This window comes from Prevotella marseillensis (assembly GCF_900625065.1).
GTDB lineage: Bacteria > Bacteroidota > Bacteroidia > Bacteroidales > Bacteroidaceae > Prevotella > Prevotella rara.
On sequence record NZ_UYXY01000001.1, the window covers coordinates 2,715,515 to 2,830,857 of the forward strand.

Genomic DNA, 115,343 nt, shown 5'->3' on the forward strand with positions numbered 1-115,343 from the left:
ATGACTGTGAGAGCGTCAATGCCGAATCCACCCGGGATGTTTATCAGTCAGCCTTGGAAAGGCATCCCGAAGCTTCCGTCATCTATATCATCTCCGACAATGCCCGCTATTATCACAACAAAAAGCTCAAGGAATGGGTAAACGGGACGAAAATCAAACAGATATTCCTGCCGCCTTACTCGCCGAACCTCAATTTGATTGAAAGGCTTTGGAAGTTCCTCAGGAAGAAGGTCATTAACACCGGATTCTACAGGACAAAAGAGAAATTCAGACAGGCCATCAAGGATTTCTTCGACAATATCGGAAACTATAAAGAAGAGTTGGAGTCACTTCTAACTCTCAAATTTCGTTTGTGTAATTCGCAAACCATTTCTTTTTAACTATAATTGTCAAAATCGCATATTTTTGTCGTTTTAGCAGTTTTATTTTTGACGTTTCAGCACTTTTTTGACGTTTCAGCACTTTTTGCTATTGTGTTCCTTGGGGGGATAAAAGGGGGGATAATCGAAAATTGAGAAGTGAGAATTGAGGATTGAGAAGTGAGAATTGGGAAGTGAAGTTCGGTGCAAGCCAATTATGAAATGCTTTGTGGTGATACAAAATTTTGTAGGGAATTGTTGTAGAGAAACAGCAAGGATAATGTTCTTCGTCGGCATTGAGAAACAACAAGAGTAATGTTCTGGCGGATATGCTATCCGACAGCATCAAATATAAGGATCTGCGATCCGAAATTCATACCTATAAATCAGCAATAGGAAGCAAGCGGATTGAAAATCCTTATACTATATTCCGGCAGATTGCAAATCAGCCGGCACATTAGCGTTGTTGGTACATATCAGGCGGCACATTTTTTTAAACTACAATGCATTTGACTTTAACTACTCTAACTTCTATAACTACTTTAACTACTAAAAATTAGCTTTGTTGCTACATACCGAGAATTGCAGAGAAACAGCAAGACTAATGTTCTGTCGGATATGCTATCCGACAGCATAAAGTATCAGGATCTGCGATCCGAGACCCGAGACTCATACCTATAAATCAGCAATAGGAAGCAAACGGATTGAAAATCCTTATACTCAATTCCGGCCGATTGCAAATCAGCCGGCACATTAGTCTTGTTGGTACATATCCGTCGGCACATTTTTTTAAACTACAATGCATTTGGCTTTAACTACTCTAACTCCTATAACTACTTTAACTACTAAAAATTAGCGTTGTTGCTACATATCCGTTTTTTAGGCTACAATGCATTTGACTTTAACTACTTTAACTCCTAAAACTCCTTTAACTCCTAAAACTTAACCTCTCCAGAATTGCCATGCTCATCACGAAACCGCGGTTTGGTGCGAAAAATTGCACAAAATCGACATTTTCGGTAAAGTGTTGATATATCGGCTTTTACCAAGATTACAGAACAAAATGGCAATGGTTAAAAAATATTACTCGGCCACTTTTCATCCAAAAGTGGGCCGTTTACGATTCGTAAACGTGCCATTTGCACAACAAAAAGCAACGCTTTAGAGCATAAAAACAGGCGTTATTCTGAATAAAAGAGCGCATAAAAATAAACGAATGTTAATATCACATGGTCTGAAAGCGTTTAAAATTAACATCCGTTACGAATTAGTTTTCCAGATTGAAAAAAATTTTGTCCTGACTTTTTACTTTTTATCACGTAGCATAAAAGCAATAAGGCTAATGTTCACGGAACCGACACATTTAGTAAGAGATGCCCGAAGGGCTTGGTTGGAAATTCTTTGTAGAGAAGCAGCAAGACTAATGTTCTGGCAACATCGAATATAAGAATTGTGGAGAAACAGCAAGAGTAATGTTCTGGCGGATATGCACGTGTTGTTGAGCGCAGCGAAAAATTCGACAGCAAAAAATATAAGAACCAACGGTCAGCGAAGCTAATCTGTGATCCGAGACTCATACCTATTAATCAAAAAAATAGGAAGCAAGCGGATTAAAAAATCCTTATATTATATTCCGGCAGATTAATTTTATTGATTGTCGGCTGCGCTCGGCATAACCAAATATAATTTGCTTCTGCTCTCGCTTGCACGACAATTGCAAATCAGCCGGAACATTAGCGTTGTTGATACATATCCGTCGGCACGGAATCCTTATATTCAATTCCGGCAGATTGCAAATCAGCCGGCACATTAGTCTTGTTGGTATTATGCCGCTTGCAGGGAAACAGCGGATAATGTTATGGCGGCATTGAATATTAGAATTGTAGAGAAGCAACAAGGCTATTGTTCTAGCGGATATGCTATCCGACAGCATAAAGTATCAGGATCTGTGATCCGAGACGCGGTCATGGAATGTATCGTCGTCCCATTCCTTTTTTACCACCTCGCTCTGTTCTTAATTATTTGATATTCAGCTCTTTTATACATCGGTTTACATTTTACGCAGTGGAATGCGTATTTTTACGCAGTGCAAATATAATAAAATTACCAAACAATATCAATTTATTGAAGGATCTTTGATCCGAAACACAAAACCCTTATACTATATTCCGGCAGATTAATTTTATTGATTGTAGGCTGCGCTCGGCATAACCAAATATAATTTGCTTCTGCTCTCGCTTGCACGACAATTGCAAATCAGCCGGAACATTAGCTTTGTTGATATATTTCCGTCGGCACGGAAGAGTGAATAATTCAGACAGCTCCTTTATCTTTATTATCTCATATGTTTACACAAACTTAATATCAGCAATCTCAACAGCAAAATCGTGCAAAGATCTTTCAATCTTTTCAATTGTTGTCTTTGAAGGTTTACGTCTTCCTGTGACATAGTGGCTCAGTTGTCCTTGATTTACTCCTGTAATACGCGCCAAACCTGCCAAGGAGAAAGCATAGGCATAGTAATTAAGAAAAGATGCCACATCATAAGTAAAATTAAACTCTACGTCAGGAAATTCTTTTCCATTCTTTCGATACACTTCTTTCATATCGTCAACGGCAGCCAAAAAATCTGTTTTGGTTTCTTCAACGTTTTTACCTTCTCCTATACAACCGAACTTGCAGTTATTATCAGCAATGAAAGCAGAATAGGTGCCGTCGACTCCCCGTTCTATAACAACGTTGATTTTTTTACGTACCATAATAATATCCTTAATCTTGGTAATTGATTTATCAAGTATAAATAAAAAATATAATATGTCTTTAAATGCTGGAGATTAGTTTATCCCCGCATCCCTCTTGATACTTTTCAAAGTACCAGGTTTCACTTCTTCTGATTTATGATGGCTTGTCTGAAAATATTTTCCTGTTTTCGGACTATACCATGTCGGATGTCTGCCATCGGCATCAACCAGTTTACAACCGGCCTTTTTTAACTGTCTTTCTAGTTCACTATATTTCACCAGAGCCTCCTTTCTTTAAAAATAAGGAATTAAACAATTAAATTATGTGATATAAAAGCAACCACAATGCAAAGATACGAAAATTAATATCATCTGCAAATTTTTTGATATTAATTTTCGTATCATTTTTTTTCAGATAAACATTCTACGCAATAAACTCCATCAGGTCATTACATTCGTCAAAGACAATAATCACATCACTTCTAAATTCAAAACATTTTCTTATTTTCACCTCTACAATTCACTATTAAGCTCGTAAATTTTACATTGCCATTACATCAAAAACCTGTTGAATTGATAAATCGGAACAGTCAAACTATCTGTAATACAAAATAATTGTATAACTTTGCTTTCGGTAATCAGAGCGACTGTTGTTCGCAGTTCTTTATTCTTTATCATTATAAGGACACGGCAAATTTTCGACAATCATCTAAATTACAAGCATTTACGATTAATCAACATCACTTTAAGACAAGTATATATATGGAACAAATATTTCGTGTAGGCATTATCGGCGCCGGCAGCATTGCGGCATCAATGGCCGAAACTGTAGGGCGTATGCCGGAAGCACATCTTTATGCCATAGCATCGCGCAGCATTGAAAAGGCCAGGGAGTTTCAAGACAAATGGGGCGCAGAAAAGGCTTATGGCTCTTACGACGAACTGATACAGGATGAGAAGGTTGACCTGATTTATATTGCCACACCACATTCGCATCATTATGAGCAGGCGCGCCAGTGCCTGCTGAACGGCAAGGCCGTGCTGTGCGAAAAGACATTTACAGCCAACAAGGCACAGGCTGAAGAGCTGGTGGCGCTGGCCCGTGAGCGCAAAGTGTTCCTCGCTGAAGCCATCTGGACACGCTACATGCCGTTCTCTAAAGAAATAGTAAAGATGGCGCACAGCGGCGAGCTGATAGGCCGCCCGTATATGCTGACAGCCAACCTTGGCTATCCGATAGAGCACAAAGAACGCATCAAGAAACCGGAACTGTGCGGCGGCGCCCTGCTCGACCTGGGCGTCTACCCCATCAACCTTGCCTTCATGCTGTTTGGAAATTCGCCTGAGCGCATAATGTCATGCTGCAGCAAAAACGAGCTGGGAGTTGACCTGCAGAACAGTATGACCTTTATCTATCCCGAAGGAGAGATGGCCGTGATGCAGACCACGGCACGCTGTGCCAACGACCGCATGGGAGTGGTGTCGGGCGATAAAGGCTATATGGTTATCGACAACATCAACAATCCGCACACGGTAACTGTCTACGACACTAACCACAAGCAGACAGGCATATACACCTGTCCGCCACAAATCACAGGCTATGAATATGAAGTGCATGCCGCCATGGAAGCCATACGCAAAGGCGTGATTGAGCCTGAAGACATGCCGCACGCAGAAACCTTACGCATTATGGAGCTGCTCGACAGCCTGCGCAAAGAATGGGGCGTGGCTTATCCGTCGGACAAGCTATAAAAAGCTGTGTGGCAAAATTGTAGAGAAACAACAAAGCTAATGTTCTGGCGGTCTACAAATCAACCGGCACATTTGGTAAGAGATGCCCGAAGGGCTACACTTATGTAACCGTGGGTGGCACACCCACGGATGCAGAAACAGAGGAAATCACCCGAAGTGGTGATACTTTTAAAAAAAACACTCACTTAGAAAACATGGTTAAAAGTAGCACCTCTTCGGGTGCATGCTTATCTTAGCAGAACAACCGGGCGTGGCTTCGCAAAGCTTCGCCACACCCGGTTACAAAAGTGTAGCCCTACGGGCTATCAAATCAGCCGGCACATTAGCTTTGTTGCTACATATCCGTCGGCACAATGAATATAAGAATTGTAGAGAAGCAACAAGGCTATTGTTCTGGCGGATATGCACGTGTTGTTGAGCGCAGCGAAAAATTCGACAGCATCGAGAAACAACAAGAGTAATGTTCTGTCGGATATGCTATCCGACAGCAAAAAATATAAGGATCTTTGATCCGAAATTCATACCTATTAATAAAAAAAATAGGAAGCAAGCGGATTGAAAAAATCCTTATACTTAATTCCGGCAGATTACAAATCAGCCGGAACATTAGCGTTGTTGATACATATCCGTCGGCACAATAGATTAATTTTATTGATTGTCGGCTGCGCTCGGCATAACCAAATATAATTTGCTTCTGCTCTCACTTGCACGACAATTGCAAATCAGCCGGCACATTAGCTTTGCTGCATATAACATAACACAGTATCCGTCGGACAAGCTATAATGTAAATCCTCAAATCTTAATTGGCTTGCGCCGAACTTCATTTCTCCATTCTCAATTCTCCATTCTCAATTATTCTTCGTATTTTTGCAGATATAACAACTTTGCCATAAACAGATATGCAGAATAAGAAGAAACGAGTTTTTCATATAGTGTCGCATTTCGATGTGGGCGGAGCCGAGAGAGTGGCCGTGAACATTGCCAAGTCGCAGACTGAAGGCTTTGAATATCACGTGGTGGAACTGATACGCGCACACTCGGCGTTCACCAAGGTGTTTATAAAGGAACTCGAAGACGCGGGGATAAAATATCACCGGGGGCTGGTGCCAGAGGTGCATTTTCATTATCTGTTTGAGCGTCTCGCCGCAGTTACCTTTCCGCTGTGGTTTATCTTTCTGTTTCTGAGATACCGCCCTGCCGTGATACACAGCCACACCGAGATGCCCGACCTTGCCGTATATTCGTTCTTCAAGATGTTCCCGACGCTGCTCAGAGGCTGCAAGGTGGTGCGCACAATACACAACACACAGCTGTGGACAGGACTGAAAAAGACCGGGATGAAGGTGGAAAAATTCTTTATACGCAACAACTCAAACATAGCCATATCTGTAGCCGTGCGCGACAACTACACGGCAGAATATCACCAAACTGCACCTATTATATATAATGGTGTGGCTCCGTCAACGCAGAAACCGTTTGACGGAATTGTTGAAGGCAAGAAGAACATCCTGTTTGCCGGACGGCTCGAACCACAGAAAGGCATCGACGTGCTCGTGGAGATTATCAGCAGACTGAGCGGCGACGGCCGTTTCTTCTTCCACGTGGTGGGCGACGGCAGCATGCACGCCTTTGTACAAAGCAAGCTCGGCGGACTGCCAAACGTAAGTCTGCGCGGCCCTATACACGGACTGCCGGCATATCTGTCATCGTTCGACTATCTGCTCATGCCGTCGGTGTTTGAAGGTCTGAGCATAATGTCGCTTGAGGCAAGCATGGAGGCACTGCCCGTGATAGCCAACAGCTGTCCCGGACTGCGCGACACCCTGCCCGACGACTGGCCGCTGAAGGTGAGCGGCAACAGCATCGATGCCTACATGCACATATTCAACAACATTGTGGCAAAGGAAGACAAAGACAAGTTAGGCCGCATCGCCCGCGACTTTGCCGCCGCAAAATTCGGCGTAAGACAGATGCAGACAAGCTACGAGAAGGTGTACGGCTGACCTGATGACGCCATGCAGGCCTCAACGCCTGCACCAACAGGCACATAACGCCCGGCAGGACGGCCCATGTTAAGCTACTTTTTACAAAGCCATGCGGCAAAAACATAAAAAAGCATTACCTTTGCATCAAACTGATTTACGCGGAAAAGATATGAAACGAATTACCGACATAGCCGAACTGCGCAAGGTGCAGACGGGCATACTCGACGACATACACAGATTCTGCACAGCCAACGGCATAATGTATTTTCTGTCGTGCGGCACTCTTATAGGAGCCGTGCGCCACAAGGGATACATACCATGGGACGACGACCTCGACCTGTATATGCCGAGAAAAGACTACGACAGATTTGTAAAGCTCTATACTGACGCTGGCGGACGCTACCGCGTGCTCGACCCGAAGAAGGAGAAAAACTACTTCTACACATTCGCAAAGGTGGTAGACACACGCACGCTGCTCGTTGAGACAGAAACAGAAGGATACCAGATTGGCGTTTACGTAGACATATTCCCCGTAGACTACGTCAGCGACAACGAGGCCGAAAGGCAGCGCATATTCAAGCGCAAGCGGCTGCTGTATAAGATAAGGCGATGCAAAATTTCAAAGAGAAACTATCTGAAGTCGGCACTGGCCTACTATTGCTACAAGATGCTGCCCGTAACCGTGGGCATGCTAAACGGCATGATTGAGCGCATGGTGGTAAGACGGGAGCCTACAAACACCGTAGCCAACATGACCGAAGCCGGCCCGTCGGTAAAGGGATGCATGCCGGCAAAGGACATAGAGGGCGACGTTGACATTGAGTTTGAGGGAAAAATGTATAAGACCATGGCAGGATATAAAGACTATCTGAGCCGCACATACGGCGACTATATGAAGCTGCCGCCCGTGGACCAGCGCGTAACCCACAGCTTCGAGGCTTACTGGACCGACGGCAACGAGCCGAAAGACGGCGAATAGCATCAAGAAAAAGAAAAAACGATTTAGACACAATAGAAAAGAAAAGCCGGGCAATGGTCATTGTCCGGCTTTTCTTGTATTGTCACAACTGACACCTAGTCATGAAATCTTGCTCATTCCCCACTCGTAAACCTTGTCAATAACCGGACAAGGTATATGTTTTTCTTTTGCCAGATTGCGTATTATGGCAAGTCCGTAAGGAAAGTCCTCGGTGAAATATCTGCTCGAGAAATCGGGAACATAGCCCCCGTCGACCTTCTTCATTGGCGACGGTATGCCCTTGAAGGCTTCTATGGAGCGCAGCTTTGCCGCAAGAGAGGCAGCGTCGGTGCTCTCGTAATATTCGAGCACGCCGGGAATGCATCCGGGCGAAACGGGAAGCACACGGAGCAGCAGGCTAAGCTCGTTGTCCATGGCGATATAAATGGCTGCCGCCTCTTCGGTCCATTCCTCATAGAACATGCTGTTGCGGCTGTAGACATCACCCGGCTTCCAGTCTTTCCACATGCTGTAAAGACGCGAGGGATGGAGCAGCGGATTGCTGTTGGTGAGACTCACCTCATACATATTGTCAAGAAGAGTTACAGGAGTGGCCATGAGGCGCTCTATGTCGCTACGCAGCTGTTCGGGATGCTCCACGTTGTCCGTGCCCATGCTCAGCGACTTTTTATACCCAAGGAGCGACGCCCTGTGGCCATACTCCGAGGTGCGGGCTATGAAGGGCACGCGCTGAAAGCCGAAAAGAGGTGTGCCGGAAGGCAGCAGGCGCCTGGCATGGAAATAAAAGCCCGTGCTCGACACTATGCTGCCCACAACCGTGGAGGCAGAGAGATGCGGACATATTTCGCTGAGCGTAGACTCTATCGAAAAGCCGGGAAGGCAGAGCAGAACGATGTCGGCACCGGGCACCACCTCGGCGGCATCTGCCGACACGCAGGCCAGACGGCCCTCGAGCGTGCCACGGTCAGGAGTGTCGACAAGCAAAGTTTCGCCCCACTGAGCCGGGCGGCGCGTAAGTATTCTCACTTCATCAGTGCCGGCTGCGGCAATAAATCCGGCTGTTACATGTCCGAGGTTTCCACCTCCGCAGATACATATTTTCATGTCGTGCGTATTGTTGTGTTATTGTTTGTCTAAAGCCAGCAGTGCATCCACAAGCCTGTCGTTGTCGGCCGTGTCTCTCACTGATATCCTGACAAAGTTCTTGCCCTCAAGGAAGGTTTTAGTGTTGCAGTCTTTTATCATTATATTAAACTGCGCCAGGAGCTTCTTTGCCAGTTCGTGCGACGTGAACTTGCCAAGCACCTCACAGCAGAAATAGTTGGCCTGCGACGGCAGCACACGCATGTAAGACACTGTCTGCAAGCGCTTCATGAAACGTGCCCGTTCGCTAATAAACTTATGGCAGGCTTGGGTGTAGTCGGCCTGATATTTGTTGAATATCTGCATGTAGAACTCGGCAAACGAATTGATGTTCCAGATGCTTACATCCTTCTTCACACGGCTGATAAGCTGCTCGTCGGCCGACGCCATTATGCCAAGGCGAAGACCCGGCACACCGTATGACTTGGAGATGCTCTTGATGACAACAAGGCGGGGATTGTCCTCGAGCGTTGAGTTGCGCAGCAACGTGTTATGCTCAAAGTCATCGCTGAAGTCGACAAACGACTCGTCAACAACGAGCCTTATGCCCTGCCCGGCGCACCAGCGGCTAAGGCGCAGGACATCGTCTGCCGGAATGAAGTTGCCTGAAGGATTGTCGGGATTGATAAGCAGAAGACTCTTTATGCCGCTGCCTTCGAAGAAACGCATAAGGTCGTCGGCGGTATAAGACAGGTCATTGTTGTCGGGATAAAACGCCACGATGTCGTCCTTACTGAGGCGGTGGGGATATTCCTCAAACGTAGGGAACACCACGCCCGTAAGTCCTTCCGACTGCTCCATGAGGCTCTTGATAAGCTCTGCCGCACCGTTGCCCACAACGACAAACTGCTGCCTGATGCCGAAATACTTGCCGGCCAGCAGCGAGTTGACATACATGCCCGACGGATATTCGCGCATGAGCGTGTCAAAGTTGGCCTTCATCTCCTCGGTGAGCTGCTCGGGCGGGAAGTAAGGGTTGACAAGATAGCAGAAGTCGAGCATCTTCGGGAAGCGCCAATGACCGCCGTAGCGGTAGTTATAGCGGCGCATCATCTCCTCGTCCTCGGCAAAGAGCGTCTCGGCAATGTCAAGGTCCTGCACGTCGTCAATCTCATACCATTTCTCGTTTCCAACAGGAAGCGCCTTAAGGTTAGAATTGTCGAGCAGCGTTATCACGCGCAGCACCTGCTCATAATATTCGTTGTTGCCCAAGGCCTTGCAGTAAGCATCGAGGAAAGGAACATACTGACGGCACGAAAACTCACGGCTGAACTTATAGATGTTTACCGTTTTATAGTAATCATCGACATCCTCAAACCTGAAAGCCTTCTTCGGGACAAAGTTCACGATATTGCGCTCCTTGTCTATCCTTACCATCGTTCCGTCCATCCACGACTCATATTTAGCCACAAGTGCAAGGTTGGGATGCGGATCGTTCAATATCATGGGCAGCATGCGGTCGGAGAAAATAAGGTCGGACTCTATAAGCAGCGTATCGTCCTGCTGCAGCTGCTCCTTGGCCAGCGAAAGCGAATAAATATTGTTTGTCTTGTTATATATAGGATTCTCCACATACTCTATGTTGAGCCTGCCGTCGTACCTGTTGCCTATATGGGCCTTTAGTTCACTGCCCTTATATCCCACAACGATAACCACGCGCCGCAAGTCAAGACGCGCAAGCTGTCCGAGCATACGGTCAATCAGTTTCACGCCGTTGACCTCTACCATACATTTAGTGTTGTTCTTGGTGTATTCGCCAAGTCTGCGCCCAAGTCCGGCCGCAAGGATTATTGCCTGCATAACAAATAGTCTTAAAAATTTGGATATCCGGCAGAAGCTTCAAGTGCCGCAGCACCATCAGGGCCGCTTACATATTCAGCATGTAAACAACGCCTAAGCCCAAAGCTGCACATTCTGCCGCCACAATCTGATTATCTTTCTGTCGGCAAAGATAATGAAAGGTGAGAGCAAAGCAAAATAAAAAACATAGTTTTTTTACTTTTTGCTTAGCCGAGCCGCATCTTATCTTATGAAAAGATAATGAAAGGTGAGAGCAAAGCAAAATAAAAAACATAGTTTTTTTTACTTTTTGCTTGGCCGAGCCGCATTTATTCTGCTGAAAAGGCATCAGGTTTTACGCTATACGACGCCCGCCGGTAGTTAAACTAAGTTAATTAAATATAATACAACACATTCAGCGCCCTTCCCTGCGAACGAGTTATAATAAAAATATGTACCTTTGCAGTCCGATTATTAAGGGGATAACTCTTAGAACCCCGGAACGGAGTGTTAATAGTCGTACTTTTGGCCGAGTGCGACGGTTAGTGAATCGCCGTTCAAGCAATAATGAATTTAAAAACGTTTTTTAGTAGTAATTTTAAAATTAAAAATGAACACTTTAAGTTACAAAACTATTTCCGCAAATAAGGAAACAGCAAAGAAAGAGTGGGTTGTTATCGACGCCACAGACCAGGTAGTTGGCCGTCTTTGCTCTAAGGTTGCCAAGATTCTGCGTGGAAAGTACAAACCTAACTTCACTCCTCACGTAGACTGTGGTGACAATGTTATCATCATCAATGCCGCTAAGGTGGTATTCACTGGCAAGAAAGAAACCGACAAGGTGTACACCCGTTATACTGGTTATCCTGGCGGACAGCGTTTCAACACTCCTGCCGAGTTGCGCAAGCGCAAGGACGGTGCAGACAAGATCATCCGTCACGCAGTTAAAGGCATGCTGCCCAAAGGCCGTCTCGGACGTCATATCTTGAACAATCTTTATATATTCGATGGCACAGAGCACGATATGCAGGCTCAGCAGCCAAAAGCAATTGATATTAACCAGTATAAATAATTAAGCAATAATGGAAGTAGTTAATGCAATAGGTCGCCGTAAAAGTGCCGTGGCACGTGTTTACGTAAGCGAAGGTACAGGCAAAATTACAATAAACAAGAAAGACATTACAGAATATTTCCCATCAGCTATTCTGCAGTATGTTGTTAAGCAGCCTCTGCAGCTCCTTGACGTAGCTGAGAAATATGATATAAAGGTGAACCTCGATGGTGGTGGTTTCACAGGTCAGAGCCAGGCTCTGCGCCTCGCCATTGCACGCGCACTCGTTAAGATCAACGAGGAAGACAAGAAGAATCTGAAAGATCACGGATTCCTTACTCGTGACGCACGTGCCGTTGAGCGTAAGAAACCGGGTCGTCCGAAGGCTCGCCGTCGCTTCCAGTTCAGTAAGCGTTAATATCTGGCGGAAACTGTTCCTAAAGATAAAGGCATGCCTGTGGAAGCGTCGTCACAAGGCTTTATTTACCTTGTGTACGGCGAAGCCCCAAGTCTGCCGACTGAACACTGTTTAGCATCTAAACCGATAAGACCCGCCACAACGGCGATAATCGGAAAGCGCTCATGGCCATGCCGCGGTGCTAATGCCGCAGAGCGGTTACCTGTCGGTTGGTTCTAACAAAACTAAAAAGAAAGTAAACAAAACAATTAAAAAGAAAAGAAAATGTCAAGAACAAATTTTGATATGTTATTGCAGGCTGGCTGCCACTTTGGCCACCTGAAACGTAAGTGGAACCCCGCAATGGCTCCTTATATCTTCATGGAGCGCAACGGCATCCACATCATCGACCTTCACAAGACTGTAGCCAAGATTGACGAGGCTGCAGACGCACTGAAGCAGATTGCCAAGTCAGGAAAGAAAATCCTGTTCGTTGCTACTAAAAAACAGACAAAGGACGTTGTAGCTGAGAAGGCTGCGTCTGTAAACATGCCTTACGTTATCGAGCGCTGGCCGGGCGGTATGCTCACCAACTTCCCGACAATCCGCAAGGCTGTTAAGAAGATGGCCAACATCGACAAACTGATGAACGACGGAACTTACTCAAATCTCTCTAAGCGTGAGATTCTGCAGATCACACGTCAGCGCGCTAAGCTCGAGAAGAACCTCGGCTCTATTGCTGACCTGACTCGTCTGCCTTCAGCTCTGTTCGTTATCGACGTTATGAAAGAGGCTATCGCAGTTAAAGAGGCTAACCGCCTGGGTATTCCTGTATTTGCAATCGTTGACACCAACTCTGATCCTAAGGATGTTGACTTCATGATTCCTGCTAACGACGACGCAAAAGACAGCGTTGAGGTTATCCTGAACGCTTGCTGCGCTGCTATCGCAGAGGGTCTTGAGGAGCGCAAGGTAGAGAAGGCTGACGAGAAAGCTGCAAAAGAGCAGGCTGAGGCTAACGCTATAGAGGACAAACCGAAGCGCGCACGCAAGGCTCGCAAGGATGCTCCTGCTAAAGAGGAAGAGGCTGCTAAGGCTGAAGAAACAGCTGAAGAGGCTCCCGCTGAGGCTTAATATCTGATTTTAACTAACTTAAAATAGAAAATACGAATTATGGCTGTATCAATAGCTGATATACAGAAAATCCGCAAGATGACCGGTGCCGGTCTTGCAGATTGCAAAAAAGCCCTCACAGACGCTGAAGGCGACTTTGACAAGGCAGTACAAATCATCCGTGAGAAGGGTCAGGCTATCGCTGCTAAACGTAGCGACCGCGAGACATCTAACGGCTGTGTACTCGTTAAAGCTGACAATGGTTTCTCTGCCATGATAGCCCTGAAGTGCGAGACCGACTTCGTTGCTAACGGTAAAGACTTCATCGCTCTGACACAGAGCATTCTTGATGCTGCCGTTGCTGCCAAGGCTAAGACTCTTGACGAAGTTAAGGCTCTGCCTCTGAACGGAAGCACTGTTCAGGACGAGGTTATCGCACGCTCTGGTATCACAGGCGAGAAGACCGAACTTGACGGATATCTCTATCTCGAAGGCGACAACGTGTCTGTTTATGACCACATGAACAAGCACTTGCTCTGCACAATGGTTCAGACTAACAAGCCGGCTGAAGAGCAGGCTCACGCTGTTGCTATGCAGGTAGCAGCTATGAACCCTGTTGCTCTCGACGAGGCAAGCGTTCCTCAGGAAGTTAAAGACACTGAGCTGACTGTTGCTATCGAGAAGACAAAAGAGGAGCAGATCAACAAGGCTGTAGAGGCTGCCCTGAAGAAGGCTGGCTTCAATCTCTACATCGCTGAGAACGAGGAGCACATCGCTGAGGGTATTGCTAAAGGCAACATCACAGAGGCTCAGGCTGAAGAGATACGCAAGATAAAGAAAGAAACAGCTGAGCAGAAGGCTGCCAACATGCCCGAGCAGATGGTTCAGAACATCGCTAAGGGCCGTATGGCTAAGTTCTACAAGGATTCTTGCCTGCTCAACCAGGAGTTCATCCAGGACAGCAAGCAGACTGTTGCTCAGTATCTGCAGGCTGCCGACAAGGAGCTCACAGTTGTTGCTTTCAAGCGTTTCACACTCCGTGCTGAATAATCCTTAAAGCAAAACAATAAACAAAAAGCTGTCTCAAACATTTTGGGGCAGCTTTTTTTATGCCTTGTTACATATACACAAAGACATGGAGAGTAGATCAGGAATCCTGCCTGTAAGTATATACAATAAAAGTTTCTGAATAAGCTCATCACTCGTCACATCTGTCTTTAATAAACTGAATGATAGACACATACAGCGTGACGTGTTGCCTTGTTAAACTCGTCACACCGGTACAAAACAGAAATTAGTTGAAGATAAGCCTGAAGATAGTCAGTCGGTTAGCCCTGTCGGTAACAAGAGAGATAAAGCCGTTGCTCACACGCATAATCTGCCTGGATATAGAAAGCCCTATGCCGCTGCCTTCTTTCTTTGTCGTGAAGAAAGGCACAAATATGTGAGAGGCCACATCGTCGGGTATCATCGGTCCGTCATCTATTACGTCTATCACCACGGTGTCGTTCTCGCCGGTGTAAGCCTTCATCCATATATGTCCACCGGCAGATACTGCCTCGGCGGCATTTTTCAGCAGATTAGACACCACCCTGCTTATAAGTCCCTCATCGGCATATACAATAAGATCGCCCGGAAGCACGTCGGCCTCAACAGTGCAGCCGTCTTTAAGATACTGTCTGGCAAGACTCGCCATCCGCTCAAGAAACGGCTTAACGTAAAAGAGCGTAGGCTGCGGCGCAGGAACATGGGTAAATCGGCGGTAGTTCTCAACAAACCTGACCAATTCCTTGCCTGTGCGGTTGATTACCGAAAGTCCTTCATGCTGTTCGCCTTCCGAATGGCGCAGCAGCGTATCACTGAGCGACACAATAGGCGTTACGGTATTCATGATTTCGTGAGTAAGCACACGTATTAGCTTAACCCACGAGTCGATTTCCTGATTGGCAAGCTCGCCCTTGATGTCGCTGAAGGCAACAATCCTCACACGGCGCCCTTTCAAGAATGTGTTGGTCTCGCGCGACGAGAAGTTTTTCATCGTCTCCTTTATCTGGTCAACGTGCGTTATCACCTCACGCTGCAGAAGTTTCTGTGCGGCACGGTTGTAGCGCAGCACCACCCCACGGCCTTCCTCAACCACGATAATGCCCGTGTCGACAGAATCAAGTATAAGTTCAAAGTATTTCTCTCGCTCCATCTGCTCGTCGCGCGCATGCATCAGTATGTCCTTCACCCGGTTCAGCGACCTGTTCAGCACTCTGTCGCCTGCCGCCTTGTCGCCCTCGGCAAAGCGGAAGCTATAGTCGCCGTTGTCGATAGCGTTGAAAAGGAAGGTTACCTTTCTGACGGTCGACCTGTAGCGCCGCCAGAAATACAGGCAGCCTGCGGCCGCAACGACGGCAAACAGGAGCAGAAGAGCAATATCAAAGTCCATACTTCTTTATTTTGTTATACAATGTCTGGCGCGACACGCCAAGCCTCGACGCCACCTGCGACAGGTTGCCGTCACACTCGCGTATTGTCTTTTCTATCAGCCGGCTCTCCATCTCGCCTATTGTCTGCACGCCTTCCATAGGCTTCTCCGCAACAGACGCGCTGCCGCTTATGTCCTGCTCGCCTATCTCCCTGCCGTCGCTCAATATCACGGCCTTCTCTATTGCGTGCTGCAGTTCGCGGATGTTGCCATACCACGGCATATCCTTTATCTTCTGTTCGGCAGCCGGCGTAAGCTCCATTGCGGGCTTGTTATACATTGCCGCGTACCTGTTGAGGAAGAGGCGTGCCAGCGCCGGAATGTCTTCTCTGCGCTCACGGAGCGAGGGCAGATGCAGATGTATCGTGTTGATGCGGTAGAGCAAGTCTTCGCGAAACTCGCCCTTAGTCACCATATCGCTGAGGTCGCGGTTTGTGGCGCATATCAGTCTGACGTCGATAGGTATAGGCACACTGCCGCCCACGCGCACAATGCTGCGGCGCTGCAGGGCCGTCAGCAGCTTTGCCTGCAATGCGTAGCTCAGGTTGCCTATCTCGTCGAGAAACAGCGTGCCGCCTTCAGCCAGTTCAAACTTGCCTGCCTTGTCTGCCTTGGCGTCGGTGAATGCCCCTTTGACATGGCCGAACAGCTCGCTCTCAAACAGCGTCTCGCTCACGGCTCCCATGTCTATCGTCATCAGACTCTTGCCGCTACGGTGCGACAGACGGTGAATCTCGTTGGTCAGCACCTCCTTGCCCGTGCCATTCTCGCCGGTTATCAGTATGTTGGCGTCGGTCGCTGCCACCTTAGTTACCATAAGTCTGAGTTCCTGCATGCACGGAGCCACGCCCCAGTACATGCCGCTCTCGCCGCTGCCGGCATCAGAGCCGCCGGCCGACTTGCAGCACGCCTCCTTCAGCGTGGCTATCAGCTTGTCGTTGTCAAACGGCTTTACGATGAAGTCAGTGGCGCCCGCCTTAATCCCGCTCACGGCCAGTTCGATGTCGGCATACGCCGTAAACAGCACCACCTTGGCCTGCGGACGCATCTTCTTGATTTGTCCGAGCCAGTAAAGTCCTTCGTTGCCGCTGTTTATTCCGCTCTGAAAGTTCATATCGAGCAGCACCACGTCGGGCTTGTCCTCACGCAAGTGCGCCGGAATATTGTTCGGATTGGCTATGGCGACAATATGCTCAAAGGTGTTCTCGAGCAGCATCTTCACAGTGGTCAGGATGTTGCGGTTGTCGTCTACAATAAGTATTGTTCCCTGTTTCATTTCAATGCAAAGATAGGTTGTATAACCGACAAAAGCAAGAGTGTGTAAAGTTTTTGGACACTAAATTTTCAGATATTCACAAATAATATTACTATATGCCACCTTCATGCCCCATCACACGCACAGCCAAACGGCTCGCTGCACAGCTTAAAGCTGCAAGACAGCCTGCATAAAGCCATTTTTCAGCCTCAACCGTGCCTGTTGTCTAATTTTTATACGCCAGTGTCTAATTTTTGGACACTCACAAAAACACGGATTTGCAGTATCTGCCTGATATACTGCAACATAGGTATTTTGGCACGGTTTTGGCAATGATAATGGTGTATGAATATGAAAATTGCCATAATTACTCTCGCACTTGCCGCCCCTGGGGCTGCCGGCGCGCAACAGGAATGGTCGCTCGACCGCTGCGTCAGTTATGCCATTGAGCATGCTACCGAAGTGGGACGCGAGCGTATCGAGCAGAAACAGGCCCTGACGGAATACCGTACCTCGCTGCTCGACTTCCTGCCAAGCGTCTCGGCCCAGGTGAGCGGACAGTACAACTGGGGACGAAACATCGACCCGGAGACCAACACATATAACAACGTTACTACATTCAACAACGGCTATCAGATAAGTGCGTCGCTGCCTGTGGTTGACTGGGGGCACACATGGAACGCGTTCCGCAAGGCCCGCATAACCAAGAATACGGCTGCCACGGCGCTGCAGAAGGCTAAGGACGACAAGGCCATAGACGTGATGCAGAAGTTTGTCGACGCCGTGTATGCCATCAAGTCGATAGAACTTACCGACAGAAAGCTTGCCGACTCGAAGGCTCTGCTGGCAAAGACGCGCAGACTGTACGAACTGGGCGAGAAGAGCCGGCCGGACGTGGTGCAGATGGAGAGTCAGGTGGCTGAGGACGACTACAACCTGCTGCACCAGAAGAATCTGGCACGCACCGCCCTTATTGCCCTGAAGACGGCTATGAACTATCCTGCCGCCGACTCGCTCAGCCCCGACTGCTCGATGGCTGCGCTTACGTCGCAGATGCCCTCAAGTCTCACGGTGGACAGCATGGCGCTGAGCGGCAAGCCCGACATAATAATGGCAGAAGCCAACGTCGAGAAGGCAAGGCTCGAATGGAAAATAAGACGTGCCGACCTGCTGCCGCAGCTGTCGCTGGGTGCCGGCGTATCAACCAACTACTACATAAATCTCTCTCAACATCAGGACAGACTGCCGTTCAGGTCGCAGTTTCGCAACAACCTGGGCGAGTATGTCTACCTGACACTGTCTATCCCCATCTTCTCTCCTTCCACATGGAGCTCGGTAAAGCGCGCCAAGGCCGACTATCAGCTCGCCATGCTCGACGCACAGGACGCAAGGCGCAAGCTGAACGACGCCGCCCTGCAGGCCGTAACCGACTATGAGGGCTACCAGAAGGAAGTGAGACAGATGGAGAAAAAGGTGGCTGCCGACTCGCTGGCCTACCGCCTGTCTTACCGCAAATATGAGGAAGGCATGCTCTCTACGTTCGACATACACGAGGCGGCACAGACTTATCTCGAAAGCAGCATAACGCTGCTGCAGCTGAGAATGCTGCTCGCCATAAGGCAGAAACTCGTAAGATACTACATAAACAACGAACCGCTATGGACATTAAACTGAAACAGAAGAAATACTGGATTCCAAAAAAATACTGGCTGTGGGCCGGCGGAGGCGCACTTATAATAGTGCTGCTGATATGGCTCGCCACGATGAACTTCACGTCGACGCTGCGTGTCGACCGCCGCGGCCTCAGCATAGGCAAGGTAAGCAAGGCGCAGTTTGACGACTACGTGAGCGTAGACGGCAGCGTGGTGCCAATACAGGTGGTGCAGATATCGTCGGAAGAAGGCGGCGTGGTGCTCGAAAAGGTGAAGGAGGAAGGCACCCACGTCAGCAAGGGCGACGTGATAATACGCCTCAACAACTCTAACCTCGACCTCGAGATACTCAACGCAGAGAGCGAACTGGCTGAGAAGCAGAACATGCTGCGCAGCACGCGCCTGTCGATGGAGCAGGACCAGCTGAACAACAGCAACGAGGCGCTGCAGCTGAGCATGGACGTAAAGACAAAGCGCAGGGCATACAACCACCAGGCGGCGCTGCAGAAGGAGGAACTTAACTCACGAGAAGACTATCTGAAGGCTAAGGAGGAATATGAGCTGGCTGTGCAGAAGGAGAAGCTGATAAGGCAGCGGCTCAAGAAGACCAACGAGCTTAACCGCTCGCAGGTGGAGCAGATGGCTTCAGACCTGGCGTCGATGCGCAAGAACGTGGAGCTGGTGCGCGAGCGCAAAGCAAGGCTCAACGTGCGCTCTACAATAGACGGCGAGATTGGCCTGCTGGACGTAGAACTGGGCCAGAGCATATCGCCGGGACAGAAAATAGGCGTCATCAACGACCTGAGCGACTACAAGGTGGAGGCGCAGGTGGACGAGCACTACATCGACCGCGTGCATGCCGGACTGTCGGCCACGTTCGAGCAGAACGGCAAGACATATCGCCTGACCGTGCGCAAGGTGTATCCGGAGGTGCGCGAAGGCCGCTTCAAGATAGACTTCACCTTCAGCGGCTCGCGCCCGAAGAACATACGCACGGGACAGACCTACTATGTCGACCTGCAACTTGGCGAGTCGAAAAAGGCAATAATCATACCCAAAGGCACGTTTTACAGCGTGACGGGAGGCTCGTGGATATTCGTTCTAGACAAGGACGGCCGCAAGGCATACAGGCGCAAGATACGCATAGGGCGGCAGAATCCGCAATATTATGAGGTGCTTGAGGGCCTCGAACCGGGCGAGCAGGTGATAGTGAGCGGATATGAGGGCTATAAGAACAACGAAATACTCGTGCTCGAATAGTAGCGCCACACCCCTACGGCACCATAAGACGGCGGCATGAAAAGGACGACATCACGCCCGAACGGCGGCAAAAGATATAAAGATATTTCGCACCGGCAGGCATGCCGCAAGGCAACAGCCGCGAAGGCTGTAATGCAAAAGGTGGTCTTTCGCACTGCAAAACATGGCCTTTCAGGCTGTAAAAGGGCACCTTTCAGAGGCTAAAAGACGGTCTTTTGCAATGCCTCACATAACCTTTTGATTATCAATCGGTTATAAACCAACAAACCAAATGCGGCAAACAGCACAGAAAAGGGCTGCAAGGCGCACGAAAAATGAAACATAATAACAGCATAAAATATGAGCAACTTTAACCTTAAAAGCTATTTCACGTTCCTCTCGAGGAACAAGACATACACGGCTGTGAACGTGTTCGGACTGGCCGTAAGCCTGACATTCGTCATCATCATCGGACTGTACACGTGGCAGGAGTTCTATATCGACCGCCAGCACAGCAAGGCAAAGCGCATTTACAACATAGGCCTCAACATGGACGACGACACATGGCGAACAGCCAACTGCCACCACGCCGTGTTGCGATACCTGCGCTCACGGTATCCTGAAATAGAACAGACGTGCGGCTTCACGGCAGGAAGTCTGAAACTGAAGGATAACGGCAACTTTGTAAATCTATATGTTCTCGAGGCAGACTCGACGTTCTTCTCGATGTTCGACTTCCCCTTACTGCAGGGCAATCGCACAAACTGCCTCAAACAAAAGGGCAATATCGTGCTGACGGAGAGTGCCGCACGCCGCCTGTTCGGCAACACTGCGGTAATAGGCCGCACGCTGACAACAGCCGAAAACAATCATTTCCGTGTTACAGGCGTGGTTAAAGACTTCGACAACACCATAATAGACAAGGACATACAGGGAGTTATCGACTTCTCATATACCCCCAACTTAGCCAACATGGACGAAAATTTTCCGCACATGGTCAACATAACCGGTGCGGCATCGTTCGTGCAGGTGCGTGAGGGCTGCGACTTCGCCGCAAAGCAAAAAGACGTTGACGCCTACTTCCAGACGTTCTGGGAAGACTTCCACCCAATCATCACACGCCTCGACAAGCTGTATTTTTCAGGGCTTGATGCCTTTCTTATGCAGATGGGTAATCTTACATTGGTAAAGATACTGCTCGCCGTGGGCATTGCGATACTTCTATTTTCCATAATGAACTACGTCAACCTGACCGTGGCACAGAGCGGATACAGGGCACGCGAAATGGCCACCCGCCGCCTCTTCGGCTGCACCAGGGGCACCGTCGGCGTAAACATGTTCACCGAATCGTTGGTGATGTGCGTCATCTCTCTGCTCATAGCCGTGGCGTTGGCCTGTGCGTGTGCGCCATACGCAAGTCAGCTGCTTGACACAAAGCTCGACCTCAGTCTGCTTGCAAGTCCGCTTACTGTCGGCATCATGGCGGCTTTCATCCTGCTGGTGAGCCTCGCCTCAGGTGTGCTTCCGGCCACGATACTGTCACGGGTGAAGCCCATCGAGGTGGTGCGCGGCACGTTCCGCACGCATACCAAGATGATATTCTCGCGCGTTTTCATAACGGTGCAGAACATCATAACCATAACCATGCTGGCATGCGCCATGATAATGTCGATGCAGATGCTGCATCTTACAAAGGCACCGCTGGGCTTCAACACCGAGAACATTATCTGCATAGAATATCTTGACAACTACTCCAGCCAGAATTCAGGCGAATTTGAAGACCGTCTGCGCTCGTTGCCGTTCGTCAAGGCAGTGGCTCCGTCATGCGGAACTCCGGCTACCGGCGGCAACAACAACACCGTAACGTTTGACGGAGAGAAACGCGAATGGTCGTTCCAGTTCATCAGCGGTACACCCGAAATGATGAAGATATACGGCCTTACGCTGAAAAACGACCTGCACGCCAAAGGCGACAGCATTGTATATCTTAACGACATGGCGATGAAGGCATTGCAGATGAAACCCACGGACAGACACCTTAGCAGCCGCTACGAACAGATAAGGTATGGGTATTTCCGCAAGAATGCTGAATTCGGCGGCGTGCTCAACGAATTGCGCATACGCAACATTCTCGAAGAGCAGCACCCCCTGCTCGTACAGGTATGCAACAACATACAGAATCCATGGAACATCTCAATACTCGTCAGCGGCGACCCCGTGGAGGCATACGCCAAGATAAAGGATGTATATAAGGAAGTGTTCCACGAAGACATCGACGAGTCCGCTTCGCCGTTCGTAGACAAGTATGTGCAGGCACGCTTCAAGCAGGAGTTGCGCACAACCAAGATCGTGTCGCTCTTCGCCTTCATAGCCATCATAATCTCGCTGCTCGGACTTGTGGCTATGTCGACATACTTCATACAGCAGCGCGCAAGAGAGATTGCCGTGCGCAAGGTGTTCGGCTCTACCGGCAACCAGATTCGCCTGCGACTGATACGCACGTTCATGCTATACGTGGGCATCGCATTTGTCATAGCCGTGCCGATAGTGGTGCATTTCATGTTGAAATGGATCGAGCAATACAGCTACCGCATCGTATGGTGGCCGTGGATTGTTGCGGCAGGAGTAATCGTCATGCTTATCAGCTTGGCTGCCGTGGCTGTGCAGAGCTGGATGGCGAGCAACGAAAACCCCGTGAAGAACATCAGACAGGAGTAAGAGTCACGGAAAGAACATCGTGAAGAAAAGGCTTCGCCATGACCGGGAAACTCTGAAAAATGAACGGACAAGTATAAAATTTGTGTAACATAACAGATACAGGATATGAGCAACTTCAACCTTAAAAGCTATTTCACGTTCCTCTCGAGGAACAAGACATACACGGCTGTGAACGTGTTCGGACTGGCCGTAAGCCTGACATTCGTCATCATCATCGGACTGTACACATGGCAGGAGACAAGCATCGACCGCCAGCACAGCAAGGCTGACAGAATATATAACATAGGACTTGAGTTTATGGATGACAGCAGCCGGGTGATGGGCTGCCACCACGCGTCGCTGCGGAACCTGCGCATGCACTATCCTGAAATAGAAAACACATGTGGCATGGTGACAGGAAGCATAAAGGTCAGAGACCGCGACAATGTTCTGAACGTGAACACTATCAACACCGACTCGACGTTCTTCTCTATGTTCGACTTCAAGCTGCTGCGCGGCGACCGCGCCACCTGTCTTAGCAACAAGGGCAACATTGTGGTTACAGAACAGTTTGCGCACCGGTATTTCGGCACTGACGACGTAGTGGGACGCACCATAATGACCACCGACTCGCTGCACTTCAGGGTTACGGGAGTGGTGCAAAACTTCGACAATACGATAATATCAAAGAACACAGATGCGCTTGTTGACTTTGCTTATGCCGAACGTGAAGGTGAAGGAAACATGGACAAATACTTTCCGGGACAGATAAACGTAACCAACTGTGCCTGCTTCGTGCAGGTACGCGAAGGCTGCGACCTGATGCAGAAAGAAGCCGACATACAAAAGTTCTGGCCTACATTCTGGCCCTATGAGCCGGCAATGCCCCTACGGCCGTTCCTGACACCGCTCAACAAGCTCTACTTCAACGACACGTCGGAGGTAAACGTCATGCAGTTTGGCAATATTAACATGGTAAGAATCCTGCTTGCCGTTGGACTGGTGATTCTGCTGTTCTCAATCATGAACTATATCAACCTGACCGTGGCGCAGTGCGGCTACCGCGCAAGAGAGATGGCCACGCGCCGCCTCTTCGGATGCAGCAGGGCAGGCATCAGCACCAACATGTTCAGCGAGTCGCTCACCATGTGTGCCTTTTCATGCATTATAGCCGCTGCAATGGCCACAGCCACAGCCGGATTCGCAGGCCGCATAATCGGCAAGGACATAGACACAGGAATACTGGCCACACCATGGGCCATAGCCGCAATAGTGCTGTTTGTCGTAGCTGTAAGCCTGCTGGCAGGCATCATTCCGGCCACTGTGCTGTCAAGGGTAAAACCGATTGAGGTGGTGAGAGGTACGCTGACAAAGCACACAAAGATGATTTTCTCGCGCATCTTCATAACAACCGAAAACCTGATTACGATAGTGCTGCTGTCGTGTGCACTTATAATGTCGATACAGATGCGGCATCTGCTGAATGCTCCGGTAGGATACAACAAGGAAAACATAATAAGCCTATTTGATCCGTGGAAGTTCAACGGCAACGACCTCACCGTGTTTCTTGACAAAGTGCGCGCGCTGCCATGTACCGAAAAGGCTACAGCCACCAAGGGATGTGCTGTCTACGGCGGAAACAGCACATCCATAGTCTTCGAAGGAGACAAGGCTCAGACATATGTACATATATTCAACGTAACGCCCGAATTTATGGATATATACGGCATAACGCCCAAAAACGGCAGTAAGATACAATCGGGCAACACGCTGTATCTTAACGACCAGGCCCTGGAACTGCTGCACATGAAACCTACGGACACACACCTCAGCCGCAGATACAAAAGTACAAACTCCAACATGCTGCCTGCCGACGTAAGATACGGAGGAGTGATAAACAATTTTCATACGACAAATATTCTGCAGCCGATAAGTCCGTATTTCATATTTATAAGCGACCAAATAGAACGGCCGTGGTATGTAACGATAAAGGTGAAAGGCGACCCCATAGACGCACTAAACGAAGTGAAGAAAGTTTATAAAGAAGTGTTCAGGGAAGAAATGGACACCAGCAGACCGGTGTTCGTAACCGACCAAATAGCTGAAATATTTGAAAAAGACATCCGCACGTCTAAAATCGTGTCGCTCTTCGCCTTCATTGCCATCATAATCTCGCTGCTCGGACTTGTGGCAATGTCGACATACTTCATACAGCAGCGCGCAAGGGAGATTGCCGTACGCAAGGTGTTCGGCTCTACAGGCAACCAGATCCGCGTAAGACTGATACGCACGTTCATGCTATACGTTGGCATCGCATTTGTCATAGCCGTGCCGATAGTGGTTCATTTCATGTCGAAATGGATCGAGCAATACAGCTACCGCATCGTATGGTGGCCGTGGATTGTGGCGGCAGGAGTAATCGTTATGCTTATCAGCTTGGCTGCCGTGGCAGTGCAGAGCTGGATGGCGAGCAACGAAAACCCCGTGAAGAACATCAGGCAGGAGTAAATCTCTGCAACTGAAAACGATGCCTCTGGCAAATGTCCACATGGGCAAGACAGCCGCATAAGACATAGGAAAAATAATATTTGTAATGTATATACGAAAACAACAATGAGCAACTTCAACCTTAGAAGCTATTTCACGTTTCTCTCAAGGAACAAAATATACACGGCAGTGAATGTGTTCGGACTGGCCGTAAGCCTGACATTTGTCATCATCATCGGACTGTACACATGGCAGGAGACAAGCATCAACCAGCAGCACAGCAAGGCAAAGCGAATATACAACATAGGACTGATGTCCGACGACAGCATCGGCACGGCCAACTGTCACCATATAGTCCAAAGATACTTGCGTGACAGATATCCTGAAATAGAAAAGACATGCGGCTTCACAACCGAAAACATGAAGCTGAAAGACAGGGACAACTTTGTCAACGTAAATGTAATGGAGACCGACTCGACATTCTTCGACATGTTCGACTTCCCCCTGCTCTATGGCAACCGCGCCACTTGTCTCATGCAGAAAGGCAACATTGTGCTGACGGAGAGCTTGGCGCTCCGCATGTTCGGAACGGCAAATGCCGTTGGCCGTGACATAACAACCGCCGACAACACCCACTTTCGCGTTTCCGGAGTGGTGGCAGACTTTGACAACACCATCATAGATAAAGACATTGATGCAATAGTCGACTTCTCTTTCTGCAAGAACCTTGCAAACAAGGATGAGTATTTCTATCAGTTTGCAAACTACCTTATGTGCTCGGTTTTCATACAGGTACACGAAAACTGCGACTTCATGGCTAAACGGAATGAAGTGAAAACGTATCTGCATGAGACCGTCAAAGACTGGCAGCCCACGATAACGCGCCTTGACAAACTGTATTTCTCCGGACTCAACGCCTATTCAGGACTACATCTCGGCAACCTTATGCTGGTAAAAATTCTGTTCGCCGTGGGACTCGTTACGCTGCTTTTCTCCATAATCAACTACATAAACCTGACCGTTGCACAAAGCGGTTACCGTGCAAGAGAGATGGCTACACGCAGGCTCTTCGGGTGCAGCAAGAGCAGAGTGGCAGTCAACTTGTTCATAGAATCGCTCGTGATGTGTGCCATTTCGCTGCTTATCGCCGTTATGCTGGTACATATAGCCGCCCCTTATGCTGGCCGGTTGCTCGACACAAAGCTCAACCTGTCTTTGCTCATACACACATATTGCATTGGTCTGACGGCTGTTGTCGTCATTGCGGTGAGCATCATTGCCGGCATACTTCCTGCCACAATACTGTCACGGGTGAAGCCTATCGAGGTTGTGCGCGGAACATTCCGCACGCAGACAAAGATGATTTTCTCGCGCATCTTCATAACCGTACAGAACATCATAACCATAACCATGCTGGCATGCGCCTTTATTATGGTCAGCCAGATGCTTCATCTGACGAAAGCTCCGCTTGGCTTCAACACGAAGAACATAATAGCCTTAAAGCTTAACTACACAACGGACAACGACCTTACCAACGAGTTTATCAACCGTCTGCGCACTCTTCCATCAGTAAAAGCTGTGGCCCCGTCTAACGGAACACCGGCTGACGGAGGCAACGACCCGTCTGTGCAATTTGAAGGGGACAAGGACATAAGCCGCTTCAACTTCATAACAGGCACGCCTGAAATAATGAAGATATACGGCATAAAGATGAAAAACGACTTCAACCTGAAAAGTGACAGCATAATTTACATGAACGACCAAGCTCTGCAATATCTGCATATGAAACCAAACTCAACGCATATGAGCGAAAGGTTTGACAGTTTCGTGCTGACATACTTTGCAAAAAGCGCAAGATACGGGGGCGTAATCAACGACTTCCACGTGCGCGACATATGCAACAACACGAAAGGCATAATATTGCTGACGTGCAGGAACATTAAGCAACCCCTCAACATATCAATACTCGTAGAGGGCGACCCCGTGGAGGCATACGCCCGGATAAAGGATATATATAAAGAGGTATTTCATGAGGAAGTGGACGAAAGCACACCGCCGTTTGTAGACAAACAGATAGAGAAACGCTTCGAGCAGGAAATCCGCACGTCTAAGATCGTGTCGCTCTTCGCCTTCATAGCCATCATAATCTCGCTGCTCGGACTTGTTGCAATGTCGACATACTTCATACAGCAGCGGGCAAGGGAGATTGCCGTGCGCAAGGTGTTCGGCTCTACCGGCAACCAGATTCGCGTAAGACTGATACGCACGTTCATGCTATACGTGGGCATCGCATTTGTCATAGCCGTGCCGATAATAGTTCATTTCATGTCGAAATGGATCGAGCAATACAGCTACCGCATCGTATGGTGGCCGTGGATTGTTGCGGCAGGAGTAATCGTCATGCTTATAAGTCTAGCTGCCGTGGCAGTGCAGAGCTGGATGGCGAGCAACGAAAACCCCGTGAAGAACATCAGGCAGGAATAGGCCGGCACCGTAAGACAAGGCTGCGGCAAGCAGACAACAAGAAAAATCATTAAACAACATATCAGAAGATGAACAACATAACGCAAGCATTAAAGAACCTGACACGCCGTGGACAGCACAACATAATAAAGATATTGTGCCTCGGCATTGGCTTTGCACTGGCGTCGGTGCTGATAGCGAAACTATGGTATGAGCACGAATACGACACGTGCTACCCCGACCATGACCGCATCTACCGCATAAGCGAAAAGATAAGCCGGGGCTCTGATCCGGAAGCTACATACGGCAACACGCCCGGAGGCATAGCCACGACGCTGAAAAAATATATTCCCGAGATAGAAACGGCAACAAGAATAAACCCTGCATGCAATGATGAGGAAATGAAGATAAACGGAGAACGACGCGTCAAAGGTAACATATACGTTGTTGACTCGTGTTTCTTCAAAATGTTCCCGACCAGGATATTGGAGGGCAACGCCGACGAGGTGCTGGCAAAACCGTATTACTGTCTTGTGTCACGAACTATGGCTGAGCGCATGGGCGGCAACGTGATAGGACGCAAGCTGGAGCTTACTTCTATTCCGGGACTGACGATGACCGTAGGCGCAGTATACGAAGACTATCCGTGGAACTCTTCTTTTCACGACTATGACGTGATGCTCTCAATGACAACACAGCGCAGTTTCAGCTACGACGGCCAGGACAATCTGGCGGGCAACGACCGCTACTACTCGTTCATAAAGGTGAGCAGGGGATGCCATCCTGAGCAGGGCGACTTTGACAATAAGGTGAACGAAATAGTAAGCAAATTTCTTGCCCTACTTGAAAAGGAAGAGATAAAATTCTCGCTGAAGTTCACTCCCATATCAAAATATCACCAAGAGGACAGCTACTTCAGGCAGACATTCCTCATGATGATGATATTAGCGGCGGTGATTCTCGCGGCAAGCGTGCTCAACTATCTGCTGATTGTGATTGGCAACACGGTTACGAGAGGACGCGAAATGGCCGTAAGAAAATGCTACGGAGCCATGCCGCGTAACATATTAGGCATAACCATGGCCGAAACCCTGCTGCATATCGTGCTGGCAATGATGCTGGCCGCAGCACTGATATACGCCTGCAAAGGCTCGATAGAGACGCTGCTGTCGGCCCCGGTCAGTTCACTTTTCACCGGCAAGGGCACACTGTTCCTCACAGCATTGCTGATAGTGGTGTTCATCGTAAGCGCCCTGCTGCCGGGCAGGATATACAATGCCGTGCCCGTAACAACGGCGTTCCGAAACTTCACCGAGAGCCGCAGGCGCTGGAAGATAGCACTGCTGGCAGTGCAGTTTTTATTCGTCAGTTTTCTGGTATGCCTGCTGCTGATAGTCAACAGCCAATATTCCAAGCTCACAGACTTCGACCTCGGCTACTCTTATGACCGCCTCGCGATAGTCAACGTAAACCAAATAAAGGGCGAAAAGCGCAGCGCCATGGTTACAGAACTAAGCAAAATGCCGGAGATTGAGGCATGGACGGCTGTAACATCTCCCTTGTTTTCAAACGGCGGCGGCAACAACATTGTTGACCCAGAAACCGGTGAGGAGATGTTTAACGCCACCGACCTGTATATGGCAGGCGACAACTATCTCGACATGTTGGGCATAAAGCTCAGACAGGGGCGCGGATTCAACGCCAGCAGCGACAGTCTGAAGGAGATGATGGTAAGCCCCGACTTCGCCCAGAAGCTGAAGAACGAGAAGGGCTGGAAAGACGTGATCGGGCGTAAGATTCTGATAACGGAACACAGCCAGACGGGCAAAGACCTGTTCACCATAGTAGGAATATACGATAATTTTCACGCCAATACGGCGCTCGACGATGACGACCGCCCCACGATGATGTTCCACTCAGACCCTTACGGCAGCTACATCAGCTATTTTCTGCTGAAGTTTCACGACCTTACGGCAGACAATATGCAGGCTGTGCAACAGCGGCTGCAGAGACTTTATCCTGACGAAACAATCATCGTGGACAGCTATGCACGGCAGCTGGACACATGGTATGACAGCGTAAAGCATTTCCGCTCGGCTGTCATGACGGCAGGAATATGCGCGTTGCTTATAGCTCTGATGGGACTCATAGGATATGTGAACGACGAGATGCAGAGGCGAAGCAAGGAAATAGCCATACGCAAGGTGAACGGTGCAACCGCCATAAGCGTGCTGCGCATGGTGCTGGGCAACGTGCTGCTGACGGCCGTTCCGTCGGCAATAGCAGGAGCTATTCTTGCCGGGATTGTGGCGGGCAAATGGCTTGAGGACTTCAGTGTGAGGACAAACATGAGCCCGTGGCTCTTTGTGGCAGGCATATTGGCAGTGGTGGCGGTTATAGCCGCGACCGTGGCCGCCAATGCTTACCGCACGGCAAACAGCAATCCTGTAAAATACCTGAAGAACGAATAAGCACTTAACGCCTGAAAAGCTGGCTTTGAAGAAAATATAGAAACAATAAAACTAACCGAGCTCACGAATACGGCGAAAGCCGTGAGGGGGCATAAAATAGAACAGAATATGATAAAGGTAGAAAATCTTAGCAAGTCGTTCCGCACGGAAGAGGTGGAGACTATAGCGCTTGACAACGTAACGTTCAACGTGGAAGACGGTGAGTTTGTGGCAATAATGGGGCCTTCGGGATGCGGCAAGTCTACGCTGCTGAACATTCTCGGACTGCTGGACAACCCTACTTCGGGACAATACTGGCTCGACGGCCAGGAGGTGTCGCTGCTGAAAGAAAAAGACCGCACGGGCATACGCAAAGGACAGATAGGCTTTGTGTTCCAGAGCTTCAACCTCATTGACGAACTTAACGTGGAGGAGAACATCGAGCTGCCCCTGACATATCTGAAGGTTGGCAAGGCTGAAAGAAAACAGAAGGTGCAAGAGGTGATGAAGCGCATGGGCATAACTCACCGTGCAAAGCACTTTCCGCATCAGCTCTCGGGCGGTCAGCAGCAGAGAGTGGCAATAGCCCGCGCCGTGGTGTTCGGCCCCAAGCTGATTCTGGCGGATGAGCCTACGGGTAATCTAGACTCTAAGAACGGCGCCGAGGTGATGCGCCTGCTGACAGAACTGAATCAGGACGGCACGGCAATAGTGATGGTTACGCACAACGAGCACGACGCGCAGATAGCTCACAGAACGATACACCTGTTTGACGGAAAAATCGTTGGATAGTGTGTCTGATGGTATTATCATGGCCATGACGCCACAAAGGCTCAGGCAACAGCATCAGACCAGCAACACAAAAGACGTCCTTCTGCAGTGCAAAAGGCATGCTTTCACGCTGTAAAACGTGCCCTTTTGCAACATGAAAGGACGTCTTTTGCATAAGCAGAAAACACAGAACGCCATAGGGAAAGGACTCTTTAAAGTAAACCAAATTTAGGGAAGTACAGGGATTCTGTCCCGGTAAAAGTCAACTTTAATCAGTAATTAAAAGTAGAGTCAACCAATAACAGTTATAAGTTTAACCAGAGTCAACTTTAATCAGGGAATGGCTTGTTAGAAGTCAACCAATTTTAGGAAAGGACACTGTAAACAATTTAGGTTTATTTTTTTGCGAAGAAACTCGTCACTCGTCACATTGCGACATAACGTCCTGAATGTCAAATCGTTGCGGTGTGACGAGTTGCCGTTGCAACTCATCACACAGAGTAAGCCCAAAGCAGGAAAACACATAAAATTGCTCCGATGTGATGAGTTGAAAATTCAACTCATCACACATTAACAGTCTAACTGTCAGCAACTTACGCACTGATGTGACGAGTGATGAGTTTTTTCAAAAAACTTTTTCCTGACTTCGTCACTCAAAAAAACTAAACATTATAATTCGTTGATAAACAATATTTTGTAATTTTGTGTCACCCATTTTAGGGTGACACGATGCAAAAAACATGTTTATACGTAAAAAGAAATACCCATCAGGCAATGTAGGTGTCATAGTGGTTGAAAAGGTCAAGGGCAAGATGAATGAGCTTACCACTATAGGTATAGCGCGCACTCAAGAAGAGGTAGATTCTCTCGTAATGAAAGGTCGTAAATGGATATATGAGGAACAGGAACACCGCCATCCACGGCTGGATCTTTTCGGTGAGGAACGTAAGAAGTGTGATGCAGAACTTCTGAGTGCCGAACAGATGCTTTCGTGCATAACCAACATCTCGATCAATGGAGCGGACCTGATACTTGACCGTGTCTTTGACAGCGTTGGATTCAACAGGATAGATGATGAGGTATTCCGCCAACTTGTAAAAGCCCGTTTGTCTTATCCTGCAAGCAAAGCTGCGACAGTGGAGTATCTGAAGAATCATTTTGACGAAGATGTCAGCCTGTCGAAGATCTATCGTTATTTGGACAAACTGAGCGATAACCAACATAAGATAGTTCAGGACATAAGCGTCCTTCACACGAAGAATATTTTAGGCGGCCACATCGGTGTGCTGTTTTATGATGTCACCACACTCTATTTTGAATCGGACTATGAGGACGAGCTTCGCAAAACCGGTTTCTCCAAGGAAGGGCGTCATCAGAACCCTCAGATTATATTGGGACTGTTGGTCAGCATTGGCGGCTATCCGCTTGCGTATTGCATCCATGAGGGCAACAAGTACGAGGGGCACACGATGCTTCCGGTAGTGACTGAATTTGTCCGGAAATATGAGCTGGAAGATTTTGTCGTGGTGGCTGACTCAGGGTTGATGAACAACGATAATATAGCCGACCTTGAAGCAAACGGTTACAAGTATATCATCGGTGCGAAAATCAAGAACGAGAGCAGGAAGATACAGGAATGGATACTGGAGCAGCCTAAGACGGACTGCCAAATGGTTGAATACGATAAAGGTAACGGACAGAGGTTGTTGGTCGGATATACAGAAGAGCGTGCCCGAAAGGATGCTTATAACCGTGAGAAAGGTATACGCCGTCTGGAGAAGGCATACCACAGAGGTACGCTTACCAAAGACAATATCAACAAGCGTGGATACAACAAATTCCTGAAAATGGAAGGAAATGTAAAGGTGACCATCAATTACGAGAAACTGGAGAAGGATGCGAAATGGGATGGTCTCAAAGGATACCTTACCAATACGAATATACACGTCAATGACGTATATGCCGCCTACCATAACCTGTGGCATGTTGAAAGAGCTTTCCGCATATCAAAATCAAAGATTGAGATAAGACCAATGTTTCACTTTACAAGGCGCAGGATAGAAGCACATGTCTGTATCTGCTTCGTGGCCTTGAAAGTTTACAAGGAATTGGAGCGTCTGCTGAAACTATCAGGCATAAATATGAGTGTGGACAAGGTGCTCGAACTTGCTAAAACTATAGTGACTATACAGATGACATTGCCTCAAAGTAAGCAGACTATCAACAGAACTATGCTGATGAAACGTCATCAACGCATTGCTTCATTGTTTACTGATGATTTTTGGGTGACACGTTGACGAAGTCAGGACACATTAACAGTCTAACTGTCAGCAACTTACGCACTGATGTGACGAGTGATGAGTTTTTTCAAAAAACTTTTTACGGCTTATTTACGGCAAACGGCTTGGCGGCAAACGGCCAAATACAATAATCGCCCACTACAGGCATGTCATTATAAGAACCAATAAAACCATGCTTTTAACCAAGCAACACGCTGGCGTATAAAAGAGAAACACAAGCAAAGCATGCATAACAGACATCAGAATTTTGCGTTCAATGCTCACGGCTGACCATCGTGCGCAAAATCGTCAACACATGATTAATCTTAATCATACATATTCTGAATCTTCAATAAAAAACAAGCTGCCTCATAAAATAAATGAGACAGCCTGCGAAATTGTCAGTTATATATAAAATTGCAGTAATTATTTTACAACAACCTTCTTGCCGTTCATGATATAAACGCCCTTCTTAACACCTGTAAGAACAGTTGCAGCAGGAGCCTCCTTAACGAGGATACCGTCGATTGTGTAAAGCTTAACAACGGCATTGGCATCGTCACCAAGAACAGAATCTATACCTGTAGGATCAGTGTTGAATTTACCTGTGATCTCAACGCTGTCGCCATTGCTGAGCATTCCACCTTCTACAGTCAATGTAACCTCACGGTCCTTGCTTACACCGGCAAGTGGAATATGGCTTACATAACCCGCATAAGATTTATCATAAGCAAACGGAACATCCTCTGCCTTGAATTCCTTTGTCTGGAGTGTGCCGCGGTTGTTGAGCCACTGCAGCAGAACCTTGTCGAAAGTAAGAACACCAACTTCCTCCGGCAACCAGATTATGATCTCGCTGCAATCAGCCAGAGAGCTGCCTTCAGTAGGCAAGAAGTCATAATAAAAAGATATTTCCTGCTTCTTCAGAGGATAAGTAACAACGATGCCACTTGTTCCGGCAGAAGCGTTGTTTGTGAGAATAGCACGTCCGTCTGCAGTTGTAAGGCCCTTGATGTTCATTGTTATCACAGTCTGCACTTCACCGTTTCTTGAAGTCTCTACTGTCTCTGGGAAGCGGTAACCGCGGATATCAACAACAACAGTCTTGCCTTCGATAGTAAAATCAGGATTAAATGAGCCCATAGAACCAGCCTCTGAATCGCCATAAGACAGGTCTATAGTTACCTTGCTCTTATCAGTATTAAGTTCGTCTGTGAAAGTAAATGTCAGCAAGCCTTCTTTTCCTGTTTCAGGATAATATGTGTAAAGAGTTGTACCCTGTGCCGGATCTATAGAAACCAGCTCACCGGGCATTTCGCCCATAATCAGTGTAACAGAATAGTTTCCGTCCTCACCATAGATTACGCTCTCATCGTTAGCATCGCAAATACCTTCAAGAGTGATTTTAAACTTATCACCAACCTCAAGTTTACCGTCTTCCGCCATCTCACGGATAAACTTGCTCAGCTCGATGCTATAGAAATACTGAGTAGTATAGGTACCATTGATATATCCTGCAGGAATCTCTTCCTTTGTTTTAAATACGCCGTCAGCCCCCTCACCATACTCAATCCAGTTGTGGGCTATGTTAACCGTACGGTCAAAAGCCAATTCAAGGTTTGAGCCTGAAACTGTATAGGTATCACCATCCGAAAAGTTAGATGTCAATGTGATAGGCATGCCTTCTCCGTTACCATAATAAATTGTAACATCTATTGAAGGCTCAGTAATCATACTGGTTGAGAAATAATAAGTTTTTCCTTCCTCAACCTCACTACTGAAGATTTTGTGACCTTCAGCGTCATAGCTTATAGAAAGGTTGTTGCCCTCTTCACCCATGGCATTACATTCAAACATCATAATGCCAAAATATCCGACATTAAAGTGGATGGTGTTGCTCTCAATAGCCTTCAGCTGTAAATAGTTTGCACCTGGCTGCAATTTAATAGTTACAGACTCAGACGGGTCATTAATCTCAATCGGAGTAAAAGTAACAGCCTTTAAACCTGTCAACCCCAATACAATACCGATTAAAGTAAAAATAAGTCGTTTCATGTCTAAATATTCTTGTCTGTTTTATTTTGAGGAAAAAGCTAAAGGCTGGTCGTTGCGCTATTGCCATAAGGCTAAAGCGACAGGCTGCAGCCTTTAGCTTTTTTATTTAAGATCTACGGCAGATTAGCGGATAACCACTTTCTGGCCGTTGATGATATAGATACCCTTAACGAGTTTCTTCATTACGTCAGCTTTCTTACCCTTGCTTACGAGGCAGCCGTCTACGCTGTAAACCTCAACAACAGCATTAGCATCTTCAACTTCTACACCACCGATGTTTGTAGAATTGTCAACGATGAATGTATATGTCAGCTCAGGATTGAAGAGATTGCCGTCAAGATCATAGAATGTTTCTTCAGGAATAACAACAGTGTAAGTACCATCTTCTGTTATTTCCGGAGTAAACGTAATCATCATCTTATTCATGTCATCACCTGTAGCATAATCGATCGCTGCAGAGATATTGCTTGCCTCAACACCGTCTTTCTTAACTGTGATAACATTGTTTGTGTTCAGTTCACCAACACCATACTTAGAATCTACAGTAAGTTCAACAGTAGCAATTGACTTAACTGTGCTTCCGTCAGCAGGTGTAACCTCTGTAGGAACGAGGATATTCTTAGGCATCTGATATGCGAGCAGGATAACACCGTCTGTACCGTAGCTGATAGGTGTGCCATTTTCATTAACAGCAGCAACAGATACGCCAATGTTGTTCTCTGCGAGGGCAGCCTCAGGAACTGTAACAGTTATAACCTTGCCTTCAACCTTTGCTTCAGCAGGAACACGAGTGTTCATACCATAAGTTACAAGAGCAGAGTTTACTTTAGCATTCTCACCGCTCAATGTAATATTAATTTCAGCAGGAATCTCCTTGCTGTACTCGCCACCTTCTACGTAAGGAGCCGGGTCAACAGACTCAACTGCAAGAATAGCCGGGTCAATGTTGAATGCTACAGTGAAGTCAGGGTTACATGTACCATGGCCCTGCAAACCATCAGTCCAAGGTGTTTCTTCGTTGAAGAACTCGTTAGCAATTGACTGTGAATCTACCTTAAGAACATAAGCACCAAACTCATTGATTTCTTTCGGAGTCTGTGTGCCAATTTCAACAAACTGAGCTGTTACAACAAGGCCAAGACCTGTTTCATCCTCATTTGTAGTCAAAATTGCATCAGCAACTTTCTCTTCACCTTTGTAAACGGCAGCTGTAGCTGTAGATGTTGTATACACTTTCTCACCATATGTAAATTCTATCTTGCCCAAGCTTGTGCAGTAAGAATTTTCAGCAGGTGTTACAGATTTGAAGTTCAAAGAAGCGTCTGCAAAACGACCATCGTTCACACCAAATGTAAAGTTGTAACCGCTTCCGAATACAACACTTTCAGGGAAGCCTTCTGCCTTAGGCTCAATTTCATTGCCCTCTTCATCAGTCAAATCAAGCTGAAGGATAACGTCTGTTACAATAGTTCCCATAAAATTATAGAACGCTTCAGACATAGTACACTTAATAATAGTATGACCATTACCTTCATCATACTTAACATCCGGCTTTTCCCAGTCTAAAGTTCCGTACATACCCATCGGGTAAACACAGTTCTTAACTTTAACTTTCTTGTCAACTTCAACAGTTACAACCTTTCTGTCATCCTTAAAGCTGAGCAGTTGGTCTTCTGTAGGATAAACGACATTTGGTTCCGGTTCAACTTTTACAAGATTTACAACAGTCTTTTCAACTTTTGCTGTACCACCTTCAAATGTCAGAGTTGTTGTCTCAGGAGTTTCAGTACCCTGCTCCATACCTTCCTTAGTCTGATATGACTCAATAATGATTTCGTATGTATTTCCTTCATACATATACCATGCATTATCAAGAACACGGCCATCTTTTTCAATCTTAGCAGGACCAACCATTATAACATCTTCACCTTCTTCAGCCTCAGATGTATAATACTGGTGCATAATGCCTTCATCACCATGGAACTCACAGTGAACATACTTAACCTTCTTGTTCAATGTAACCTTAACCTGATTATCCCAGCTGATTTTCTCAACCTTTGAACCCTGCTCAGGCTCTGAACTTACAACCTGCAAAGAGCTGGCACCTTTCTCCTCAAAAGAAACGGCTATCTCTAAATCAAAAAAGAGTTGTCTGTTATTATAAATAACATAAGTCTTACCAGCTTCAACCTCCAAAGAAGAAAAGTTTGCATCCACACCCATTGAAACATTCAACGGAGTTCCATCCTCCAACATAAATGTCGGGTAAGATCAACCATGCTTAAGAGATAAAGTACCATCTGCAGGAGCTGTAAAGCTAGCATAAACGATGTCATTTACAACATAAGTGTCACCATCGGCAATCACATACGGATCTTCTTTAGTACCCGAACCGCTTGGGGTAGCATTGACCCCCAAGACACATAGGAATGCCATCAAACTGATTAGTAAAGATTTCATAATACTTAATTATAAATTAATAATAAGTTAGCATTAAATTATATAGGAAGGGTTGGGGACTAGCCCCATACCCTTTTCTATATCTTAGGTTCTTAAGGTCCATGCCTTGCTGTCTGCTGTATTATGTTTTGTGAAGTGTTTTTCTGATACAAACATACAAGGCCGATCTAAATATTTATTTAACGATTACTTTCTTAACAACGCTTACGCCGTCGCTTGTAGCCTTAACGATAAACAAGCCGTTCTTTCCGCCTGTGCTTACCTTAACAGCACCAGAAGTAGAGTTAGCATTGCTTATTACGCTTCCGCTTACATCATAAACAGTAACGTTGAGATCGCTTCCGCCGTTAACGCTTATTGAACCGTTCTCACCAGAAATTGTGATACCGTTTTCAGATACTGTTGCATCGTTGATTCCAGCTGTTCCGGCTGACATCTTAAGTCTTGCAGCATTCAGAACGCGCTCTGTATTTGCATCGAGCAACATAACAACAACCTTAGTGTTATCCCAGTTCTTAACGTTTTCAGGCAGGCTGAATACCTTATTGAATGCAACAGGCTGACCTGCAGTTACGCTTACAGGGATGAAACCTGATTCACCTGCGAAGTTGTCGTTTGGCACTTTACGTGCAACATCGTTGAATGTTACAACAGCAACGCTTGAACCATACTTGCCGCCCTTACCGAACTCACCGAATATAGGCTGGTCGAGAACGTAGAAGCCATTAAGCTGAGGTCCTTCCAAACCATCCTCAAGAACAACAAATGCAAGATTGTGGTTCAGAGAGTTCATGGTTAGAGCATAGTTTACATTACCTGTAATCTGTATGTTCTTGCTTGAAGCATCGTAAATAGCCTTGTCGATGCTTACATCTGCAATTGCATAATTTTCGAACTCACGCTGAGCTACATCATAGAATGTATTGTTGCCTTCTGGTGAATCGAAGTGATACTGCTCGCTTCCATCAACATACATCGGCGCATAAAGAGTGTCTATACGGTTAACCAGACCCATAGGCTGTGCTGTTATACCGAAATATGTATTATAGTTCTCATAAGCGAACTGGTCTGTTCCGATTATAGAGCTATGAATAGCGATAGGTATAACCTGCTCACCGTAAAGTTTCTCAAGATTTTCCATTGCAAGGATTCCCTGAGGACAGTTCTTACACTGCTGACCAGTGCTTTCTTCTATAACTACATGCTTTGTTGTCTCAAAAGCAAGGTTGCTGATAGTGTTTGTCTGGCTGTAAACAGTACCGCCGAGATCAATGCTTATAGTATACTTATTCTGTGCACCTACAGTCAGAGGCAACTTGTCAGGGAATGTGAAAGAATAATTCTCTGCACTTGTTATAGGCTTGCTAGGTGTATCTGTATAAGTGCTCTTGAATGAGCCGTCTTCAGAAGTAAGTGTTGCATTAATAGTGTTATAAGTCTTATCACTTGTAACCTTAACTATTACGCCTACATCTGTGGACTCTTTGTTAACCTGCGTGCTTTCTACATTAGGAACGAAGTTGAAGTCGCCCTTGTAGTAAACCTTCAGATTATCCAAGAAGATCATACTCTGATTTTCGTTCTCATTAACGAAAGCGATATAGATATTCTTACCTGCATATTCTGCGAGAGATTTCTCTACGTGTGTCCAGTCACCTGTCAGATTTTCCTCTGACTCACCGGGAGAAAGCTGCTCGTCATAAAGAACCTTACCATTAGCCTTGAACTTCTCATAAAGTTCTGTTGTGAAGTTAGAATAAACAGCATCATCCTCAAGAACGAGAACCTTAAGTCTGTCTGCCTTTGACTTATAGTATGACTGAACGTCAAAGCTGAGATAATAGTCGGCATTTTCTATTGACAGACGAGGTATTGACATCCAGTCGTCTGATTTTCCTGTAGGATTATAGATAGATGTTGAAGCTGCACAGTAGTCAGAGCTGCTTTCTGATTCACGGATTACGAAAAGCCAAGGAGAATTGTCGGCATCAAAGCCTAAATCCTGCATTGCACTTGACGGCTTGTTGTGGTCACCTTCATAAAGGAGGTATTTAACCATAGAGTTGCTAGGATCATTGAAGTCATCAGAGAAGAGGCTTCCGTCAGAACTGATTTCAGGCTCGTATGCACCTGTGTAATTAATTGTAATCTCATTGTTCGGACAGGATCCCATAATATCTGTAACAGAACCAGCCTCTACAACAACCTTATATTTCTCATCTTTTTCAAGATAACGCTTGAGGCTAGGATACAGAAGGATTGTGCTTTCTGCTCCCTGCACAAAGTTAAGTTCACAAACCGGTGATGTCTGACCATCTCTATACAGATAAGCCTTAGCATCTTCAGATATAGCGATAGACAAATCGAAGAGAATCTGTACAGGATGCTCTGAGCTTATTTCAGATACATTTGCCTGATCTGCAGGAGAAACCTGCTGTACAGCAGCCGGAGCCTCGGCACGGCCGATATACTTAACAGTGATTTCTTCACTCTTAATAGAGTTGTCTGCCATCAAATAGAATGCTCCTGCAGGAATCTTCATTGTATATTCCTCATCTGCATTCAGGGCCTGAGGTATACCGCCAATAGTGAATGTCTTGTTACCAGACTGAGCTGTAATGTTATACTCTCTCAACACCTTACCAGAAGCGTCCATGAACTGAGCCTTAACACCAGATGTTACAGCGGCTGACTTAGAGAAAGCCAACTTCATCTGACTGAATTTAGCAAACTTAGAACCATAAACAGGTGATACAGCATAAGTGCTTAACGGATTAATGCTGCTTGCAGCCTCGGTTATAGTTTCAGGGAGACGGATGATATAGCCTTTTGTCTTTGTCTCAGACATACCAATCATTGTTTTCTCGTCATCTGAGATACCCTGGATAACACCTGTAATATCATAACCGGTACGCTCATAGAAGTTTATATCGTAACGGCCTGAAAGGATTTCATCTATTCCATACCAAAGATTTCCTACACGTACATATGCATAACGGACAGGATTGACAGCAGGACTACATCCAAACACTACACCAGAATTTGAAACAGCACTTCCGTCACGGTCTCGCTCTTCACGTTCTGTATTATATAATATGCAAGAGTTGTCGCTAGTATTGTAAAGATAACTTGAGAGGTATGAGCCACCTGCTACCTGCACGATACCGGTAAGATATTTACCATTGTTACTCATTGTTGACTCGTCAACAAATGTTTCGTCAGGCACTTCACCGAGAGCATTGTCTACATATTTGCACTCCTGAGTTGTCTTGTTGTAAACATAATAGCAAACTGTTGCAGGAGTTATAAAGTTAATAATACCGGCAATGATGTTACCATCAGGGCTAATATTGTCTATACGTACCTGCTGAGTGTTTGTTCCAAGTTTTGTTTTCTTAGGGAAGTTTGGAAGTTCTGCATACACATCAATAGCGCGGTATGTACCATCAGACTGCTTCTCCCACAAAAGCGGTGTTTCAACATAGGCATCAACAGAAAAGTTATCAGAATTGCTCCATCCTCCGATATATTTACCATCAGGTGTTACAGATGTAGCTTTTCCAGGATTCTCTGACTGAAGAGTAATCCACTTACCCTGATTCATGTCATAATAAGCTGGCTTGCTGTCATATGTACCAACGATGATTTTTCCATCATTAGTAACATCTGAAGCTTCAAGTGACTTCATCAAGTCTGCTTCAACCCAGAGTTCTGTAAGAGCACCTGTCTCTACATTAATAAGATAGGGATAGGCATACTTACTTTGATCATCATCATTCACACCAGCAGCAGTAGCCCACAAGCCATTGTCTGACAAAGATGTGAAAGCTGCAGCCTTGGGGAAGCTAACAGTGGTAAGCTGTGCTTCCTGTGCTGAAGACGGAATTGCCCACAGCAGGCCCAAAGCCAACAGGATACATAAATATAAACTTTTCTTTACCATACAATAAAAATTTAAAATAGGATTTATTTACTTTACAATCACTTTCTCTATACGTCCATCAGCATACTTCAGAATATTTATGCCCTTCTGAGGAGTGTCAAGAAGCTGTCCATTGATTGAATAGCGTGCTACGACCTTATTATCTGCATTATTCTGAATACCGTCTATACTTGCAGTACCATCATAAATGAAATTAATAGTAATTTCAGAATCAGGCAGCATAGATTTAGATCCCTGAGCTGATATTTTCACTGTAGTTGTACCTGCAGCAACAGGAACCCACTCTGTATCAGTTGAGATATCAATAGTTTTGCCTGCATCTGCATTGGCATTCTTCTCTATTGTACCTTCACTATCCAAATTTGAGCAGTTTTCTGCACAGCAAGCAGCAAATGAGCCATTAGGCAAAGCTGTAACATTATAAGTAACTTTACAACTCTGAGATTCAGCAGAGTTATTCTTAATATAAACTCCACTTAAAGAAATCATTGGCACCTGTATTATTTCATAAGAGCCATCAGGATTAAATACGAAATCCTCTTTATAGGATACCTGATCCATTGTAAGAGTTGCACCATTTTCAATGGTATTGCCGTCACCATCAACGAATATAAAATTCTGTGCATTCATTGCAACACAGCTAAATAACAAAGCGATACAAAGAGTAAATAACTTTTTCATCTTGTTCTTTTTATTAAAATGTTAAAATTGTTTTTTATAGTAGGATTGAAAGAGGGTATCAATGAGAGTGCATCAAAATGGAATACACTCTCATCGACATTATTTATCATTCATTCGGCTGTGCGTCGTCTTCAGTACTGATAACGGGTACTTTAACTACCTGCTGAACACCACTATTGTTATATACGAATGCTACAACCGACATATTTTCAGCCTTCCAGTCTTCATCCAAGACGTAAGTGCTTGTTACAGTCTTTTCTTCATCCCAAGCTATGCTGAAATCTTCTCCGTCCTGTCCGTTGACAGCTGTGCGGAATACATGATTATGCACATATTTAGTATTGACAGATCCGTCTGGCATATACTGAATGTTTGTTATATTGTCTTCAGTAAGCCAAAGCTGCAGTTTACCTGTAACATCAAGCACGCCTTTTGCATTAACATTTATGGTTACGGTTCTTGTAGCCTCATCATAAGATGTTGTTGCATCAAGTGTGAGCGGAGCAGAAGCCTGCAATGCGTCACGGACGATTGTTCCCCAAGACTGATATGTACTTGAAACCGTTTTTCTGTCAATAACGCCGGTAGGCTGTGCATCTATGCCCCATGAATTAAAATAGTAATCACCTGTTTCAGTCCATAACGGGAACGTTGTTCCTGTTACAGTCTTAGAGAACGGACCGCTATGAATACCCACAGCGATGACATTCTCTGCGCCATACTGCTCTTGCAGGCTTTCAATCATTTCTGAAGCATTCGGACAGTTAACGCAACGCTGTCCTGTGAAGTCTTCAATCAATACACGTTTCGCAACTTCTACAGGCTCCACTTCAATAAAGCGGTCGTCCTCATCAATGTTGCTACATGCCATCAGAGAAAGTGCTGCTGCACAGATGGCAAACTTATTATATATGTTATTTTTCAGCTTCATCTCTGTTTAGAAGTTATAGTTGTACGAAAGTGTTACACCCTTGCTTGCCGGAACGTAACGGCATACACCGCCTGAGCAGTTATATCCTGCACGTGTACGGCCATAGCCGAGCTGTATACGGTGTGATCCTTTGTTGAATGTTACGTATCCCTGATAGTAATGAAGGTCTGTCACGCCGCTGTTATACTCATCGGCAATTGTGAACATCCAGTTGGGAAGCACTGACAGCTCCAACAGAGCATACCACCAGTCGCCGAGGTCGTCGTCTGTAGACAGATACTGAAGTTCGCCGCGCAAAGTGAATTTATTGTTGAACTGATATTTTGCATCGGCGATGAAGATGTCTGAATGGATCATACCACCCTCACCCTCTACTATTGTCTTATTGTAGAACTGGTTCATGTACATGAGGTTGAGTTTGAACTGACGTGTCAGCTTCTTCTCTATCTGTACGTTCAAGTCCTGATAGAAAGTCTCGTCGCCCATCTTCCAGAAAGCAGAGCCATATCCGTCTGTGCCTGCTCCACCCACTACGTTAGTATCAATACCACGAATGTGAGAGAAGTTCACCTTTACGTTTGTGCCATACTTACCGCCAAGGAGCGTATGACGCTTGAACTTATAGCCGAACTCACCCTGGAAGGCCCATTCGCCGTCAGGATTGGTTGCATAAGGATACATGGCAGCCAACGCATAAGTCTGATCCATGGTGAAAGCCGGCAGGTGGTTGATGAATGAAGAAGTGAGCGTCATCGACCTGCGACTGCGGAACGACATGTTGTCGCTGCGCTTTGCCTGCAGCAATACGCTCAAGCCTCTCTTTGAATAAGAAGCTGACAACATTGCCACGTTTCCTTTACGATATATATATCCGTTGTCGAACGTCGGGTCTTGTGTCTTCCACGCATATTCTGCGAGAAGGCTGAAGTTTCCCTTCTGTAAATTTGCACGCACGTCAAAAGCGTTTACCGTTGTAGGCAGGTTAAGCTTGTGCGTAGCATCAACCATGACGTCTTCTTCTTTCTCGTACTTGTTTACCCATGAAGCACCGAGTGTAAGATATGTTCCGCTGTTGCTCAGGCCCTTGAACCACTGGTCGAGACCGAGTTCAACGTCTGCACCAGACACCCATGAGTCGTTGTGTGACCAATATCTGCGCTGCTTACCGCTAAGAGCCTTTATCGAAACTCCGGGCAGCGGCTTGATTGTCAGGCGTCCTCCAAGCAGAGAGTTGTCGATACCCAGTGTGCGCTCCTCGTATGTACGGAGGATAAAGCCTGAACCGAACTGCTCGTAGAAGTTACCTAACGTAAGGTCCCAATTTTTAAAGTGTGTTTTCAGATAGAAATAAGGAACTCCCCATCCCTTGTAGTCTTTTTCGAATCCGGGTAGAGGATGTTTCAGAAATTCGAAACGTGCTCCGGCATCGATATGCTCGCTCATTACATTCACATCAGCGAATGTGTTGGTCAAAGCCCATTCATTAACTTTTTCGGTGCCAATTGCTTCATCGTCTTGCGGAATAAGGATGTCGCTCTGGATACTTCCGCTGACGGTTATCTTTTTTTCTTCTGTCTCTTGTGCCATTGCTGTCAAAGACAAAGCAGGCATAAGCAAGAGACAGAAAATTTTATTATACTTGTGCATAAGTGTCAATTATTCTATAGTCAGCACTATGTGACATTATTTGTTTACGAGCTCTCTCACTTTCTCAATGAGTTCCTGTTCAGCTCCTTCTGTGTATCCGTTGTGTTTATAAACAATATTACCATTTCCGTCAACGATCAGTGTGTAAGGAATCATCTGAATTCCAAGTGCACGCTTGAAATCGCTGTTCGGGTCAAGCAGTACTTCATACGGCCACTCATGACTGTCAACAAGAGGTTTTACCTTGTTGATGTTCTGTGCCTGGTCAATAGAAACGGCTATCACCTTTACGCCGGTCTCTTCCTGCCACTCGTCATAAACTTCGCTGATGGCAGTCAGCTCACGGTTGCAAGGCTTGCACCATGTGGCAAAGAAATCAATGATGAAAGGTTTGCCATTGTTTGACAACGTGTCTGTTCTCACTGTCTTACCATTAATGTCTTTAAGTGTTACAGACGGTAACTGCGCATTTGCAGAACACAATATTCCTAGCGCAAAAACAATTGATAATAAAAATTTTTTCATTATTAATGCAATTTTACTGTTTTAACTTGGACAAAGTTAGTAATAATTTTGTAACGCGCTAACTTTTTTATTAGAAAAAATGCATAAAAATATTTGTTTATGATAAATATTCAGACCAAAAGACCTATTTAATAAATATTGACTATAAAGATGCAATTTTTATGCATAAATTGTTCTTTTATAGAAATGACTTAGCCGTTTTTTCTTTATTTTTTCCTTTTTTAGGCTATTGCATACCTTCGTGACAACTAAAAAGATTATATAATAACATTATGCAAAGTAAAACTATCCGGCATTTTTCGATGTGAAAACTTTGCGCCTTATACGCCCCGTTATATCATGGCAATAATTATTGCTGCTCATATTTCTGCAAATTTAAGTGTAAAACGGACATTATTCTTTTATTTTCAAACACATGACAGGTCAATAAAAAACAAAAGTCAATATTGTCATTTTAATAACAAAAAGCACCAGGCAGAAAAGCAGTAAAATGATACGGAAAAATTATCAAAACACTAAAAAAATTAACGCCCTATATATATAAATAGGTGTAAAGCCTTGATTAATATCAAGAGCTGCTGAATGGGCCTGACAATAGAGATGCTTAATAAGGGAACAAAAACACATCATGCAGCGGCATAAATATAAAGTATATCTATGTAAAAAAATCAGAAGCGAAGGCGCCTGATAATGCGGCGAGAAAGAAGGCTGGCATAAGTCCGAAAAATATTTACATTTAAAGCTAAACGTAACATCTTTTGGGCACTGAAAATCACGTAACAATAATAAACATGTTAAAAGTTATCGGGCATCCATTTGTAACTTTGCAGGCAGAAAAGCGCACATTATGTCATTTAAGTTTTGTCATGATTTTCAGGCAAAATAGAAAACAAAATTAACGGAACAGGCTTTAAAAATAAAAAATTATTTACTATGCCCATCAAAATGGCACGTTTTACATGCCGAAACAATGCCTTTTACGACTTAAAACACGGCTTTTGAAGGCTTAAAATAATACATATTTTGGTGAAAAAACATATGTTTTAAGCCTAAAAAGGACGGGAAAAATTGCACACTTTGACACACATACGATTAAAGGCTCTAACAATCAGAAAGTTATGCTTGCACGCGTTTTCAGGCAATATTTACAGACAAAAGATTTTATTTTTGAAATAACGCAGTTTAGAAGCGTTATTAAAATCCAATATGTAAGCAAAACGCACATAACGGCAGCAATCTGACTCTGATTCGAACGCAAGCTATACCACAGCTGCAATGCCGTATCCGGGCTTGCGAAATAACAACATTTCATCTGCATTTATTTTGCTTTTCGAGCAGTTTGCACTATCTTTGCATTAAGTGGAAAATGGCTTTGCCTATATTGAAGGCAAAAGACTAAGCTGTTTGAAATGAAAGACTGCAATAAATTCATAATATTCTACCAGGCAATGAAAAGGCTGTTCAGAAACAAGACGGGCGTCGGAGTTTCTGAATGGCAGCTGAAGACATTGACCGGTGGAAGGAAAAAGAACATTGAGAACGCAGCAAGGACGAAAGTCTTTGTTCTGGCGGCATACACGGCCGGAGAAGCTGCCGGACTGTCGGCTCACGGAATCAAGAACCTATAGAATGGAAACATTAAAAGAGAAAACAGCCAAAGGGCTGATATGGGGGCTGATGAACAATGGCTCCACGCAGATTTTAAACCTGATATTCGGCATATTCCTTGGCCGGCTGCTTACGCCGTCTGATTACGGAATGGTAGGCGTGCTGACCATATTCACCGCAATAGCCGGCAACCTGCAGAGCAGCGGATTCACTCAGGCACTGACAAACATGAAGCATCCTGAAAGCCGCGACTATAATGCGGTGTTCTGGTTCAACGTTATCGTAAGCATCAGCATCTACACCATTCTGTTCTTCTGCGCCCCGCTCATATCGCTGTTTTTCCATCAGCCAGCACTGACCGAGCTGTCGCGCTTCGTTTTTCTGAGTTTTGTTATATCGTCGTTCGGCATTGCCCACGGAGCATACATGTTCAAGAACCTCATGGTAAAGGAAAACACCGTGACGGGATTTGCGGCATTGGTGACATCAGGCATAGTGGGAGTGGTGCTTGCAATAAACGGACAGTCTTACTGGAGCCTGGCATGGCAACAGATTATATATATCACCATAATCAACATAGGGCGCTATTTCTACACGCCATGGCATCCTACGCTCCACATAGACCTGCGGCCAATAAAGAAGATGCTTAACTTCAGCATGAAGATTTTGCTGACGTCAATTATCAACACGCTCAACAGCAACATACTTGTGTTCATCTTCGGACGCCTCTACCCCATAAAGGCTGTGGGAAGCTTTACGCAGGCCAACAAATGGAACACCATGGCCTATTCGTTTCTCAGCGGAACGATGGCGCAGGTGGCACAGCCGGTTATGGCACAGGTTACGGGCGACAACGAGCGTGAACGCCGCGTGTTCCGCAAGATGATGCGCCTCACGGCCATGCTTTCCTTTCCTGCCATGTTCGGTCTTGCCATGGTGGCCGAAGAGTTTATCCTGCTGACCATCCACGAGCAGTGGCTAAGCAGCGTGCCGCTGCTCCGCATTCTATGCATCGGCGGAGCATTCATGCCGCTTTACACTCTGTATCAGAACCTTATGATAAGCCGCGGGCGCAGCGACATATACCTGTGGTGCACCGTTGTGCAGATTGTCATACAGATAGCCATCGTCGTGGCATTCGCCAAGTTCGACATGCAGGCAATGGTGTGGGCATATACAGCCGGAAACATTGTGTTTATCGGCATATGGCAGTATTTCTTAAACAAGCTTACAGGAATACGGACTATAGAGATAATGCGCGATATATGCCCGTTCATGATTTCAGCGGCTGCGGTCATGGCTGCGGTATGGCCGCTTACAGCTCCAATATCCAACCTATGGCTGCTGCTTATCTGCCGCTTTATCCTTGCCGCCGTTCTTTATCTTGCGATAATGCGACTGGCGCATGCCGAGATTCTGAATGAAGCTATCGAGTTTATCAAGAACAGGAAAAAGCGATAAAGACGATAAGCCCAAATCGGCCATTAGGATTCGGTCGGGATTTTTGCTTTATATTGAGCGGATTTTCGTTTGATTGCGGCTATGTCAAGAAAAGCAGACTAAAATACGGATGAAAGCATGAATGCACAAAATATATAAAATAATGTGCTGTTTAATGACCGGTTGGTGTCTAAGACTAAAAGAAACGACTGTATATCCTGCGTGCCGTAAGATATGCGAAATTGGCTATACTGAAAGGGCAACGCCCACGGAACATTGCGGCAAGCATCTTGAACAGCGGTCCTGACGGACGATAAGGCAGAAGACCGTAAGCCTCATCAAAGCTATATCCGTCAGTGCGCACACAACGCAAGGCATTGATCATGCCCAGCTGCAAAGGCACGGCATACACACGGCGCGAGTCGTTCTCTGTAAAGAAATCAAGCACTATGCGGTTTGCCTTCAGATATGAACGCAGATGTCGTTCCGAACGTGTATGTGTATAAGAAGCCGTGTTTTCGTCGCTGTAATAATAAACAACATCGTTGATAAACGACCGCTTGGCGTAGAACATCAGCCTCGTCATTATAGAATAATCCTCGCTATAGTCTACTCCCGGCACAAGGGTTATGCCGTGGTCGGTATACAGACTGCGGCGGAAGAGCCGTCCCCACATGCGGTTTGACACTATATTCTGGCACAGCATAAGCGAGAGATAGCGCTTTGTATCATGAGTCTGGCATGGAAGCACCGGTTCAGACAGTCCTGCCGACGTTAAGCGCTGCCACGCCCCGTCTACCACATCAGCACCGCTACGCTCCATCTCGGCGCACAACAGCTCTACAGCCCGCGGCGGCATATAGTCGTCGCTGTCGGCATGCATGATACATTCGCCTGTTGCGGCAGCAATGGCCACGGCACGCGTAGCCCCCACTCCGCGGTTCACCTCATTGTCTATTATGCGCACCTGCGGCGCACGGTCAGGATAACGCTCTATGACTGAGCGCAAGATGCTTATGCTGCGGTCTGGAGTACAGTCGTTTACAAACACATACTCCATGTCGCGATGTGTCTGCTCGAACAGCGAAACAGCACAACGCTCAATATACTTTTCCACCCCGTAGACGGGCACAAGCACTGATACCTTCATAAAATCTCTTGCGTTAAGCGTTAAACCAACCTTACAGTCAGACCGTTATCCTCACAGGCTGCTGCCGTTTATCCCAGCAGATAGCCTGCAAGCAGAGTGCCGTTATATGCCCAAAGCCACAGCGTAAGCACAACGAGCAGCACGCGCAGCCATGTTCTGAATCTTCCGTTCTCGGCCTGTTTCACCACAAATGCCATTGCCATAGGCATTACAAACAGCCAGTGGGCACCCATTATATACACTTCGTTGATGCCGAAGCCAAGTCCCATGTGCAGGAACATGTCGAAAGCAAAGCCGCCCAAGGCCATCCAAAGGAAGCGCGAACGGCGTCCGCACCATATTCCGCCGATAAACAGCAGAACAATGACAGCCTCAACCACGTAGTTGATAATCCAGCTGTAAGGCACTATCACCGGCCTGCTGCGCAGCGTATCCTGCAGCAGATGCTGGTCGTGCAGCTGTATAGACTCGCCAAAAAGGTTCTCTACAGCCGTTTCAGAGCGCGATGTAGAAATGTCTGTCCACTTGATAAATTCGCCCTTGCCCATCGGCTTGCCGGTATGCTTGTTCCATGCCTTCTGGTGGTCTTTCACATATTTTGCCTTCACACGCTTGTTCATCTCTTTTGCAAAGGCTTTTTTTATCTCGGCACTGTCCTTCAGCGACGTTGTGTCGGCAAATGCATTGAACAGTTTCTGACGTGTCTCGGCACTCTTCTTCAGCCGTGCTTCGTGGCGTGCCTTTTCTTTAGGCAATACGAAAGTGCGGTATTCCCATCGTGCAAAAACCCATATAAGGGCTGAAGGCAGCAGCACTGCAAGCAGCAGATACTTGATGCGGAAGAACTTCTTTCCGTTGGTAAAGAGCGCATATATGAATATCTTCACGCCGTTGCTAAGCGTCACGCCGGCCGTAACAAAGAACAGCAATACCGTCTGCCAGATGCTTAACCTTGTGCCGTTCTGCATTTTCATGCCTGATATATACAACGCGAACACAAGCAGGAACATCGACACGCAGAAATGATCGGGCACTACGGCTGCTATCATGACATACGCAAACGAGAACAGCATGGCCGAAAGCACCGTGGCCTCAAAACGCCGTATCTTTATTATGTCGCGGAAGATGCGGAAGATGAATATAAACGAATAGAATGCAAAGAACAGGAGCGGAACAGCCACTATAAACTGCACAAGGTTTAGTCCCGTCATATCCATCAGCCAGCCGTCGAGCAAGGACAGCGGCCAGACCATGAACGAAAGGAACGGATGGCGGTAAACATTATAGTTGGCTTCCCAATATGTAACCATAGAATAGGTTATCGGATCGAAGCCTGACACTACAAAGTTCTTTATAAATATATTCCAGTGCGCCCCGCCTGTATGCAGAAACGTATTGAAGGTCTTGCTTATCATCATTGCGTGCAGAGCAATCAGCACACAGAGAGCGCAGACCGACGCGGCCATTTCCTCGCGCCTTATTTTAAACATTCTGAAAAATTTCTTCATATCGTTTGTTTATATTTTCTAAAATCCAAAATCCCTGACAGCCCAATGTCCCTCATTGCGTCAGCCAAGCATCAAGCCAATCTGTCAGGCATGCCGGTCTATTCGCGGCAGTCTCACCGCCACGAAAGCGTCAAAGGCTATTTTCTGAAAGGTTTATAGTGGCTTTCGTTGGCAAAGTCAAGCAGTTCGAAGTCGCCCCTGCTGTCGCCATAAGCCGCAAGCCAATAGCTATTACGACCGGGATAAAGCTGTATCAAGCGTCTCACTTTCTCTTCGCCATAGCAGTTTTTTGAGATAAAACGCCCCGTAACAACCCCGTCGCGCTCCTCTATCATGGTGCCGATGACCGTCACGCCGTCAAGTCCGGCAAAGAACGGTTCCACCCAGTTGTTTATACTCGCGCTTACAATAACCACCTTGCAGCCTTCCTCAAGCACCTCGTTAATCTTCTGTATGCCCTTTGGCCGCAATAAAGAAATGTTCTCACTCGCAAAGCGCACGCACCATTTGTTGAACTCGTCAAGCTTCATCCCTCCGAAGCAATGGGCAAAGACTTTCTGCTTTACCTTCCAGTTGGGATAAAGGCCAAACTTCATCAGCAACAGCAACGGCAGATAGCGCAGCATGCAAAGAAAGAAAGCCTTGTCGCCACGGACGAACCTTATAAACTCCAGAAGGGTGTCGCGGTTGGTCAGTGTGCCGTCGAAATCAAAGGCGTGTATCTTTAAAGTACTGTCCATAATCTAAATCACAAGAAATGCTTTATACGCTTAAATCAGCTATTGTCCTTACTTTATTACATATATCAGCACAAGGAACGTAAGCGCCCATAGCAGCACCACGCACTGCGTGAACCTGTCGCGGAGCATCATCTTTGTAGGGTCGCCACTCCTCTTGTCAACAACGGTTATCTGTATGTAGCGCAACAGTCCGAGCAGCACGAAAACCGAAGTGAGATAAAGCAGGTCCGAATGGAAACGGTTTACCACCTCGGGCGACACGGTGTACATGATATAGCATACAAGCGTCACCGACGCCGTGATGGTTATTGCCTGATTTATGAAGGTAAGGTTATACCTTATAGTATTCTTTCTCGGCGGCTCTCCCGTCTCGTTCATGCGCAGCACATCGTCGCGCCGCTTGGCAAACGAGAGGAAAAGAGTGAGCAGGAAGGTCATCAGCACGAGCCACTTGCTCAGGGATATGTCAGTGGAAAAACCTCCGGCAAGCACGCGCAGCACAAATCCGAAAGCTATGATGCAGACATCTACAATGGCATACTGCTTCAGCTTAGAGCAATAAAGGATGTTCAGAATATAATAAATAAGGATTACCAGTCCTACATTTATAACATGGGTGTATGTATCGAGCAGACACACTGTTCCAACCGACAGCAGAAACATTAGAGCCATAAGGGCCCATGCACTCCTGACGCTTATGGCACCCGATGCTATTGGCCGCTTGCACTTAACGGGATGGCGGCGGTCGGCCTCAACATCGATAATGTCGTTGAAGCAATAGACCGACGACGCAATGAAACTGAATGCAAAGAACGTTACGACCGATGCTCTTATGTCAGACGGATCGAGCAGACTGCCGCCGAAGAACATGGGTATCATCACGAACACATTCTTTAGCCACTGGTGCGGGCGTATCAGTTTTAACAGATTACTTTTCATTACTTCTCGTTTTTAATTTCATTTTGCCGACCAGGCCGAAGACTTGCTCTCCCCGCAGGGCCATATGCCTCAGGCCGCCCGGTCAGTGCCATGCATTATCAATATCCGTCACATGCCGTTGCCCGTTATATGTTCTTCGGCAAGAATCCTATCACGAACGACACAAGTCGGTGCAACAGCCACGCAAGTACAAGAGAAACGGCTATCATGATAAGAGCCGTAAGACAGTAACCCAGCTTGTAGGGGGTTATGTATTTCATGACAAACTGTATGTGGATGAGATAAAGCTCAAGGCTTACCGTGCCCACAAAGGCAAGTGCCCGGCAGATAATGGCGGGCGTATGGCACAGCAGCTTCACAAGCAGCAATATCATCGACACGGTGAGCGGAATGTAGACCATGCGCTCAAGGAACAGCGGGAAACGGCCTCGCCACGACTCCTCAAACTCCACACACATGGCCAGACTCATGACAAAAATCAGCAGCACGAGCCACAGCGACGAGCCGTCGAGGCTGCGTCCGCCCTTTACGAGCGCGCCGCAGTTGATGCCGATAAGAAATATAGGTATGCGGCTGAAGAATATCTCCACATGCCCTACAGCCTTATGCACAGGCGGATAATACTGCACCATGACGGCAAGCACCATAGCGGCCACCGCAAGCCAACGGTATTCGGGATGCTTCTCTATGAGTTTCATGTATGCCGGGGCAAAGGTGTACATCATCATTATGGCAGGGATAAACCAGAACGTCAGGTCGTCAATGCGCCAGAAGCTCCAGTTTATCAGGATGTTTGCAACGAGGTCGGGCACGTTGCGGCTGTAGCCTCCGCCGGGAGTGTTGATAAACGCCGGAATGTAATACAGGCAGGCCATAAATATCCATGCCGGATAGATGCGTATGTAGCGGCGCCAGAAAAAGTTTTTCAGCGTGGGTTTCTTGCTCCATGCATACCACAGGCCTATGCCGCTGAGGAAGAGGAACATGTCAACGCCCACATTTCCGCATCTCACAAAGCCGTACATCGGATTGCTCTTGGGCATCCACACATGGAACAGCATGACAAATATCATGGCCAGTCCCATCAGTTCGCTGCGGTAGCGGCTTATGTCCGAAAGGTTTATGGCTTTTATCATATCTTCAGCTTTGGTTTTGGAATATAGCGGAACATCAGCTTAAACAGCCATGCCAGAAGTATCGACGCAACGATATACGTGATCAGTCCGGTGTAGATGTATCCGCGGTAAGACATCTTTATAATTATCTCGCGCGTGATGGGGTGCATCACGAACAGCGCCGACGATATGGCACCGAACCATACGCACGGGGCAAGCGCCTTGTCGGGTATCAGTTTCATGGTGGCAACGGCTCCGGTTACGATGAACAGCGGCACAAACAGCCACGACCAGAAATAGAAGCTGCCTATGAACACGATGAATGCCGACACCACTACTATGGTGAGATTTATCGGCAAGGGCAGGTTGCGGCCGTGGCGGGCATAGAGTATGCCGGCACCAAAGGGCAACATGCCGCCTATAAAGTTGTAACGTATACGGTTTAGAATCTCGCCTCCCTCATCGACCGACGGAGGAAAAAATGCCTGGACAGCCGTGCACAGCACTATCAGAGCCAGCGTAACAGCCGAACTGCGGCGATAGAGCACAAGGCGGTAAACGATGTAGAGCTGAAGCATGAGTCCGAAATACCAGTAAGGCCCGGGCTTTATGATGTGGTCGGGGTCGGGCATCAGGTTGATATACATCAGCAGCTGGGCTATGACGCGGCCCACGGTATAGCCGTGATAGCCGTGCGGATGGAGATAGCTCACCACGGCAAAGCCTATATAGCCAAGGAACATAAGGCGCAGCAGCTTGGCATAATGGAAGCCGATGAAGGGCAGCGCCCTTACTCTAGTCGGCGTGCTGCGCTCATACTTGTAGACGAGGCCGAAGCCACTGATAAACAGAAACACGGGCACTCCGTAGTGTCCGAAGAACGACATAACGTGTATAAACAGGTTGTCGTCGAGTGTCAGCATGCGCTCAAGCAGCTGTCTCGGCTTAGATGCCGTGAAGGTGTATTCGTTCTCTTTTACGGCAAAGCCCAGAAAGTGGCAGTAGTTGTGAAGAATTATTCCCAGTATGGCTATGCCCCTGAGGGCCTTCGACTCAGCCATGCTCAGCAGTTCTTTTTTCATTGTCTTAAGTTATTTTTGTCACGGCGCCATAGCCGCGCGGCCCGCATCTCACCGGTTGCGGCGGCCTGCGCGTCAGTCTTCAACGCCGAGTTTGTCATAGTCGGTAGTGTTCTTTAACATTCTTGGTCTCTTTTCGTTATACCCGTCGCTCAGCACGTTCAGGTCGTCGCGATAGTGGGGCGAGCTTATGCCGCCCAGATACAGCAGCAGATGCGGCAGCGCGTCGGTCATGTAGCGACGGTCTTTGGCCTTCACGATGTCGTTGAACAGCGACGGATGACCAACCATAAAGCTGTGTGAGCACCATATCCAGAACGGTATGTCGAACTCCTCGCGTGCCAGGCGCGCCGTTATCTCGGTAGAGTGCATGCGGCCGTAGAAGTGGACGTCGCCCTCATAGCACTCCTCGCCATGGTCGGGCACATACACCACGATGGCGTCCTCGTCCTCGAAGCGCTTTATTATCTGGTCGACAATCGAGTCGTTATACAATATTGCGTTGTCGTAGTCGGCAAGCACGCGCAGCTCTTTCTGCTTGAGCTCGGGCCTGTCGTAGTCTTCCGGATTAAAGTGTCTGCGGTCTCTCGGGAAGCGCGTGCGATAGTCAACGTGCTGCCCCTTCAGATGGAATATTATCAGATTGTTCTCTCCGTTGTTGCGCTGCAGCCTGTCATAGTCGCCCAGCAGTCCGTCGTCGTACCGGTATAGCCGCGTGTTGCGCGTGTCGAACATGGCGTGGCTCAGCTGCGGATTGTTCAGGAAGAAGCCGCCGCTGAAGTCGTAGACAGCCTCCTTAGCCTGAGGCAGAAACTGGTTGGTAAGGAACGTTACATGATATCCTGCCTTGCGGAACAGCTCGGGGAACAGCGGATAGTCGCACCATTCGCCCTTGTCGCCCACTGTATAGAGCGAGAAGAGAGCCTTAAACACAAAGCTCGTAAGATTCCACGGCGCCACAACGTCGCTGAACGGTATCAGCTCGCCCTTCTGAGCGCGTGCCTCCTGTCTTGGCGTGGTGTCTTTATGGTATCCGTACAATCCGGCATGATGACGGTTGTAGCTCTCGCCTATTATCAGCACGATATTCTTGCTGCGGAACGAACAGCTGTCCACCTTTGCCTTGTCGATATTTTCCACCAGGGTCTTCACCTGCTTGGCCGTAAGTTCGTTGGCATATATGCTGAACATAAGGCGGTAGCCGGGCAGATACAGCTGGGCCTTCTCCTTCTTGGTCAGTTCGTGCTCCACCTGCCCTATGTTGTCGTAGGACATCAGGCGCACAAAGGCCGTCTTGTCGGCAAAACACTTGACCGTGCTGACCACAAACATCACAAGGAACAGAAGTCCGAGCCACGGCTCAGCCATGCGCCACCATCCGGGCACGCCTAAAGCCATACCGGTCTTGGCCTCCAGCCAGGCCTTGCACTTGGGGCGGTTGTGCCATATCAGCACCCATGCCACATGGGCAAGCAGCACGAGCAGCACCCAGCCCAGACGGCTGAACACCACGGAGCCCGTGAGATACGACTCGAGAAACTCTGCCGCCTCGCGGCTGTCGGTCTCGCCCACGAGCAGCAGCATCGTGGGGGTTATCGTCGTGTCGAACTTCACGAAGCAATAGACGTCGACAAGCACTATCATGTAAAAAAATACGTAGATAAAACGCTTCAGCCACTTGGCCACGCTGCGCGGCAAGAGCCACAGCACAACGCAGATTATGCTCACATCGAAGAACAGCTCGTAGGGCGCAAGCGGCCATGCGTGATATCCGCGTTTGTCGGGCACTACGGCATAAGTGCACACGATGCCGAGCACATACATGAATACAAAGAAAGCGGCATTGCCTTTTATCGGCTTGAAGATATTGGTGAACACACGTCCTGCCAGATTCAGTATTTTCATCAAATTCTAAATATTTTTGGCAAAATTACATCTTTTTATTGTATCTGCAATGCAAATGCACCGCAAATCGAATGCGGCAAAGATAAATCACACATATTTTATTATATATAGATACGTTTAATGCGCAAAAGCATGAAACGCAACGGCGTAAAAACTAAAAAAGCATAAAAAATGTTTTGTAATGTAACATAAACATTGTACCTTTGCGACTTCTTTAAAACAAATAACATTTCAGAATAACAACAAATCAGAACAAATGGAACCTTTTGCATTCAGGCCGCGCCTGCTGTCAACGCTGAAAAGCTATAACCGCAAGACGCTGATGGCAGACATCATGGCCGGAGTAATAGTAGGCATTGTGGCCCTGCCGCTCGCCATAGCCTTCGGTATAGCGTCGGGCGTAACTCCCGAGCAGGGCATAATAACCGCCATCGTGGCCGGACTTATCGTGTCGGTGTTTGGCGGAAGCAAGGTGCAGATAGGCGGACCCACGGGCGCCTTCATCATCATCATCTACGGCATAATACAGCAGTACGGCATGGAAGGCCTTGCCATAGCCACGCTCATGGCCGGCGCATTCCTCATCCTGTTCGGCCTGCTGCGCCTCGGAGTAATCATCAAGTACATACCCTACCCCATCATAGTTGGCTTCACGAGCGGAATAGCCGTAACCATATTCACCACGCAGATAAAAGACCTGCTGGGCCTTAGCATAACAGATGTGCCTGCCGACTTCATCGAGAAATGGGGCGCCTACGCCGCCAACATAAGCACCATTGACATGTGGAGCGCCATTATCGGCGTGGCAAGCGTGCTGCTGATAGCCGTAACGCCGCGCTTCAGCAAGAAGATTCCCGGCTCGCTGATAGCCATAATCGTTATGACGGTGGCGGCGCTGCTGCTGAAAAACTTTGCTGGCGTGACGTCGATAGAGACCATAGGCGACAGATTCTCGATTAGCAGCGAACTGCCTGACGCACAGGTGCCGCAGATGACATGGGAGACAATAAAGAGCCTCGTGTCGCCGGCATTCACCATAGCCATACTGGGAGCCATAGAGTCGCTGCTGTCGGCAACAGTGGCAGACGGTGTAACAGGCGACCATCACGACTCTAACACCGAGCTTATAGCCCAGGGCATTGCCAACCTGGCATCGCCGCTGTTTGGCGGAATACCGGCAACGGGAGCCATAGCGCGCACGATGACCAACATCAACAACGGCGGACGCACGCCCGTGGCGGGCATCATACACGCTGCCGTGCTCATGCTGATATTCCTCTTCCTCATGCCGCTTGCGCAGTATATCCCCATGGCCTGCCTGGCCGGAGTGCTGGTGATAGTGTCATACGGCATGTCGGGATGGCGCTCGTTCACAGAGCTTATGAAGAATCCCAAGAGCGATGTGGCAGTGCTGCTGATAACGTTCTTCCTCACCATAATATTCGACCTCACCATAGCCATCGAGGTGGGCCTGCTCATAGCCTGCCTGCTGTTTATGAAGCGCATGGCCGAAACCACTGACGTAAAGGTGATTATGGACGAGATTGACCCCAACGACGAGCTTGACATCGAGCAGGGCAACCTTGAGCACCTCACTATACCCAAAGGCGTGGAGGTGTACGAGATTAACGGTCCTTATTTCTTCGGAGCCGGCAACAAGTTTGAGGAGGTGATGGCCGTGTTCGGCGACCGTCCCGTTGTGAGGGTGATACGCATGAGAAAGGTGCCATTTGTCGACTCAACGGGAATACACAACCTGAAGAATCTCTGCATAATGAGCCGCAAGGAGGGCATCGAGATAGTGCTGTCGGGCGTTAACAGCAATGTCCGGGCCGTACTAGAAAGGTCTGGCTTCAACGAGCTTATAGGCAAGGAGAACATCTGCGACCACATAAGCACTGCCCTCAAACGTTCAAAAGAGATTATCGGAGAGAACGCGTAAGTGAAAGTGAAAAACGAACAGTGAAAAGTGAAAAATCCAAATGTTTTGTGGCTTCTGATCAAGCACTCAGCATTTGGATTTTTCACTTTTATTTTTTAATTTTCATTGCGCTCTACCCTATTTTTTTAATTAAGTTCCGATAATGCAACCTTAATATCTTCACTTTCGCAATCGGGACATAGGAAGTAAGCGGATTGAAAAATCCTGATATACTATTCCGGCAGATTACAAATCAGCCGGCACATTACTCTTGTTGGTATATGCCGTTTGTTTTTAATCCACAAGACATTTGACTTTAACTTCTTTAACTACTCTAACTCCTTTAACTCCTAAAATAAACTTTTAACCTCTCCAGAATTGCCATGCTCATCACGAAACCGTGGTTTGGTGCGAAAAATTGCACAAAATTGACATTTCCGGTAAAGTGTTGATATATTGCCTTTTAGTAAGATTACGAAGCAAATAGGCAATAGTTAAAAAACATTACTCGGCCACTTTTCACCCGTAAACGATAGGTTTAGCATCACAAAAGCATACGTTTACGACATTAAAAGCAGGCATTTGTGAACGAAAAAGGCTGATTTTGATGTTGAAAACAGGCATAAAAACAAACGTATGTTAAAGAAACGTGGTATCAAGGCTATTATCTTTAACATACGTTATAAGTTGATTTTCTAGAATGAAAAATATTTTTGTCCTGAGTTTTTACCTATTTCATGCTGTGTTTTAACAATTAGCAATGCAATAAGAACAATATCAGAATTACGGAAAAACAGCTCCGATATGTTATCCACCGACTTAAACTTTAGGAGCATACAGACCGTTGTCGCTGATATAGCGGGCCACGCTGTCGGGCACAAGACCGTTTATCGGACGGCCGGCGGCAATGAACTGCCTTACCTGCGTGCTGCTGATGTCTATCAGACGGGTGTCTACAAGGCTGACTCCTTCGGGCAGCGACGCTGCGTCTACGGCAGAACCGCCGCGGGGATATATCACTATGCGATAATGGCTGAGAATGTCGCGCCAGGCATACCACTCGCTGAAGCGCTCCCAGTTGTCGGCGCCTATGAGCAGGACGAACCGGCGGTCGGGATAGTCGCGGCTCATCGACTGAAGGGTGTGCCACATATACGACGGACGGGGCATGCGAAACTCATAGTCGGAGGCATGCATGCGCGGCTCGCCTTCGAGCGCAAGCTCTACCATCTTTAGGCGCAGGTCGTCGTCAAGCAGGTCGGCAGCACGCTTAAACGGGTTCTGCGGCGACACGACAAACCATATTTCATCGAGCCCTGCACTCGCCAAAAGCAGGCGCGCCAGCTCTACGTGTCCGTTGTGTATGGGGTTGAAAGAGCCCCCGAAGATGCCGGTGGTGATCATTTTTATTTTTTTAGGAGTTAAAGGAGTTAGAGTAGTTAAAGAAGTTAAAGTCAAATGCTTTGTGGCTTATTGTCAAACATCAATCTTTGGGTTTTCAAAACTATGGTATGTAACAGCAAGACTAATGTGCCGGCTGATTTATAATCTGCCGGAATTGAGTATAAGGATTTTCAATCCGATTACTTCCTATTTTTTAATTAAAAGGTATGAGTATCGGATTGAAAATCCTGATATCCGATGCTGTCGAATTTTTCGCTGCGCTCAACAACACGTGCATATCCGACAGAACATTAGCTTTGTTGATTCTTGTGGCTTATTGTCAAACATAAACCTTTAGTTTTTCAAAACTATGGTATGTAACAGCAAGACTATTGTGCCGGCTGATTTATAATCTGCCGGAATTGAGTATAAGGATTTTCAATCCGGTTACTTCCTATTTTTTGATTAAAAGGTATGAGTATCGGATTAAAAATCCTGATATTCAATGCTGTCGGATAAAATATCCGACAGAACATTAGCTTTGCTGTTTCGAAACAAAGATAGGAGTTTGTATCACCACAAGGCATTTGGATTTTTCACTTTTAACTTTTAGTTTTTCACTTTCGTAAGACGTTATTCACTTAACCGAGCAGAAAGTCTTTAACTATCTTCAGCGCCTCGGCCTTGGCTTTGTCCAGGTCGTCGTTGATAACCACCTTGTCGAACTTCGGGGCGAAGGTAAGCTCGAACGACGCACGGGCTATGCGGTCTTCTATCACTTCCGGGGCGTCGGTGCCGCGTCCTGTCAGACGGTTGCGCAGCTCCTCTATCGACGGCGGCTGGATGAACACGCTGAGAGCACGGTCGCCATAATAGTTCTTTATGTTGCATCCGCCCTTCACGTCCACGTCAAAGACAACGTTCTCGCCTTTTTCGAGCTGTGCCTCAACCTGCTGCTTCAGCGTGCCGTAGTAGCGGTCTTTATATACTTCCTCATACTCGAGGAACTCGTCGTTGTCTATCCGGCGTCTGAACTCTTCGGGCGTAACGAAGAAATATTCAACGCCGTTGCGCTCTGTGCCTCTCGGGGCGCGGCTTGTGCATGATATACTGAAGGCCATGCGCAGCTCTTCGTGCGACATCAGCCAGTTGATTATTGTGCTCTTTCCGCTTCCGCTAGGAGCAGAGAAGATAATGAGTTTTCCGGGCATGGTTTTAAAAAGTAGTTAAAGGAGTTAGAGTAGTTAAAGAAGTTAAAGTCATTTGCGTTTCTCATCGGGAGTTAAAAGAGTCAGAAGTAATTAAAGGAGTTAGAGCCATATGCTTTTATGCTTGCAGGTTAAAGTCATATATTCTTGACTTTATCTATATTTTTAAGCATCATACCCAAAAGCTTTCTTTATGAAAAGAACCTGCAAAGGTAATGACTTTAACTACTATAACTACTTCTAATACTTTAACTCCTAAAATTTAAAGTACATTAAGCACCTGTTCTTTTATCTGTTCCAGTTCGTCCTTCATCTTCACCACGATGTTCTGCATCTCGGCCTGGTTGCTCTTGCTGCCTGTGGTGTTTATTTCGCGTCCCATCTCCTGAGCTATGAAGCCGAGCTTCTTGCCCTGGCCTATGCCGTCGTTCATGGTCTCGCGGAAATATTTAAGATGGTTTGCAAGGCGCTGTTTCTCTTCGTTGATGTCGAGTTTCTCTATGTAATAGATAAGTTCCTGCTCAAGGCGATTCTTGTCGTATTCTATTTCGGGTATGCTCTTCAGGCCTTCAACGATGCGGCTGCGTATCTTCTCCACACGCGACTTCTCGTATGGCTCTATAGACGCCAGCAGACTGCCGATGTTGTCGAGCTTCTCGCTGAACTTGTTATAAAGGGCGGCACCCTCCTGCTTGCGGAACTCCACAAGCGCCTGCAGTGCCTGCTCAACGCCGCCGCGGGCAACGGCCCACTCCTCGTCGGTCAGCACCTCTGCCTCAGTCTTGCTCATAACGTCGGGCATGCGTACAAGTATGCTGAACCAGTCTTGCGGCTCAGGCATGCCGGTCTTGGCGGCAATGTCCTTTATCTGATGATAATAGTTCTCCACCAGCGCACTGTTGATAGGCGTGGCGTCGAGAGACGCGTCTTTCTCTATCCAAATTGAAAAGTCAACCTTTCCTCTTACGAGCGCCTTCGAAATCATCTGGCGCATCTCCATTTCCTTCTCACGGTATAGCGGCGCAATGCGCGTAGACAGGTCTAAGGCCTTACTGTTTAAAGATTTTATTTCTACATTAATCTTCTTCTCATTGAAGGTTACGACCGACTTGCCATAACCCGTCATAGATTGTATCATAACACTTTTGTAGTTAAATTTATGCAAAAGTACATATTTCTTCGGAAAAAAGCGTATTTTTGCACTTTATTTAAGAAGATATTTTTAATTATGTCGTGTATTTTGAATATTGAGACGAGCACCAACGTGTGTTCGGTAGCAGTAAGCCAGGACGGCACCTGCATATTCAGCAAAGAAGACCACAGCGGCCCGAACCATGCAGTAAGACTTGGAACATTTATTGACGAAGCCATTTCGTTCGCCGACAGCCACGCCATTCCGCTCGATGCCGTAGCCGTTAGCTGCGGCCCCGGCTCATACACCGGCCTGCGCATAGGCGTTTCGATGGCCAAGGGCATATGCTATGGCCGCGACATCAAGCTGATAGCCGTGCCCACGCTCGAGCTGCTCACAGTGCCCGTACTGCTCACACATGAGCCCGAACCCGGAGCGCTGCTCTGCCCCATGCTCGACGCACGCCGCATGGAGGTCTACTCGGGCATTTACGACCGCTCGCTCAAAGAGGTGAGAGGCGTGCAGGCCGACGTGGTGGACGCCGACACGTATAAGGAATTCCTCGACAAAGGCAAGGTGTATTTCTTCGGCAACGGCGCATGCAAGTGCATCGAGGCCATCAACCACCCCAACGCCGTGCTGATAAAAGGCATTGAGCCGCTGGCTAAGAACATGTTCCCGCTGGCAGAGAAGCGCATGGCCGAGGAGAAATTTGAAGACGTGGCCTACTTCGTGCCCTTCTATCTGAAAGACTTCGTGGCCAAGACACCGAAGAAACTGCTGTAAGCCACAGCGCGAAAGCGCACACGGGGCAAGGACAACAGAGACACATATCACACTACATTTAAACGGAATTTAAACAAGAAAGAAATGGAAATCGATGGATTAGACTACAATACACAGCGCAAGAAGCTCACGCTGCCCGAATACGGACGCGAGGTGCAGAAGATGGTAGACTACGCCATGACGCTCAGCGACAGAGAAGAGCGTCAGAAATGCGCAGAGACCATAATATGCATCATGGAGCGCATGTTCCCGCAGAACAGGGAGAACATTGACTACAAGCAGAAGCTGTGGGACCATCTGGCCATAATGAGCGACTTCAAGCTCGACATCGACTATCCGGTAGACATCAACGAGGCAAAGAGCATAACCACAAAGCCTCAGCCCATGGAATATCCAAAACAGAAGAACCCCATAAAGCACTACGGCGGAATGGTGTTCGAGCTGTTTGAACAACTGATGAACATGGAGCCCGGACCCGAGCGCGACGAGCTTACGAGGCTGACGGCCAACCAGATGAAACGCAACCTGATACAATGGAGCCACGGCTCGAGCGATGACGAGAAAATAGCCTCTGACCTGGCACGCTTCACCAACGGGAAGATACAACTCGACCTCGACACATTCAAGTTTAATGTGGGAAGTCTGAAGGAGCCCGGAGAAAGGAGAAGGAAAAGAAGATAACGCTAACAGCAACGTTAACCAAATCAAGACCCGAACATGGAATCTTTCATCATAGAAGGCGGACATTCGCTCAGCGGAACCATAACACCGCAAGGCGCCAAGAACGAGGCGCTTGAGGTGATATGCGCATCACTGCTTACGCCCGAAGAAGTAAGAATAAAGAACATACCTGACATTCTTGACGTAAAGAATCTCATTCTGCTGCTCACAGACATAGGCGTGGATGTAACCCGCATAAGCAGGAACGAATATTCGTTCAAGGCAGAGAACATCAACCTCGACTATCTGGAGAGCGACGAGTTTATACGCAAATGCGCTTCGCTCAGGGGCAGCGTGCTGATGATAGGACCGCTGCTGGCACGCTTCGGCAAGGCCGTAGTGACCAAGCCGGGCGGAGACAAGATAGGACGGCGACGCCTGGACACCCACTTCCTGGGATTCAAATATCTGGGCGCAAAGTTTCTGCACAACGACGAAAGAAACACATTCGAGATAAACGGCAAAGAACTTAAGGGCTGCTACATGCTGCTCGACGAGGCATCTGTAACCGGTACGGCAAACATCATAATGGCAGCCGTGCTGGCAAAAGGAACAACGACCATATACAACGCGGCATGCGAGCCCTACATACAGCAGCTGTGCCACATGCTCAACCAAATGGGAGCACGCATCAGCGGCATTGCATCAAACCTGCTGACAATAGTGGGCGTCGACTCGCTGCACGGAACCGAGCACAAGATACTGCCCGACATGATTGAGGTGGGCTCGTTCATAGGCATGGCAGCCATGGTGGGCGACGGCATACGCATAAAGAACGTGTCGCTGCGCAACCTCGGCATCATACCCGACGCATTCCGCCGCCTCGGCGTAAAGATAGACACTGAGGACGACGACCTCATCATACCGCACATGGACCACTACGAAATCGATTCGTTCATTGACGGCTCGATAATGACTCTGGCCGACGCCCCATGGCCCGGACTCACGCCCGACCTTCTGTCGGTGCTGCTCGTCGTGGCCACTCAGGCAAGAGGCAGCGTACTGTTCCACCAGAAGATGTTCGAGAGCCGCCTGTTCTTTGTAGACAAACTGATAGACATGGGCGCACAGATAATACTCTGCGACCCGCACAGAGCCGTGGTGGTAGGCCACGACCATAACGTAAGGCTGCGTGCCGGACGCATGACAAGCCCCGACATACGAGCCGGAATAGCGCTGCTCATTGCAGCCATGAGCGCCAACGGCACAAGCCGCATAGACAACATTGCGCAGATTGACCGCGGCTACGAGGACATTGAGGCACGACTGAACAACCTCGGAGCCAAGATTGAGCGCATAAGCTAAGCATAAAAGCGAAACAACAACAGCGATGATAAGACAAGAGGAAGTTTTCAAAATCGGCAAGATAGGCAAGCCCCACGGTGTGAAGGGCGAGGTGTCGCTAATGTTTGAGGACGATGTGTTCGACAGAGTCGACGCCGACTATCTCGTGCTGCTCATCGACGGCATACTCGTACCATTCTTTTTCGAGGAATACAGGTTCAAGAGCGGCGAGACAGCCCTTGTGAAGTTTTGCGACATCGACACCAAGGAGCAGGCGCAGGAACTCACCGGATGCGACGTCTACTTCAGCCGCAAGCTGGCAGAAGAGAGCCAGGACGCCATGTCGCTCAACGAGGCCGAAAACTTCAGCCTGCTCGACGCCAACAACGACAACCGCCTGATAGGCACGGTCAAGTCGGTTGACTATTCAACTGTAAACACTCTCTTTAACGTAGAGACACCTGACGGCAAGGAAATAATGATACCGGCATCGGAAGACTTCATCATTGACGTCGACACCGAGAGGCACATCATTGTGGTAGACCTGCCCGAAGGACTTCTCGACCTTGAATAAGCAGACGCCACGGCCGCAAAGCGCGCCAAAGACGATACGGAACGACGAAAGACAAGAGAAACAAATTTAGAAGTTGGGAGAATTTAAGATTTTATGAAGAAACAGATAGCCATTCTCGGTTCAACAGGCTCGATAGGCACACAGGCACTGCAGGTGATTGACGAGCATCCTGACCTGTTTGAGGCTTACTGCCTCACGGCCAACAACAAAGTGAAAGAACTGGCCGAACAGGCACGCCGATACAATCCGGCGGCAGTGGTGATTGCCAACGAAGACAAGTATGAAGAACTGAAAAGCCTGCTCGCCGACCTGCCCGACATAAAGGTGTATGCAGGCAAACAGGCCATAGACGAAATAGTGGAGGCCGGCCCGATAGACATGGTGCTTACGGCAATGGTGGGCTTTGCCGGACTTAATCCGACAATTCATGCCATCAAGGCACACAAGAAGATATGCCTTGCCAACAAGGAGACTCTGGTTGTTGCCGGAGAACTGATATGCGAGCTGGCGCAGAAATACCACGCACCGATAATACCCGTTGACAGCGAGCACTCTGCCATATTCCAAAGTCTGGCCGGAGAAGGCGACAACGAAATTGAAAAGATATTGCTGACAGCATCAGGCGGCCCGTTCCGCAACTTCACCAAGGAACAGCTTGCCACCGTAACCAAGGCCGACGCGCTGAAGCATCCCACATGGAGCATGGGCGCAAAGATAACCATAGACAGCGCCACGATGATGAACAAGGGCTTCGAGGTTATCGAGGCTAAATGGCTCTTCGGCGTTCCGGCCGACAAGATTCAGGTGCTTATCCATCCGCAGAGCATCGTGCACAGCGCCGTACAGTTTGCCGACGGAGCCGTGAAGGCACAGCTCGGAGTGCCCGACATGCGCCTGCCCATACAGTATGCTCTGACTTACCCTGACCGCATTCACCTCAACGAAGACCGTCTCGACCTGTTCAAGCAGCCGCTGGAGTTCTTCGAGCCCGACTTAGACAAGTTCCGCTGCCTGGCGCTTGCCTTCGAGGCGATAAAGAAAGGCGGCAACATGCCGTGCATTGTCAACGCTGCCAACGAGATTGTCAACCGCGGATTCCTTGAGGACAAGTGCGGATTCACACAGATGAGCGACATCATAGAGAAGACCATGAGCCGCGTAAGCTTCAGCAGCGCGCCCGACTATGACACCTACGTAAGCACCGACGCCGAGGCAAGGCGCGTGGCTACCGAACTGCTCGGGGCACACTGATAAAGAAAGAATAAATAAAACAAGTAACATATTTTTATCCATAAGCAAAACAATCCGACGGCGGCGACCGGCCGCAGAAAGAAAAATTAAGAAAACAGAGACATGGAAATATTTTTGATAAGACTGCTCCAGTTTATGCTGGCAATCTCTATTCTCGTGCTGCTGCATGAAGGCGGCCACTTCTTCTTTGCAAAACTTTTCGGCGTAAGGGTTGAAAAGTTTTACTTGTTCTTCGACCCATGGTTCCACCTCTTTGAATTTAAGCCCAAGAAAAGCGACACGACATACGGCGTGGGATGGCTTCCGCTCGGCGGCTACTGCAAGATTTCGGGCATGATAGACGAGTCGTTCGACACCGAACAGATGAAGCAGCCGGCGCAGCCGTGGGAGTTCCGCTCCAAGCCGGCATGGCAGCGACTGCTGATAATGGTGGGCGGAGTGCTCGTAAACTTCCTGCTTGCGCTGTTTATCTATTCGATGGTGCTCTACACATGGGGCGACTCATACTACCGCCTGGACAAGATGACGATGGGTATGAAGTTTAACGACGCTGCCAAGAAGATAGGCTTCAAGGACGGCGACGTGCTGCTGCGAACCAACGAGAACACGCTGACAAAGTTTGACGTCGACATGTACCGCGACATAGCCAACGCGCAGACCGTAACCGTGATGCGCCAGGGCAAGGAGATACAGCTCACCATGCCCGAAGACATGAGCCTGCTGACCATGCTCAAGGAGCAGCCCGTGTTTGTAAAGCCGTTCATCCCGGCCGACATAGACAGCGTGATGCCAAACTCTCCGGCAGCAAAGGCAGGCATGATGAAGGGCGACAAGCTGCTGGCGATAGGCGGCAAGAGCATTGACTCATGGAACGAGTTTGACGACCAGATGGCCGTAATGGGCGACATGCTCAGCGTGGCCAAGACCACAAAAGACAGCATGAAGGTGCGCACAACCACGGTGGTGTTCTGCCATAAGGCCTCGCCCGAGAAGCGCGACACGGTGAAAATGGTGCTCAACCCTGACCTTACGTTAGGCATAGGCCGCACATATCTGGCTACATACTACAAGCCCGAAACCGTAGAATACGGCTTCTTTGAGAGCTTCCCTGCCGGAATAAAATACGGTATCGGCGTGCTCCGCGGATATGTAGACGACATGAAATATGTGTTTACAGCCGACGGCGCCAAGTCGTTGGGCGGCTTCGGATCTATCGGCAGCCTGTTCCCGCCGACATGGGACTGGATGATGTTCTGGCGCATGACTGCATTCCTCAGCATCATCCTTGCGTTTATGAACATCTTGCCTATCCCGGCTCTCGACGGCGGCCACGTGCTCTTCCTGCTCTACGAGATGATTACGCGCCGCAAGCCGAGCGAGAACTTCCTTATAAGGGCTGAATATGTAGGCTTCGGCATACTGATTCTGCTGATGGTTGTAGCCAACCTGAACGACATTCTCAGATGGCTGGGATACATGTAGTTTTTTAGGAGTTAAAGGAGTCAGAGTAGTTAAAGGAGTTAAAGCCATATGCCTTGTGTATTATTATAAACCACTTTGCACATATCTTTCCACTCCTGTATCTTAATCAGCTGACGCAGAACTTCGCCTGCGCTCTGCACATGATCTTAACGTTATTCTGACGCGAATTAAAATAAAACTCCTTGAATATAACGAAACAAGAAAAAATGCCAAGTGGTTGATAATAAACCGCTTGGCATTTTTCTTTTTTATCTGCATACACACAGACATGCTTAATGAATCAGCCACAGCCGAATGATTCGGCCCATAACTCTAGACTCATAAATAACGGCAGAATAAAACCAAATCCATGCTTTTTATATATTACGCCCATACGGCACGGACACATAAAATGCCGGAAAGGCACAGCCGACAAACGGCATCGGCTTCTGACAGCATGTAAGCTGCCTGCTGTTTTCATGCGGCAATGTGCCATCACAAAAATGTCAGGATTTTCTGCTGAAATAGAAAAAGTAGAAGCGAAAAACAGGCAGCGGCGGTAAAGTATATTTACATTTATATGCAAAAGGTATGCTTTTGAAAAATTAACCGGCAACTTTTTACTCAAAACCGGGCCACTTTTGCATCTCAAACAACCCTGTTTTTTCATTGAAATAATAGCTTTTTTGTCCCAATCAGGACAAAAACTTTTGCACACATCTACGCATAACGATGTAACACGCTATGCATCTGACACTTGCGCTTGCACACGAAAACGGCATGTTTTTACGGCCAAATGATTTTAAATTTCAAATATCTCAGTATGAGAGCGTCAGGCAAAATCAATGTGAAAGCAAAACCGCAGAAACTGTTACATATAAAAATGGCCGAGAAAAAAGAATGTACCCGACCGGGATTAACAAAAAAGACACGATAAACCATCCCGTCAGGCACATTCATATACAAGCATCTTAATAATCAGAAGTCAAGGCCGCCACGGCATAATGCCTCTGCATGGCGGCTGTAAGGCATGCGTGCTTAGCGCTTTCTGCCGGCCTTCCGGCTGTTCATCTCGCTGAAAGTCTTTTTCTGGCTGTCGTCAAGCAGATTGCTTATCTTCGTGTTAAGCTCCTCCATCTTGCTCCTGCGCTCCTCGCGGCTTATGTCCTGACTGAAGAAGTCGGTGTAGAGCGACTTTATGTTCTGTTTCTGCTCGTCGCTTAACTTCAGCTTGCTGTCGAGCTGTTCCATGCGTTTCTCTACTCTCTGTTCAGGCGTAAGCTTCTGTCCGCCCCTTTTCTGTGCGTCGGCACTGATGCCGAACATGGCCGTCAGGGCCATCAGTAATAATAGTTTCTTCATGAGTTCTCGTTTTTTTTAGATGTTTAATTTAATCTCAAACAGCCCTTTGGCCGTAAGAGTTTTGCCATATTGCGTTATAGGTTTTGCTCCTTATGTCTGCATTTCTCTGCCGCCGTATGTCAGTCTGCCCCGCCCTGCCGCATCATGCTGCGCCTTAGGAAAGGCAGGCCGACAGCCGCCCGGCATTGATTTACAAACAACTAAAACCTAATTTAATGTATTCTTACTACGGCATACGCTGATGTCATAGCGGCCTCAGACGGCCTATCTTATCGTATAGACAAAGCTCACCATGGCATAGGGCTGCAGCACGTTGGCCGTAAGATAGTCGTAGTAGTTGCTGCCTACCGACTGTCTGAACGACTGGCTCTGCCCCAGTATGTCATACACGTCGAGCCTTATCTCGGCAGCATTGTTCTTCAGGAACTTCTTGCCGAGCGACGCGTTCCATAGGAAATAGTCTTCCGTGTCGGCGCTCAGGCCGCTGTAGCCCGTATAGGTCAGCGTGCTGCGCAGGGTCAGTCCGGCCCAGAAGGTCCAGCCCACGCGTGCCTGTGCTATGTGCGTAACATAGTTGCTCGTGTTCAGGTCGGCAACAGAGCTGAGGGCCTTGTTTATCGAGGCTGAATACGACAGCGTGAAGTCGAGCTTGTCGCTGATGTTGCTGCCTATCACCACCTTTGGCACAAACGTCAGTTCGCGCGTATTGCTCTTCACGCCGTTGAATATCGTCGGCACGCTGGCATAGTTGCCGGCAAGGCTCAGGTTGACGTTGCTGCGTATCAGGTCGAGCGGGAATCCGTATGTCAGCATGGCCTGCAGACTGTAGTATCCGTCGAGGTTCACAGGGCGTGTAAGCTGTGCGCCCTTGTCCATCTCTATTCCGCCGGGCAGCGTGATGTCTTCTGTTGCCACGAAGGTGCTGTCTGCCACATATCCGTTGCGCAGCGTGGCGCCGAGCATGGCTATGAAGGTCTGTCCCGACATTGTTGTGAGCGTATATCTCAGGTTGAGCGTATGGTTAATCTGCTGGTCGAGCAGCGGGTTTCCGGTAGAGAGGAACAGCGGATTGGTGTTGTCGACAACCGACTGCAGCTGCTGCAGCGTGGGCGACGTAGAACTGCTGCGGTAGCGCAGCATGAACGAGTTGTTGCGGTTGAGCGAGTAGCGTATCATGGCCGACGGCAGCACAGAGAAATAGTTGTGCGATATGTTGTCGGCAACGGGATACGACTGTTCGCCGTCGAGCGAAGCCCACTGGAAGTCGGCACCGAGCGTGAATCGCCATCTGTCGAGATTCCATCTCAGGCCCAGTCCGGCAGCATGCGTAAGATAGTCGGTCTGATACACGCTCGACATCTGGTCAATGAGCTGTTCGCCCAGGTCGGTCATGCCGTCGCTCTCAAACGTCTTCTTGTCGGCGTCGCTGTTGCTGTAAGAGAACTTATAGTTAGCGCTCAGCTGCACGTTGTCCACTATCGGCTCCGTATACATCAGGTTGGTGCGCAGCGATGTCTGCTTCTCGTCGTTGTCCTTGCGCTGCGAATATTCCGTGGCGGTTGTCGTGCCTTCCTCGGTCTTGCTTTCCTTATAGTCAGTGTAGGTGTCGCTGCGCTTGTCGGTTATCTGTCCGTTCACAGAGAGCGACAGCGTGCGTCCATGCTTGTTGAAGCGGTGGCGGTAGGTGGCGTTAAGTCCGGCGCTGTACGATTTCACGTCGCTCTCCGAGCTGCTGCCTATGCTGCTCTGCTGCTCGCCGTACAGGAGGTTTTCGCCCAAATAGCTGCTCAGCGTGTTGCTGCTCTGATAGCTGAACTTAGGGCGCAGCTGCAGGGTGTTGTCGGCGTCTATCTTATATTCGAGGTTCATGTTCACGCGGTGGTTCCAGTTGGTCATGTCCGACTCGCTGTCCTGCATGTACGACATGCCCGGCAGTGCCGACTCGAAATACTCGCGCTGCAGCTTCTCCTGATAGTCGTTAGACGACTGGTTGAAGAAATAGCTCGACGTAAGCTTCAGCTTGTCGTTCCATTCGTTCACATAGTTCAGGCCTATGCCGTTGGTCTTGGTCACACCGCCGAGCGAGCCCACCATGAAGTTGTCCGTGCTGCCGCGTCGGCCTCCGCCACGCCTGCCCCCGCGCTTTGAGCTTTGCGCCGACATAACTCCCGACAGGTCTTCCTGCGAGAAGTTCTGCTGGTTGACATTGTTGCTCATTCCGAGTATTGACAGCCTCTGCGACTCGTCAAATATGTTGATGTTTCCGCCGGCGTTATAGCGGTTGTCCGTGCCGTATCCGCCGTACACCTTGCCGAACACTCCTTCCTTGTAGCCGCTCTTTGTAACGATGTTTATCGTCTTTATCTCCTCTCCGTCGTCAAATCCGGTAAACTCGGCCTGGTCGCTCTTCTTGTCGAACACCTCTATGCTGGCTATTATGTCGGCCGGAAGATTCTTCAGCGCAAGGTTTACGTCGCCGTCGAAAAACTCCTTGCCGTCCACCATCACCTTGCTTACGCTCTCGCCCTGGGCCTGCACCTCGCCGCCTTCTACCACAATGCCGGGCATCTTTGCCAACAGCTCTTCAGCGGTGCTTCCGTCTAACACTTTAAATGCCGACGCGTTATACGACAGCGTGTCGCCTGCCTGCTGCGCACGTGTTGCCCTTCCCTCTACCGAAAGGTTTTCGAGCATGGTGGCGTCCTCGGTCAGACTTATGTTCATCACCTTGTTGTCACTGCTGCCCAGGCTGACGCTCTTCTCATACGTCTTGTAGCCCATGTAGCTCACCTTTATGCGGTATTGTCCTGCCGCAAGGTTGTCTATTCTGTATTTTCCGTCCATGTCCGACACGCCAAGACGGGTTTTGCCGCCGTTTGGCGTTATCGACACCGTTGCTCCAGGCAACGGGTCGGACGTCGACTTGTCAGTAATCTTTCCGCTGACAACGGTCTGGCCCATTGCACCGGCCGCCGCCGAGCAGCATATCATCAGAAGCATCAGCAGTCTGACTATAAATCCAGGGGTTCTTTTCTCGTTCATTTTCATATCATTTTAGCGGTTTATGTTGCAAAGATATTGTTAAAACGGGGTTTTCTGCAACACAAATTCGCCGTGTAAGGGTAAACGACATATAAGTGAGGGTAAACGGCATGGCTCATTTTTCACGTTACAGAATATTTACACTATCTTTGCAACGGGAAAGATTTAGTAACGCAATAACGATAATTTATGCTAAGAAAGATACCTCTGATAACCGACCTTCTCTTTGCCTGCGTGCTGTTGCCGGCATTGTGCTTCCTGCTTCCCATAGAGCGATGGATAGCCAACAACCTGACGTTTGTCTGCATACTGGCGTGCTGGCTCTATGCCGTTTATTTCTTCAACCGCTATATCACGGTGCCCATGTTCTTCCAGACGCGCCGCAAGGTGATTATAGCCCTTATCCTGATTCTTGCCACAATATTGATTACATGGCTCATATCGCAGTATCAGATGGACTTTCCGCACAGACCGGTGCGTCCACGCCGCGTAAGGACTGTGGCCAGGGCAAGGCTTCATCAGCAGGCAGTGTGGTTCCTGTATGTCGCAACCATCACCTTCAGCACGGCCGTAGGCCTGCTCACCGAACTTATCAGGCAGATTGTGCGCAGCCACGACCTAGAGACGGAGAAGAAGAAAGCGGAGCTTGCTCTCTACAAGGCACAGATTAATCCTCACTTTCTTTTCAATACGCTCAACACTCTCTACGGCATGATCGTGATGAAGTCGCAGCAGGTGGAGACGGCCTTCATGCAGTTTATCTGCCTGATGAAATACATGTACACCAACCCTACGAAGGAGGCCATACCCGTTGAAGAGGAGATCGACTACATACGACAGTATATCGAGATACAGAAATACCGCACCGAAAATAAGGACAGCATACAGCTGTCTTACTATAACGACAACAAGCGGCAGGGACTGCAGATAGTGCCCATGCTGCTTATAACCTTCGTAGAGAACGCCATAAAGTATGGTCTGTCGTCTACCGACGACCGCCAGGTGTATATCGTCATAAGGATTGAAGACGGCACGCTGTTCTTCTCTACGCAGAACCAGAAGCCGACAGACAGGCGCGGCCATTCTGCCGGCATAGGCATAAGCAACTGCCGCAAGCGGCTCGAACTGGCCTATCCCAAGCGCCACAAGCTCGAGATAAACGACGCAGACGGACTCTACACCGTGCTGCTGAGCATAACCTTAATAAACTAACCACATACAACGACGACAGGAACAATGAGATGTATTGCCATTGACGACGAGCCGATAGCTCTCAACATAATCAGCGAGTTTGCCCGGAGAATGGGCAACATAAGCGTTGAAACATTCACCAACCCGCTCAAGGCGCTCGAAGAGATAAGGCGCAGCAAGCCCGACATAGTGTTCATTGACATAGAGATGAAGGGCATGAACGGACTCGAACTTGCACGTATCATTTCGTCGGACGTGATGTTCATATTCACCACGGCATACGCCCAGTTTGCCCTCGACGGCTTTGAGCTCAACGCCATCGACTTTCTTCACAAGCCGTTTTCGTTCAACAGATTCGAGGTTGCGGTGTCAAAGGCCATAAGGCAAAAGGACCTTCAGGAAAGGGCGCGCCATGCAGAGGAAGACTTCTTCATAGTGAAGTCTGAATATAAGAACATCAAGATAAGCTATGCAGACATCTCGTTCATCGAGGCGCTGAACAACTACATCAAGATTCATCTTAACCACGAGCGCCCCGTAATGACGCAGATGAGCATGAAAAACATTGAGGAGATTCTGCCTGAAAGCACCTTCATAAGGGTTCATAAGTCGTTTATAGTAAACAAGACGGCAATAATAAGCTTCACCAAAAACGACATAACGCTGGCAGGCAACAACACCATTCCTATCGGAAGGGCATACTCTGCCAACTTCGCCTGCTGCATGAACGGCACAGGCAACGCCGATAAGCAACAGCCGAATGAAAACAATTAGGTTCCGACTTGCCAAAAGCCGGAACCCAAACTAAAAACAGATTGATTTTCAGATACATGCGTCTACTTAAACGTCTGGCACACCACAACTGTCTTTACGCCTGCATCGGGATATTTTGCCTTGTAATATTCGGTAAGGTCTTCATACATCCAAGGCTGCGTTTCAACAGGTGAGGGAGAATATTCTTTTTCTTTTCCGGATGATACGGCAGACTCATTATCTACCTTTGGCTCAACCATAAACACATCATAAGAATGGTATTCGGTTTTAACATCATCCAATATATAATAGAATGTCCACTCCATCGACGACACGACCTGACCATCAGGCGGAAGGAGCTTGTACGATTCTGGAAAATCTGAACTATCTACGTCTTTCTTTGAAAGTGCTCCATAAGCCATAACTTCATTATTATTGTCTGCCAATAGCCAGTTATTCATGTCGAAACTAAATACATACGAACATCCAAAATGTATACTGCCGTTGCTTCTGATGTCATTCTCTATCACTGCCTTATCATCGGCCTCAACAATATAGCGCACGTCAACAGGTTTATAAGACCGCTCATCAATAAAGCTCACGGGCAGTCCTTCGCTCTGTTTCTCAGTCTTTGACATTACCTCCAGCAGTTTATATTCAGTCCACGACGATTCGCTCCTTCTTTCATCATAATAACTTGTCTCGCTGACACGCACCTCATACTCATATCCTTCCTCATAATCTAATCCGGAAATAAACGTAAGCGGCTCCCATGCCTGCGTGCCTTCTTTCCTCACGGCATAAGCTTCAGTGAAGAAGTCGCTGCCATTAAAAATTACATAAGCCAGCTTCTTCGATGCCACTGTCATAACATATTCTTCATGACCGGTTACCTTTACGCCACCTTCTTCATCATCTTCATTCAAGCATCCTGCAAGACAGAACGCACCAGCCAATAACATCAACACTGGTAACCATTTTATTTTTTCCATATCACAATATTTTTTAGTCCTAAATTCCGCAGCATTTTAGTTTAACTTATTTTATAAGTACCTGAGCAACAAAAAGTTGCTCAGGATTTTGCTATGTCAGATTTTTCACCTATCTTAGTGTTGCAAATCAAAATATGTATCAAACCCGACAGACATGGCAAAGGTAGCAATAAAATCTGAGAAACTCTCTCCTTTTGGAGGAATTTTTTCAATAATGGAGCAATTTGACTCCAATCTCTCATCTGTAATCGACTCAACCCTCGGTATGAGATGCAGGCTGTATGGTTATCAATACAGCGAAATCATCCGTTCGCTTATGAGCGTTTATTTCTGTGGCGGCTCATGCATAGAGGATGTCACCACTCATCTGATGTACCACCTCTCGCTTCATCCGACACTTCGCACATGCAGTGCCGACACGATTCTCAGAGCCATAAAGGAACTGACCCAGGATAACATTTCCTACACATCCGACACTGGCAAGACCTACGACTTCAACACGGCAGACAAGCTGAATACACTGCTCCTCAATTGCCTATTGTCCACAGGGCAACTGAAAGAGGGCGAGGGGTATGACGTTGACTTCGACCACCAGTTCATAGAGGCTGAGAAGTATGATGCGAAGCCTACATACAAGAAGTTCCTTGGTTATCACCCTGGCGTGGCGGTTATTGGCGACTTGATTGTCGGCATTGAGAACAGCGACGGCAACACAAATGTCCGTTTCCACCAGAAGGACACGCTGAAGAGGTTCTTTGAAAGGTTTGAACAGAACAAGCTTATTATCAACCGTTTCAGAGCTGATTGCGGCTCGTGTTCTGAAGAGATAGTGGAAGAGATTGCTAAACACTGCAAGACCTTCTATATCCGTGCCAACCGATGCAGTTCGCTCTACAATGACATCTTTGCCCTCAGAGGTTGGAAGAAAGTGGAATTGGGCGGCATTGAGTTTGAGCTGGCCTCCATTCTCATCGAGAAATGGAAAGGGAAGGCATACCGTCTTGTGATTCAAAGACAGAAGCGGATAGACGGCGAACTCGACCTGTGGGAAGGAGAATACACCTACCGCTGCATCCTTACAAATGACTACGAGTCTTCCGAGAAAGAGATTGTCGAATTCTATAACCTCCGTGGAGGGAAGGAACGCATCTTCGATGACATGAATAACGGATTCGGCTGGAACAGGCTTCCAAAATCCTTCATGGGAGAAAACACGGTGTTTCTTCTGCTTACGGCACTCATACGCAACTTCTATAAATTCATCATGGCGAGGCTTGACGTGAAGAGGTTCGGACTCAAAGCAACAAGCCGCATCAAGGCGTTTGTCTTCAAGTTCATCTCTGTGCCAGCCAAATGGGTCAGGACATCAAGGCAGTATGTGCTGAATATCTATTCATGCAACAACGCTTATGCTGATGTGTTCCAGAATGACTTTGGATGACACCGACAACTTATGGTCGTGATTTTGCGTATTGCCTCAAGTCGCATGGTGGGGTAAGGGGATTTAATGCGTCTTTGTGGCGATTTTTGCTGCGTTGCACCCTCTTTTGCCACAGTGTCGCTACCTTTTTGACCTCTGTGTCATCTTATGAGGGCGGTTGCGGATTTGAGGTTAGTTAAACAATCACACTTGTCTCATTCTGCAGCACCTATTTCAAGCCTTACCGACTGCGGTTCGCTTTCGGTTACAAAGACTTTCTTAACCGGCGTAACGGCATCGTAAGAGCCTACTCCACCCTTCATGCAGCCGATGTAAATCATGTTTGAGTCGTTGAGCGCACACGGCACCCTGAACGTCTGCTCCCTGTCTGACGTCATCGTTATGGGATAGTCCATCAGCACACGGCCGTCGCGATAATAGGAGTTGAAGGGCAGCTCGTCGCCGCCGTAGTTTATCAGATTAGACACGACAAACTTGTCATTGGCGTCTATCTTGCCGTCGCTGACAACGGTTACGTCTATCCAGCGCTTTAGCGGAACGTAAAGGTTATGGCTGTAGAACTTGCCTCTCTCGAAGTGAAGATTGTCATAATAGAAGCGCAACTTCAGATCTTTGTTGTCGGCCTTTATGTCTTTCGGCATGATGTATTTTTCTTCTGAGAGCGAAGAAAGGTCGAAAATGAGGTAGAAGTTTCTCGACGCCGACGCATCGTTGCCGTTGTCCTGCAGCTCGTCGTCACGCAACTCAAAATACAGCCGGTAGTTGCCGTCCTTGTCGGTAATGCCTTCTGCCTTGTGGCGTGTCGTCTGCTGACCAAGCCACACCGACTCATTATAATCCACACTCACCTTAACTCCGGCAAGCGGCGTCCCGTCGGCAGTGCGTGCCACGCCGCTTATCATAGTGCTGCTCGCGGTAGGTCCTGAGATAAAGTCGTTCTCCTCATCACACGACACGAGGCAAAGCACACATGCCATCAGCCAAAAGAAATTAATAAAGCTGCAAGTTTTCATATCCGTAACATTTAAGATTTTGTCTACATATTAAACGTTTTTATTTACAAAACCTTGCATCAGCGAATAAAAAAACTTGCAGCTTTGACTATACTTTCACATTATGCCGCACACTGAACGGCGTCGGCGGCACGCAGGCCCACTACTGTCCAGACACACGGGCAAAGGCCTTCAGCATGTCGCATCGCGTGGTATAACCGTCGACATACTGCGGATGCTGCCTTGCAAAGCTATACAGCGCTGTCATTGCCTTATACTGACTTGAGGCAGGACGCGGGATGTAAACAGGATTATAGTCGCGGTCGTACTTGACGTCAAACCACGGATCTTTGTCGACAAAGGCCAGCGCATAGAGCGCCTTGTAGCGCATGTTGAGGTCGGAAGACACAACACACTTGTTGAGATACTCAACGGTCTTGCGCGCAAAGTCGAATTCGCCGTTGCGGGTGCTGTCGTAAATGCTGTGGGCATAATGCGTAAGGAACCAGCAGTCGCCGTAGCACGAAGCCTGATAATGCATCACGGCAAGCTCATAGGCACGCATATCCTTCTGCTCTCCCTCGCGTGCAAGGTCGTAATTGGCCTGCAGCTGCAGCATGTCCTTGCAATATCTTAGCTTCATATTCTCTTTAGGCTCACCCTTTCCGGGGCCGTCGGTGTCGGGCATGTTAGGCAACTGGCGGTTGAACCAGCGCGGAAGGCTGTATTTTCGGTTGGCCATATACCAGCTGATGTTCTGCTGCGACAGGAAGCCGAGCGACACTTTCTCGAGATAAGGCAGGGCGTCGGCAAAGCGGCCTTCGGCCATATACCTTGTGCCGATGAGGTCGTTGTAATAGTTTTTGTTGGGATATACTTGCGAAACGACATACTGCTCAAACGGGTCTGACTGCTCCATGCTGATATACTTGAGGTAACCGGCCAGGACGTCGGCACTGATTGTGTCCATGACAGCAAAATATTCGTTCCACGGCGAATAGTCAGAGTTCCACGCATAATCGCCCTCAATCACATAACCAGGCTGCGAGTGGCGTCCCTTCGTATAGAAATCCTGCTCATTCTCTTCCATCATTCCGAGCAGAGCCAGAGCCATGTTCACGCGGCCAGTGGCCATGCATTTGGGCACAAGTGCATTGTAGACCACGCGCTCCTTTACGTCGGTGTAATGGTTCGGATATATGTCCGACGTGCCGCGCTCATCCCTGATAAGCTCGTCGAGCCGCTGCATCTCCTTCAGCAGATATGCCGAATAAGACGGACTGAACATGTTGCAGCCCGTTGAAGCCAGCAGGCGTATGCAGCGTGCGTTGTCCTTCATGCGGGGCGTGCCGTCCATAGCCATGGCCTCGTCGAGCTCGGCAACGGCCTCTTCCGACATTCCGAAGAGATAATATATCATGCCTATGGCCGACTTCCACAGGCAGGGATACTCGTTCTTGCCGCTTCTCACCACGTTTTTGGCAAAGTCTACGAAGCGCATTGCGTCTGCCTTATACACCACGCGGGCGTCGATGGTCTTAATCCAGTCTTCGTCCGTGCCGGTGCCTGTGGCCTGGTCGAGCGTCTCCTGCACGTTGTTTACAAAGTCCTGAACGAGATATATCAGCGTGGGCGAGTTTGGGTCGTCGAGATATATCTTCTGTATTCCTGCCAGGTTGCGGTAGTTGCGCATGCTCCACTTGATGCTCTGCATGTCGCCCTGCTCGGCGTATATGTTGCATGCCTCGATGCGCTTGCCCGTGTTGAGCAGCGCGCGGGCATATATATTGCGTGCAACCTCGCGCCATACTCCCTTCGGCAGGTTCTGTGCCGTTGAGTTCCAGAAGGATATGTTGGCCTGGTCGTAGCCCAGCATCATGTTTGCGCGCATCACCATCAGCGCGTTGAGCTCACGCAGTCCGGTCTTCATGGCCATCGTGGCGCTGTTGCGTATCGAGTTCAAGGTAGACTTTCGCTTTGTCAGCTGCTCCTTGGTCGGATAGTCCCACGAGTCATAGCTAACCTCGTCGCACACCTGCAGATAGCTGTCGAGCAGCTTCATGTAGCGCTGCATCAGCACATCGCCGCGGCTGCGTGCCGCCGCATCAATCTTGTCGCGGTTCCACCTGTAATAGTCCGTACTTGTATCAGACATGTCGCCGGCATATCTTTTCCAGTAGGCATTGATGTCTTCGCGGAACGGCGAGTCCATACTCTCGCGCCTGAACACGCTGAACATGTAATTGTTGTGCGTGGGAGCCTCGCTTATGCAGGCCCATGCGTCGGCACACAACGCGAGGGCAAAGAGGCTAACGAAGATAAATTTTTTCATAATCTTCCGGTTTAAATCGGGTTATATTCTGGTTACTCATGTCGAAAAGCAGTATCTCGCCGTTGGCGTCGGCGCGCTTGCGGCTCACGGCATCCTTGGCTCTCATTATGTCGTCAAGCTCAACGCGGCGCTCTACTATGCTGTCGCCGGCCAGCACGGGCAGGTCGTCGTCGGCATGCATTATGCCAACGTAGCGGCTGCTGCGGAACAGTATGCGCCAGCTGAACAGCGGATAGGCCGACGCGAGCGGCAGATTGTATGAGGAAAGACTCGACATATAGGGCGCAGCATCGTCCATGTCGAGTATGGGCTTGCTACACTCAAGGTCGGTAAAGTCGCCCGTGTTATACATCATCAGCACGCCGCGGTCAACGGGCGGAGCCGGCTGCGAGAGCTGGTGAAGGCGTATTGTGGCCGACAGCCGTATGCCGTCCTTGCCGGCCATGTCGCGCAGCTGCTTCAGAAATCTGTAATAGGCCGTGCGCGTGCGCATTGTCCAGTCGCAGTCTATCTGTATCTCCTTCACGCCGGCCACGTCGTTGGTCTCGTTCATCTGGCGCACGCGCCTGTATATCTTCTCTGCCAGACCGCTTATGTCGCGGCGCATGCAGCTGTTCACGATATATACCACGGGCACCACCTCGATGCCTTTAGGCACAGCCGTAACAAAGCGCAGCGTGGCGTTGGGCACGGGGCGGCCGCTCTCGTCCTCAACGACATCGAAGTATCTGATGTACATGCGACTGACGTTATGCTCGCGCATAAACTGCTCCTTAACGCTGTCCATGCGCAGAGTGGTGCTCCAGTAGTAGACCGAGCGCACCGCATCGCCGCCACGCCTGCCGCCGCACGACAGCAGGGCCACGGCCACAAGGGCCATTGCCATTATTTTGATTATTGTTCCTTTCATTGCGGCAAATATACAGAAAAATAAATAATACGTATATATTAAGCGCAAATTTATATAAAAAAGGCCGGAAATTATTATCCTGCCGGCACCGGGCGCACCGCCTTACGGCATATTTCGGCAGCAAGGAGAACGGCGGGCAGCCCAAGGGCTGAGCAGCACTGAAAAGACGCACGGAATGCATGCGGAAATCAGGGCAAGACTGACGGCCGTGCAAAAGGCCACGTTTCGCATTGCAAAAGGTGCCCTTTTACAGCCTAAAAGACGGCCTTTTGCAAGCTAAAAGGGCATCTTTTGGAAGAGTATTGCTAAACCATTGATTATCAAGATATTACAAAACAAGCAAAAGTCGGCACGAACATGGCGCCCGACAGCATAAAAAAGCGAGGGCCGGAGCAACATCTGCCCCGACCCTTCACAGAAAAAAAGGAATGTAAAAAATGTTAGTGGAAAAATTTATCTACTTTCTCGGCAGCGTCGCGTCCGCTTGCCATTGCCCTTACAACGAGCGACGGACCGCTGACGACGTCACCCGCAACAAACACATTTGGAGCAAGCTCGGGCAGCTCGGGCTTCAGGAATCCCATCGCCAGCAGCACCATGTCGGCCTTAATAACCTCCGGACTGCCCACGGCCTCCATTATCGGGCGGCCGCCTTCGGGATTGGGTTTCCATGTTATTTCCTGCACCTCAACGCCCGTCAGTTTGCCGTCCTTACCGATAAACTTCAGCGAATTGATGTTCCATCGCCTTGTGCAGCCTTCCTCGTGCGAGGTGGTTGTCTTCAGCGTGCGCGGCCAGTTGGGCCATGGGTTGGCAGGGTCGTCGGGACCTTCCGCGGGCTTCGGCATAATCTCTATCTGCGTTACGCTCTTGCATCCCTGGCGGTGGGCCGTGCCTATGCAGTCGCTTCCCGTGTCGCCGCCGCCTATCACGAGCACGTCTTTGCCCTTGGCGCTTACCAGTTGGTCTTTAGTATATTCGCATCCGGCGAGCACACGGTTCTGCTGTGCAAGCATGTCGAGCGCAAAATACACGCCTTTAAGCTCTCGGCCCGGTATGGCAAGGTCGCGTGCCGTGGGCGTTCCCGTGGCTATCACGTAGGCGTCGAAGCCTTCGGGCAGCTTGCTAACGTCGATGTTCTGATTATATTTAAAGGTTATTCCCTCCTGCATCAGCACGTCTATGCGGCGGTCTATCACGGCCTTGTTGAGCTTAAAGTTAGGTATGCCGTAGCGCAGCAGTCCGCCGGCGTCCTCGTTCTTGTCGAACACCGTGACGGTGTAGCCCTTCAGGTTAAGGCGGTTGGCAGCCACGAGTCCGGCAGGTCCGGCTCCTATCACGGCCACCTTCTTGCCGTTGCGCTCAGGATGATGTATGCGAACGTAGTTCTCCTCGAAGGCGTGCTCGGTTATGGCAGCCTCATTCTCGCGGTTGGTTGTAGGCTCATGCTCCACAAGATTGAGCACGCAGGCCTTCTCGCAGAGAGCCGGACAGATGCGCCCCGTGAACTCAGGAAAGTCGTTGGTAGAGTTGAGCAGCCTGTAAGCCAGCTCCCAGTCGCCTTTATACAGAGCGTCGTTCCACTCCGGCGGTTTGTTGCCCAACGGACAAGCCCAGTGGCAGAAGGGCACTCCGCAGTCCATGCATCGCGATGCCTGCATGCGGCGGTCGTTAGAGTTGAGCGTCTGCTCCACCTCGCCAAAGTCATGTATACGGTCGTGCACCGGCCTGTGTCCCGCTTCCTTGCGGTGTATAGTCAAAAATGCTTTTGGATTTCCCATGTCTGTTATGTTATAAATTCTTTTGAAATTATTTTGTAGGAGGCAATAAGTTAAGGAGAAATATCCTTGGGCGCAGCAAAAAAGACAAATGCATTATTCTTTAGTAGTTAAAGGAGTTAGAGTAGTTAAAGGAGTTAAAGTCAATAGCCTTGCTGCTTCTTATCACCACTCTGCATTTGGATTTTTCACTCTGGTTCTTCACTCTTCACTTAATCAACATTTGGATTTTTCACTTTTCATTTTTAATTTTTCATTGCGCCCTGCGCCTGTTCTTCACTTAGAATTAATAGTCCCTCTGCATGTCGGCAATCTTCTGCTGGAGTTTTCTTACCTGCTCTTCCTGCAGCACGCGCTTGTATTCTATTGGCACTACCTGCACGAAGTCTTCAACATAGTGGTTCCAGTCGTCGAGCATTGTGCGTGCCAGCTTTGAACCTGTGTAGAGATAATGCTGGCGTATCAGTTCGTGCAGTTCCTTGCGGTAGTTGCTTTCGTCAACAAGGTTGATTTCCACCATGTCCATATTGCAGAAGTAGTCGAAGTTGTGGTGCTTGTCCCAAACGTATGCCACTCCACCGCTCATACCGGCAGCAAAGTTGCGTCCGGTTTCGCCCAACACTACCACGCGACCGCCCGTCATATACTCACAGCAGTGGTCGCCGGCGCCTTCGATAACGGCTATTGCACCCGAGTTTCTCACTGCGAAGCGCTCTCCTACCTTTCCGTTTATATATAATTCGCCGCTCGTTGCACCATATAAGCCCGTATTGCCGGCAATGATGTTGTCCTCAGCATCAAAGTTACTGCGCACAGGCGGCAGTATGGCTATGCGCCCGCCGCTGAGTCCCTTGGCAAAATAGTCGTTAGTTTCGCCCTCGAGCTTGAAACTTACACCGCTTACGAGGAATGCTCCGAAACTTTGTCCGGCACTGCCCTTAAACTTTATGTTGATTGTTGAGTCGGGTAGTCCGTCGTATCCGTACTTCCCGGCAATCATACCGCTGAGCATCGTTCCAACGGCGCGGTCGGTGTTCTTTATGGCGTAATCGAGGTTAACCTCTTCTTTTTCCTCTATGGCTTTCTGCGCCGAATGTATTATCTGACGGTCGAGTATGTTGCCGAGGTCGTGAATCTGGGCCGTAGTGTGATACAGCGAGCAGTTGCCGCTCTCACGGTTGAGCAGACGTGTGAAGTCGAGCATAGACGGCTTACTGCCCTTCTCGGTTTCTTTCCTGACAATCAGTTCGGTGTGTCCGACGATGTCGTCGAGCCTTGTGTATCCCATTTCGGCCAGATACTCGCGCACCTCACGGGCAAGGAAGGTGAAATAGTTTACAAGATATTCATATTTTCCGATGAAGTTCTTGCGCAGTTCGGGGTTCTGTGTGGTTACGCCGAGCGGACATGTGTTGAGGTTGCACTTGCGCATCATGACGCATCCGAGCACGATGAGTGCCAGCGTTCCGAAGCCGAACTCCTCGGCACCGAGCAGCGCCATGAGCACAACGTCGCGTCCGGTCTTAAGCTGTCCGTCCACCTGCAGGCGCACCTGACCGCGCAGTCCGTTCTTTACGAGCGTCTGCTGCGTCTCGCTTATGCCTATCTCGGGCGATATCCCGGCAAAGCGCATGCTCGATGCAGGCGATGCTCCCGTGCCTCCCTCGGCACCGGAGATGACTATCAGATCGGCCTTTGCCTTGGCTACGCCGGCTGCAATGGTGCCCACGCCGCTCTCGGCAACGAGCTTCACGCTTATGGCTGCTTTGGGATTGACGTTCTTGAGGTCGAATATCAGCTGGGCAAGGTCCTCAATAGAATAGATGTCGTGGTGAGGCGGAGGCGAGATAAGCGATATGCCGGGTATAGAGTGGCGTGTCTTGGCTATAATCTCGTTCACCTTAAATCCGGGCAACTGTCCGCCTTCTCCGGGCTTTGCGCCTTGTGCCACCTTGATCTGAAGTTCTTCTGCATTGACAAGATATTCGGTTGTTACACCGAAACGGCCTGAAGCTATCTGCTTGGTCTTGCTCGACAGCGAAATCCCGTCGTATTTTGAGTGGAAGCGCTCGTTGTCCTCGCCGCCCTCGCCCGTATTAGAACGTGCGCCGAGCTTGTTCATAGCAAGAGCGATGGCCTCGTGTGCCTCGCGGCTCAACGCACCGAAGCTCATGGCGCCTACGACAAAATGCTTGACTATGCTCTCTACAGGCTCCACCTTGTCTATGTCTATCGGATTGCGTTTGAAGTCGAGGAAATCGCGTATGAATATAGGCGCATCTTTCTCATCTACAAGACGCGTAAACTCTTTATATTTCTTATAGCTGCCCATGCGCGTGGCAAGCTGAAGGGTTGATATGGTCTCAGGGTTCCACGCATGCTTTATTCCGTCCTTGCGATAGTGGAAAAGTCCCTGGTTAGGCAGGAAGTCGGTGCATACCGTCTTTGCGAATCCGGCGTCGTGCATGGCTATGGCGTCGCGCGCGATAGTCTCAAGTCCGATGCCTCCTATGGTTGATGTCTCCGTGCCGAAATATGTCTTCAGCAGACTCTCCGACAGTCCGATGCTCTCAAATATCTTTGCTCCGCGGTATGAACGGATGGTTGATATGCCCATCTTAGCCATTATCTTTAGCAGTGCTTTCTTCACGGCCTTGATATAGTTGGCCTCGGCTGTCTCATAGTTTTCCTGCACCTTGCCGCGCTTAACGAGATCGTCGAGTATGGCAAATGTCATGTACGGGCACAGGGCCGAAGCTCCGTAGCCGAGCAGCAGGGCTGCGTGCATGGTCTCGCGTATCTCTCCGCTCTCAACGATAAGGGCGGTCTGGACGCGCTTGCCCACCGATATCAGATAGTGGTGAACGGCACTAACGGCCAGCAGCGACGGTATGGCGGCGTGAGTCTCGTCGATGTCGCGGTCGGTAAGTATGATGTAGTTGTAGCCGTCGTCAACACTGCGCTCTGCCTGCTTGCACAGGTTGTCGAGGGCCTCGCGCAGTCCGTCTTCTCCCTTTGCGCACTCGAAGAGTATCGGCAGCTTCACGGTGTTGAAGCCTTTGTAGCGTATGTTGCACAGAATGTCGAGCTGGGTGTTGTTAAGTATCGGGTGAGGCAGGCGCACCATCTTGCAGTTTGTCTCGTCAGGAATAAGCACCCCGGTGCCCACACGGCCGATATACTCCGTCAGCGACATTACGAGATTCTCGCGTATCGAGTCGATGGCGGGGTTGGTAACCTGTGCAAACTGCTGTCGGAAGTAGTCGAAGAACACCTGCGGACGGTCGCTCAGCACCGCAAGAGGCGTGTCGTTGCCCATTGACGCGGTGGGCTCCTGACCGTTGACACACATTGGTATTATGGTGTTTTCGATGTCCTCCTCGCCAAAACCGAACATAAGTTCGCGGCGCACAAGATTGTCAACGGCGTTGCTCACCTTACGTCCGCTCTTCAGCTTTTCGAGCTGTATGCGGTTGGTCGACAGCCACTGGCGGTACGGATGTTCCGCTGCCAGACGCTCCTTTATTTCTCCGTCATAATATATTTTGCCTTCCTGCGTGTCAATGAGCAGTATCTTGCCCGGCTGCAGGCGGCCTTTCTCGGCTATCTCAGACGGTTCGAAGTCCATGACGCCCACCTCTGACGCCACAACCATCATGTCGTTGCGGGTTATGGTGTAGCGTGCCGGACGCAGACCGTTGCGGTCGAGCATTCCGCCGGCATAGCGGCCGTCGCTGAAGAGCAGCGCCGCCGGACCGTCCCACGGCTCCATCAGTATTGAGTGATACTCGTAGAAGGCTTTAAGGTCTTCTGATATAGGGTTCTTGTCGTTGAAGCTCTCGGGCACCATAAGCGCCATGGCATGTGGCAACGACAGACCGTTCATGACGAAAAACTCGAACACATTGTCGAGACTTGCCGAGTCGCTCATGCCCGGCTGTATTATCGGTGATATGTCTTTTATGCTTCCCAGCGCCTCAGAACTAAGCACACTCTCGCGCGCCTGCATCCATCCGCGGTTTCCGCGTATGGTGTTTATCTCGCCGTTGTGACACAACAGGCGGAACGGCTGCGCCAGGCTCCATGTAGGAAATGTGTTAGTAGAAAAGCGAGAATGGACAAGAGCCAGTCCGCTGGTAAAGTAGTTGTTTGTCAGGTCGGGAAAATACTGACGCAGCTGGAGGCTCGACAGCATACCCTTATATATAATGTTCTTGCTCGACAGCGAGCAGATGTAGAAGTCTTTGTTCTTAACACGACGCTCAATGCGCTTGCGGATAAGATACAGCGTGCGCTCGAAATAAGGCACACGGTTGTCCGTAACGCCGGTAACAAACAGCTGCTTTATGTCAGGCTCGCTAGCCAGTGCCGTCTCGCCGAGGCAGTCGGGATTTGTCGGAACGTTGCGCAGGTGCATAAGCGACAGCCCCTCGCGCTCTATCTCCTCAATCATTATGCTCAGTATGTCCTGCTGCTGAGCCTCATCCTTAGGCAGGAAGACGAGTCCCGTTCCGTATTTTCCCTTTTCCGGAACCGGTATTCCCTGCAAGAGAATAAACTCATGAGGTATCTGCAACATTATTCCGGCTCCGTCGCCTGTCTTGTTGTCGGCACCCTCGGCACCGCGGTGTCGCATGTTCTCGAGCACCTTCAGGGCGTTGTCAACAAGTTCATGGCTCTTGTTTCCATGTATGTTGACAACCATGCCCACGCCGCATGCGTCATGCTCGTATTCCGCATTATACAATCCTTTTCCCATAATTAATTGCCTTTAAGTTAATCTAAAAAACTAAATACTTAGCAAAGTGTTTGCAAAAATACAAAAATACTTTCTTTCTGAGAACATTTATTCAAAATAAATTCGACATTTTTTCATCAATAAATTCACAACACTTACAATTAGGCGAAATAACACCTGCAAATCAAGCATCTGTTAAGCAAAATTCAGAATATTCATTACAAGTTGGAATAAAACCTCAAAAAGTACATTTATGCAAAATGCTTTCAATAAAGAAAGCACGGCAACCTGATGATAAATGAAAAATAAAATTGATGCTGCTATAAGCAATTTGTAATAAAAATAAGGAAACAAAATTGGTTCATTTTGGTTCAAATCATTCTTTGCATCAATTTTTTTATAAAAAAATTAATATTTTTGCAGACACTAAACGTCAATAAGACAAACTAAATGGATACAAAATATACCGAAATAGAGTGCCTTAAACTTGAAATTGAAAAGAGGATGGGTAAGCCGTTGAAATCGCCGACCGACTTCAATCAACTTTCGCTGAGACTACAAAAGGAACTGAAAGAAGAGATTAGCATCTCTACAATAAAGCGAATATGGGGATACGTAGAGGCAAAGCACAACACACGATACACCACCTTATCAATACTCAGCCGCTTTATAGGATACATCGACTGGTATGACTTCTGTTTGTCGCTAAGACGTAGAAACATCATGGAACGCGACGCCATGCCGGAAAAACAGATCCGCACAGCAAGCCTTAAGACGGGCGACAAAATAGAACTGGGATGGGCTCCCGACTGCACTTGCGAGATAGAATACATAGGCGACAGCTGCTTCCGCGTGGAGGAATCGTCAAACAACAAACTCTGCAAAGGCGACACTTTCAAGACACTTATATTCAATCTGAACAAACCGCTGTACGTGTCGGAACTAGAACACGGCGACAGCAAGCAGTGTACTTACATAACAGGAAAGGACAACGGACTGACAACTCTGCAACTTACAATCGGACAGTCAGACGCCAAGGCAAAATAACAACCTGTAAGTCAAAACCGCGCAAAAGCAGCGACTGCATAACACGGACATACAAACGATTAATACGTTCTGAACCGTTATGAACCAAACTGCATGCGCATTATCTTTATATTTATTTATATTTTTGCAGAACAAGAGACGAATAAATGTCAAATACAGAACAAAAAACAACACATGAACGTAAAAAAGATATAGAGGTTAATAAATTTAGGAAATGTTTTTTAATAGTTTAGTAAGACTTGTTTTAACCGATGTTCTTTAGACCGTGAGGCCTGAGGAACATCTTTTTTTTATGAACCTACGCAACGGCCAGACAACAACGGCGCACATAATAACCAGGATTTTGCCTATCGTCTTGTAACATTATTATATAATAATAGGTGCAGCTGCAGCGCACAAAGGCAAGCCTGAGTAAACATAAAGCTGGAAAAAGCCCGCTTGAAGTTAACCTAATTGGTTCTTCCGCAATTTAGTTGAAGCCTAGTTCACTAAACACCATCTTATAACATTTATAACATAACACAAAGAGACTATTTCAACTAAATTGCGGAAGAATCACCAAATTCAGGAAAGAGTTACTGTCTTACCCTGAAAAAAGTTGACTCATAAATAAAATAATTATGAGGAAAAATAAATCACAAAAGGGTCAATATCTTCAAAAAGTGATAGATCTTCGCTCTTCAGGTGTAAGTTTTTTGGGAATATCAAAAATAATTCCCGTATCAGAGGCTACAGTTCGCCGCTGGTGTGCTAAATTTGCACCTGAATTGTATTATGTCGATTTTATGACAAAGAAAAAGACACTAAGAGAGAAGCATGTTCGTGACTCAGTCAGCCTCCCGTCAGACATAGAGGCCCTTCAGGCCGAGATACTCCGTCTTAAGTCCGAACTGACCAAGGCCGAGATAAAGGCCGAGGCTTATGACGAGATGATAAATGTGGCCGAATCCGAGTTAGGCATCAGCATAAGAAAAAAATCTGGCGCCAAACAGTAACATTCCTGCACACGAAGAACCCTGTCCGATACAGGGTGAGACATCTTTGTGCGCTGTTTGGCGTAAGCAAGCAGGCCTATTACAAGTATGATGAGTCAAAGTCAATGATGAGGGCCGCCCGTGATGCCTTTGTGATTGAGTATGTCCGCAAGGTGCGCCGTATAGACCCCGGAATAGGCGCATTGAAGCTCTGGCACATGTACCGGCGTGATTTCAGCGGCAACAGTCCCGTCGGCCGTGACCGTTTTATAGAAATAATGTCATGTAACGGCATGATTCTCCGTAAAAGGTTGCGCCGTCCACGTACCACTGACTCAAGGCACGGTCTTCCGACATATCCCAATCTTATAAAGGAAATGTTGCCCCTCAGACCTAACCAGCTATGGGTCAGTGACATAACGTACATAATTATTTGGACAGACGACATACACTACCGTTTCTGCTACCTTTCAATTGTACTTGATGCATATACAGAAGAGATTGTAGGATACTGTGTCGGTCCGACGCTTGAGACGGCTTATCCCATTGAAGCACTGTGCATGGCTTTGGGAAGGCTGAAGGGCATGGACGGCATCAGCCTTATACATCATTCAGACCGCGGCGTACAATACGCAAGTTCCGAATATGTCAGGCTGCTTAATAAAAATGGTATAAGTATCAGTATGACGGAGACCGGGGATCCGAAGGACAATGCACAGGCAGAGCGTATTAATGGTACCATAAAGAACGAACTCCTTAAGGGTATGAGGTTCACCGACATCGGCCAGGTCAGGGAAGCCGTGGCAACGGCCGTGGACTTCTACAACAACGAAAGGCCGCACATGAGCATCAACATGATGACACCGGCACAGGCTGCTTCATGTCAGGGTGAGATATCTAAGCGTTGGAGCAGTTTTAGGACAAAGGCCATAAAAAACAGACAGGAATGCTCCGATATTGGAGAAGATGGACTATCTTTGCCTTCTGTTCATGGTGTCCTTTCCGGGCTACGCCCTCCAAGGACACCATGAACAGGGATTCTGTCCCGGTAAAAGTCAACTTTAATCAGTAATTAAAAGTAGAGTCAACCAATAACAGTTATAAGTTTAACCAGAGTCAACTTTAATCAGGGAATGGCTTGTTAGAAGTCAACCAATTTTAGGAAAGGACATACGACAAAACAACGCAAAAAGATTTTCGGAAGAAACTCGTCACTCGTCACACAGGCGCATAACATTCTGACAGACAAGCCGTTACGGTGTGACGAGTTGAAACTGCAACTCGTCACACCAACGGCAGAGGAACCCGAAGGTGACGAGTGCGGCAGGCAACTCATCACGTCATAACACGCTGATAACCAACGCAATAGACAGGAATGTGACGAGTGATGAGTTTTTGCCGAAACATTTTCGGCATTCTTCACCTGATTATCCGTGTGCATTTCGACCTGAAACAAACTACAGACGACAATGGCTGTACAGATGACCGGAAAACATAATACGGACGAGAGCGGCTATGCTTATACGGAATCAAGACAGCATATACGGCGCAACGGGCAATTTTACGTCAAGCGGTTAATTTATAAAAGCTGCCCTTTCGCACGATAAAAGGACACGTTTCGGCATGCAAAAGCTGGCATATTGAAACATAAAAGGACACATACCGCAATGCGGCATATATAGCTCACTGCAAATAAAAACTGATAAACGGGGACTAAAAAGGCACGGAACAAAACGCATCAGCAGACGTAAGGGCATAAAAAAAGGACTCCGCTGAGTCCCTGTCTTTTGTTAACCTTAAATCTAATACTATGAAAAACACAGTGCAAAGATATGAAAGTTTTAACCAAATTGATATCTAAATATGATAAAATATTTACAAATAGGCAGTTTTATTGACATAAATCAACAAAACTGCCTATTAAAATCAATTATTTCTTATAGTTTTTCAAACCAGTGTTGAGGAAGTCGGTGTAATGGCCGATATTCTCGTCATAGCTGTAAGAACCTGCAACAGGCATACCCTTGTTGTCGAGAATAACATAGAACGGCTGTGCATTTGCACCGAACTTGCTGCGCTGCAGATAGCTCCACTTGTCACCCACGGTGCGGAGTTTGCGCTTACGTCCGTTCTCAACCACCTCGATAGGCTTGTCAAGCGGCTGCTTGTCGTCTACATAAAGTGAGATGAGGATAAAGTCGTTGTTGAGCTTGTCGGCTACCTGAGGATCGGTCCATACGGCTGCCTCCATCTTACGGCAGTTGACACATCCGAATCCTGTGAAGTCAACAACAACAGGCTTGCCCTCAGCTGCAGCTGCTGCCATACCCTGCTCGTAGTCCTTATACTTAGGCTCAACTTCGTTGTGATAGAGGTTGAAGTCCTGAGTGTTGATAGGAGGAGCAAATGCGCTGACTGCCTTACAGGGAGCACCCCAGAGACCCGGGATAAGATATACTGTGAACGCAAGCGAAATCATACCGAGCACGATGCACGGAACAGGCATTGCGTCTGTGTTGCCCTGGTCGCTCGGGAACTTGAGCTTGCCGATAAGGTAGAGGCCGAGCATGCCGAAGATGATGATCCAGAGAGCGAGGAACACTTCGCGGTCGAGCAGTCCCCAACCGTAAGCGAGGTCGGCTACAGAGAAGAACTTGAGGGCGAAAGCCAGCTCAATGAATCCGAGCACGATCTTGATGGTGTTCATCCAGCTGCCTGACTTAGGAGCCTGCTTGAGCCATGTGGGGAACAGGGCGAAGAGTGTGAACGGCAGAGCCAGTGCGATGGCGAAGCCGAGCATACCGATGGCAGGACCTGCGATGCTGCCAGATGTGCTGACCTCAACGAGCAGGAAGCCGATGATAGGACCTGTACATGAGAACGAAACGAGTGTAAGCGTGAACGCCATGAGGAAGATGCTCAGCATACCGCTCGTTGACGATGCCTTGTTGTCAACCTTGTTTGTCCATGATGAAGGCAGAGTGAGCTCGAACCAGCCGAAGAACGACAGGGCAAACACTACCAGCAACAGGCAGAAGAATATGTTGAACACGGCGTTGGTGGCCAGCGCGTTGAGCGAGCTTGCACCGAAGATGGCCGTGATGGCAAGTCCAAGGGCAAGGTAGATAACGATGATAGAGATACCATAGGTTATGGCGTCGCGTATACCCTTCTTCTTATCCTTTGTACGCTTCAGGAAGAAGCTTACGGTCATAGGTATGATAGGCCATACGCAAGGAGTGAACAGAGCCACGAAACCTCCGACAAGTCCCATCAGGAAGATATATATCCAAGAGCGGCTTGAACCTGTGTCGCCGCCGTTGAAGTTCTGCAGTTCGTCGATAACAGGCTTCCAGAGGTCGCCCTGTGCGTTTACAGCGGCTGTGTCAGTCTGCAGCGAGTCGGCTCCTGCCATTGCTGCTGCGGCTGTTGTGTCTGTAGCCTCAGCCTCGGTAGTTTCCTCTGCTTCAGGAGCGTCGGCAGGTCCTTCGCCGTTGAATGCGAACTCAACCTGTGTGGGCGGGATACAGTTTTCGTCGTTGCATGCGCCATACTCAAGATATCCGCTTACTTTGTATGTCTTGCCGACAATCTTGAATTTCTGCACGAAAGTAACGCTGTTTTCGAAGTAGCGCAGGTTCATGCCGAACATTTTGTCAAACTGGCTTATCTCCTTTCCTCTGTGTGAGAGTTTGCCGGCAGCCTTAACACCTTCGGCCTTCTCTGTGTGCAGAGTGGCAGAAATAGGACCGTCAGCAGGCAGTCCGGTTGAATACACGTGCCATCCTTTGTCTATCCGCCCTGTAAAAATAACTTCAAGCTCTGTGGGCGACACTTTTTTCTGGCTCACCTTAAAGTGAACCGGGTCTTGCATCTGTGCTGCAACGGCCAGTGTGAACATGGCGAGCAGCGCTGTCAGGAATGTTGTTTTTAAAAGTTTCATTATTTTTTCTGGGTTTTATGTGTCATTATATCAAGCACGAAGCGGTCTGTCTCGTCCATGCCTCTCTTGCCTATTTCTGTAAGGTTGCGTATGCTCTGGTCTACGTCGTCGTCGATGATGCCCTCTACCGAGGTTACATGCTTGTTCTGTATGGCGAGCATGGCGCTCATCACTGCCGTGCTCACGCCTGTAGTAAGCTTTAGCGCGCAGCTTGGCTTAGCGCCGTCGCATATCATGCCCGTGAGGTTGGCTATCATGTTCTTCACGGCATACGACAGCTGCTCATAGCTGCCTCCCATAAGGTAAGTTATACCGCAGCTGCTGCCCGTGCTGGCAACCACGCATCCGCAGAGGGCTGAAAGTGAGCCCAGATGCTGCTTGATGTATATGGCAGTAAGGTTGCTTATGATGAGGGCGCGTATTGTTTCTTCTTCAGTGTTATGGTTTTCGGCTGCAAACACTACCACCGGCATGGTGGTGCAGATGCCCTGGTTGCCGCTGCCGCTGTTGCTCATCACGGGCACCATGGCGCCGGCCATACGTGCGTCGCAGGCGCAGCTTGTGGCCGAAAGTATCTTTGAGAATATGCTGTCGCCCATTATGCCCTTGCCCAGCGGGCTGCACATGGTCTTGCCCAGCGTGTGGCCGTAGTTCTCGCGCAGGCCTGCTGCTGCGGCAGTCTCGTCCATGCGCTTGGCGTCGAGGATAAACTTCAGCTCCTCGATGTCGGTCTCGGTGGCAAACTCGTAGACCTTGCGCAGAGTGAGCTCCACTTCAACCTGCTTTGCCTCTTCTTCTCTCGGGGCCATATTGTCGAGCATCACGTCGGCATCCTTGCGCAGATAAACGAAGTTGGTGTGCATGTGCATTATTCTTGCCTCGGCCTCATGACCGCCGGCGCTGCACTTCACGGCTATATAAAGCTTGTCGGGCGCATCCTCCTTCAGGCTTATGTGTATTCTGTCTTCGGCGATATACGCCTTGCCGCGCTCAACGGCCTCCTTGTTGCTGTCCTGCAGCACTTCGAGCTCAAGCTCCGGACGGCCTACTATGGCACCAAGAGCCACGGCTATGGGCAGGCCGATCATGCCAGTTCCCGGTATGCCCACTCCCATTGCGTTTTTCAAGATGTTGGCACTAAGCTCTATGTCTATGCTCTCAGGAAGAGTCCCGAGCAGCTCTCTGGCCTTTGCCACACAAAGAGCTACGGCTATAGGCTCTGTACAGCCTATTGCCGGCAAAACCTGACTGTGAATCAGGGCTATAATAGATTTTCTTTCTTCTGTTGACAACATTGCTAAGATTTTTAGGTTATACTTACAAGCTGCGAAGTTACAAATTTAAGTGGAAAAAATTTATTTTTAACAAGGAAAATTACGCAAATGTTACAAAAAAGTTGGGCTGCAACACGTCTGCGCCACTAAAACTGCTTACATTTTGTAAACTTTAAGCATAAAAATACATTTTCAGACGGAATGCTCACGCCAACTGTAAGCCGGCAACACCCGGCACAGACACCGGCAAGGCGTTTTGCAAAAGGCCACGTTTCGGACTCTGAAACATTGTCTTTCATCATGCAAAAGACCATGTTTTGCAAGGCGAAAGGGCACGTTTTGCAACACGCTGGCTAACGCGCTGACAATCAGAAGGATAACAATATGCAAGCTGTCCGCCCGTACCACAGCATCTGACGGCCTTTGCAGCACGACAAGATACAGACCGGCATGATAAAAACATGACAGAAGCGGCGCGCCCGGAGCCACGCCCGAAACACGCCGACGAGACGGCACAGAGAACAAAATTTAGCACGGCTGGAGGCAAGAACTAACTATTTTTAGCACTAAAAAGTTGTTGATTTGAAAAATAAAGCCTACCTTTGCCAACAAGAATAAAATGAATTAACATAAGGAAAGGCAAGATCAAGGATTCCGACATTGAGAAACATGCCGGAATCTTTCGTTTTGTCTGTCCCAAAAATAATAATAATCTTTAAAACCAATAAATTATGGCTTACATGTCACAAGAAGGCTACGACAAGTTAGTGGCCGAACTAAAACATTTGGAAAGTGTCGAACGTCCCAAGGCGTCAGCGGCAATTGCAGAGGCCAGAGACAAAGGCGACCTGAGCGAAAATTCAGAATATGATGCAGCTAAGGAGGCACAGGCACATCTTGAAGACAAGATCAACAGGATTAAGCTTGCTATCTCTGAAGCCAAAATTGTTGACACATCGCGCCTGAGCACAGACTGCGTGCAGATTCTGTCAAAAGTGGAAATGACCAACCTGGCAAACAACGCCAAGATGAGCTACACCATCGTGAGCGAGAGCGAGGCAAACCTGCGCGAAGGCAAAATCTCGATAAAGACACCTATTGCACAGGGACTGCTCAACAAGAAGGTAGGCGACGAGGTTGAAATAAAGATACCACGCGGAACCATAAAGCTGCGCATAGAAAAGATTACCGTAGAATAAAGCTCATGAGATACAGCTGTCATGAGGCTTTAAGGCAGGCAAGCCGAAGACTCCTGACACTGAAGCCTCATCACACACGACATCCATAAGCCCTAAGGACCTTACATACAATAATATAAAAACATAACATCATGGATATTTTCTCAAAAATAGCTGCAGGCGAAATACCCAGCTACAAATGCGCCGAAAACGACAAGTTCTACGCATTTCTCGACATCAACCCGCTTGCAAAGGGACATACGCTGGTGATACCGCGCCGCGAGGTTGACTACTTCTTCGACCTCAACGACGACGAGATAGCCGAAATGATGGTGTTTGCAAAGAAAGTGGCCGTGGCTATAAAGAAGGCCTTCCCGTGCCGCAAGGTGGGCATGGCCGTACTCGGACTCGAAGTGGCACACGCACACATACACCTCGTGCCCATGCAGACAGAGAAAGACATGCTCTTCTCTAACCCCAAGCTGAAACTTACAGAGCAGGAGTTTAAAGAAGCAGCAGACAAGATATATGCCGCTTTCTGCGAGTAATACGGCAGAAGCATGAAGCCACGAAGGCGGCACAAGAAAAAAAAGAGTGAGGAGCGTCAGGCACAAACAAAGCCGGGCGCTCCTCACTCTTTTTATACATAATAGGCGGCAGGACTAAATAAACTCGTCGCCATACTTTACCTGCACCTCATTGATATACTTGCGTATAAGCGCCGACGAATCCTCCTTCTTGCATATAAGCAGCACGTTGCCCTTCTCGGCCACGATATATCCGTCGAGCCCGTTTATTATGCCCATGTGGTCGTCAGGCAGCTTAATGATGTTGTTGCGGCTGTCGTCGGCTATCACGCGCGAGCCGATAACCACGTTGTCGCCCTCGCCCTTGCTCATGCTCTCATATATAGAGTGCCACATGCCAAGGTCGGCCCAGCCGAAGTCGCATATCATCACATACACATTCTCGTTGTGCTCAAGTATGCCGTAGTCTATCGACAGGTTGGGATACGACGGAAAGTTCTCCCTGACAAACTCAAGCTCGCGCTCCATGCTGTATTCAGCCCCCGAGGCTTCAAGCTTTCTCAGCACAGGAGGGAATATGCGCTTAAGACACTCGCAGAGATAATTAACGTTAGAAAGAAACAGCCCTGTGTTCCAGTAGAACTCGCCGCTCTCCATGAACATTCGCGCAAAGTCGCGGTCGGGCTTCTCCGTAAACGACTTAACCTTAAACACATCGTCGCGCTCAGAAGGCTCGCCCGTCTGTATGTAGCCATAGCCGGGCTCAGGTCTCGTAGGCCTTACGCCCATTGTCAGCAGGCAGTCGTGGCTGCCGACAAAGTCGAGACCGTTGATAACGTCAGTCTTGAACACATCCTCCTTGAACACAGCCTGGTCCGACGGCACCACCACGAGACGCGCGTCGCGGTCGGCCCTATGCAGGATGCGGTATGTAGCCCAGGCCACGCTCGGAGCCGTATTCCTGAAGATAGGCTCACTGAGGATATGCTCCTCGGGCAGCTCGGGCAGCTGCTCCCTCACCAAGTCGTGATAGATGTGGTTTGTACTGATATAAATATTTTCAGAAGGAATAAATCCGGCCATGCGGTCGTAAGTCTGCTGAAGAAGCGTGCGTCCTGTCGAAAAGAAATCCAAGAACTGCTTAGGACGGTCTTCGCGGCTGCAAGGCCACAGGCGGCGTCCTTTGCCGCCGGCCAAAATAAGACAATAATTGTTTTTATTCACACTCATTGTATTTACAGATTGTTTTACGAATACGAAGATAAGCATTATTGTCTGTATAACCAATTATTTTAAGTTTTTTCAATTAAAAATTTGTCAATTCAGAATTTATATTTATCTTTGCAGCCGAAAAGAAGCCCAGATGGCGGAATCGGTAGACGCGCTGGTCTCAAACACCAGTGGGGCAACCCGTGCCGGTTCGACCCCGGCTCTGGGTACAAGAAAGAAAGCTAAGTATTTGATAATCCAATACTTAGTTTTTTCTTTTGCTTGAATTTTCCCCACATTTTCCCCACACGTGCAAAAAATATAGCAGTAAGTCATTATTTCTTTTGGTTGAACGTAGTAAATAAGTTACCTTTGAAAAGAAATAAAGCCTATTAAATAAAAGTAATGGAACAAGGTGTTTGGCAAGAAATAGAACTGTTGTACCAGAAGTTTCAAAAACTTGGTATCAGTGAAGCGGTGGACTATGACAAGTACTACCTTTATTCTCTCATTACCCATTCCACAGCCATAGAAGGCTCAACGTTGACCGAACTTGATACGCAGCTTCTCTTTGACGAGGGAGTAACAGCGAAAGGGAAACCGCTTGTGCATCATCTGATGAATGAAGATTTGAAGCAAGCGTATGAACTTGCCAAAACTGAATCAGGCAGTCTTGTACCTATAACTCCTGCTTTTCTGAAAAGGTTGAATGCAATGTTGATGCGTACTACTGGCAGCGTTCACAGTGTGTTGGGCGGCTCTTTTGATTCTTCTAAAGGAGAGTTCCGTCTATGTGGTGTTACGGCTGGTGTTGGTGGACATTCTTATATGAACTATTTGAAAGTTCCTGCTAAGGTGGATGAACTTTGTGCGATTCTTCAAGAGAAGCAAAAAAAAATGGGAACACTTCGAGAACAATACGAATTGAGCTTTAATGCCCACCTTAATTTAGTAACTATTCATCCGTGGGTGGATGGCAACGGAAGAACGGCTCGATTACTGATGAACTACATCCAATTTTGCTATCACCTTTTTCCGACCAAAATATTTAAAGAAGATAGAGAAGAATATATTCTTTCCCTGCGCCAATGTCAGAATGAAGAAACTAATCAGCCGTTTTTGGACTTTATGGCAAGGCAGTTGAAGAAATCACTTTCTATAGAAATTGAACGATTCAATGTATCACGAAAGAAAGGGTTTAGTTTTATGTTCTGATACTATATAAAACAAGGATTGCTATTTATGAGTTTATGGTAAACTTGCATGTGGGAAAGTTTGAACATCCATAGAAAGTGCCGTACTTGCCTTTCCTCAAAATGAGATGTCCTCCGCATTGAGGACAAACACCTTGATTTATTAGGCGTGAACTTCTGTATTGCCGAGCCTTTGCGTTATGCTTATGCTGTTTTAGTTTCTCTTTATCAGCGATTATGCGATTCTGGTTAATTGTCTGTATTATCCAATTTATGGTCTCCTGATTAAGAACAGCAGTTCTGTATTGTAATATAGCACGTTTTAGATTATATCTGTTTACAACTATGTTATTGTCAGCATGCACTTTTAATTCCGCACTGTTATTGAAAACGACAATTGGAATAAAAAGTATATCCGTTGAACATTTGAGCAAATGATGCAAAAATCTTACATGTCCAGCGTTTTGTTTTATCGGATTGTAAAATTGATGTTTACTTTTATAGATGGTTTGCGTCCAGTATTCACCGTTCTCTCTGCCCAAAATCCAACCTTTATATCCCTTTGTTTCAATTACAAAGACACCATAAGGTGAAACTACAATATGGTCAATTTGTGTTGAATATCCGTTACTTTCGAATAGTAAATCATTAAAAACAACATACTCTTCTGGTAACTCTTGAATCTTGTTATTCACAAGTTTTTCAGAATACTTGCCTTTCCACATTGGCATCTTCAATTTAATAAAGATTACCACTGCAAAAAAGATAACGGTGATGGCAATATGCATATTACTGATTTAATAGATTCTTTTTATCCATCTTTTACTTGATTCAAATCCCCATTGAACATGCCATCTTCTTCCTGTTACTTTATCTAACAAAAGAAATTGATATATATTTTTTGTTGGATATAATTCAAATGTTCCACAGCCTGTACCAAGAGATAGGTCTTCGTTATTAAGGGTTGCAGAACCTTCTTTATCATCATCCAAAGACCATTGTACAATTTCTATTTTCCCTGTCATTGTATCTAATTGCAGAAAATTATATATATTTTCTGTTGGATATAGTTTGTATCTATCAAGTCCATGCATACGAAAATCTATATCTTCTACAATAGCATGTATTTTAATCAAAGTAGAATCATTAACTGTTTTGGTATGTGAAATGGAACTTTCATTTTGTGCAAAAACACATAATGGAATTAAAAATAAATAAAAAATAATCGTAAGTTTCTTCATAGGTAAATCATTTAAGTGATTAAAATTAAGGGTAATAGTATAGCTATTACTGTATTTATTTCTTCCTATTTACATCCCATTTGAAAGTATAAATATAATCTCCGATGGGAATGTTTACAATCAAAATCTTACCTTTTTTCCTTTTAATATTCATATAGCCAATAATAGCTTCATCGGGATAAATAGTTGTGGTTTTTAAATATCCTTGTTCACGTATAGTTCGGTCATTATCCATCATTTGTCCTAATGTAAGCATTTGATTGGTAGATGCGACATTTGCTTGGTATGCTGCATTAGCGTCATAATGATTGGTTATGGTAGTGTAAGCATAACCATTAGAAGAATAAGACGTAGAATACGATGTTGAATATCCTGCTGTTCCTGCATTAATGCCGGCAGAGATTCCATATAATGCCATAGCCCATGCTTGTGAGCGTTTTATTTTTTTTTGATATTCTTCATTTGTATATACTTCAAGTTTTAAAGTATCATCTTTTTTTGTTAGTAGATTAGAGTGTACGCTATCAGGTTGGAATACAATTGGGGTTTCACTTAAATTCTTGATAAAAATATCCAAGTGATAGTATTTTCCATAATCATCTTTTTCCTCAAAGCATGAAAGACCTACAACAAAATCATTTTTGTTTAAATAAGCCCAAAATTTTCCATCATTATATTCTGTCAGGATAGAATCGTTTTGGGGGTATATGAATGTTTGGGCTTTACATATGGTTGAAAGCAATAAAAATATTACCACGCATATATTCTGTTTCATATCAACTAACTGTTTTAATTATACACCTCCAGCTGCCACAAGGACTTTATAATATCACGAAGCGTGGAACTGTAATGCCACCTCTTTGAATGAAGGTCCTGAGAAAACCTTTGTGTACAGATGTAACAATAGCAGCCCACGCTATAGCGTGAGAACCACTATGCTATTCTTGTACACGTTTGAAAGTTTCTCAGGTTTTCATTCGCAAGAAATAAGCATAACGCTTCTTCTAAATTCTAATATGTCTTGGAAAGAGTAGCCTCAATCCGCTTACAAAGATATGCAATTTTATTGAGGTACAATCAAATACTATCAAGATTACATTCTGAATCCTCTACTTTTTCTTGGTTCTTCTGCTGATTGTCGCAAACCATGCCTTAATTTTTCCCATTGCTCTTTGAACCATTCACCTATCGGCTGCCTGTTTATAGTTAGCACTAATTTGTTTTCATCAACCGAACTCTTCTCTATCTTGAAAATATCGTTCTTGATTTCAAATCTTCGTTTATGTTCTTCGGAATAGATTTTTCCATTGCATCTGATAGCTTCTTTTTTTGCCAAAAGGCTGTTTACCATATCTTTGGTAAATCCGATGGTATAGCATAGTTTTTCCATTCTCAACATTTCTTTGAGTAATGGAAACCAGTTGAACGCTTTTTCAAGAATGGTGTTCAATCGTGATATTTCCTTGTCTTTGGTTTCAAGCTCTTGATTATGTATTCCTTGTAGGTTACGAATCTGCTTGCCGTGCTGTTCCTGCATTTGTTGCATCTTGGCTTTTAATTCATCAATACCCTTGTCACGCTTGGCAATTTCATGACGTAAATTCTCATTGGCTTGTTCCAAATCTTTCAATTTACCGCTGCCGAAAAGAGAACCGACACCGCTTGCTATGGCTGTGGCTGCATCAGTGGCTACACTTTTGAGTTTGTCGGTGCGTATCTCTGCTTTTACCTGTTTGAGTTCCTGCTCGGCAAGGCTTACCTGTTGCTCCTTGTGTCGCTTGGTTTCCTCTATACGTTGCAGTTCGGCTTTCTGTTTCTCAATGATAAAGTCGTTTCGCTCCAAATGCTCCTTACCTGTGACAGCCTTTGACTGCCCACGTTCCATTAGGAGAATATCGGAAGCCAAGGTCTGCATGGTTGCCATATCTTCGTCATTGAGCTTTCGGCTCTTTCCGGTTTCATGGTTCATCCAGTCGAATACGACATGAGCATGATAATTTGGTTTGAACCATCTGTTACCGACTTGGAAGCTCTCTTTGTCTTCCGCTTTCGGCTGACCGTTCAGCCAATGCCCTTCGTCTTTGTGCAGGAAAATTTGTAGCGGAGTGATGCCCCAGCGTCTTTGACACTCTTCACCGAATTTGCGTACATCAGCCAGTGTGGTATCCGGTCTGATGAGCAATACTCCTTCACGGATGGGTGAACATCCCGCCACCTTGATAATTTTTCCATTCTTTCCCTTGCGTTCCCTTTCCTTTTCCTGCATGGCACGTCCGGTCTTTTCCTTGACCATTTGCTTGATATTGTCATAATGAGTTCGCAGTTCGGGAGTGCCGAAGTCGGGATTTATCCACTGTTCGTTGTCGATGGAGAGTTCGGGAACGACATAGATTCTGGATTCCCCGATGTTACGCATATATTCGGCAGTCCTTCGGTTGTGCGCCTCGCTTGATGCGATGTTGCAAGGCTTGATGTGTATGCTTGATTTTGTTGCCATAGCTTCTTTTCTTTGTTTGCAATTTATTATTTTGTTCGCTTTCGCAGAGGGGTTCTTAGGGGTAGCCCATAAGCGGAGATTGCAAAGAGAGGGTCACTCTTTGCTCGGGGTTCTCAGGGGTGAAACGCCCTGAGTGGGTCATTAGGGCAAAGCCCTAATCCCCTCGGGAGAGCCCACAACTACGAAAGCGAAGCGTGTAGTTATAGTGGGCTATAACCGAAAGCCATTCTTCTTTTTCGGTGGCTGGCTGCTCACCCCTTTGACGGACTGGACTTGCCTTTTTCTTTCAACCTGTTTCTGTAAGTGTTCGTTCAAGTCCTTGCATCCGCTGTAAGTCTGAGAAGCGTCACGGATGTATCGGTCTCTGCCGTATTCCTTGCGGATTTGTTGGAGGGCTTCCATGCCTGCACGGTCGTTGTCAAAAAAGCAGTGGATGCGTTCGTAATTGCCCAACGGATAGAGAGCCTTGTTTACATTCGATACGGAGTTCAATACGATGTAGTCCTGTCCGTCCAGCTCCGGATAATTCGGGCAGCTTTCCTGTCTCAATGTCAGAAAGGAGAGATAGTCCATGAACCCCTCGAACACATAACAGGTATTCCTCGCTTTCCCAGACTGTCTGATGTGGGAGATTTCCTTTGGGGCGATGCAGCCCTTGAAATAGCGGTTGCGAACCTCAAACCCACCCGAACCATTGGGAAAGGCGATGGCAAAGTACCGCTTGCCGTTGTGGGTGAAACGGGCTTCACTACATTCTCTTTTCGCCAGTTCTGTATTTATTCCTCTACCTTGCAAGTAGGCAAGCAGGGCAGGAGATGACAGCGGAACAATCTCCAGATGTTGGAAGCTCGGCTCGGAAGAGCTTTGCTTGCCAAAAGAGAAAGATATCGGGCGCACGTGCGGTGTCTGCTCCGCTATCCGTTTCAAGATGTAAGGTACATGGTCGGTAGCGTACAGATGTGCAGCCAGTGCAATGATGTTTCCGCCCTTTCCCAAACCGAAATCATACCATTGTTCACGTTCGGTATTCACTTTGAACGATGCTTCACTCTCTTCCCTAAACGGAGATTTGTACCAAAGGTTGATACCTTGTTGTTTTACTGGTGAATAACCCAAGCTGTGCAGGTAGTCGGCTATTCGTATGCTTTTAGCTTCTTCTATTGTCATTTTCTTACAGATTTGTAGGTGAATGAAAAAATGATGATTTGATGAATTTGAAATGTAATACGCTGTTAAACAGAATTATATCGATTCATCTTTTTCTCATCAGATTGCTTGCCAAAAGAAAAATGATGTTTTCTTTTTTCATCAGCAATCGTTGTTGATGAGTGTTTGATGAATACATATCTATCTGTAAGGCAATATGTTACTTCCCTTATTCATCATTTCATCAAAATAATTAGATAGTGGTCAGTTGTTCTTTCGTTACCGTATAAAACCGACCAGTTTTCCTTTTCGGCTCATAGTGGCACTCACGATGGGGTGCGAACTCATAAGCGGTGTAGGATAGCGAATTGTGTGCGGAAGTAAGTTTCCATACTTCCTGCACAACTTTTCTCACTTGATACTTTTCAACCTTGACCTGTGAATAGAGTAGCAAGGTTACAAGGTCGTTCAGGCAGAATGATACGCTTTCCACGTTCATGTTCGACATGATGTCAAGCAACAACTCGGTCATTTCTATTTCCAGTCGGTTGCGGTTGCTTCGGATTATTTTCTGCAAGGCTGCGGTATGTGTCAGTCTTGGGTTGAACCACATACGGCTTTCCTGTGTTGTGGATAGTTCCCTTTGGGTCAGGAAATAAAGAAATGCGGGTATTTCCGCTTTTAGCTTTTGCAGAAAGTTGGTATCATCACTCTGCAACGGCATTATCTTCCGCACCCAGTAGCGTGTTTCTCCTGCGTCTATGAGTATGGGCAGATATTCGTTGTTGGAACATAGCACGAACTTGGCAAAGAAAGCAATCTCCGTTCGGTCTTTGCCTTTGGCTTCCACCTTGTAGGTGAAAGTCGTGCTTAGGTTTTTCAATCGCTCGCTATCTTCCCTGCGGTTGAGTAAGACCTCGTCCACCACGATAAGCAACTTTCCTGCCCAGTCTGAATTGAACTGGCTTCGGAAATCCTCATTGGTGTTGAAAGTCACGTTGTTCTCAAACACGGCTTTCAGGAAGTTTAAGAACGTACTTTTGCCTGTGTTGCGTTCCTCCGAAACAAGCAGAACAATGGGCAGCTTCTGTGTCGGCTGTAAATACAACAGTTGCATATAATCCATACCCAGTTCGTATTGCTCTCCAAAGATGTGCCGCATCAAGGATTGGATATGAGAAAACTCCCCTTGCTGCGGTTTATGTTCTATCGGCTCGTAAAGGTTCAGAAACCCCTCAATCTCCTTTTGGTAGTTCAAATGATTGGGAACTGTGCAAAAGCCGTCATACTTGGGAACGGTGGCAAGATAGTTCTTTCCGTAGTCCTGCCGTAATGTGCTGTTGTTCCATACGACACGTTTCTTTTCATAACCGCCATTGGCACATGGCTGATTGACCACCTTGTACAAAGTTGTTCCTACGCGCATATATTCTTCCTCCTTCATAGACTTAGATTAAAGGGTTATGTCCACCTAAGATTTTCTGAATGTCGGATTGGCGGTATCTGACCTTGTTGCCGACCTTTACAGGCTTTAGGTAGTTTTTCTTAGACCAGTGCCAGAGTGTGGTGTCACAAACATCGCACATTTTTTTCACTTCCTCTTTGGTGAGGTACTTTTCCTTTTTTGCTTCCGCAATAGCTGTAGAAAGTTCATGCTTCGCACGGCTTATTAACTGGTTGGAGAATAAAAGCAAATCTTCTCCTGTTACTTCCAACTTAATGTTGCCGTTGCCGTTTTGGATAATTGCCAATAAGTCTGTCATAGGCTCTTGAAACTGCCGGTTGTAAGACTTCCCGTTTTGGCAGTATTATAAACGAAAAGCCACTACCCCGATTAGGATAGTGGCGCAAATATATAGCGAAAATTAATCGTAAAACAATGATATTCAATTCGTTAAATTCGTAAAATCAAAAAGCGAATTAAACGAATTTCAATTGGATAGATATGCTTTCAATTCTTCGATAGCTTCATGGTCTTCACCAATGTCTTTTATCAGTTTTTTGCTGTTTCCAAGTGGTGAAATGAGATTTCTGTATGCTTTCTGAATACCTCTTTCGTGGACTATTTCTTGTTCTTTGAATTGATTGTGCAGCGCATTTCTGAAAGTCTTGATGGGACACTTCCTCATGAAACGGTATTCTACCAATGCGATAAACAACCGTGCTATATCTGTTTCCGTAGCATGGGTTTTCAATCGTGTGCCAATTCTTTCAATCAGTATGGCATGTCTTTCTATCAGAAGTTCAGACAGTGTGCGTGTGTCGGCTTTGCGTCCTGCGGTCTTCGGTTGTTCTTCTGATAAGGTATCTGTGTCTTCCTCGTCCGTATCTTCATCTTCTTCTATTGCCCATTCCACAAGAGTGTTCTCTTCTATGGCTTTCTGTTGCTTCCTGAAAACTTGCCAGTCCTCTTTACTTCTCATTCCATTGGTGATGCTTTTTCTTATAATGAACTTGACCATGCCGGAAATAAGCCATTTGTACAATTTAGGTATATCCTTTCTTTGGGTCAGTTCCTCTCCCTGTTCCACCATGCATTCATAGCTCCGTCCGTAATACAGCCATGCGAGCATGGCGGGGACAATACTTTTCTTGTTTGGGTTATGAAACTCGTTCACTATTTTCTCGGCAAGGTCTGAATGCAAAAGGATATTTTCCAGTTCTTCAAAGTCGGGTGTTCTGTCATCGCCTATCCTTTTACGTGCGGCTTCCTTGTATTTCGGTGCTAATTTCGTGGCTATCTTGAAAACTTTGAAGAATCCTTTAAACTTCTTGTCGTTCATTTCCTCTACGAAATCGGCGTATTCATCCGGATGGTTGTCAAGCCATTCCTTTATCAGTCTTTTGAAATTATCATATTCTTGTTGTCCCATACAAGTTAATTAGCAATGCAACCTCTATTAACTTTCTCTTGTATGCGTGAGAAATGTATCGACAATTTGAATATTAACATATAGAAACCATAATCGCTTAAAGAAAATAAGCGTTGATCTTCTAATGTGTCTCGGTTTATAAAGCGATTGTCAACATGATAGATTTTATCAAGAAAAACTATTGAATCTTCCATTTGGGAATTTGCAGGAAGAAAGATTATTTGGGTTATTTTTTGTTGTTTGAGATCTGAAATGTGGTTTTCAATTTTGCTACTATTAACACCTTGTTTTTGAAGAACTGAAATATATGTTGTGAGATTTATAATAGGAGCATACATGATTGAAGCAGGAAACATACGAGAATTAGATAAATCCATATCACAAGTGTTTGATAAAATCAAACAGCTTACATTTTTTACACCTCTTTCGATGTTAACTAAATCAATTATAGGCATTTTTTTAAGCCATCTCCTTGAAAAATGACATTCTTGTCAAGCATAGAAGTGTACATCCTTCCATCTATGTTATAAGGGAAAGATTTGAGTTCTGCCAAAAGGGTCTTGTAATTTTCTTCTGACAAATATTTGGGTAGATATTTTTTTAATTCATCTTCTGTAATCATAGCATATCCCAAAAGTGGTCATTAATGACATTTTGAATTTCTTCATCTATAGGAGTTGCTTCCGTTAACATCTTATTCGCAAAAGAATTGATTATCTCAAAATCTTCATGCTCGGGAATATTAACATGAATGGTCTCTGTTGAGATAGGAATGTCCTTAATGGAATAATTTGTATAAATATTTATTGGATTGACAGGAGTGTTAATAGACGGTATTATAGCATCATTATATGTTTGCCTACTTGATAAAGAAAGCAATTCCGTGTCTGTTAATGTCATACATGATAAGGCAGACATTAATAGGATATTGGTATTTATGTAAGTCGTTAAACTATTCATTTTCAAAAACAGGTTTTAGACTATTTAGGAAGTCTGGTTTTAACAAAGAGAAAAACAACTTTTTTTCGCATTTATGAGCCATATTTATTTCTTGTTCTATATTAGAAGTGAAATAGTTGTCGGAATATTCACGAGACGTATCAATATCAATTAATGAGCCTACCACTTCTATAGAATTAGGATGTGGTTTGTAGTTTGCATTATTTACAAATTGTAGGGTGTTCATAAAATTACCATCTTTGACATCTGTCCGTATCAATAAGTTTTCAGATGTGTATTTTTCTGTCATGGAAAAAGACATCGTAAGACCATTGGTAATATCTCCTTTGAAGAAATTAATATATCTATGTCCTATTCTTGATACACGCTTTATTATTCCAGAACTAATAACCTTGTTGATTATTGAAAATGAATGTTTAGAAAAATCGCTCCAACCTATATATGGCATTTTTGAGCTTATGCTCAAAACATCATATCCTATTTGAATTACAAATCTTTCGTTTTCAATTCTGTATAGGGGCTTAAATTTTAAGTTAGGGTCAACCTCCCTAATTTGTTCTGGGATTTGTAAAATGGGCAAATTAATGACATTTCCTCTATACTCTTCTTTTATGAGATTGTATATGATGCCAAAAACTGCGCTTTTGGTAATAGCTGCTTCAAAACGGAACTCAATTAAAGCGTCTATAAGTGGGCATGCTTCTATTCTTATTGGCAACAATCTATCCATAATACAAATTTTAAATTTATTTTCTTGCAAAGTTAGGAATTTCTTTTATTTGTTTCTTGATTTTATACGCTAAAAAGTTTAAAGTATATTAATCTAATAGTTTCACAAGGTCTTTTTTCATTTCTTCGTCAATATCTCTGTATCGCCTGAAAGCTTTGCTTCCCTCCTTGTGTCCCGATAGTGCGGAAACGAGGTTCGGGTCTTTCACCTTTTTGTAGATATTGCCGATAAAAGTACGCCTTGCCAAATGGCTGCTTGCCACTTCATAAATAGGTCGTTTGACTTCGTTATGAGTCAATGGGTCTAAGATAGTTACGATTCGGTCAACTCCAGCCAATTTGAATATCTTTTTTATGGCATCGTTGTACTTTTGTTCGGATATGAACGGTAACAGTTTCCCTTTATATTCTTTATGGCGTTCAAGGATTTCTTTTGCCTTGTCATTAAGAGGGACACGTACCGTGACCGGATTCCCTTCTTTTGTTTTCTTGGGAATGTATTCTATGGCTTCATTAACCACATTTAGTTTGGTCATACGGTATAGGTCGCTCACTCGACAGCCTATCAGTGTTTGGAATATAAATATATCCCTCTGTATTGCCAGTTGCGGAGTGGCTGATAGGTCGGCATTGAAAATTCTGTCCCTTTCTTCAAGTGTTATATAATAAGGTGTACCGTATGTACATTCTTCTATCGGAAATTTGTCGAAAGGTCTGTTTGTGGTATGCTTGTTGTCGAAGCACCATAGGAAGAACGTGCGTATCCTTGAAAAACAGTCAATCAGTGTATTCTTGCTTCTTGGTTGTGGTGTTCTCTTTTCGGGGATGGTTTCATAAATACTCGGATAAAGTTCATAGTATTGGTATTCGTTCTGAAAGAAATCCCACATATCCCGAAGTGTGTCTGGTGTTACCAAATCCACATCGAGGACAAAGTCTTTTTGTCCTCTCTTTGTTTCCCTTACATAGAGTTCATAACGCAGTAGGGCTCTTTTGACAACTCGGAAATTTTTCTTTCGCACTTCTGATAAAGGGTGCTTGTTTAGAAATTCATCGAATAGTTCTCCGGTGGTAGGTTTGATAACCACTTGCTCTGGCATGAAGTATTTTTCAGGATGGTAGAATTTATCAAGTGTTATTTTTAGCCACTCTTTGTTTATGGTTTCCTTTTCCTGTTGATACACTTTTTCTATATAGGTTTTCAAATGGCGTATCTCTTCGTTTATATGAGTACGCATCTCTTCATTGCAGACTGCTTTTGTTTTTACACATTCATCTTTATCATCCCATAGGTTAGGATTGATAGCCAACTGGGTAGGAGCAACGGAGTCTAATTGCCTGCCGTTTCTAAAGCGTACATAGATTGTAGCCATTGATTCTGTATCATATCGCTTGGCTGCTTTTTTAATGATAAAGGTTACTTTCATGGGCGTACGGGTTAAGTTTCTATTCTGTCTTACCCTGAAAAAAGTTGACTCATAAATAAAATAATTATGAGGAAAAATAAATCACAAAAGGGTCAATATCTTCAAAAAGTGATAGATCTTCGCTCTTCAGGTGTAAGTTTTTTGGGAATATCAAAAATAATTCCCGTATCAGAGGCTACAGTTCGCCGCTGGTGTGCTAAATTTGCACCTGAATTGTATTATGTCGATTTTATGACAAAGAAAAAGACACTAAGAGAGAAGCATGTTCGTGACTCAGTCAGCCTCCCGTCAGACATAGAGGCCCTTCAGGCCGAGATACTCCGTCTTAAGTCCGAACTGACCAAGGCCGAGATAAAGGCCGAGGCTTATGACGAGATGATAAATGTGGCCGAATCCGAGTTAGGCATCAGCATAAGAAAAAAATCTGGCGCCAAACAGTAACATTCCTGCACACGAAGAACCCTGTCCGATACAGGGTGAGACATCTTTGTGCGCTGTTTGGCGTAAGCAAGCAGGCCTATTACAAGTATGATGAGTCAAAGTCAATGATGAGGGCCGCCCGTGATGCCTTTGTGATTGAGTATGTCCGCAAGGTGCGCCGTATAGACCCCGGAATAGGCGCATTGAAGCTCTGGCACATGTACCGGCGTGATTTCAGCGGCAACAGTCCTGTCGGCCGTGACCGTTTTATAGAAATAATGTCATGTAACGGCATGATTCTCCGTAAAAGGTTGCGCCGTCCACGTACCACTGACTCAAGGCACGGTCTTCCGACATATCCCAATCTTATAAAGGAAATGTTGCCCCTCAGACCTAACCAGCTATGGGTCAGTGACATAACGTACATAATTATTTGGACAGACGACATACACTACCGTTTCTGCTACCTTTCAATTGTACTTGATGCATATACAGAAGAGATTGTAGGATACTGTGTCGGTCCGACGCTTGAGACGTCTTATCCCATTGAAGCACTGTGCATGGCTTTGGGAAGGCTGAAGGGCATGGACGGCATCAGCCTTATACATCATTCAGACCGCGGCGTACAATACGCAAGTTCCGAATATGTCAGGCTGCTTAATAAAAATGGTATAAGTATCAGTATGACGGAGACCGGGGATCCGAAGGACAATGCACAGGCAGAGCGTATTAATGGTACCATAAAGAACGAACTCCTTAAGGGTATGAGGTTCACCGACATCGGCCAGGTCAGGGAAGCCGTGGCAACGGCCGTGGACTTCTACAACAACGAAAGGCCGCACATGAGCATCAACATGATGACACCGGCACAGGCTGCTTCATGTCAGGGTGAGATATCTAAGCGTTGGAGCAGTTTTAGGACAAAGGCCATAAAAAACAGACAGGAATGCTCCGATATTGGAGAAGATGGACTATCTTTGCCTTCTGTTCATGGTGTCCTTTCCGGGCTACGCCCTCCAAGGACACCATGAACAGGGATTCTGTCCCGGTAAAAGTCAACTTTAATCAGTAATTAAAAGTAGAGTCAACCAATAACAGTTATAAGTTTAACCAGAGTCAACTTTAATCAGGGAATGGCTTGTTAGAAGTCAACCAATTTTAGGAAAGGACATTCTGATACAAATATAGATATTTTCCCCACATTTTCCCCACATCTGCTGAATATTTTGCAATTTGATTAACCGAGATTAAAATTTAATCTAATTGTAAATGCTTGAAATATAGTTGGATTGCTGTGTTTTTCTGCGCTTTTCTTTTTACCCGCATTTTCCCCACTTTAATTATTTCAAATGCGGGTCTGGGTACAAGAAACAGCTAAGTATTTGGTTATCAATACTTGGCTGTTTTTATTTTATGTAAATAATGTTCTGCTTATATTTTAAACAAAGTATCTCAAAGCCTACATCCCGACATGAATGTCGGCAAGTATGCTCCGTTCTATTTCTTCCACCGGTTCATCAGTGTATCTCTTCACGATGGTGTGACGGCTCAGATAGTCGATGCTGTCGCACAGTTCGCGCAGGATGGTTATCTGGTGTGAGGACAGCAGCAGGGTTTTGCCCCCGGCTTTCAGCGAGCGTATGATTTTCTTCAGCTGAATACAGCCGTATAAGTCGACACCGTTGAACGGCTCATCAAGTATATACAAGTCGTTGTCCTGCAACAGCAGAGCCATAAGCGCCAGTTTCTTTTTCATGCCGGTAGAATATTCCGATGCATACCTATGCAACGGCAGCTGAAACATTTTATTCACTTCTTCCACCTTTGCACTGTTGATCTTCTTGCCTTTTGCTTTTATACAAAAATCTAGATACTCATATCCGGTAATCAGCGAATAGAAATGAGTCTCGGCCGGCAGATAACCGATTGAGATGCCTGACGCCTTGTCTATGCAGCCGTCATAACCGGCAAGTCCCATGATGCAGTTAAACAGCGTTGTCTTACCTGCCCCATTCTCACCGGCAAGCCCATAAATCATCCCCGACTGATAGGCTACCGACAATCCATGCAAGACCATTGTCTTGCCGTAGTTTTTTGACAAATCTGTTATCTTTATCAGCTCCATATATTTTTTAAATTGTCTTTAAGGAATATACAGCATAATACGTTTATCAGAACAAACGGAACTAGCAGAAGCGGAATAAAACAAGTAAAGAAAAACAGGGGTATAAGCACTATCAGCTGATATACGGCCAGTGATGCTGATGAAAACGACATATGGCGCACCATGCCCATGTTACACAGATATAATATGCTTCCCGATATTACGGAAACAGCAAACAGAAGATTATCACCGCTGAAGGAAAACGAAAGTATAATTCCGACAAAAGGCACGGCTGTTATTACGGCGTTCCAGACGCTTGACAAGACAAGATGCCGCTGAAAAGCTGAATAATTGAGATAAAAGGTTAGCTCCTGCCGCTGCGGAACGGATGCAAACGACATTGTCTGAACTATTCCCCATACAATCAAGGCTACCTTTCCGATACGGATATTGGCATGCAACGCCCCTATGACCGTAACTATGAGCAAAAGGAAATAAAGCCAGCCATACATGCGGAACATGCGGATATACTCCAAGCCGCCTTTGTAGAGAAAAGGCAAGGGGACGGGCACAGACTTCATCTTTATGGTTTTTAGCTTAGGCAAAAGAACGGCAGTTGCCATGACGACTGCGGCAGCGGCAAAATGACTTCTGAGACATTCAATCACAACAAACGGCAAACCTATCAATATATATTCAGCCATGAGGAGTAAGGCAGGACGCTTAACTTGCTGCGACAGAAAGTCTTTGTCTTTACGTTCGTTATGATAGCATAGCAGGCATAAAATGACGGCAGCGGGCATAATCCAGCTGTAGCTTGTCTTTATCAGCACATAAAGAGCCAAAAACATAAATGCCGCCAAAAGCATACTTACGACAACGCCCAGTCGCCTTAAAATCCGCCAAAGCTGTTTCAGCCGTAATCCGAAATAGAGAACCGCTATCATTGTTTCCTCATCAATTCACGAGTTTAATCTCTTCTTATTTTTGTCTACAAGTTCCAAAAAGGATTGCAGTGTGCTTAAAGCCACGCCGACAGCTATTCCTAAAGCCACTCCGATCTTAATATTATCCATAGCTGCGCCGGCTGCTGTGCCAGCCATAATCCCCAATGCCATAATCGGGCCGCAAATCAAATAATATTTCTTCATGAACTTTATTATTTTGTTGTTATTTTAGAAATGCAAATGTACAAAAAAGGAGCGATTCTTGTTATTCAATCGCTCCTTTTCTTAGGTTATGTTTAATAATAGTATAAAATTATGCTGTTGTCATTATTTATTCTCGCCAATCTCAAACGGCTTCGTTGCCGTGGCGTTGCCGTACTGGATATAGAGCTGATATTTACCCGGTTTCATGTCGGTAACGTCTATAAGATATGGTGCAATATACTTCACAGCCTTAACCACTCGCTCCTTGCTGTCGAAGATCACCACCTTTGCCGGATCCTGCGTGGGCAGGGTGAGGCGGATGCCCGAATTGTTAGGATTGAACGTAACGCGGGCCTCTTCAAGAGCGTTGGCATAGTTGACGGGCAGCTCCGTGACGTCCTTCGGAGAGAACCTTACCATCACCCTCAGCGGTGCTCCCTTCACACCGTCCGGTCTTACATATACAGGAATCTCCGTACCGGGTTCCACCTGCATCATGTTAAGTTCTACGTTGAGCGAGCCGTTGTTTGAAGCATCCATGCCCAGCGTGGTATTCTCGAACACGAAGGTTACTTCCACGGGCTTGTTGTCAGGATTGTCAGCCGAACGGGCCACACCCATAATATAGCCTTTGTTCTTAACGACGTTGTCTGTCTGCATCTTCACCCACGCTGTCTTGCCGGGCTGCTCTGCACGCGAGCGTGTGCTGTATTCGCATATATAGAAAGCCTTCTTAGAGTCATTCAGGCTATAGCCCAATGAGTTGAGGTCGCTTATCTTTGAAAGGCTCACGTTGGCCGGGAACGATATAAAGTTCCACTCACCCGGCTTGAATGTATATTTCAGTATAAGCTTCTTAACCATTACAAAGCCTTTGTCGACCACCACCTGTCCGCGTGATTCCGGATCGGCATACACTGTCAGCTGGTCTATCTCGTCGCCATCGTTCAGGACAAGTTTTCCGTCTTTTGCCACAGTCTTATTATTGCGCACATAGAAGCGGCACTTAGTTATAGGCGAGGTAAGATATTCGTCTGTACCTGGCTGCACGGCCGTAATCTCTATATATGCCGACTTATCCACCGGTATGGTATGAACGTTCAGCACATTTCCCTCTATGGTTGCATATTCGCTTCCGGCTGTTATATAGTAGAGCCCGGTGCCGCCTGAAGTGAATCCTGCGTCAAGCGTATGTGTAAACGGCTTGTTATAGGCCAATATGTCAGTTTCAGGCCATGTGGCATTCTGAGCTTTTCTTACATCTTTTTTAAGATAAACACGTCCAAGCGGGAAGTTCATGTGGTCCTGAGCGTTATCATCAATAACATCACCTGTTATAACAATATTCGTCTGTCCGTCAATAGGCACTTCATACTTACGCAGATATATACCATCGGCCGGTTTCAC

Annotated in this window: 88 protein-coding genes and 1 tRNA gene (2 of these 89 running past the window's edge); 37 read left to right on the forward strand and 52 right to left on the reverse strand. The window is 47.1% G+C overall.

What is annotated here, in order from left to right; all coding sequences use genetic code 11:
- Window positions 1-380, forward strand: the final stretch of a protein-coding gene (locus EJL04_RS11000; RefSeq protein ID WP_125103825.1) for an IS630 family transposase. Its footprint begins 661 nt before the window's first position; the window shows 380 of its 1,041 coding nt (coding positions 662-1,041); the start codon falls outside the window, past its left edge; its stop codon occupies window positions 378-380.
- 2,327 nt (window positions 381-2,707) lie between these two features.
- Here the strand turns inward: EJL04_RS11000 and EJL04_RS11005 are convergent.
- Together EJL04_RS11005 and EJL04_RS11010 are read right to left on the reverse strand one after the other, a co-directional pair.
- The gene (locus tag EJL04_RS11005) at window positions 2,708-3,118 is read right to left on the reverse strand and encodes a type II toxin-antitoxin system HicB family antitoxin (protein ID WP_125104957.1); all 411 of its coding nucleotides are present in this window, start codon (window positions 3,116-3,118) and stop codon (window positions 2,708-2,710) included.
- Window positions 3,119-3,193: 75 nt separating this feature from the next.
- Window positions 3,194-3,379: a type II toxin-antitoxin system HicA family toxin gene (locus EJL04_RS11010; RefSeq protein WP_125104958.1), complete on the reverse strand. Its 186-nt coding sequence runs from the start codon at window positions 3,377-3,379 to the stop codon at window positions 3,194-3,196.
- A 483-nt stretch (window positions 3,380-3,862) separates the two neighbouring features.
- Between EJL04_RS11010 and EJL04_RS11015 the strand changes: the two genes are divergently transcribed.
- From EJL04_RS11015 to EJL04_RS11025, 3 genes are all read left to right on the forward strand, one after another.
- Complete coding sequence (locus tag EJL04_RS11015) at window positions 3,863-4,852, forward strand: Gfo/Idh/MocA family protein (protein WP_053399284.1); 990 nt, start codon at window positions 3,863-3,865, stop codon at window positions 4,850-4,852.
- 900 nt (window positions 4,853-5,752) lie between these two features.
- Window positions 5,753-6,856: a glycosyltransferase gene (locus EJL04_RS11020; protein WP_125104959.1), complete on the forward strand. Its 1,104-nt coding sequence runs from the start codon at window positions 5,753-5,755 to the stop codon at window positions 6,854-6,856.
- 151 nt (window positions 6,857-7,007) lie between these two features.
- Window positions 7,008-7,817: a LicD family protein gene (locus tag EJL04_RS11025; protein ID WP_164511754.1), complete on the forward strand. Its 810-nt coding sequence runs from the start codon at window positions 7,008-7,010 to the stop codon at window positions 7,815-7,817.
- Between the two features lie 99 nt (window positions 7,818-7,916).
- Here EJL04_RS11025 and EJL04_RS11030 read toward each other — a convergent pair whose 3' ends face one another.
- Together EJL04_RS11030 and EJL04_RS11035 are read right to left on the reverse strand one after the other, a co-directional pair.
- The gene (locus EJL04_RS11030) at window positions 7,917-8,921 is read right to left on the reverse strand and encodes an NAD/NADP octopine/nopaline dehydrogenase family protein (RefSeq protein ID WP_021855729.1); all 1,005 of its coding nucleotides are present in this window, start codon (window positions 8,919-8,921) and stop codon (window positions 7,917-7,919) included.
- An 18-nt stretch (window positions 8,922-8,939) separates the two neighbouring features.
- Window positions 8,940-10,760, reverse strand: coding sequence for an aminotransferase class I/II-fold pyridoxal phosphate-dependent enzyme (locus tag EJL04_RS11035; RefSeq protein ID WP_021855730.1), 1,821 nt, complete (start codon window positions 10,758-10,760; stop codon window positions 8,940-8,942).
- Window positions 10,761-11,349: 589 nt separating this feature from the next.
- Here EJL04_RS11035 and rplM point away from each other — a divergent pair.
- From rplM to tsf, 4 genes are all read left to right on the forward strand, one after another.
- Entirely contained in the window at window positions 11,350-11,811 is a 462-nt protein-coding gene (rplM, locus tag EJL04_RS11040) for a 50S ribosomal protein L13 (RefSeq protein ID WP_021855731.1), read from the forward strand.
- A gap of 10 nt (window positions 11,812-11,821) precedes the next feature.
- Entirely contained in the window at window positions 11,822-12,208 is a 387-nt protein-coding gene (gene rpsI, locus EJL04_RS11045; protein WP_021855732.1) for a 30S ribosomal protein S9, read from the forward strand.
- 264 nt (window positions 12,209-12,472) lie between these two features.
- Window positions 12,473-13,321, forward strand: coding sequence for a 30S ribosomal protein S2 (gene rpsB / locus EJL04_RS11050; protein WP_021855733.1), 849 nt, complete (start codon window positions 12,473-12,475; stop codon window positions 13,319-13,321).
- A gap of 39 nt (window positions 13,322-13,360) precedes the next feature.
- The gene (gene tsf, locus EJL04_RS11055) at window positions 13,361-14,350 is read left to right on the forward strand and encodes a translation elongation factor Ts (RefSeq protein WP_021855734.1); all 990 of its coding nucleotides are present in this window, start codon (window positions 13,361-13,363) and stop codon (window positions 14,348-14,350) included.
- 244 nt (window positions 14,351-14,594) lie between these two features.
- On the opposite strand, the gene EJL04_RS11060 is transcribed toward tsf, so the two are convergent.
- Window positions 14,595-15,734: a sensor histidine kinase gene (locus EJL04_RS11060; protein WP_125104961.1), complete on the reverse strand. Its 1,140-nt coding sequence runs from the start codon at window positions 15,732-15,734 to the stop codon at window positions 14,595-14,597.
- On the reverse strand, window positions 15,724-17,049 hold the full coding sequence (locus tag EJL04_RS11065; protein ID WP_125104962.1) for a sigma-54-dependent transcriptional regulator: 1,326 nt from the start codon (window positions 17,047-17,049) through the stop codon (window positions 15,724-15,726). The genes EJL04_RS11060 and EJL04_RS11065 overlap by 11 nt, the downstream gene beginning before the upstream one ends.
- Before the next feature lie 330 nt (window positions 17,050-17,379).
- Here EJL04_RS11065 and EJL04_RS11070 point away from each other — a divergent pair, with 330 nt between their 5' ends.
- From EJL04_RS11070 to EJL04_RS11105, 8 genes are all read left to right on the forward strand, one after another.
- Window positions 17,380-18,702 carry a TolC family protein gene (locus EJL04_RS11070; RefSeq protein WP_021855737.1) on the forward strand — a complete coding sequence of 441 codons (1,323 nt, stop codon included), beginning with the start codon at window positions 17,380-17,382 and terminating at the stop codon, window positions 18,700-18,702.
- Window positions 18,687-19,940: an efflux RND transporter periplasmic adaptor subunit gene (locus EJL04_RS11075; protein ID WP_053398880.1), complete on the forward strand. Its 1,254-nt coding sequence runs from the start codon at window positions 18,687-18,689 to the stop codon at window positions 19,938-19,940. Before EJL04_RS11070 ends, EJL04_RS11075 begins: the two co-directional genes overlap by 16 nt.
- A gap of 339 nt (window positions 19,941-20,279) precedes the next feature.
- The gene (locus EJL04_RS11080; protein ID WP_125104964.1) at window positions 20,280-22,637 is read left to right on the forward strand and encodes an ABC transporter permease; all 2,358 of its coding nucleotides are present in this window, start codon (window positions 20,280-20,282) and stop codon (window positions 22,635-22,637) included.
- 105 nt (window positions 22,638-22,742) lie between these two features.
- Window positions 22,743-25,124 carry an ABC transporter permease gene (locus EJL04_RS11085; RefSeq protein ID WP_125104965.1) on the forward strand — a complete coding sequence of 794 codons (2,382 nt, stop codon included), beginning with the start codon at window positions 22,743-22,745 and terminating at the stop codon, window positions 25,122-25,124.
- Window positions 25,125-25,229: 105 nt separating this feature from the next.
- On the forward strand, window positions 25,230-27,587 hold the full coding sequence (locus EJL04_RS11090) for an ABC transporter permease (RefSeq protein WP_125104966.1): 2,358 nt from the start codon (window positions 25,230-25,232) through the stop codon (window positions 27,585-27,587).
- 68 nt (window positions 27,588-27,655) lie between these two features.
- Complete coding sequence (locus tag EJL04_RS11095; protein ID WP_125104967.1) at window positions 27,656-30,037, forward strand: ABC transporter permease; 2,382 nt, start codon at window positions 27,656-27,658, stop codon at window positions 30,035-30,037.
- 108 nt (window positions 30,038-30,145) lie between these two features.
- The gene (locus tag EJL04_RS11100; RefSeq protein ID WP_021855743.1) at window positions 30,146-30,808 is read left to right on the forward strand and encodes an ABC transporter ATP-binding protein; all 663 of its coding nucleotides are present in this window, start codon (window positions 30,146-30,148) and stop codon (window positions 30,806-30,808) included.
- 719 nt (window positions 30,809-31,527) lie between these two features.
- Window positions 31,528-33,084, forward strand: a complete 1,557-nt coding sequence (locus tag EJL04_RS11105) for an IS1634 family transposase (RefSeq protein WP_125103887.1) — start codon at window positions 31,528-31,530, stop codon at window positions 33,082-33,084.
- A gap of 408 nt (window positions 33,085-33,492) precedes the next feature.
- Here EJL04_RS11105 and EJL04_RS11110 read toward each other — a convergent pair whose 3' ends face one another.
- The 8 genes from EJL04_RS11110 to EJL04_RS11145 all read right to left on the reverse strand — a co-directional run bounded on the left by EJL04_RS11110 (window position 33,493) and on the right by EJL04_RS11145 (window position 45,308).
- Window positions 33,493-35,121 carry a hypothetical protein gene (locus EJL04_RS11110; RefSeq protein WP_125104968.1) on the reverse strand — a complete coding sequence of 543 codons (1,629 nt, stop codon included), beginning with the start codon at window positions 35,119-35,121 and terminating at the stop codon, window positions 33,493-33,495.
- 123 nt (window positions 35,122-35,244) lie between these two features.
- Window positions 35,245-37,377, reverse strand: a complete 2,133-nt coding sequence (locus EJL04_RS11115; RefSeq protein ID WP_125104969.1) for an Ig-like domain-containing domain — start codon at window positions 37,375-37,377, stop codon at window positions 35,245-35,247.
- Window positions 37,378-37,392: 15 nt separating this feature from the next.
- The gene (locus EJL04_RS11120) at window positions 37,393-37,581 is read right to left on the reverse strand and encodes a hypothetical protein (RefSeq protein WP_125104970.1); all 189 of its coding nucleotides are present in this window, start codon (window positions 37,579-37,581) and stop codon (window positions 37,393-37,395) included.
- 175 nt (window positions 37,582-37,756) lie between these two features.
- A complete protein-coding gene (locus EJL04_RS11125; protein WP_125104971.1) occupies window positions 37,757-41,524 on the reverse strand; it encodes a choice-of-anchor J domain-containing protein in 3,768 nt (1,255 codons plus the stop codon).
- A gap of 27 nt (window positions 41,525-41,551) precedes the next feature.
- On the reverse strand, window positions 41,552-42,205 hold the full coding sequence (locus EJL04_RS11130) for a hypothetical protein (RefSeq protein ID WP_125104972.1): 654 nt from the start codon (window positions 42,203-42,205) through the stop codon (window positions 41,552-41,554).
- Window positions 42,206-42,311: 106 nt separating this feature from the next.
- A complete protein-coding gene (locus tag EJL04_RS11135; protein WP_125104973.1) occupies window positions 42,312-43,136 on the reverse strand; it encodes an Omp28 family outer membrane lipoprotein in 825 nt (274 codons plus the stop codon).
- A 6-nt stretch (window positions 43,137-43,142) separates the two neighbouring features.
- Window positions 43,143-44,783, reverse strand: coding sequence for a DUF6029 family protein (locus tag EJL04_RS11140; RefSeq protein ID WP_164511755.1), 1,641 nt, complete (start codon window positions 44,781-44,783; stop codon window positions 43,143-43,145).
- 36 nt (window positions 44,784-44,819) lie between these two features.
- A complete protein-coding gene (locus tag EJL04_RS11145; RefSeq protein ID WP_021855750.1) occupies window positions 44,820-45,308 on the reverse strand; it encodes a TlpA family protein disulfide reductase in 489 nt (162 codons plus the stop codon).
- A 1,409-nt stretch (window positions 45,309-46,717) separates the two neighbouring features.
- Between EJL04_RS11145 and EJL04_RS11150 the strand changes: the two genes are divergently transcribed.
- Window positions 46,718-46,936 carry a hypothetical protein gene (locus tag EJL04_RS11150; protein ID WP_125104974.1) on the forward strand — a complete coding sequence of 73 codons (219 nt, stop codon included), beginning with the start codon at window positions 46,718-46,720 and terminating at the stop codon, window positions 46,934-46,936.
- A gap of 1 nt (window position 46,937) precedes the next feature.
- Window positions 46,938-48,377 carry a lipopolysaccharide biosynthesis protein gene (locus tag EJL04_RS11155; protein WP_125104975.1) on the forward strand — a complete coding sequence of 480 codons (1,440 nt, stop codon included), beginning with the start codon at window positions 46,938-46,940 and terminating at the stop codon, window positions 48,375-48,377.
- Between the two features lie 175 nt (window positions 48,378-48,552).
- Here EJL04_RS11155 and EJL04_RS11160 read toward each other — a convergent pair whose 3' ends face one another.
- The 7 genes from EJL04_RS11160 to EJL04_RS11190 form a co-directional block, all read right to left on the reverse strand.
- Window positions 48,553-49,506 (reverse strand): glycosyltransferase family 2 protein, encoded by a 954-nt coding sequence (locus tag EJL04_RS11160; RefSeq protein ID WP_125104976.1) that lies wholly within the window; start codon window positions 49,504-49,506, stop codon window positions 48,553-48,555.
- A gap of 68 nt (window positions 49,507-49,574) precedes the next feature.
- Window positions 49,575-51,014 (reverse strand): DUF6080 domain-containing protein, encoded by a 1,440-nt coding sequence (locus EJL04_RS11165; RefSeq protein WP_125104977.1) that lies wholly within the window; start codon window positions 51,012-51,014, stop codon window positions 49,575-49,577.
- 137 nt (window positions 51,015-51,151) lie between these two features.
- A complete protein-coding gene (locus EJL04_RS11170) occupies window positions 51,152-51,754 on the reverse strand; it encodes an HAD family hydrolase (protein ID WP_125104978.1) in 603 nt (200 codons plus the stop codon).
- 48 nt (window positions 51,755-51,802) lie between these two features.
- Entirely contained in the window at window positions 51,803-52,693 is an 891-nt protein-coding gene (locus EJL04_RS11175) for a decaprenyl-phosphate phosphoribosyltransferase (protein ID WP_125104979.1), read from the reverse strand.
- 125 nt (window positions 52,694-52,818) lie between these two features.
- A complete protein-coding gene (locus EJL04_RS11180; RefSeq protein ID WP_125104980.1) occupies window positions 52,819-53,829 on the reverse strand; it encodes an acyltransferase family protein in 1,011 nt (336 codons plus the stop codon).
- Window positions 53,826-54,890, reverse strand: coding sequence for an acyltransferase family protein (locus tag EJL04_RS11185; protein WP_053398898.1), 1,065 nt, complete (start codon window positions 54,888-54,890; stop codon window positions 53,826-53,828). The genes EJL04_RS11180 and EJL04_RS11185 overlap by 4 nt, the downstream gene beginning before the upstream one ends.
- Window positions 54,891-54,962: 72 nt before the next feature.
- Window positions 54,963-56,792, reverse strand: coding sequence for a phosphoethanolamine transferase family protein (locus EJL04_RS11190; RefSeq protein WP_125104981.1), 1,830 nt, complete (start codon window positions 56,790-56,792; stop codon window positions 54,963-54,965).
- A gap of 256 nt (window positions 56,793-57,048) precedes the next feature.
- Here EJL04_RS11190 and EJL04_RS11195 point away from each other — a divergent pair, with 256 nt between their 5' ends.
- Complete coding sequence (locus tag EJL04_RS11195) at window positions 57,049-58,734, forward strand: SulP family inorganic anion transporter (protein ID WP_021855761.1); 1,686 nt, start codon at window positions 57,049-57,051, stop codon at window positions 58,732-58,734.
- Window positions 58,735-59,532: 798 nt separating this feature from the next.
- Here EJL04_RS11195 and nadD read toward each other — a convergent pair.
- From nadD to EJL04_RS11210, 3 genes are all read right to left on the reverse strand, one after another.
- Window positions 59,533-60,117, reverse strand: coding sequence for a nicotinate (nicotinamide) nucleotide adenylyltransferase (nadD, locus tag EJL04_RS11200; RefSeq protein ID WP_125104982.1), 585 nt, complete (start codon window positions 60,115-60,117; stop codon window positions 59,533-59,535).
- A 620-nt stretch (window positions 60,118-60,737) separates the two neighbouring features.
- Window positions 60,738-61,307: a guanylate kinase gene (gene gmk, locus EJL04_RS11205; RefSeq protein WP_021854027.1), complete on the reverse strand. Its 570-nt coding sequence runs from the start codon at window positions 61,305-61,307 to the stop codon at window positions 60,738-60,740.
- Between the two features lie 259 nt (window positions 61,308-61,566).
- Complete coding sequence (locus EJL04_RS11210; protein WP_021854028.1) at window positions 61,567-62,442, reverse strand: YicC/YloC family endoribonuclease; 876 nt, start codon at window positions 62,440-62,442, stop codon at window positions 61,567-61,569.
- 90 nt (window positions 62,443-62,532) lie between these two features.
- Here EJL04_RS11210 and tsaB point away from each other — a divergent pair, with 90 nt between their 5' ends.
- The 6 genes from tsaB (at window position 62,533) to rseP (ending at window position 68,533) form a co-directional block, all read left to right on the forward strand.
- Window positions 62,533-63,222, forward strand: a complete 690-nt coding sequence (gene tsaB, locus EJL04_RS11215; RefSeq protein WP_125104983.1) for a tRNA (adenosine(37)-N6)-threonylcarbamoyltransferase complex dimerization subunit type 1 TsaB — start codon at window positions 62,533-62,535, stop codon at window positions 63,220-63,222.
- Window positions 63,223-63,306: 84 nt separating this feature from the next.
- On the forward strand, window positions 63,307-63,903 hold the full coding sequence (locus tag EJL04_RS11220; protein ID WP_021854030.1) for a DUF4290 domain-containing protein: 597 nt from the start codon (window positions 63,307-63,309) through the stop codon (window positions 63,901-63,903).
- 36 nt (window positions 63,904-63,939) lie between these two features.
- Window positions 63,940-65,247 carry a UDP-N-acetylglucosamine 1-carboxyvinyltransferase gene (gene murA / locus EJL04_RS11225; protein WP_021854031.1) on the forward strand — a complete coding sequence of 436 codons (1,308 nt, stop codon included), beginning with the start codon at window positions 63,940-63,942 and terminating at the stop codon, window positions 65,245-65,247.
- Between the two features lie 25 nt (window positions 65,248-65,272).
- Window positions 65,273-65,800, forward strand: a complete 528-nt coding sequence (rimM, locus tag EJL04_RS11230) for a ribosome maturation factor RimM (RefSeq protein WP_125104984.1) — start codon at window positions 65,273-65,275, stop codon at window positions 65,798-65,800.
- Between the two features lie 93 nt (window positions 65,801-65,893).
- Complete coding sequence (locus EJL04_RS11235; protein ID WP_021854033.1) at window positions 65,894-67,051, forward strand: 1-deoxy-D-xylulose-5-phosphate reductoisomerase; 1,158 nt, start codon at window positions 65,894-65,896, stop codon at window positions 67,049-67,051.
- Between the two features lie 102 nt (window positions 67,052-67,153).
- Window positions 67,154-68,533 carry an RIP metalloprotease RseP gene (rseP, locus tag EJL04_RS11240; protein ID WP_125104985.1) on the forward strand — a complete coding sequence of 460 codons (1,380 nt, stop codon included), beginning with the start codon at window positions 67,154-67,156 and terminating at the stop codon, window positions 68,531-68,533.
- 280 nt (window positions 68,534-68,813) lie between these two features.
- Here the strand turns inward: rseP and EJL04_RS11245 are convergent, their stop codons facing one another.
- The 3 genes from EJL04_RS11245 to EJL04_RS11255 form a co-directional block, all read right to left on the reverse strand.
- Complete coding sequence (locus tag EJL04_RS11245) at window positions 68,814-69,182, reverse strand: hypothetical protein (protein WP_125104986.1); 369 nt, start codon at window positions 69,180-69,182, stop codon at window positions 68,814-68,816.
- A gap of 368 nt (window positions 69,183-69,550) precedes the next feature.
- A complete protein-coding gene (locus tag EJL04_RS11250; protein ID WP_125104987.1) occupies window positions 69,551-69,874 on the reverse strand; it encodes a hypothetical protein in 324 nt (107 codons plus the stop codon).
- Between the two features lie 264 nt (window positions 69,875-70,138).
- Entirely contained in the window at window positions 70,139-72,916 is a 2,778-nt protein-coding gene (locus EJL04_RS11255) for a TonB-dependent receptor domain-containing protein (protein ID WP_241209986.1), read from the reverse strand.
- 189 nt (window positions 72,917-73,105) lie between these two features.
- On the opposite strand from EJL04_RS11255, the gene EJL04_RS11260 reads away from it, so the two are divergent.
- Both EJL04_RS11260 and EJL04_RS11265 read left to right on the forward strand, forming a co-directional pair.
- Window positions 73,106-74,128: a sensor histidine kinase gene (locus EJL04_RS11260; protein ID WP_021854038.1), complete on the forward strand. Its 1,023-nt coding sequence runs from the start codon at window positions 73,106-73,108 to the stop codon at window positions 74,126-74,128.
- Between the two features lie 24 nt (window positions 74,129-74,152).
- Window positions 74,153-74,881, forward strand: coding sequence for a LytR/AlgR family response regulator transcription factor (locus EJL04_RS11265; RefSeq protein WP_125104988.1), 729 nt, complete (start codon window positions 74,153-74,155; stop codon window positions 74,879-74,881).
- Window positions 74,882-74,943: 62 nt separating this feature from the next.
- On the opposite strand, the gene EJL04_RS11270 is transcribed toward EJL04_RS11265, so the two are convergent.
- The gene (locus EJL04_RS11270) at window positions 74,944-75,852 is read right to left on the reverse strand and encodes a DUF4377 domain-containing protein (protein WP_125104989.1); all 909 of its coding nucleotides are present in this window, start codon (window positions 75,850-75,852) and stop codon (window positions 74,944-74,946) included.
- Between the two features lie 154 nt (window positions 75,853-76,006).
- On the opposite strand from EJL04_RS11270, the gene EJL04_RS11275 reads away from it, so the two are divergent.
- Window positions 76,007-77,293: an IS1380-like element ISBf11 family transposase gene (locus EJL04_RS11275; RefSeq protein ID WP_125103926.1), complete on the forward strand. Its 1,287-nt coding sequence runs from the start codon at window positions 76,007-76,009 to the stop codon at window positions 77,291-77,293.
- A 194-nt stretch (window positions 77,294-77,487) separates the two neighbouring features.
- Here EJL04_RS11275 and EJL04_RS11280 read toward each other — a convergent pair whose 3' ends face one another.
- The 5 genes from EJL04_RS11280 to gltB all read right to left on the reverse strand — a co-directional run bounded on the left by EJL04_RS11280 (window position 77,488) and on the right by gltB (window position 88,064).
- Window positions 77,488-78,306 (reverse strand): carboxypeptidase-like regulatory domain-containing protein, encoded by an 819-nt coding sequence (locus EJL04_RS11280; RefSeq protein ID WP_125104990.1) that lies wholly within the window; start codon window positions 78,304-78,306, stop codon window positions 77,488-77,490.
- Between the two features lie 142 nt (window positions 78,307-78,448).
- Window positions 78,449-80,617: a hypothetical protein gene (locus EJL04_RS11285; protein WP_125104991.1), complete on the reverse strand. Its 2,169-nt coding sequence runs from the start codon at window positions 80,615-80,617 to the stop codon at window positions 78,449-78,451.
- Window positions 80,595-81,527 (reverse strand): hypothetical protein, encoded by a 933-nt coding sequence (locus tag EJL04_RS11290; RefSeq protein WP_241209987.1) that lies wholly within the window; start codon window positions 81,525-81,527, stop codon window positions 80,595-80,597. Before EJL04_RS11290 ends, EJL04_RS11285 begins: the two co-directional genes overlap by 23 nt.
- 440 nt (window positions 81,528-81,967) lie before the next feature.
- Window positions 81,968-83,308, reverse strand: a complete 1,341-nt coding sequence (locus EJL04_RS11295; protein WP_125104992.1) for a glutamate synthase subunit beta — start codon at window positions 83,306-83,308, stop codon at window positions 81,968-81,970.
- Between the two features lie 283 nt (window positions 83,309-83,591).
- Window positions 83,592-88,064: a glutamate synthase large subunit gene (gltB, locus tag EJL04_RS11300; RefSeq protein ID WP_125104993.1), complete on the reverse strand. Its 4,473-nt coding sequence runs from the start codon at window positions 88,062-88,064 to the stop codon at window positions 83,592-83,594.
- Window positions 88,065-88,493: 429 nt separating this feature from the next.
- On the opposite strand from gltB, the gene EJL04_RS11305 reads away from it, so the two are divergent.
- From EJL04_RS11305 to EJL04_RS11315, 3 genes are all read left to right on the forward strand, one after another.
- A complete protein-coding gene (locus EJL04_RS11305) occupies window positions 88,494-89,090 on the forward strand; it encodes a hypothetical protein (protein ID WP_021854045.1) in 597 nt (198 codons plus the stop codon).
- A 620-nt stretch (window positions 89,091-89,710) separates the two neighbouring features.
- Entirely contained in the window at window positions 89,711-90,085 is a 375-nt protein-coding gene (locus EJL04_RS11310) for a transposase (protein WP_125103787.1), read from the forward strand.
- Window positions 90,086-90,120: 35 nt separating this feature from the next.
- Window positions 90,121-91,095: an IS3 family transposase gene (locus EJL04_RS11315; protein WP_241209919.1), complete on the forward strand. Its 975-nt coding sequence runs from the start codon at window positions 90,121-90,123 to the stop codon at window positions 91,093-91,095.
- Window positions 91,096-91,994: 899 nt separating this feature from the next.
- Here EJL04_RS11315 and EJL04_RS11320 read toward each other — a convergent pair.
- Together EJL04_RS11320 and EJL04_RS11325 are read right to left on the reverse strand one after the other, a co-directional pair.
- A complete protein-coding gene (locus EJL04_RS11320) occupies window positions 91,995-94,007 on the reverse strand; it encodes a protein-disulfide reductase DsbD family protein (protein WP_021854046.1) in 2,013 nt (670 codons plus the stop codon).
- A complete protein-coding gene (locus EJL04_RS11325; protein ID WP_021854047.1) occupies window positions 94,007-95,302 on the reverse strand; it encodes an L-cysteine desulfidase family protein in 1,296 nt (431 codons plus the stop codon). The genes EJL04_RS11320 and EJL04_RS11325 overlap by 1 nt, the downstream gene beginning before the upstream one ends.
- A 710-nt stretch (window positions 95,303-96,012) precedes the next feature.
- Between EJL04_RS11325 and greA the strand changes: the two genes are divergently transcribed.
- Together greA and EJL04_RS11335 are read left to right on the forward strand one after the other, a co-directional pair.
- Window positions 96,013-96,480, forward strand: coding sequence for a transcription elongation factor GreA (gene greA / locus EJL04_RS11330; RefSeq protein ID WP_021854048.1), 468 nt, complete (start codon window positions 96,013-96,015; stop codon window positions 96,478-96,480).
- Between the two features lie 128 nt (window positions 96,481-96,608).
- Window positions 96,609-97,007 carry an HIT family protein gene (locus tag EJL04_RS11335; RefSeq protein WP_125104994.1) on the forward strand — a complete coding sequence of 133 codons (399 nt, stop codon included), beginning with the start codon at window positions 96,609-96,611 and terminating at the stop codon, window positions 97,005-97,007.
- Window positions 97,008-97,121: 114 nt separating this feature from the next.
- Here the strand turns inward: EJL04_RS11335 and EJL04_RS11340 are convergent, their stop codons facing one another.
- Window positions 97,122-98,216 carry a mannose-1-phosphate guanylyltransferase gene (locus EJL04_RS11340; RefSeq protein ID WP_053398255.1) on the reverse strand — a complete coding sequence of 365 codons (1,095 nt, stop codon included), beginning with the start codon at window positions 98,214-98,216 and terminating at the stop codon, window positions 97,122-97,124.
- A gap of 127 nt (window positions 98,217-98,343) precedes the next feature.
- Here EJL04_RS11340 and EJL04_RS11345 point away from each other — a divergent pair.
- Together EJL04_RS11345 and EJL04_RS11350 are read left to right on the forward strand one after the other, a co-directional pair.
- Window positions 98,344-98,425: transfer RNA gene (locus EJL04_RS11345), tRNA-Leu, on the forward strand.
- 175 nt (window positions 98,426-98,600) lie between these two features.
- A complete protein-coding gene (locus EJL04_RS11350; RefSeq protein WP_004291350.1) occupies window positions 98,601-99,410 on the forward strand; it encodes a Fic family protein in 810 nt (269 codons plus the stop codon).
- A 25-nt stretch (window positions 99,411-99,435) separates the two neighbouring features.
- Here EJL04_RS11350 and EJL04_RS11355 read toward each other — a convergent pair whose 3' ends face one another.
- The 12 genes from EJL04_RS11355 to EJL04_RS11410 form a co-directional block, all read right to left on the reverse strand.
- Window positions 99,436-100,176, reverse strand: a complete 741-nt coding sequence (locus EJL04_RS11355) for an NERD domain-containing protein (RefSeq protein WP_004291349.1) — start codon at window positions 100,174-100,176, stop codon at window positions 99,436-99,438.
- A gap of 9 nt (window positions 100,177-100,185) precedes the next feature.
- The gene (locus EJL04_RS11360; protein ID WP_004291348.1) at window positions 100,186-100,629 is read right to left on the reverse strand and encodes a hypothetical protein; all 444 of its coding nucleotides are present in this window, start codon (window positions 100,627-100,629) and stop codon (window positions 100,186-100,188) included.
- A 55-nt stretch (window positions 100,630-100,684) separates the two neighbouring features.
- On the reverse strand, window positions 100,685-101,404 hold the full coding sequence (locus EJL04_RS11365; protein ID WP_005649593.1) for a hypothetical protein: 720 nt from the start codon (window positions 101,402-101,404) through the stop codon (window positions 100,685-100,687).
- Between the two features lie 318 nt (window positions 101,405-101,722).
- Window positions 101,723-103,126, reverse strand: coding sequence for a hypothetical protein (locus EJL04_RS11370; protein ID WP_008781256.1), 1,404 nt, complete (start codon window positions 103,124-103,126; stop codon window positions 101,723-101,725).
- A 210-nt stretch (window positions 103,127-103,336) separates the two neighbouring features.
- Window positions 103,337-104,293, reverse strand: coding sequence for a toprim domain-containing protein (locus tag EJL04_RS11375; protein ID WP_008781255.1), 957 nt, complete (start codon window positions 104,291-104,293; stop codon window positions 103,337-103,339).
- 232 nt (window positions 104,294-104,525) lie between these two features.
- Window positions 104,526-105,716 (reverse strand): primase-helicase family protein, encoded by a 1,191-nt coding sequence (locus EJL04_RS11380; RefSeq protein ID WP_008781254.1) that lies wholly within the window; start codon window positions 105,714-105,716, stop codon window positions 104,526-104,528.
- Between the two features lie 4 nt (window positions 105,717-105,720).
- Window positions 105,721-106,035, reverse strand: a complete 315-nt coding sequence (locus EJL04_RS11385; protein WP_008781253.1) for a helix-turn-helix transcriptional regulator — start codon at window positions 106,033-106,035, stop codon at window positions 105,721-105,723.
- Window positions 106,036-106,203: 168 nt separating this feature from the next.
- The gene (locus tag EJL04_RS16380; RefSeq protein WP_008781252.1) at window positions 106,204-107,145 is read right to left on the reverse strand and encodes a DUF6043 family protein; all 942 of its coding nucleotides are present in this window, start codon (window positions 107,143-107,145) and stop codon (window positions 106,204-106,206) included.
- Between the two features lie 5 nt (window positions 107,146-107,150).
- Window positions 107,151-107,600, reverse strand: a complete 450-nt coding sequence (locus EJL04_RS11395) for a hypothetical protein (RefSeq protein WP_241209988.1) — start codon at window positions 107,598-107,600, stop codon at window positions 107,151-107,153.
- A gap of 163 nt (window positions 107,601-107,763) precedes the next feature.
- Window positions 107,764-108,105, reverse strand: coding sequence for a hypothetical protein (locus EJL04_RS11400; protein ID WP_005833665.1), 342 nt, complete (start codon window positions 108,103-108,105; stop codon window positions 107,764-107,766).
- Window positions 108,098-108,835, reverse strand: coding sequence for a TIGR04255 family protein (locus EJL04_RS11405; protein WP_005833664.1), 738 nt, complete (start codon window positions 108,833-108,835; stop codon window positions 108,098-108,100). Before EJL04_RS11405 ends, EJL04_RS11400 begins: the two co-directional genes overlap by 8 nt.
- 88 nt (window positions 108,836-108,923) lie before the next feature.
- On the reverse strand, window positions 108,924-110,261 hold the full coding sequence (locus tag EJL04_RS11410) for a site-specific integrase (RefSeq protein ID WP_008781251.1): 1,338 nt from the start codon (window positions 110,259-110,261) through the stop codon (window positions 108,924-108,926).
- A 66-nt stretch (window positions 110,262-110,327) separates the two neighbouring features.
- Between EJL04_RS11410 and EJL04_RS11415 the strand changes: the two genes are divergently transcribed.
- Both EJL04_RS11415 and EJL04_RS11420 read left to right on the forward strand, forming a co-directional pair.
- Entirely contained in the window at window positions 110,328-110,702 is a 375-nt protein-coding gene (locus EJL04_RS11415) for a transposase (protein WP_125103787.1), read from the forward strand.
- Between the two features lie 35 nt (window positions 110,703-110,737).
- A complete protein-coding gene (locus EJL04_RS11420) occupies window positions 110,738-111,712 on the forward strand; it encodes an IS3 family transposase (protein ID WP_241209926.1) in 975 nt (324 codons plus the stop codon).
- 428 nt (window positions 111,713-112,140) lie between these two features.
- On the opposite strand, the gene EJL04_RS11425 is transcribed toward EJL04_RS11420, so the two are convergent.
- The 4 genes from EJL04_RS11425 to EJL04_RS11440 form a co-directional block, all read right to left on the reverse strand.
- Window positions 112,141-112,806, reverse strand: coding sequence for an ATP-binding cassette domain-containing protein (locus tag EJL04_RS11425; protein WP_241209989.1), 666 nt, complete (start codon window positions 112,804-112,806; stop codon window positions 112,141-112,143).
- A complete protein-coding gene (locus EJL04_RS11430; RefSeq protein ID WP_125104995.1) occupies window positions 112,797-113,732 on the reverse strand; it encodes a hypothetical protein in 936 nt (311 codons plus the stop codon). Before EJL04_RS11430 ends, EJL04_RS11425 begins: the two co-directional genes overlap by 10 nt.
- 15 nt (window positions 113,733-113,747) lie before the next feature.
- Complete coding sequence (locus tag EJL04_RS11435; protein WP_125104996.1) at window positions 113,748-113,936, reverse strand: glycine zipper domain-containing protein; 189 nt, start codon at window positions 113,934-113,936, stop codon at window positions 113,748-113,750.
- Window positions 113,937-114,059: 123 nt separating this feature from the next.
- Window positions 114,060-115,343 carry the 3' portion of an NPCBM/NEW2 domain-containing protein gene (locus tag EJL04_RS11440; protein ID WP_125104997.1) on the reverse strand. 696 nt of this gene lie beyond the right edge of the window, so 1,284 of the gene's 1,980 nt are visible here — the last part of the coding sequence; the start codon falls outside the window, past its right edge; its stop codon occupies window positions 114,060-114,062.

Coding starts and splice junctions, on each gene's coding strand:
- EJL04_RS11410 (WP_008781251.1), bottom strand. CDS start 110,261: ATGAAAGTAACCTTTATCATTAAAAAAGCAGCCAAGCGATATGATACA.
- EJL04_RS11080 (WP_125104964.1), top strand. CDS start 20,280: ATGAGCAACTTTAACCTTAAAAGCTATTTCACGTTCCTCTCGAGGAAC.
- EJL04_RS11115 (WP_125104969.1), bottom strand. CDS start 37,377: ATGTTGGAGGATGGAACTCCGTTGAATGTTTCAATGGGTGTGGATGCA.
- EJL04_RS11075 (WP_053398880.1), top strand. CDS start 18,687: ATGGACATTAAACTGAAACAGAAGAAATACTGGATTCCAAAAAAATAC.
- EJL04_RS11105 (WP_125103887.1), top strand. CDS start 31,528: ATGTTTATACGTAAAAAGAAATACCCATCAGGCAATGTAGGTGTCATA.
- EJL04_RS11110 (WP_125104968.1), bottom strand. CDS start 35,121: ATGAAACGACTTATTTTTACTTTAATCGGTATTGTATTGGGGTTGACA.
- EJL04_RS11250 (WP_125104987.1), bottom strand. CDS start 69,874: ATGAAGAAACTATTATTACTGATGGCCCTGACGGCCATGTTCGGCATC.
- greA (WP_021854048.1), top strand. CDS start 96,013: ATGGCTTACATGTCACAAGAAGGCTACGACAAGTTAGTGGCCGAACTA.
- EJL04_RS11135 (WP_125104973.1), bottom strand. CDS start 43,136: ATGAAGCTGAAAAATAACATATATAATAAGTTTGCCATCTGTGCAGCA.
- EJL04_RS11235 (WP_021854033.1), top strand. CDS start 65,894: ATGAAGAAACAGATAGCCATTCTCGGTTCAACAGGCTCGATAGGCACA.
- EJL04_RS11280 (WP_125104990.1), bottom strand. CDS start 78,306: ATGAAAACTTGCAGCTTTATTAATTTCTTTTGGCTGATGGCATGTGTG.
- EJL04_RS11385 (WP_008781253.1), bottom strand. CDS start 106,035: ATGACAGACTTATTGGCAATTATCCAAAACGGCAACGGCAACATTAAG.
- EJL04_RS11065 (WP_125104962.1), bottom strand. CDS start 17,049: ATGAAACAGGGAACAATACTTATTGTAGACGACAACCGCAACATCCTG.
- EJL04_RS11030 (WP_021855729.1), bottom strand. CDS start 8,921: ATGAAAATATGTATCTGCGGAGGTGGAAACCTCGGACATGTAACAGCC.
- EJL04_RS11350 (WP_004291350.1), top strand. CDS start 98,601: ATGGAACAAGGTGTTTGGCAAGAAATAGAACTGTTGTACCAGAAGTTT.
- EJL04_RS11425 (WP_241209989.1), bottom strand. CDS start 112,806: ATGGAGCTGATAAAGATAACAGATTTGTCAAAAAACTACGGCAAGACA.
- EJL04_RS11370 (WP_008781256.1), bottom strand. CDS start 103,126: ATGGCAACAAAATCAAGCATACACATCAAGCCTTGCAACATCGCATCA.
- rpsB (WP_021855733.1), top strand. CDS start 12,473: ATGTCAAGAACAAATTTTGATATGTTATTGCAGGCTGGCTGCCACTTT.
- EJL04_RS11160 (WP_125104976.1), bottom strand. CDS start 49,506: ATGAAGGTATCAGTGCTTGTGCCCGTCTACGGGGTGGAAAAGTATATT.
- EJL04_RS11305 (WP_021854045.1), top strand. CDS start 88,494: ATGGATACAAAATATACCGAAATAGAGTGCCTTAAACTTGAAATTGAA.
- EJL04_RS11025 (WP_164511754.1), top strand. CDS start 7,008: ATGAAACGAATTACCGACATAGCCGAACTGCGCAAGGTGCAGACGGGC.
- EJL04_RS11355 (WP_004291349.1), bottom strand. CDS start 100,176: ATGCATATTGCCATCACCGTTATCTTTTTTGCAGTGGTAATCTTTATT.
- nadD (WP_125104982.1), bottom strand. CDS start 60,117: ATGATCACCACCGGCATCTTCGGGGGCTCTTTCAACCCCATACACAAC.
- EJL04_RS11400 (WP_005833665.1), bottom strand. CDS start 108,105: ATGAATAGTTTAACGACTTACATAAATACCAATATCCTATTAATGTCT.
- EJL04_RS11155 (WP_125104975.1), top strand. CDS start 46,938: ATGGAAACATTAAAAGAGAAAACAGCCAAAGGGCTGATATGGGGGCTG.
- EJL04_RS11210 (WP_021854028.1), bottom strand. CDS start 62,442: ATGATACAATCTATGACGGGTTATGGCAAGTCGGTCGTAACCTTCAAT.
- EJL04_RS11310 (WP_125103787.1), top strand. CDS start 89,711: ATGAGGAAAAATAAATCACAAAAGGGTCAATATCTTCAAAAAGTGATA.
- EJL04_RS11005 (WP_125104957.1), bottom strand. CDS start 3,118: ATGGTACGTAAAAAAATCAACGTTGTTATAGAACGGGGAGTCGACGGC.
- EJL04_RS11125 (WP_125104971.1), bottom strand. CDS start 41,524: ATGGTAAAGAAAAGTTTATATTTATGTATCCTGTTGGCTTTGGGCCTG.
- EJL04_RS11415 (WP_125103787.1), top strand. CDS start 110,328: ATGAGGAAAAATAAATCACAAAAGGGTCAATATCTTCAAAAAGTGATA.
- EJL04_RS11380 (WP_008781254.1), bottom strand. CDS start 105,716: ATGAAGGAGGAAGAATATATGCGCGTAGGAACAACTTTGTACAAGGTG.
- EJL04_RS11185 (WP_053398898.1), bottom strand. CDS start 54,890: ATGAAAAAAGAACTGCTGAGCATGGCTGAGTCGAAGGCCCTCAGGGGC.
- EJL04_RS11070 (WP_021855737.1), top strand. CDS start 17,380: ATGAAAATTGCCATAATTACTCTCGCACTTGCCGCCCCTGGGGCTGCC.
- EJL04_RS11120 (WP_125104970.1), bottom strand. CDS start 37,581: ATGAAATCTTTACTAATCAGTTTGATGGCATTCCTATGTGTCTTGGGG.
- EJL04_RS11265 (WP_125104988.1), top strand. CDS start 74,153: ATGAGATGTATTGCCATTGACGACGAGCCGATAGCTCTCAACATAATC.
- EJL04_RS11220 (WP_021854030.1), top strand. CDS start 63,307: ATGGAAATCGATGGATTAGACTACAATACACAGCGCAAGAAGCTCACG.
- EJL04_RS11365 (WP_005649593.1), bottom strand. CDS start 101,404: ATGAAACAGAATATATGCGTGGTAATATTTTTATTGCTTTCAACCATA.
- EJL04_RS16380 (WP_008781252.1), bottom strand. CDS start 107,145: ATGGGACAACAAGAATATGATAATTTCAAAAGACTGATAAAGGAATGG.
- EJL04_RS11085 (WP_125104965.1), top strand. CDS start 22,743: ATGAGCAACTTCAACCTTAAAAGCTATTTCACGTTCCTCTCGAGGAAC.
- EJL04_RS11295 (WP_125104992.1), bottom strand. CDS start 83,308: ATGGGAAATCCAAAAGCATTTTTGACTATACACCGCAAGGAAGCGGGA.
- EJL04_RS11405 (WP_005833664.1), bottom strand. CDS start 108,835: ATGGATAGATTGTTGCCAATAAGAATAGAAGCATGCCCACTTATAGAC.
- EJL04_RS11325 (WP_021854047.1), bottom strand. CDS start 95,302: ATGTTGTCAACAGAAGAAAGAAAATCTATTATAGCCCTGATTCACAGT.
- EJL04_RS11060 (WP_125104961.1), bottom strand. CDS start 15,734: ATGGACTTTGATATTGCTCTTCTGCTCCTGTTTGCCGTCGTTGCGGCC.
- EJL04_RS11435 (WP_125104996.1), bottom strand. CDS start 113,936: ATGAAGAAATATTATTTGATTTGCGGCCCGATTATGGCATTGGGGATT.
- EJL04_RS11150 (WP_125104974.1), top strand. CDS start 46,718: ATGAAAGACTGCAATAAATTCATAATATTCTACCAGGCAATGAAAAGG.
- EJL04_RS11290 (WP_241209987.1), bottom strand. CDS start 81,527: ATGAAAGGAACAATAATCAAAATAATGGCAATGGCCCTTGTGGCCGTG.
- EJL04_RS11395 (WP_241209988.1), bottom strand. CDS start 107,600: ATGCCTATAATTGATTTAGTTAACATCGAAAGAGGTGTAAAAAATGTA.
- EJL04_RS11015 (WP_053399284.1), top strand. CDS start 3,863: ATGGAACAAATATTTCGTGTAGGCATTATCGGCGCCGGCAGCATTGCG.
- tsf (WP_021855734.1), top strand. CDS start 13,361: ATGGCTGTATCAATAGCTGATATACAGAAAATCCGCAAGATGACCGGT.
- gltB (WP_125104993.1), bottom strand. CDS start 88,064: ATGGGAAAAGGATTGTATAATGCGGAATACGAGCATGACGCATGCGGC.
- rplM (WP_021855731.1), top strand. CDS start 11,350: ATGAACACTTTAAGTTACAAAACTATTTCCGCAAATAAGGAAACAGCA.
- EJL04_RS11130 (WP_125104972.1), bottom strand. CDS start 42,205: ATGAAAAAGTTATTTACTCTTTGTATCGCTTTGTTATTTAGCTGTGTT.
- EJL04_RS11255 (WP_241209986.1), bottom strand. CDS start 72,916: ATGAACGAGAAAAGAACCCCTGGATTTATAGTCAGACTGCTGATGCTT.
- EJL04_RS11340 (WP_053398255.1), bottom strand. CDS start 98,216: ATGAGTGTGAATAAAAACAATTATTGTCTTATTTTGGCCGGCGGCAAA.
- EJL04_RS11285 (WP_125104991.1), bottom strand. CDS start 80,617: ATGAAAAAATTTATCTTCGTTAGCCTCTTTGCCCTCGCGTTGTGTGCC.
- EJL04_RS11035 (WP_021855730.1), bottom strand. CDS start 10,760: ATGCAGGCAATAATCCTTGCGGCCGGACTTGGGCGCAGACTTGGCGAA.
- rpsI (WP_021855732.1), top strand. CDS start 11,822: ATGGAAGTAGTTAATGCAATAGGTCGCCGTAAAAGTGCCGTGGCACGT.
- EJL04_RS11260 (WP_021854038.1), top strand. CDS start 73,106: ATGCTAAGAAAGATACCTCTGATAACCGACCTTCTCTTTGCCTGCGTG.
- EJL04_RS11145 (WP_021855750.1), bottom strand. CDS start 45,308: ATGAAAAAATTTTTATTATCAATTGTTTTTGCGCTAGGAATATTGTGT.
- EJL04_RS11165 (WP_125104977.1), bottom strand. CDS start 51,014: ATGAAGAAATTTTTCAGAATGTTTAAAATAAGGCGCGAGGAAATGGCC.
- EJL04_RS11170 (WP_125104978.1), bottom strand. CDS start 51,754: ATGGACAGTACTTTAAAGATACACGCCTTTGATTTCGACGGCACACTG.
- EJL04_RS11180 (WP_125104980.1), bottom strand. CDS start 53,829: ATGATAAAAGCCATAAACCTTTCGGACATAAGCCGCTACCGCAGCGAA.
- murA (WP_021854031.1), top strand. CDS start 63,940: ATGGAATCTTTCATCATAGAAGGCGGACATTCGCTCAGCGGAACCATA.
- EJL04_RS11430 (WP_125104995.1), bottom strand. CDS start 113,732: ATGATAGCGGTTCTCTATTTCGGATTACGGCTGAAACAGCTTTGGCGG.
- tsaB (WP_125104983.1), top strand. CDS start 62,533: ATGTCGTGTATTTTGAATATTGAGACGAGCACCAACGTGTGTTCGGTA.
- EJL04_RS11270 (WP_125104989.1), bottom strand. CDS start 75,852: ATGGAAAAAATAAAATGGTTACCAGTGTTGATGTTATTGGCTGGTGCG.
- EJL04_RS11190 (WP_125104981.1), bottom strand. CDS start 56,792: ATGAAAATACTGAATCTGGCAGGACGTGTGTTCACCAATATCTTCAAG.
- EJL04_RS11100 (WP_021855743.1), top strand. CDS start 30,146: ATGATAAAGGTAGAAAATCTTAGCAAGTCGTTCCGCACGGAAGAGGTG.
- EJL04_RS11320 (WP_021854046.1), bottom strand. CDS start 94,007: ATGAAACTTTTAAAAACAACATTCCTGACAGCGCTGCTCGCCATGTTC.
- rseP (WP_125104985.1), top strand. CDS start 67,154: ATGGAAATATTTTTGATAAGACTGCTCCAGTTTATGCTGGCAATCTCT.
- EJL04_RS11195 (WP_021855761.1), top strand. CDS start 57,049: ATGGAACCTTTTGCATTCAGGCCGCGCCTGCTGTCAACGCTGAAAAGC.
- EJL04_RS11360 (WP_004291348.1), bottom strand. CDS start 100,629: ATGAAGAAACTTACGATTATTTTTTATTTATTTTTAATTCCATTATGT.
- EJL04_RS11090 (WP_125104966.1), top strand. CDS start 25,230: ATGAGCAACTTCAACCTTAGAAGCTATTTCACGTTTCTCTCAAGGAAC.
- EJL04_RS11245 (WP_125104986.1), bottom strand. CDS start 69,182: ATGAAAAAACAGGGTTGTTTGAGATGCAAAAGTGGCCCGGTTTTGAGT.
- rimM (WP_125104984.1), top strand. CDS start 65,273: ATGATAAGACAAGAGGAAGTTTTCAAAATCGGCAAGATAGGCAAGCCC.
- EJL04_RS11275 (WP_125103926.1), top strand. CDS start 76,007: ATGGCAAAGGTAGCAATAAAATCTGAGAAACTCTCTCCTTTTGGAGGA.
- gmk (WP_021854027.1), bottom strand. CDS start 61,307: ATGCCCGGAAAACTCATTATCTTCTCTGCTCCTAGCGGAAGCGGAAAG.
- EJL04_RS11020 (WP_125104959.1), top strand. CDS start 5,753: ATGCAGAATAAGAAGAAACGAGTTTTTCATATAGTGTCGCATTTCGAT.
- EJL04_RS11375 (WP_008781255.1), bottom strand. CDS start 104,293: ATGACAATAGAAGAAGCTAAAAGCATACGAATAGCCGACTACCTGCAC.
- EJL04_RS11175 (WP_125104979.1), bottom strand. CDS start 52,693: ATGAAAAGTAATCTGTTAAAACTGATACGCCCGCACCAGTGGCTAAAG.
- EJL04_RS11095 (WP_125104967.1), top strand. CDS start 27,656: ATGAACAACATAACGCAAGCATTAAAGAACCTGACACGCCGTGGACAG.
- EJL04_RS11140 (WP_164511755.1), bottom strand. CDS start 44,783: ATGCACAAGTATAATAAAATTTTCTGTCTCTTGCTTATGCCTGCTTTG.